Origin of the sequence: Sinorhizobium fredii USDA 257, from assembly GCF_000265205.3 — a bacterium.
In the GTDB taxonomy this organism is placed as follows: Bacteria; Pseudomonadota; Alphaproteobacteria; order Rhizobiales; family Rhizobiaceae; genus Sinorhizobium; species Sinorhizobium fredii_B.
Window position 1 is genome coordinate 2,280,167 of record NC_018000.1, and the last position, 114,040, is coordinate 2,394,206.

Sequence of the window (114,040 nt, forward strand, 5' to 3'; positions counted from 1 at the left end):
TGCTCTTGACCCTCTGGAGCGGTGCACTGGATCGGCGCTCCACCGGCGCATTGCAGGCCGCCTGATCCTTGTTCATCAGGCTTCCAGCGGCCCGATGCATGACGCGCCGGGCCGCTCTTCTATGCTTCCCCTCTCCGCGCCGCTCAGTCGTCGATCCGGAATCCGACCTTCATGACCACCTGATAGTGGGCCACCTTGCCATTGACGATCTGCCCGCGAATCTGGTCGACCTCGAACCAGTCGAGGTTACGCATCGTTTTCGAAGCCCGCGAAATCGCCGTTTCGATGGCTTCGTTAACCGAGTTCGGAGAACTTCCGATCAGTTCAACTTTCTTATAGACGTGCCCGCTCACCGTATCCTCCTCAAAGGTTTCCGATTTGGCATCCTTGGCATCTAGGTCGACAGCAGCATGCGTCGCCGCTGACTAGCCGATCATGCCTCCGTTGCGTCCCCGCCGCCAGCGAAAGCTCGAAATTGCGGTCGACCGCGCCGGCAAAACGCATCGGCAGGGCGAAAATCAATTCACCGCGGCACCGGCGCGGGCTATAGCGGGTTTCATTCGATGCCGCTCTGGAGCTCGCCATGACTGATACCGTCACCGACCGTTTCTTGCGCTACGTCGTCATCGACACCCAGTCGGACCCCACGTCACCGACGCAGCCCTCCACCGAAAAGCAGAAGACTCTCGGCCGTTTGCTGGTCGAGGAGTTGCTGGCGATCGGCCTTGCCGACGCCCATCTCGACGAGCACGGCTACGTCTATGCGACCATTCCGTCGAACGTGGACAAGCCGGTGCCGGTGATCTGCTTCTGCTCGCATATGGACACGGCGCCCGACTTCACCGGCACCAACGTCAAGCCGCAGATCGTCCGCAACTACGCGGGTGGCGACATCCGGCTCGCGGGCGATCCGGCGCAGGTGATCCGCGTCAGCGACAATCCGGCGCTCGCCGACCAGATCGGCAACGACATCATCACGACCGACGGCATGACGCTGCTCGGCGCCGACGACAAGGCCGGTCTCGCCGAGATCGTCGCGGCCGCCCAGCGCCTCGTCGACAATCCCGACATTCGACACGGAACGATCAAGATCCTCTTTACGCCCGACGAAGAGATCGGCCGCGGCGTCGACAAGGCGGACCTTGAAAAGCTCGGCGCCGCCTTCGCCTACACGGTCGACGGCGAGACGGCCGGCCATATCGAGGACGAGACATTCTCGGCCGACAGCGTCGATATCACCATCCACGGCGTCGCCATCCATCCGGGCTTCGCCAAGGGCAAGATGGAAAACGCCATCAAGATCGCCGCGGCGATCGTCGATCGGCTGCCGAAGGACATGGCGCCGGAGACGACGGCCGGCCGCGAGGGCTTCGTCCATCCGACCGGCCTGACCGGTTCGATGGAGAAGGCCACCTTGAGCTTCATCGTCCGCGATTTCGAAGAAGAGGGCCTCGCCGCCAAGGAGCAGATGCTCGATCACCTGGCGAGAAGCGTCATGAAGGACTATTCCGGCTCCAGCTACAGCTTCGAGGTCAAGGAGCAATACCGCAACATGAAGGCGATCCTCGACCGCCATCCGGAGATCGTCGAGAATGCCGTCGAGGCGATCCGCCGCGCCGGGATGACGCCGGTTCGCGGCAGCATCCGCGGCGGCACCGACGGGTCGCGGCTGTCCTTCATGGGCCTGCCCTCCGCCAACCTCTTTGCCGGCGGCCACGCCTTCCACTCGCCGCTTGAATGGATCAGCCGGCAGGACATGGAGAGAGCGGTGGAGACGATCGTCGAACTGGCGAAGGTCTGGGCGGAGCGGAGTTAGGACGCTCGCTTGTCCACAAGGGGCGCATGAGTTGCATCTCTTGCTCAGGCTTGGGTGGTGACCGGAAGTTCTCAGCCAGAGTGCCGAAGAGCTACATCGCGGACCGGCCGGACATCGCTTGCATGTTGGCCCGACGGCATGATCCGCCGCCACTATTCCAGAATGGCGACGGCTTCGACCTCGAAGAGCATGGGTTCAATTGCAAGCTTGGGGACAGGGATCAGAGTCTGCGCCGGGAGTGCCTCGCCGAACATTTCCTTGACGTTTTTGGTCAACACCTCCAGCTTGGACATATCGTGATCGACCACGAAGACCGTGAGCTTGGCGACCTGATCCGGCCTTGCACCGAGCGCATCGAGGGCGGTGCGCAGATTTGCGTAGGCCTGCTTCACCTGGACAGCGAAGTCGGGCGACAAGGCTCCAGTGCTGTCTTGGCCGCCCTGTCCGGAGATGTAGGCTAGCCGGGCTTCGCGGGGCACAATCACCGCCGTGCTGTAGCCATTCGGCGTCGGATCATAGAGGTTTCGTGGATTGACGATGATCAGCTTGAGATCATTCTCATTCGCTGTCGTCGCATTGGGAACTCCCATGGTCATGATGAGTAGCCCTCCGATAAGCAGATGCTTGATTGCGCGTGACATGATTTTCTCTTGGCGCTGAGGACAAAACGTGCCCCCGCGGTGCAGGATTGAACTTTAACCCATCGCCCATATGATTTACTCGTACAGCGTACCATTCAATCGCACCGTACGCTGTACGAGTCAAGCGTTCAGGATCGACATTCGTCGCATCGTCGGCTTAAATCGACGTTCTGATCAGCAAGGAAGACGGATGGCAGCCAAACGCAGCGGCGCTCAGAGCAAACGGTCTCAGCGGACAGGTGTGTCACTCCGGTCCGCGCAGGAGCCACGCAGTGAACCGCCTCTCTCGCTGGAACGGATCGTGGCGACCGCGGTAGAATTGCTGGACGCCCAGGGAGTCGACGGATTGAAGATGCGTCGGCTGGCAGATCGCCTCGGCTCGGGCGCAATGAGCCTTTATTGGCACGTCGACAACAAAGAGGAGGTCTTTGATCTGGCCCTCGACTCGGTCCTCGAATATCGCGGACCGCCGCAAATAGCTGAGTCTCAAGACTGGCGCCGCGAAGTCATTCATATGCTCGAAGACTGGCGCGCCAGCATGCTGCGCCATCCTTGGTCGGCATCGCTGTTGCCGCGCCGGGCGCTCGGCCCGAATATGCTTAGTCGCCTAGAGATGCTGAGCAAGACCTTGTCCAGAGCCGGTGTAGCGGACGCGGATTTGAACGTCACGATATGGTCGCTCTGGAACTATGTGATAGGCGCTACCGTCACCCGGGCGAGCTTCGACCTCTCGGACGACGACAGGGCCGCCGCGCAGCAGCGCCTCACACGCCTCAGCGAACACTACCCGACGATCGAACGCTCTCGTCTGCTGCTGGATAACGATTGGGACGGCGCTTTCAGGAAAGGCCTCGACTTCCTGCTTGATGGCCTCGCTCCGAGATAATGAACATTCGGCATTTCCTGGACGAGACGGTGCCGGATTGGTTCGGCATGCTGCCTACTGCATGTTTCCTTCAATAGGAGCCATTCCAAAACATGCAGCAATTCCAAGTGCTACAGCGACCTTTGCGCGTCTGACAAGACGCGCGGCGCTGTAGCGCCGTGAGCGATTGTGTCTACTGCGCCTCCTCTCCTCCCCTCGCCTCTCTCAATGCTCGTTCACATGCGTGCCATGCGCATGGATGATCGCCTGTGCCTCCTTGCCGTAGAGCTCTTCGAAATGATCGAAGCTCTTGGCAAAATAGCCGATGCCCTGCGTTGCCGATCTCAACGATCGGGCCAGTTCTTCGAACGCGCTGCCGGGGATGAGGGCACGGAAGATGTCCCATCCCTTCGCCGCCTCGTCGCGGTCGAAGCCGAGCACCTGCCCCTTGAGGGTCGAGACGACCGGCACGAGCGCGCCGGAATAGATCGACGGAACATGGATCTCCACCCGAAAGATCGGCTGCAGCAGCACGGCGGCGGCTTGCGACAGCGCCTGCCGCACCCCGAGCTTTCCAGCCGTCCGAAAGGCATATTCCGAACTGTCGACGGAATGGTGCTGGCCGTCGGTCAAAATCACGCCGACGTCGATCGCCTTGAAGCCGAGCGAGCCCTTGTCCATCGCCTCGCGGGCGCCGGCTTCGACTGCCGGGATGAAGTTTCGCGGCACTGCACCGCCCTTGACGGTTTCGGCGAAGGAGAACCCCTCACCGCGGCCATTCGGATGGATGCTCAGCTTGACGTCCGCGAACTGGCCGGCCCCGCCGGTCTGCTTGCGGTGCCGGTAATGAACCTCCGCCGATTTCGAGATCGTCTCCCGATAGACCGGGCTCGGCGGCCGCTCGCTGACCTGCACATGGAAGACATCGGAAAGCGTCCGGCAGATGTCGCGCAGGTGCACCGGCCCTTGGACGCTGACCAGCTGCGCGCCGGTGCCCTCCTCCTGCATGACGGTCAGGCCGCGATCGGTCTCGGCGAGCTTCGCCAGCGTTTCGGAGAGCTTGTTCTCATCGCGCTCGCTTTCCGGCACCAGGATCCGCTCGAGGATCGGCGTCGGCGGCGCCGTCCACGCTGGCGGGGCCACAGTCGCATGGGGCGTCAGCAGGGCCGGAACGGTGAGGTGATCCGATTTTACCGCCGCGAAAATCTGGCCGGCGACGGTGATGCCGCTTGCCATCGCCCGGCCGCTTGCCGGGTCGTGGAGCGCGCCGAGGCCGGCGCCGCCGAGCACCGCCCCCTGCTTGACGCCGTTCTGCAGCGCCCGGGCGACGACTGTCTTACCGACACTCTGCCGGTGGTAGGCGTGGAAGCTGACAGCCGTGAGCGTCGCCTCGCCGATGCCGGCAGCTGCGGCCAGGCGCTTGCGCAGCGCATCGGCGCGCGGCGCTTCGTGGCGCAACACCTTCATCAGCCGCATGATGCCGTTGCTGTGGCTTGCCGCGCCGAGCAGCACCGGGATGATCCTGTTCTCGTTGAGCACCCGGGTCGAGATCGCGTAGATCGTGTCGCTCGCCGGCTCGCGGTCTTCGATCAATTCCTCGAGCAGCCAGTCGTCGAACTCGGAAAGATGCTCCAATAATTCGGTGCGCGCCTCGTGTTCACGCTCGATCGTGCTTTCGGGTATCTCGAAAAGCGACGATGTCTGGCCTTCGCGATAGCGCCAGGCGCGCTCCGAAATGAGGTCGCAGCTGCCGATGATCTTGTCGCCGTCGCGGATCGGGATTTGACGCAGAACCAGCGGACGGGTGCAATAGTCCTGCAGCGCCGCGACGACGTCGCGCAACCGGCCGCGCGGCTCATCCATGCGGTTGACGAAGAGGATGCAGGGCGTACCCGAGGCCTCGATCGCCCGCAGATAGGGAGCGGCGAGCACCGCCTCGTCGACGACCGGCGAAACGCAGAGAACGCAGGCGTCGCTCGCCAGCAACGCATCCTGCGTATGGGCAAGCGCCTCGTTGTTGCCCGGCACGTCGAGAGCACACCAGGCCTCGCCGCCAAAATCGAATTCAGTGACACATAAACCGTACGGGGAAACTGACTTTTTCGGCTCGCCTTCCAGCGAGCCCAACCTTTCCACGAGCGTGGATTTTCCGATCTGCGAAGGACCGAGTACAGTAAAGCAGCGCATCCGCGTTCCTCCCTCTGCCAGGATGACACTTCTATGAAGATAGGATGCCCCTCTCGAAGGCAAAGTGCCAGAGATTGCTGTTTTTTCTTGGCGAGGCGGTTGAAAGCGGAACGACGAGCCGGATGCGCTATGAATGCTGCTTTGCAGCAAGATGGGCGCCGAGCCTCATCGCCAAGGTGACGGCCGGAAGCGTCGAGGCCGAACGGCCCAGCGCCGACGATGCACACATCGGCAGATCCGCAGCTGCGCCGCTCGCAATCATGCCTGCCCCTTCCAGAGCACATCGCCCTGCCGCAAATTAGCCGAGCATCATATAAACGCAATCGAGCCCCGGCGCCTTCATACTTTGACGGATGCGATCTGAAAATGGAGGGTTACTCGAGGCTGCGACTTATCCATTCGCGCCGGGTGCGAATTCGGCGACAAGTTCGTGCCGATCGCCGGGATAGGTGAGCCGTACGCTGGTAACGGGGGCGCCGCCGATCCAGGTCCGCCGCTCAATCACCAGACATGGGGTGCCGATCGCTATATCGAGGGTATGTGCCGCCTGGCGGCTCGCCGCAACGGCGCGGATCCGATGCTCGGCGGTGCTCCAGGGGATCTGGCCGAGCAGCCACGAGCCCGGCGCGACCGCATCGAAAGGCTCCGTTTCGGCCTCCGGCACCGCCGCAAGGTTGATAAGCCGCTCTTCGAGACAAAAGGGCCGGCCGCCGGCAAAATGCCGGCAGGTGATTTCGAGCAGGCGCGCCGAACCCGGAAGATCGATCCGCGCCGAATCGCCGGACTTGACCTTGCGCAGCACGCGTTCGTCGAGACTGTAGCCGTAATCGAGGCCGAGCGACTCGACCTCGAGCCTGACGTCATGGATCTCCATGACGGCCGACTGGACGTGCGGAAAGGTGACGTAGCTGCCGGATTTGCGCCGACGCTCGATAAGGCCTCGCTTGACGAGATCGCCGATTGCCTTGTTCACTGTCATCCGGGAACAGCCGTATTGCTCCGTCAACTCGTGCTCGAACGGAATCCGGTGGCCCGGCGGCCAGACGCCGGAGAGGATGTTCCCTTCGACGTCGTTCAGGATCCTCTGGTGCAGCGACAGCTGCTCGGGGCGGTCTCTGTCTTCTGAAGGATGATCGTTGGAAATGGCCGGGACCTCGCTGATAACCAGCCCGGCACCTTAGCGATTTCCGTCGCCGGCGACAGCCCCTGCGCCTCGGCCTCGTGTTTTTCCACCGAGGGCTTCCCCGGATCCCGCACGCAAGCCGCGCAGATGGCTATGCATGAATCGCTGCCAGGTGCCTCGAATAGCGGCGCCTCGTTGTCCGCGGACAACCTCTCGGCTGAAGTTGTCCGCGGACAACTCTGAGCGGAGATATTCATGAAATCATGAGGCGGCGGAGCAAAACGGGTCTTTTTGCCAAGCGTTTGTCAATCGGCACCGAATCGGCGCATAGTATAACTGCGCAGATTCGCTCCTATTGCAGATTTTTGCGCAGTTTTCGGAGATCATGATGTTGCAGCCGAGAGTCCATAGCGTCGACGAGCAGGAGCATTTGCCCTCCCTGCTGGCTGCCGACGCTCAGGAACTTGCGCATCAACTGCAGGAACATCAAAAGAAGATCTTCTCACCGACGGCTCAGAAAACCATGCGGCTGTTCAGCCCGGCGGAGGCTGCCGCCTTCATCGGAATCGGCGAAGGCTATCTGCGCCAGATCGCCTCAGAAGGCCACGGCCCGCAGCCGCTGTCAAACGGCCGGCGCATGTATGCTGTCGAGGACATCGAGCGGATCCGCCGCGTTCTCGACGAGGGCAGCAAGACGGGCAAATACATCCCGCACCGGCGGCCGGGCGAAAAGCTGCAGGTCGTTTCGGTGATGAACTTCAAGGGCGGCTCGGGCAAGACGACGACCGCGGCGCACCTGTCGCAATATCTTGCGCTGCGCGGCTATCGCGTGCTGGCAATCGACCTCGATCCGCAGGCATCGCTCTCGGCGCTTTTCGGCCATCAGCCGGAGCTCGACGTCGGCGAGGCCGAGACCCTTTATGGCGCCATTCGTTATGAGGACCCTCGTCCGATCGCCGACGTGGTGCGCTCGACCTATACGACCAATCTCCATTTGATCCCCGGCAATCTCGAATTGATGGAGTTCGAGCACGAGACCCCGAAAGCCATGATCGGCGGTTCGGCGGAGACGCTGTTTTTCGCGCGGATCGGCGAGGTACTGACGGAGATCGAGAGCTTCTACGACATCGTCGTCATCGATTGCCCACCGCAGCTCGGCTTCCTGACCATGTCGGCGCTCTGCGCCGCAACGTCGGCGCTCATCACCGTGCATCCGCAGATGCTCGACGTCATGTCGATGTCCCAGTTCCTGTCGATGACGAGCGAACTCATGGCCGTCGTCGAGAAGGCGGGCGGCCGCACAAGCTATGACTGGATGCGCTACCTCGTGACCCGCTTCGAACCGAATGACGGCCCACAGAGCCAGATGACCGGCTTCATGCGGGCGATCTTCGGCAACCGCATGCTGCACAATGCCATGGTGAAATCGACCGCCATCTCGGATGCCGGCGTCACGAAGCAGACGCTCTACGAGGTCGAGCGGTCGCAATTCATCCGCGGCACCTATGACCGGGCGATGGATTCCCTCTCGCTCGTCAATGCCGAGATCGAAGAGATGATCCGCAGTGTCTGGGGAAGGAAGTAATCGATGGCCCGCAAGAACCTGATCGGCATCTCCGATAGCCCCGCCGCTCCGCTCGAGGGAGAGCGGCCGGTTGTCGAGCGCCCGATCGCAGGCCTTGCGCCGGGGCACCGGACCAATGGGCTGGTCGGCGGCATCACCAGATCGCTGACCAACATCACCCAGAAGGTTGAGCGGGCCGAGGAGCTGGAGCGCCAGCTGGCACAAGGTCACGCGATCGTCGAGCTCGACCCGGCGACGATCGATGCCTCCTTCGTTATCGACCGGCTCGGCGTCACACCCGAAGCGCAGGCTGCGCTGGTCCAACAGATCCGCGACCACGGACAACAGGTGCCGATCCTGGTGCGACCGCATCCGGAGTTCGAGAACCGCTATCAGGTGGCTTACGGCCACCGTCGGCTGGCGGCGCTGCGCGAGATCGGCGGCAAGGTCAAGGCCGTCGTTCGCGAGCTGAGCGACGAGCAGCTCGTCATCTCCCAGGGGCAGGAGAACAACGCCCGCACCGACCTCTCCTACATCGAACGGTCGCTGTTCGCGGTGCGGCTCGAGGACCGCGGCTTTTCGCGTGAAACCATCATGTCGGCGCTCGGTGTCGACAAGGCGGCGCTGTCGAAAATGATCACCGTCGTGCGCCGCTTGCCGGTAGAGGTCATCGAGGCGATCGGTGCCGCGCCCGCCTTCGGTCGGCGGCGCTGGATGGAACTGGCCGACCGGCTTGAGAACGACGGACGTCGCGCCAAGGCGCTCGCTCATGTCCGACAGAACGCGTTTTCGGAGATGGACAGTGATCGACGGTTCGAAACGCTCTTCGCCATTCTGACCGAGACCAAGGCTCGGGCTAGAGCCGAGACCTGGCTTGCGCCGGACCGTACGCGGCCCGTACGCATCCGCGACTCCGATACGGAGACGACGCTTGCTTTCAGCAACAAGGCGGCACCGGGCTTCGCAGAATTCGTGAGGCAGAGGCTTGATGCTCTGTACCTCGAATACCAACAGGAAACAGGAGATTAAGCAGAGCAAAAGAAAAAGGCTTCCGAACGACTAGCGCTGCGGAAACCCTTCTCTCGTGTAGCAACTTGAGATTCCCATTTCCGCGAATCAGTGTCAAGCCCTTTTGGCGTCGTTTCGGCGAACGGTTTTCTTTTGCCTTGGAAAAGGTGAAGAGAAATGGAACGTGGAAGTGTGACGACGCCTTTCGGGCGCCGGGCGATGACGCTTGGCATGCTCGCAAGGCAGATCGCTGCCGGCGATATTCCGCCGAAGCAGTCGGTCGACAAATGGAAATTGTTTCGCACCGTCTGTGAAGCGAAGTCGGAGATCGGCGTCTCCGACCGCTCGCTTGCAGTGCTCAATGCTCTCTTGAGCTTCTATCCCGGTGCCGAACTCTCGAGCGAAAACGGCCTCGTCGTCTTTCCCTCGAATACACAGCTCTCGCTTCGCACGCATGGCATGGCCGGCACGACGCTCCGCCGGCATCTCGCCTGCCTCGTCGAGACGGGCCTGATTGTCAGGCGCGACAGCCCGAACGGCAAGCGCTACGCCCGCAAGAGCCGCAACGGCACGATTGGCGAAGCCTTCGGTTTCGACCTCGCGCCACTGCTTGCACGGGCCGAAGAGTTTAAGGTCTCAGCCGCCAAACTCGCCGCCGAGAAACAGCATCTCCGACTCGTTCGCGAACGACTGAGCCTCTGCCGGCGCGACATAACAAAGCTGCTCGAACTCAGCCGCGAGATCAGCCCGGACGTTGATTGCCAAGACTTCGATTCCAAGTTTCATCAGCTGATCGCCAGCCTACCGCGCAATGCGCCGGTCGGATGCTTCGAAGCCCTCCTCGACAAACTCGCAATGCTCCGTGACGAACTTACCAATCGATTGGAAATATTGCTGAATTCGCAAAAAACGGCCACCAATGATCACCAGACTGGATGGCACAAACAGAATTCAGACCCAGACTCTAAATTTGAATCTGAACCGGGCTTGGGAAAAGGCGAGGGGATTGGTTTGGCGGACGACCCGTGCCAAACCGAAAGAGCCACTGTCAGTTCGCACCCGCCTCACCAGAGGCGCCGCGGAGACCCTCCCCTGGCGCTGAACAGGTTCATTCCTCCGACTGAATCCGTCGAATGCCCTCGCCGCCAGATCCCCTTGCCGGCGGTGCTTCAGGCCTGCCCGCAGATTGCCGACTACGGACCGTCCGGCCGCGTCGCGAACTGGAAAGACCTGATGACCGCGGCCATTGTCGTGCGCACCATGCTGGAGGTAAGCGCCGACGCCTATGAGGATGCCTGCTCGGTCCTTGGTTACGAGAACGCCGCAGCTGTCATGGCCTGCATTCTCGAAAGAGCCGATCAGATCAACTCGCCGGGCGGATATTTGCGGGATCTCACCCGACGCGCAAGGAAGCAGGCGTTTTCGCTGGCACCTATGGTCAGCGCCCTGTCTCAAGCTAGGAGGGTGAGCGCACCGATGACAAGTTAGGGCAGGGACGATAGGGCAGGGCAGAGGGCGACGACAGCTGTTTGGAGGGCAGGGCCACTCGCGCGACTGCATATGCGGAGTGCTCTCATACCATTCGTCTGCCGCTGTAAAGCATCGACGATTTTTTATGCAAGAAGTCGGCCGGCATCGATCCGATACCTCTTCTTAACAAATTTGCCGTTATCGTAACGCATTGATGGAAAGCGGTCCGGTGGACTACACGGAAGCTAACTCGGCAGTTACTTCCGCTACATCGGGCCCGGAATTTCAGCCATTCAGCTTCCGATGATGGTGAGCGCCTCACCTACAGCGCCGAGCGACTTTTCAGACACACAAAGGTCGCTGTGCACGTTAGACTGCTGCATGTTTCCATCCTTAAATCTGCTTCGATTTGGCGAGACATGCGCATAGTCGAAGTTTTCAGTCCGCGTTCCGAAAAGCTCGGCTGTAGACCGATATGGCGTTTTGGCAGGGGTCTTTCGTATTGGCGAACTAATAGCCGTCCGCGCGTGGATTGGACCGAACTCGAGACCGTTTTCTGCAGATCGCCGGCAGAAAGCCTCGACATCCGCCACGTCGAAGACAAGCTTGATGACGGACTGACCATCCCGCTGCCCTTTCGCGGCCGGATGAAGCATGATGTTGGCACCGCCATCCGAGGCGAACAGCTCGACAATTCCGTCGCGGGCAACCTTGTCACTTTGAAGCCGAAGTGTCTCTCGTAAGAGCGAGCCCTCGTTTCGATATCCCGCGCATAGATAACCAGCCTGTTGAGCTGGCACGTCCGCTTTCCTTTCCGGGTGACCTGTGCATCCGCGCGTGAATGTGGTCTCCATGCGTGTTGACAGCTGTCAACAGTACCTGGACTGGCGATCACTCGCGCCAGTGCTCGGCGACCCAGGGGGTCGGGCGAATATAATGGCGCAGATAGCGAAACGGGTTCTTCTCCCTTCGCTCGGCAGAAAACATTCCCCATAAATGGCCGAGCGGTGTCGCGGCGCGGCCTTTGTAGCCGAACTGACCGTCGATCGCGTGCTGTGGCAGCAGGCCGCGCGGGAAGAGAACGATCCGGCAATCGGCGGGCAGGCGCGGCGCCAGATAGTAATTCAGCGGAAACGGCCAGCGGCAATCCTGGCGGAAATGCAGGACGTGCCGACGCGGGAAGAACTTTGCCCCGCCCGGCGCGTTGCGCGTCACGAAGCGCTGTTCGAAACGATATTCATCCGCCACGCCTTGGGGATCGGCGCGAAACTTCTCCTGCAAGGGCACTAGCTTGCCGACCGGGAAGCGGAACACCGACGTCTGGCCGAGCCGCTCGAACGGCGTCGTCTGGTTGACGGCCAGCACCACGTCATCCGGCCCGCCGATTTCGAAGAAGCTGTCGAGCGACCCGACGATCACCACGTCGAGGTCGAGAAACAGCACCGGTCCTTTGAGGCTGCCTAGCTTCGGTCCCCACAGGCGGGCTTTCGGCCAGATGCCCTTGGTGTTCTTCGGCATCTCGACATCGAGGGGCGGCAGGTCCTCGCAGAGAATTTCCGGGCGGAGGTTGTCACGGCTGTCGGTGAAGCAGGTGAAGGTGAAGGGCGGCGTTATGTTGCGTGCCACCATGGCATAGAGCCGATTGATGAAGGGCGCGCCATATTTGGTCCCCCAGCTGATGCAGATCACTTGCTTGATCCCGCCGCTTGCCGTCAGAACGCTTGCCATGGACTATTGCTTCTCTCGTATCTGTGCCTGCGGAAAGCGCCCAACGCCGAACGGTGCAGAACGGCGTTCCGGGAGAGCGGCGAGGATATTGCAGGCAATCGATCAAACCCCGTGGCGTCTTAAAGCAGGAATTGCCGACAGATGGCAAGGTGCGGAGTCGCGCAGCTTTCGGGGAGACGTGGCTACGCCTGGGCAACCGGGGAGGGGAGCATCGCTGGCTGTGACCTATGGTGTCTAAGTTGACAGCTGTCAACAACGATCACCTTGGCGTCGCAGGGCTGTGAAAGTGGAGCGGCTGGAATACTTCATCTCTTCCAGCATGCAAGGTGCACCGGAGATGAGAGGCCGGATCGATGCTGTTGACAGCTGTCAACTAACGCAGAAGTCGCGTTTTGCCGGCCGCGACCAGCGAAAGCTCCAGGGATTGGACATTTATGGAGACAAGCGACGCAGTGCGCGAAATTTCGGTGGGTAATATCGCGTCGCCCTGTGACGGAAGGAAATAGCGTGTTAGCTTCCGTTTCAGCGAAAGGCTTCGTCTTTTTAATGAGATACGAGACTCCCGACCCGCTTCATCCAACGCTGCTTCCGGGCATAATCGCCGCGGAGGACGGGCTCGCCCGGCTCGATGAACGCACTTCCCGCCACGCTGTTGCCGACGGGTTTCGCGAACGCGGGCAGTTCTTCGACGCAGCGGCGGCCCTCTGGGTGGCGGGCGAACTCGTCCATGTCGAGGATCTGGTTTTACACGATTCGCACATGGATACGCGAGCCCCTTCTCACGAATTGACGATCGCCCACGCGGTGTTGCGGGTCCGGCGCCGATTGGAGCTGGCCGAACCCGGCTGGGCATTGACCTCACCCGGGTTGAATGCGCTGAGGGGAGAGCAGGGCGCAGCCCTGGCGAATGAGAACTATTGCGTGGCCCCGAACGCTCACACGGGCCCCCACGAGACGCGCGAACTGGCGGACGACACCGATGGGAATCCGCTCGCCAGCGAGTTCGCCGAACTTGATGCGGCTGTCGCGCGATCGCAGCGGCTTCTGGATTTTCACGTCGGCAGCCTCCCGGAAGCCGATCCCGCCATGTCGAAGGAGAGGCCGGCAGCGGAGCCTTCGGGCCAGCTGGGCCTGCTCTTCGATGAGGAATGGGACGAGGCCGCTCGGCTCGATGCCTGGCGCGGCGTTCTCGTCGCTGCCGATCAACTGCCCGCCTGCCTTGGCGCCGCGGTCCTCTATGACGCCTGGGAGAGGGTCGAGCCGCTGCGTCGCCAGCATTGGCTAGGCTCGCTTCTCGTTGGTGCCTATCTGCGCTCTCGCGGCAAGATCGCCTCGCATGTGCTGGCCTTCAATACGGGGCTGAAGACCATCCGGCATGAGCGGCGCCGTTCGAAGGACCGGCTGACACGCCTCAGCGCCTTTCTGGAGGCGATGGCGGTGACAGCTGATCTCGGCCTGAAGGAACTCGACCGGCTGTCGCTCGCAAGGACGCAGATGGAGATGCGCATCAAGGACCGCCGCTCCAACAGCAATCTTCCGGGGCTGATCGATCTCGTCCTTTCCCGGCCGATTGTTTCGACGGCGATGATCGCCCGGCATCTGAGCGTCACCCAACGCGGCGCGCTCAATCTGGTGCGCGAACTGGGAGTGCGCGAGATAACGGGCAGGGGCCGCTATCGCGGCTGGGGCGTAATTTGACGTTCAAACTTCGGGGAGCGGCGCTGCGGGGCGCCATCGGAGATCCTCGGTCAGTTACCTCTTCTGCAGATTGATCTCGCTGGTGACGACGCGGTTACCGGTCCTCGGATCGACGTCGACGGTTACAAGCTTCATGCCGTTCTCGCCCACCCTCTGCAAAGTGAGGTTGGCGCGCCGATCGCCGTTCACTTCTCTCGCCCAATGAATGGTGAGATTGATGGCGCTGCCACGGCGCTTGCCGATCAGCGTCGACTTGCGGCCACTCGGGCCGACATAGGTGCCGCTATAGTTGACACCGGTAAACTGAAGGTCGGCGCCGATCGAGCGCGATACGACGATGAGGCCCCGACATGTGCCTTTCAGCGAAAGCGCAACGTCAGTCGCTTGCGAATCGAAATTGCAGGAGACGTTGATCGGCGTCCTGTCGACGCGAACCCTCACCATGCCTCCACCGGCCCATTGGCCCTCCAGCGATCCGAGAAAGGCCGATTCATCGGCCTGAACCGTGCCCGCAAACAGGGACAGCATGACTGCTACGAATAGATGCCTGATCATCAGTGAGTGCCTCCCCCAATCGTCCGAGGCCGGACGCGTTTCCCATCCGGTGCAACGCGCCGTCCGGCTGGAAGTTCCTCTCGCTAGGACACTAACATCGAGCGTTCGGGCAGGACACCATTGTAGGGTGATGGGAGAGGGGCATCCGCGGCCGCCCGGCCGTTAGCTTGCGAATTTCTTCGCGCCGGCAACGCAGGCGACGATGGCGAGCGTCGCGGCGAGCATCGTCCAACTCACCGTTTCATCGAGCAGGGTCGCGGCCAGAGCGAGCCCAAAGAATGGCTGCAGCAATTGCAATTGCCCGACGGCGACAATGCCGCCCTGCGCCAGGCCGCGATACCAAAAGATGAAGCCGACAAGCATGCTGAAGACGGAGACATAGCCGAGGCCGAACCAGGAGGCGGGGCGCAATTCGTCGAAACTCACCGGCATGGTCGCAAGGGCCAGTCCCAGCATGGCCGGAAGCGACAGCACCAGCGCCCAGGAGATCACCTGCCAGCCGCCGAGCTTGCGCGACAGTTTCGCACCCTCGGCATAGCCGAGACCGCAGGCGAGAATGGCGGCAAGCATCAGGAGATCGCCGACGGGCGAGGCGGAAAAGTCCTGGCGAAGCGCGAAACCGACGACGATGGCGCTGCCGAGGCCGGAAAACAGCCAGAAGGCAGGGCGCGGTCGCTCACCGCCGCGCAGCACCCCGAAGATTGCCGTTGCCAGCGGCAGCAGCCCGACAAAGACGATCGAATGGGCGGACGTCACGTGCCTCAGCGCCAGCGCCGTCAACAGCGGGAACCCGACGACCACGCCCAGCGACACGACGCCGAGCGGCAGGAGATCGCCGCGTTGCGGCCGCCTTTCGCGGAAGACGAGGAGCAGGCAGACGGCGAGTATTCCGGCAATGGTGGCGCGCGCCACCGTCAGGAAGACGGGATCGAAATCCATCACCGCGATCCGCGTCGCCGGCAGCGACCCGCTGAAAATCAGCACACCCACCATTCCGTTCATCCAGCCGCTCGTCATCCTGTGCATGCCCTGCTCCTTTGCCCTGTATCGGTTTTGTATCCGCGCAGGCGGCTGGCGCTTCCAGATACGGTGAGGTACAGTTCTGCCAAACTGTCATGGTAGTGGAGCCGGTACGGATGAGACCGCAGACCGCAGATGCAGACGGAGAGACGCTGATCGCCAAGGTGATGGCGACGGTCAGGAACCGGATCGCCGGGCGCAGCCTCACGCCCGGCGCCAGGCTGCCGTCGATCCGTGCCTTCGCGACGAGCCTGAAGGTTTCGAAGTCAACGGTGGTGGAAGCCTATGAGCGGCTCGCGGCGGAGGGGCTGATCCGCTCGCGGCCGGGATCCGGCTTCTTCGTCGCCGCGCCGCTCGCCCCCTTGTCGCTCGCCGAAATCGGCCCACGGGTCGAGCGCGAAGTCGATCCCTTGTGGATATCACGGCAGGCGCTCGAAGCCGACGGCAATGTCCTGAAGCCCGGCTGCGGCTGGCTGCCGGCCCCGTGGATGCCGGACGAGGGATTACGGCGCGCTTTGCGCGCGATCGCGCGGGCGAGTGCCTCGACGCTTGTCGAATACGGCCCGCCATTGGGACTGTTGCCGCTCCGCCAGCTTCTCACGCGTCGTCTGGCGCAACACGGCATCGAGGCATCGCCGGACCAGATCATGCTGACGGAATCCGGCACCCAGGCGATCGACCTGCTCTGCCGCTTTCTCGTGGAGCCGGGCGAGGCGGTTCTCGTCGACGATCCGTGCTACTTCAATTTCCACGCGCTGCTGCGGGCGCATCAGGCAAGGATCGTCGGCATCCCCTACACGCCGACCGGGCCCGACATCGAGCGCTTCGCCGAGGCGCTCCGGGAGCATCGGCCGCGCCTCTATATCACCAATTCCGCCCTCCACAATCCGACTGGCGCGACGCTCTCGCCGCTCGTCGCCCACCGCCTGCTGAAGCTCGCCGATCAGTCAGGATTGACGATCGTCGAGGACGACATCTTCGCCGATTTCGAAGAGGCGCCGGCGCCTCGGCTCGCCGCCTTCGACGGCCTCGAGCGGGTCGTGCATATCGGCAGCTTCTCGAAGTCGCTGTCGGCGGCGGTGCGCTGCGGCTTCATCGTGGCGCCGCGCGACTGGATCGAGCCGCTGACCGACCTCAAGATCGCCACGAGTTTCGGCGGTGCCGGATTTTCCGCCGAACTCGTGCTGACGCTCTTGAAGGACGGCAGTTATCGCAAGCACATGGAGACGGTGCGCCAACGATTGTCGCGGGCGATGGCCGAGACCATCGCCCGGCTCCGCGAGATCGGACTTGTGCCCTGGATCGAGCCGCAGGCGGGCATGTTCGTCTGGTGCCGGCTGCCGGACGGCAGCGAAGCGGCGGAACTTGCGAGACGGGCGCTCGCGAGCAACATCGTTCTTGCCCCAGGCAACGTCTTCAGCCACGCGCAAAACGCCGGCAGTTTCCTGCGCTTCAACGTGGCACAGTGCGAGGACGAGCGGCTGTTTCGCGACTTGGCGGCTCTTCTGCGCCGGTAACCTCGGCCGGTGTCCTCATTATGATTTCACGCGGGTCGGGCGTCGAAATACCGGCCGTCTCGAACGCGTCCCATAGCGCGATAAGCACCTGGCCGCGTATATTCGTCAGCCCGTTGCTCGGATCGGAAATCCAGAATCTGAGCTTGAAATCGAGCGACGATCCGCCGAAACCCGTCATCCAGCAGACCGGTTCCGCGTAGGCGCTGGCGACCCGCGGAATGGCCTTGGCGGTTTCGATCGCAAGGCGGACCACCTCGTGCGGATCGCTCCTCGGGGAGGTTCCGAAGGCGACGTCGATGCGGACATAGTCGCTGGAAAACGACCAGTTCACCACCTGCTTGGAAATGAAGTCCTCGTTCGGGATGAGGTATTCCTTGCCGTCCCTGGTGATGACCGAGACGAAGCGGGAGCGCAGGTCGCGGATCGAGCCGAAGGTTTCCCCGAGCGTGATCGTGTCGCCCGGTTTGATGGACTTGTCGAGCAGGATGATGATCCCGGAGATGAAGTTCGAGACCACCTTCTGCAGGCCGAAGCCGATGCCGACGCCGACGGCGCCCGAAAAGACGGTGAGCGCAGTCAGGTCGATGCCCGTGGCCGACAGCGCAAGCGTGCCGGCAAGGACGATGAGCCCGATCTTGATCAGCTTGCTGATCAGCACCTTGAAGGACGGCGTCAGGTCGGCGGATTTCTGGATCCAGTTCGAGGACATGTTGCCGAAGAGGACGGCCAGCCAGATCATCGCGGCGGAAAGGATGACGGCCTTCAGGACGAGCAGCATCGAGAGGCGAACGGCCCCGAGGTTGAGGGCGACGCTGTCGAGCGCCGTCAGCACCGGGCGATCCATGCCGAGCGCGTAAAGGGCGAAGTAGAGCCAGCCGACCACGGCGACGACACGCGCCAGCACCTGGTTCCGGATGATGCGGGTCAGCACCGCGATGATGAACCAGGCGGCGACGAGGGTCAGCACCGTGCCCACCAGCCAGCGATAGGACGGCCACCCATACCGCGATAGGACGACATCGGCGACCCATAACCAGACTATCAGGAACAGCCACTGGAGCCGTCGCATGAAGGCGATGATGACGCGCAGTAGATCCGGATTTCCCTTGATCGTTCGCGCGCGAGCCTCCAGGGCCGGCTCTATCCGTTTTGCAAGCAGGCCGGAAACGAAATAGCCGACGACGATCAGCGCAAACTGATAGAGCGTCCACTCGTTGAGCACGAACGTTTGGAGCCATGATGCGGCAGCGTTGAGCGCATCGACGAATTCCATCGTCTTTCTCTTCGCAATCTGTTTGCTGCCTGTTCCGGAATATGGCGGCGATCTGGACGGGGAACAAGTAGCGGACGTCACGCGCTCGAAAAGGCGCACGGCGCAATCGTATAACCAGCCGGGCAGTGTTTTGTTCAATATGGCGGCCTAAGCGGCACGGCGCTTGGGACGCGACCAGGTCGAAGGTCCGGCTGCGTGGCGACTGCCTCTCTCCGCGCCTGAATCGGACTTTGATACAAGAAGCCGGGAAAATCACGATCCGGGTCCGTTGCGGTCGTTGGAGTTACGGCTGATGAATGGCTCGATTGAGCGCGAAACGGTCCTTCCATGACGCGCCAACATCTCACCGCAGCGCGGCAGTACTCGGTGGCAAACGGCCTTGCTCTGGCGGTCGCCGGACCGGCAGCGGCACAGCATCTGGAGCGGGACACCTTCTATTTCACCGAGAAACAGCCATAGGCATTTCGGCGGACGAAATCCCCATCACCTCCGATCTTCGCTGCGCCAACCTGACGATCTTCGGCGCCATCGACGGCTTCGACGCCGATCTTTTCGCTCAGGGCAAGTACAACGTCATCGTTACGCTCGAGGGGCCGAAGGACAATGCGACAATGCGAAAGAAGCAGCGCGTCTTCGTAGCAACGGGCCTGACAAAAAACCGGCGGCGACAGGCACTGTCACCGGCGGTTCTTTGGCGCTACAGTTGGAGTCCACTTCTGCACGGTCGGTCCTGTGGCCGACCGTGCAGTCGAAAGATCTCAGATCGACACTGCGTCTGGCACAAGCCCGGCAGCCTTGACATTTTCCGTTTCCGGCGCAGCGGACGCTGTCACCGGTCGATGCTCCCTTCCTTCTTCGAGCTCATCGAGAAGGGCATGCCATAGCGAAACGCAAAGCCCGACCATCACCAGCAGGAACGGTGCAGCCGCGATGATCGACGCGGTCTGAAGGCCCTGAAGCCCGCCCATGACGAGAAGCACCGCGGCCGAAGCACCGGCAAGCACGCCCCAAAGGACGACAACGCCGGGCTTTGGATCCAGTGCCCCGCGTGATGAAAGCATTCCCATCACGACCGAGCCTGCGTCCGCGCCCGAGATGAAGAAGATCGCGACCAGAAAGATGGCGATCAACGATGTCAGCCAGGCGAAGGGATACTGCGCCAGAAGCGCAAAGAGCGAGACTGCCGCGCCCTGGTTGTTGACCGCATCGACGATGCCGCCGGCGCCGAAGAGTTCGGAATGGAGCGCAGTGCCACCCATAATCGTGAACCAGATGAAGGTGACGCCGCTCGGGATCAGCAGCACGCCGATGATAAACTCGCGGATCGTGCGACCGCGCGAGATGCGGGCGATGAACACGCCGACGAAGGGCGCCCAGGAGACCCACCAGGCCCAGTAGAAGATGGTCCAGCTGCCGAGCCACTTGCCGTCACTGAAGGCAGCCGTGCGGAACGACATGGTCACCAAATCGCTCAGATAAAAGCCCAGCGATTCCGTGAAGGTGTTGAAGATGAAGATCGTCGGTCCGATGCACACCAGGAATGCCAGCAGTACCATCGCGATGATCATGTTCATGTTGGAGAGGAACTGGATCCCCTTGCCCACGCCGGATACCGCCGAAAGAATGAACAGCACCGTCATGACGCCGATGATGGACAGCGCGATGCCGTTGGAAACGCCCGTGCCCCAGAGGAAGTTCATGCCGCTGTTGATCTGCTGCGCGCCGAGGCCGAGCGAGGTAGCGGTTCCGAACAGTGTCGCGATGAGCGCAAGCACGTCGATCGCCTTGCCGATCGGTCCGCTTGCGGCCTCGCCGAGGATCGGCGTGAAGGCAGCGGAAATCAGGTTCGACTTTCCCTTGCGGAAGGTGAAATAGGCGATGGCGAGGCCAACCACCGCGTAGATGGCCCAGGGGTGAAGCGCCCAGTGGAAGTAGGAATACTTCATCGCGACGAGGGCCGCTTCGAGGCTCCTCGGCGCGGCCTGCCCATGCGGCGGGCTGTCGAAATGGTAGATGGGTTCGGCGACGCCCCAGAACATCAGGCCGATGCCCATGCCGACGCTGAACATCATGCAGATCCACGAGGCGGTGCGGAACTCCGGCCGCTCGTCATCCTGTCCGAGCCGGATCTTGCCGAAGCGGCTCAAGGCCAGGAAGAGTGCGAAGATCAGAAAGCCGGCCGAAGAAACGACGAAGCCCCAGCCGAAGCCGTCGATGATGCTGTTGAGAACCACCTTGGAAATCGAGGACAGGCTTTCAGGAAACACCGTCCCCCAACCGACGAATCCCAGGATGATGAACATGGCCGGCCAGAATACGGCCGGATCGATCCGACTAGGTCGTGATTGCTGCATTTTTTTCCTCCTCCTAGTAAATCCCTCGGCGGCCCGGTGCTACCGCGCAGCCCATCCACTCATGAGACCCTGTCCGGCGGATCGCGGCCGTCGACAAAGGCGGTGATATTCTCGACCACCTTCATCCCCCATGGCTGTCCGCGTCTGTTTTTGTCGCGCTGCCGACGGGCTTTCCCATTCAGGCAGCCTTGCCCATGGCGGACAGCACGACCGCCACCGTGTCGCCGAAGGACGACGGAGTCGGAACGATCGCGACACCCGCACTCTTGAGGATTTCGACCTTTTCCTGCGCCGATTCGCCGAAGGCGGAGATGATCGCGCCGGCATGGCCCATGCGGCGGCCCTTCGGCGCCGAGAGGCCTGCGATATAGGCGATCAGCGGCTTCTTCATGTAGTCGCGCGCCCAGAGCGCGGCTTCCGCCTCCTGCGGGCCGCCGATCTCACCGATCATCAAAACCGCATCGGTATCCGGGTCCTTTTCGAACAGCTCCAGCATGTCCTTGAAGGACGAACCGTTGACCGGGTCGCCGCCGATGCCGACCGAGGTCGACACGCCGATGCCGAGCGCCTTCATCTGGCTCGCGGCCTCATAGCCGAGCGTGCCGGAGCGGCCGACGATGCCGATGCGGCCGGGCAGATAGATGGAGCCGGGCATGATGCCCATCATGGCTTGGCCGGGCGTGATCATGCCGGCGCAGTTCGGGCCGATGAGCGTCATGCGGTCCTCGAAGCGGTAGCGCCGCATGTATCGCTTGACCCTGATCATGTCCTGGGAGGGAATTCCGTCGGTGATGCAGACGCAGAGCCGGATGCCGGCATCCGCCGCTTCCATGATCGAGTCGGCCGCAAAGGGCGGCGGCACGAAGATGATCGAGGCCTCCGCACCGGTTTCCTGCACGGCGCCCTTCACCGTGTTGAAGACCGGCATGCCGAGGTGGGTCTGGCCGCCCTTGCCGGGGGTGACGCCGCCGACCACGTTGGTGCCGTAGCGCTTCATGTCTTCGGCGTGGAAGCTGCCGATCTTGCCGGTGAAGCCCTGGACGATGACGCTGGTGTTCTTGTCGAGCAGAATGGACATGTCTCGCCTCCTTAAGCTGCCTTGCCGGCGGTGAACGAACGCCATGCGGCGACTGCCTTCTCGGCAGCTTCGGCCAGTGTTTCCGCCACAATGACGTTCTCGCCGGATTCGGCGAGGATGCGCCGGCCCTCTTCCATGTTGGTGCCGGAGAGGCGGACGACGAGCGGAACCGGCACGCCGACCTCGCGCAATGCCTTGATCACGCCTTCCGCCACCCAATCGCAGCGGTTGATGCCGGCGAAGATGTTGACGAGGATCGTCTCCACGTTCTTGTCCGTGAGTACGGCGCGGAAGGATTTCGCCACGCGATCGGGCGAGGCGCCGCCGCCGATGTCGAGAAAGTTCGCGGGCTCGCCGCCGGCGATCTTGATCATGTCCATGGTTGCCATGGCGAGGCCCGCACCGTTGATGATGCAGCCGATATTGCCGTCGAGGCCGACATAGGAGAGGCCGCGATCGGATGCGTATGTCTCGCGCGGATCCTCCTGGCTCTTGTCGCGCATCTCGGAGATATGCGGCCGGCGGAAGAGCGCGTTCTCGTCGAAGCTCATCTTGGCGTCGAGGGCCACGAGGTCACCCCGGCGGGTCACCACCAACGGGTTGATCTCGAGCATCGAGGCGTCGTAGTCGACAAAGGCGCGGTAGCAGCCGAGCAGGGTCTGGGTGGCGCGGCCGATCAGGGCATTGTCGATGCCGAGCCCGAAGGCGATCTCGCGGGCCTGGAAGTCCTGCATGCCGACGCCCGGATCGACGGTCGCGCGGATGATCGAATCCGGCTCGGCCTCGGCGATCTCCTCGACCTCCATGCCGCCCGAGGACGAGGCGACGATCATGATGCGCTCGGATTTGCGGTCGAGCACGAAGCCGACATAGATCTCGCGCGCGATATCCATCGCCTCTTCGATATAGAGACGGCTGACCAGTTTTCCCTGCGGCCCGGTCTGGTGCGTCACGAGTGTGCGGCCGAGCATGGAGTCGGCCGCCTCGACGATCTCGTGGTCGGACGAGCAGAGCTTGATGCCGCCCGCCTTGCCGCGCGCACCAGAATGGATCTGCGCCTTGACCACCCATCGGTCGCCGCCGATCTCCCGGGCACGATAAGCTGCCTGCTCGGGACTATAGGCGAGGCCGCCGCGCGGGATATCGATCTCGTAGCGGGAGAGAAGTTCCTTGGCCTGGTATTCGTGAATGTCCATGGGATCCTCCTTCAGCGGCGGCTAGCGATGATTGCTTCATGGGTGGCGAGCACATTGCGGGCCATCCGCTCGGACGCAGCGTCGATCATCTTGCCGTCGAGCGAGGCTGCGCCCTTGCCCTGACTCTCGGCGAGCTTCAGCGCCTCGATGATACGGCGAGCGCGGTCGACCTCCTTCTCCGGCGGCGAGAAGATGTCGTTGGCGAGCGCGATCTGGCTCGGATGGATCGCCCACTTGCCCTCGATGCCGAGCGCCGCGGCACGGCGCGCAGCCGCCGTGTAGCCGTCGGGATCGGAGAAGTCGCCGAAGGGTCCGTCGATCGCGCGCAGGCCATAGGCGCGGCAGGCGACGGTCATGCGCGACAGGCCGAAATGCCACTGGTCGCCGGGATAGTCGGGGTTGAGGCCACCGATATTGACGGTGCGGGCCTTGAGGCTCGCGGCATAGTCAGCAACGCCGAAATGCAGCGCTTCGAGCCGCCCGCCGAAGGATGCGATGGCCTCGACATTTGCCATGCCGAGAGCCGTCTCGATCAGCGCCTCGAGGCCGACGCGGGTCTTGTAGCCCTTGGCGATCTCGATCTGGTTGACCATGGCCTCGACCATGTAGAGGTCGGAGGGCACGCCGACCTTCGGCACGAGCAGCGTGTCGATCCGGTCGCCGGCCTGCTCCATGAGATCGACGACGTCACGATACATGTAGTGTGTGTCGAGGCCGTTGATGCGGACCGAGATCGTCTTGCCGCGGCCGCGCCAGTCGATCTGATTGAGGGCAGCGACGATGTTGGCGCGAGCGCGCTCCTTGTCCGGCGGCGCCACGGCATCCTCGATGTCGAGGAAGACGTAGTCGGCGTCGGAGTTGGCGGCCTTCTCGATCATCTCGGGATTGGAGCCCGGGACGGCGAGTTCGCTGCGCTGCAGGCGCAGCCGGCGGAGATGGTTTATCGTGTGGCTCATGGAGTTCTCCCCTTCCGGTCTCTTCAGGCTGCCTTGGCGGTCGACGCCGTGGCGGCAGAGCGAAACTGCTTGATCGCCGCGCCCGAGCCCGAGCCCGGCTCGATCTTCACACCGCAATCGAGCAGCGTGAGTTCAGCGGCCGAAAGCGCACCCAGAACCATGACTTCGTTCAGCGAGCCGAGGTGGCCGATGCGGAAGATCTTGCCCGCCACCTTGCTGAGCCCGCTGCCGAGCGAGGTGTTGTAGGTGCGGTAGGCGTGACGGATCACTTCCACGCCATCCACGCCTTCGGGGAGCCGGATCGCGGACACAGTGTCGGAATGCCATTTCGGCTCGGTCGCGCAGAGTTGCAGGTCCCAGGCGGAGACGGCGGCGCGGACGCCGTTCGCAAGATAATGGTGGCGGGCGAAGATATTCTCGAGGCCTTCTTCGAAGATCAGGTCGAGAGAGGCGCGCAAACCCCGCAGCAGCTGCGTCGGCGGCGTATAGGGGAAATAGCCCGCGTCGTTGGTCTTGATCATGTCGTCAAACGAGAAATAGCAGCGCATATGACGCGCGGTCCTGGCGGCTTCGAGCGCCTTCGCGCTGACCGAGAGGAAGCCGAGGCCGGCGGGCAGCATGAAGCCTTTCTGCGAACCGGAAACGGCGCAATCGACGCCCCATTCGTCCTGGCGAAAGTCGATCGAGCCGATCGAGGAGACGCCATCGACGAAGAGCAGCGCCGGGTGGCCGCAGGCGTCGAGCGAAGCCCGGACGGCGGCCACGTCCGAGGTGACGCCAGTCGCGGTTTCGTTGTGCGTCACGAAGACAGCCTTGATCTTGTGTGCCTTGTCGGCGGCGAGGCGCTCGGCATAGAGCTCGACCGGCACACCCGTGCCCCATTCCCTGTCGATGCAATCGACCTCGAAGCGGAGGCGCTCAGCCATATCGACCCAGAGATGCGAGAACTGGCCGAAGCGGCTCATCAGCACGCGATCGCCGGGCGAGAGCACGTTGGTCATCGCCGCTTCCCAGGCGCCGGTGCCTGATGAAGGATAGATGAAGACGCGGCCGCTGTGGTTCTTGAAAACCTTCTTGACGTCGGCGAAGAGTGGCAATGTCAGCTCCGGATATCGAGGGGAGCGCATGTCCTCCATCGGCAGGTTCATCGCCTGGCGAACCTGTTCGGGAATGTTGGTGGGGCCGGGAATGAAGAGATGATTGTAGCCTGACATCGTTCCTCCAATGGCTGCGTCCGTGGACGGCGTTTCCTCGGCACCAATGCTGCCTTTCGGCTCATGCCCGCACAACACTCGCTCAGGCGGAAAAGAATGCCCGACGGGCAGCGCGGAGCGGCACTGACGGGTGGTCACTTGGAAGGGGTGGGTAGGGAAAAGACTACCCGCAGGTAGTCATTCCGGATTGCGCCGGCGCTCCTTGGCGTAAAGGGCGACCGCCATGGCGCGATTGCGCACTTCGAGCTTGTCGTAGAGGTTTTTGAGGTGGTATTTCACTGTATTCTCGGAAATGCCTGTCCGCGCTGCGATCTGAATGTTGGTCCAACCATTGGCCAGCATGCCGAGCAGCTCGGTTTCGCGAGAGGTGAGCTGTTGGAACGGCGTGTTCGAGATTTTTGAGAGCACCGTATAGGGGATGCAAATCCGACCCTGCATTACGGCGGTGAGCGTCGCGAACAGGATTTCAGGATCTTCGAACTGGTAGCAGAGACCGTTGACACCGAGGCGGATTGTCTCGTTGACGACTGAAGGATTGCTGGTGTCGGCAAAGAGAACGACCCGGGGGTCGAACCCGAGCCGGCCGAGATCGGCGAGCACCTCGGGCGCCTCGGCATCGTCGAGCTGCCAACTGAGCAGCACGCAGTCGATCGCGACGATGGCAAGCTTCTCGCAAAGTTCGGCCGATGTCCGCGCCGTATCGACGATGGAAAACCTGGCATTCTCGGAAAAAAGTCCACGAAGAGCGGCAATCACCAAGGGGTTGCGCTCCGCGACCAAAACTCGGCCTCCACCCTCCTGCGACATGTGCCTCCCTGCGTCTTATGCCGTGACATGCGCCCATGAGCGATGGCCTGAACACTACCATCAGACGTCGCGCACACTTCACCGTCGAGCGACGAAACGTGTCCTAAAACGTCTTCTTCCGAGGGTAATGTGCAAAGGGTTCCGCACATTTCCGCTTCTGAGTGCCAGCAGAAGCACGAGTAGACGTCGATCTACGCGAGCACGCCGCGCCCGGTCATACCAATCCGTTCCACGTCTCGCTCCCACCTCCTCAATGCCGACAAAGGTAGCCGCATCGGGGCATCCTTCCGCCTCTTCCGTTCGATGTACGGAGTCAGAACGGCCAGCAGATTGCGGCCGTTTTTCTCGGAGGACCGTTCATATAGGTCCTCCGAGTGGTTTCGACATTCGAGCTCGTCTTAGTCCCACTTCATTTCCCCGGTGGCGACCCTGGAGCCGATATCGAGAGCAGACCTCGAAAGCGACGAGATAGCTTGGGCGAACGGCGGCTTTGAAAGGAACGGGAACGACCGCTCATCGGGCAACCTGTCCGTTCCGAGGAGCGAGGCGAAGCACGGCCTTCCCCCTTAATGGAGACTTCCACGTCCCGGTCTGACACCATTGCGTAAGACGGGAGCGCCTTTTAGTTTTCGCGGGGGATTAGTCATTCACGCCAGGACATGCGAAACGGCCACCAGCGAAATACAAGCTGCAGTTCAATTGCTCGAGATCGTTGTCACGCCGGCTAACCGAACGCAACGTAAACTGGGGTATGGATTGTGAGAACACTTGTCGTTGGAGGAACTGGTTTTTTAGGCGGCGCGATTGCTGAGACAGCCGCCGGAGCAGGCCATGAGGTGACGATCTTGTCGCGTGGAGAAACGCGACTTGCCAGGAGGAACGCGTGTAATTCATGGCGATCGTTACGGTTCGCTCAAAGCTCTGCGGAATGAGCGTTTCGATTTCGTCTTCGATACCTGCGCCTTTTCGCCCGATGCCGTAGAGAATCTGCTTGGTGTCGTGGGGGCAGATCTCGGGCGGTACGTTCTGATCTCATCCATTTCCCCGTACGGGACGTTCTTGAGGCCTCGCCTGAATGAGCGCGAGTCCGTGCCGACAGCGAGCGGAGCCGACCTGGCGCTTGCCCGGAGCGTCCCGCAGGACCGGCGCGCCAGCGCGGCTGCCTATGGTGCCTCTTACGGGCCGCTCAAGCGCGCATGCGAGATTTCTGCCCAAGATTCTCTGGGTGAGCGGGCGATCGTTTTGCGGGTCGGATTACTTGTCGGAGCAGGCGACTATACCGATCGCTTGACCTGGCGGGTGCGGCGGATCGACGAAGGAGGCGTGATCGCCGCTCCGGCTCCACAGAATCGCCCCATCCAGTTGATCGACGCGCGTGATGCCGCCGAATTTGCTGTTCACGCTGCAATTTCGGGGTGTTCGGGGATCTACAATGTTACCGGGCCGGAAATGCCGCTGTCCGCGGTTCTTGATGAAGCTGTCAGGATCTCAGCTTCCGATGCCGAATTCGTTTGGGTTAGCGAGGAGAAACTCGCGAATGCGGGGATAGAGGCCTGGACGGAAATGCCTCTGATGGCACCACCCGTGCCGTCGTTCCGCCACTTCATGCAAGTCGACATCGATAAGGCCCATCGCGACGGCCCCCGCCATCGACCACTGACCGACACTCTTGACCAGATCCTGCACTGGGACCGGCAAAACCGCGATCGCCCGTTGAAATGTGGCGTGCCACCGCAAAAGCAGGCGGCTGCTTTGAGGTGATACCGCGTGCTTCGGAGCGGGGGTGGCTCATGGTGATCGCTGTCGATCCGTTCCGGTCGTTTGGCGGTGAGCGCCGGATGACTTGAGTCTGCCCCTCTCCGGGCGGTGGCCAACGCAGAGCCAGTCAACATCTTTGTCACCACCTGCCAAGCGGAGGTAGCGCGCTCTCAACCCAGCGAAGTGTCCACAGAAACAATGCAGTTTGAGGATACCCACCCGCAGGCGCTTCGGGTAGCGTGCGCATCAGCGTTAGGAGGGCACATGGGCCTGTCAGATATTTTCGGTCGACTGGTCGCACTGATCGGCGCCGTAGCCATCCTTTTGAGGCGCCAGGACGGCGATTCTCTGGAACCGGCCTATGGCAGCGCCCCGAAAATCCCGAGAGCCAAGCCGCAGGGCATTCCGACCCTGAAGATGCCGACGGCTAAGGGATGGACCGCGGGGCAAATGCCCACTGCGGCGGCCGGGCTCAAGGTGAACGCATTCGCGGCCGGGCTCAAACATCCCCGTTGGATTCACGTGTTACCGAATGGCGACGTACTGGTCGCTGAGGCACTGAGCGAGCCGGGGGGCATTAAATCTGCCTTCGACTACGCCATGTTCAGCACAATGAAGCGCGCCGCCGCAGTGGGCGCAAGTCCGAACCGCATTACGCTGTTGCGTGATGCGGATGGCGACGGCGTGGCCGAAATCCGCACCGCATTTCTCAACGGACTCAATCAGCCGTTCGGCATGGCGTTGCTGGGCGATACGTTGTATGTTGGCAACACAGACGGGGTGGTTGCGTTCCCGTATAAAACCGGCGACACGCGTATCAGCGCGACAGGGCGAAAGCTGACCGACTTCAAGGCCGGTGGGCATTGGACGCGAAGCCTGCTTGCTAGCCGCGATGGACGAAAGCTTTTCATCGGCGTCGGTTCGCTCAGCAACATAGGCGAGCGCGGCATGGCGGCAGAGGAAGGACGGGCCGCTATCCACGAGCTTGACCTGGAGAGTGGTGAGCACCGCATATTTGCCTCCGGTCTGCGCAACCCGGTGGGCGTGGCGTGGGAGCCAACGACAGGTGCACTCTGGACGGTGGTTAACGAGCGCGATGGCTTGGGCGACGAGACGCCTCCCGACTATCTGACATCGGTGCGCGACGGCGGCTTCTATGGATGGCCCTATTGTTATTGGGGGCAGATCGTGGACGACCGGGTGCCGCAGGACCCGGCGATGGTCGCAAGCGCCATAACACCGGACTATGCCTTGGGCGGGCACACTGCATCGCTCGGCCTTTGCTGGCTTCCCGCAGGCACTCTGCCGGGCTTCCCGGACGGCATGGTCATAGGGCAGCATGGTTCCTGGAACCGCAGCACGTTGCGCGGCTACAAGGTTGTCTTCGTGCCGTTCGTGAATGGACGTCCAGCCGGGCCGCCGCGCGACATTCTGACCGGTTTCCTTTCGCCTGACGAGCGGTCGTCCTATGGACGGCCAGTTGGAGTTACCATCGGCCCGGACGGCTCCCTGTTGGTGGCGGACGATGTCGGCGATGTGATCTGGCGCGTCACCGGCAAGGCAGAGCGCGGCTGAACGCTAAAGGGGGTGCCGCACCGCAGGGGGCATCGACAACGTTAGCCGACGTAGTGACCTTCGCCCTCCATATCGAGAGCCATATAAGAGCCATATAGTTGTCTTCGCCCGAAAGATTTGCTCCGCCTTTTGACCTTGCTATCGTATATCCGTGCCCCATGTTGAGAGGGTCTATTTGGCGGCCAACTGGCTGAGGAGAGCCCGCCCTCATGAAGCCAATGAACGAAGAGCACCTTGCGGTTCTGCGCAGGCACATGGTCGAGGTGATCGCAATCTATGCTGACCTTGCAAGCGAAGAACTCGGCAAGGCGGCGCTCGATGAACGGGTGATGGCAGCGATGCTGCGGGTGCCCCGACATCTCTTCGTGCCCGCTTCGGCAGCGCCCCTTGCCTATCAGGACATGCCACTGCCGATCGGCTTCGATAAAACCGTGTCGCAGCCATTCATGGTCGCCCTCATGACCGATCTCCTTGCTCCCCAACCGCATGAGGCAGTGCTCGAGATCGGCACCGGCCTGGGCTACCAAACCGCAATCCTGGCGCAACTCGCCGGGCAGATCTGGAGCGTCGAAATCATCGAGGAATTCGCAACCCACGCCGAGGCTCTCCTACAGCGCCTCGGCGTGTCAAATGTCGGCATCCGTGTCGGAGACGGGTCTCGCGGTTGGCCCGAGCGCGCCCCATTCGACAAGATCCTCGTCACGGCGGCGGCCGAGGAGGCGCCGCCGGCTTTGCTTGGGCAGCTCAAACCAATGGGCCGTCTGGTTCTTCCTTTGGGCTCTGAAGAACAGTTTCTGACTGTCATCGACAAGAATTCGGCAGGACAACTCGAGGCGCGACAACTGATCCCGGTTCGGTTCAGCCGGCTCGAGGCGGTCTAATCTAGGGAAAAACTGAGCGCAAACCACCTGTCGCGAACTTGCACTGTAGATCCGGAAAGCGAACTGTCGACGCACTTGTCGCACCGAAAGCGGCCACCGGGTGTTAACCGCCGCGAATGGACGTTCGCCAGACGAAATCGGCATGGAGGCGAACCGACTGGGTGCTCGCCGGATCGGCCGCTCTATCGCTCCCGAGCCAGGTGACCGCTTCGCGCGCGATCGCCTCGACCGGCTGCGCGAAGGTCGTTAGCTGATAAGAAGACCAGGCGGCCTGCTCGATATCGTCGAAGCCCGATATGCAGAGCTGATCCGGAATCGAGATCGAGAAATCGTGGCGCGCAGTATCCAGGAAGCCGCAGGCGACCAGGTCCGTCGCACAGAACACCGCATCCGGGCGCTCCCGGCGCGTCATGAGCCGCTGAGCCAGAACACGGCCACTGTCGTAGTTGGTTGGTCCGTACCGCTCCACCATAACCTCAAGGCCCAACGCCTTTGCGGCTGCAACGAAGCCGCGCTCACGTGCCATCAGGCTTGGTGTTCCGGCCGCCGAATTGGCAAAGGCGAGCCGGCGGCAGCCGGCACGGACGAAGGCGGTTACGATGCGGCCCGCTGCCTCCGCATCGTCCAGGTTGATCCTGAACGGCCCCGGCTGCGCGTCGTCGCGATTGATGAGCACGAGGCGCTGACCGTTCTTCAGGCAGAGCTCCGTGATCGACTTGTCCGGCATGCCCGACAGGATGATTGACGCGTCGGCCCGATAACGGATTGCCTGGCGGAGCGCCAGATCGACACTGCCGTCGGACCGGTCCGTATTGATGAGCATGGCGATCTTGCCGGCACCCTGCAGGTGCTGCGTCAAAGCGCGGATCAGGCTGGACCGATAGGGTGTTCCCATATCTGAGACGATGAGGCAGACGATGCCGCTCTCGTTGCGCATGAGGCCACGCGCCAGGTGATTGACGTGATAGCCAAGCGCCTCGGCCGCTTCTAGCACCTTGCGGCGGGTCTCAACCGAAACGCTGGCACCAGGCGTGAAGGTGCGCGAAACGGCCGAGCGGGAGACACCGGCCCGTTCGGCAACCTCCTGGGCGCTGACGAAAGGCTTCTGCAACACGTCCACCTGCTTTCAAATGTGCATGGAGCTTTGCACAGTTTTGCAACTGCGTGCAAGCGCCAGCGCCGTAGCGAGCGTTGAAATAACGCACAATTCTGTTGACACCCCTGATCATGTCATGCAGCATTTGCACGCGCTTGCAAGGCGCCCGGCTGGAGGCGCCGGCACAATCCGGGAGGAAACCATGGGTTCGGTTAGAATGACTGCGGCCGCTCTCGCCGCGGGTGCGACTTTCTTTGCCTATTCCGCACAGGCGAACGGGACGCTCAACCTGATCTGTTCGGCAGACGTCGTGATCTGCGAGCAGCTGGAAGGCGCCTTCGAAAAGGAAACGGGCATTTCGGTGAACATGGTCCGCCTCTCTTCGGGCGAGACCTATGCAAAAGTCCGCGCCGAAGCGCGAAATCCCAAGACCGACATCTGGTGGGCCGGCACAGGCGACCCGCATCTCCAGGCGGCCTCCGAGGGGCTGACGCTTGAATACAAGTCGCCGATGCTCGGTGAATTGAATGACTGGGCGGTCAAGCAGGCCGAAAGCGCCAATTACCGCACGGTCGGCGTCTATGCCGGCGCCCTCGGTTGGGGCTACAATACCGAGCTTTTCAAGCAGAAGAATCTCAAGGAGCCGAGGTGCTGGGCGGACCTCCTCGATGCCTCCTTCAAGGGAGAAATCCAAATCGCCAATCCGAACTCGTCCGGCACGGCCTATACCGCACTTGCGACACTCGTCCAGATCATGGGCGAGGACAAGGCTTTCGACTACTTGAAGAAGCTGAACGCCAACGTCTCGCAATATACGAAGTCCGGATCGGCGCCGGTGAAAGCCGCGGCGCGCGGTGAAACCGCGATCGGCATCGTGTTCATGCATGATGCCGTGGCGCAGGCGGTCGAGGGCTTCCCGGTCAAGGCGGTCGCGCCCTGTGAGGGCACCGGCTACGAGATCGGCTCCATGTCGATCATCAAGGGCGCCAAGAACCTCGACAACGCCAAGAAATGGTACGACTGGGTCCTGTCGGCCAAGGTGCAATCCAGCATGAAGGAGGCGAAATCCTTCCAGATTCCGTCGAACAAATCAGCGGAGGTGCCAAAGGAGGCGCCGAAGCTCGAGGACATCAAGCTGATCGACTACGACTTCAAGACCTATGGCGATCCGGCCAAGCGCAAGGCACTGCTCGAGCGCTGGGACCGGGAGATCGGTGCAAGCGCCAATTGACGACACGCCGCGCCGGCCTGGTGTGACGGCGATTTCGCCGGCGGCCCTCGCGATTACCTTTAGATACGGGAGGCTGGTCTCCCGTATCGGGCTTGCAACCGCCGATCGATCGCGATGCGCTGGAGCAATGCATGCATCGATCGTCAAAGTCAGCCGCACCAGGAAAGCACCATTGAGGAAACATCCCAATCGCAGACTAGATATCGCCCTGGCGTTGGGGATCGCGGCCTTTGTCGCGCTCCCCTGGTACAGGATCGACGGCGGCTTCTTCGGTCTCGGCTGGCTCGCGAGCTTTCCGGCCGATCCGGCCGCGGCACCCGGCTTCCTTCAGATCGCGACCTACGGTCGGTGGTGGCTCATCGTTCCTGTGCTGCTGATGGGCCTTGCGGCGGCTGCACGGTTCACCGAAGATCCGATGCGGCGCGGCAGCCTGCTCGCTTTTGCCGGCGCCGCCGGCATAGGTTTCCTCGCCCTGCAGGGCCTGGCAATCGGCTTTTCCGGCTGGACCTGGGCGATCAGTGAAGTGCTCTTCGGTCCTCTTGCGGACGGCCAACCCTCCATGGGTGCGGGCGCGGTGCTCGCTTCGCTGATCTTCGTCCTGATCTTCGCCTTCGGCCTTGCCGAACGCGGCGCGATGAAAGGTGACGCCTTCATCGTCGGCGCCATTTCGATCCTCGTTTTCCTTGTCGCGGTTTTCGTCTTCTATCCGATCGGCAGCATGATGGTCGGTGCCTTCCAGGACTTCGATGGGTCATTCAATCCGAATGGTTTCGGCCGCAACATCGTCGATCCGTCGATTTGGAGCCTTGATTGCGTGATCGGCGCTGGACGCTGCGGCGTCGCCTGGCGCACGTTCTGGCTTGCGCTCATGACCGCGAGCGGTTCGACCCTCCTGGGGCTTGCCTTCGCTCTGGTCGCGACCCGCACCGGCTTTCGCTTCAAGAAGAGTCTCCGGCTGCTGACCGTCCTCCCGATCATCACACCGCCCTTCGTTATAGGTCTGGCGCTGACCCTGCTCTTCGGCCGCTCCGGCGTTGTCACCGAGGCGGTCTCGGCAGTGCTCGGAATTGAGCCGGGCCGCTGGCTCTACGGTCTCACCGGCATCTGGATCGCTCAGGTTCTCTCGTTCACGCCAATCTCCTTCCTGGTGCTGATCGGGGTCGTCGAGGGCGTCAGCCCGTCGATGGAGGAGGCCTCCCAAACGCTGAAGGCCGATCGCCGGCGCACCTTCTGGCGAATTTCGCTGCCGCTGATGAAACCGGGGCTCGCCAATGCCTTCCTCATCGGCTTCATCGAGAGCATGGCCGATTTCGGCAACCCGCTCGTGCTTGGTGGCAGCCATGGCGTGCTTTCGACCGAGATCTTCTTCGCCGTGGTCGGCTCGCAGAACGATCCATCCCGTGCGGCGGTGCTTGCCATCGTGCTGTTGGGCTTCACGCTGACGGCTTTCCTTGCGCAACGTCTCTGGCTTTCAGGTAAGAACTACGCGACGGTCACCGGCAAGGCCGACAGCGGCGTCCATGCCGCTCTCCCCCGCTCGGTCTCGTTCGGCGTCCATGCCCTGGTCATCCCCTGGGCACTGTTCACGCTCGTCGTCTATGGCATGATCCTCGTCGGGGGCTTCGTGAAGACCTGGGGCCTCGACAATTCGCTGACGCTCGAGCACTACGTGCAGGCCTTCTCCGTTGAGTTCCGCGACGGCAGCCTCGCCTGGACTGGGGTGGCCTGGAACTCCTTCTGGACGACGATGGAGATCGCCCTCATCTCTGCGCCGCTCACCGCGGCGGTCGGCCTCCTCACCGCCTACCTGATCGTGCGCCAGAGATTTGCCGGCCGTGAATTCTTCGAATTCGCGCTGATGATGAGTTTTGCGATTCCCGGCACGATCATCGGCATCAGCTACATCATGGCCTTCAACCTGCCGCCGATAGAAATGACCGGCAGCGCCCTGATCCTGATCGCCTGCTTCGTCTTCCGCAACATGCCGGTCGGCGTCCGCGGCGGGGTGGCGGCGATGAGCCAACTCGACCAGAGTCTCGACGAAGCCTCGCTCACGCTCCGCGCCGACAGCTTCCGCACCATACGCAAGATCATCCTGCCGCTCTTGCGTCCGGCGATCACCGCGGCGCTCGTCTATTCCTTCGTTCGTGCCATCACGTCGATCAGCGCCGTGATCTTCCTCGTCAGCGCCGAATACAACATGGCGACCTCCTATATCGTCGGGCTTGTCGAGAATGGCGAATACGGCGTGGCGATCGCCTATTCCTCGATGCTGATCCTTGTGATGGTCACCGTCATCGGCGGCTTCCAGCTTCTCGTCGGTGAGCGGCGGCTTCGCCGCGAGAACCGCATCCAGTCCGTCGCGGCCGTACCCGCATCCATCCACCAGGAAAAGACCGCATGACCATCGAAGCTCCCGGTTCCGTCGTCTTCCGCAACGTGCGCAAAGAGTTCGGAGCCTTCGCCGCGATCCCTGATCTGTCGCTCACCATCGAACCCGGCACGCTGGTGACGCTACTCGGCCCCTCCGGCTGCGGCAAGACGACGACACTGCGCATGCTGGCCGGGCTCGAGCATCCGACCTCCGGCCGCATCCTGATCGGCGGAAAGGACGTAACGATGCTGCCGGCCAACGAACGTGACGTTTCGATGGTGTTCCAGTCCTACGCGCTGTTCCCGCACATGACGGCCCGCGACAACATTGCCTATGGGCTTGAGTCCTCCGGGATGAAGCGCAGAGAGGCGCGCGAGCGGGCGGAGGCCGGGCTGGCGCTGGTCGGCCTCGCCGGCATGGGCCAGCGGCTGCCGGCCGAGCTCTCCGGCGGTCAGCAGCAGCGCGTCGCGGTTGCCCGCGCGCTGGTCCTCGAACCACAGGTGCTGCTCCTTGATGAGCCGCTCTCGAACCTCGATGCGCGGCTAAGGCGGCGTGTCAGGACAGAGATCCGCGAGTTGCAGCAGCGGCTGGGCTTCACCGCCGTCTACGTCACCCACGATCAGGACGAGGCGCTTGCGGTTTCCGATCGCATCGTCGTCTTGAAGGATGGAGGCATCGCCCAGGAAGGCGCGCCGCGCGACCTTTACGAGGCGCCGGCCTCGGCCTTCATCGCCGACTTCATAGGCGAGGCAAATGTCGTTGCCTGCGACATCATCGCCGTCGAAGGTCACGACGCGACGATCCGAGTCGAACAGCTGACGCATAGGGTTCCCGGACGCGACATTCGACCTGGCCCGGCCAAACTCGCGGTCCGGCCGAACGCGATCACCCTGAAGCCGGCCACACACGGCGCCTTTACCGGGCGGGTGACGCATGCGGCCTATCTCGGCGATCATGTCGAATATGAGGTGAAGACCGCCGCCGGCACGCTTTTCGTCGTCGATCCGGCCGTGGAGCGCGCAATTCGTCCGGCAACGGAAGTGGCGATCGGCTTCAAGGAGCGCGGCATCGCCATCATCAGCGGTTAGCTCAGGAACCGGACGCAAGCAAACGCCCGATCTTCGGGCCTCAACCTCGAAATCAAGGACATCTTCATGACATCGCACGTCGTTCCCGGACTCGAAGCCCGGCTCGCACTGGCCGAAACGGTTGGGCGCGAGGCCGGCGCAGTGGCGCTCGACTATTTCAACCGCCGCGAGACGCTGATCGTCGAAACGAAGCGCGACCCGCAGGATGTCGTTTCCATTGCCGACCGCGAGGTGGAAAACCTGATCCGCGAGCGTATCGGCGAGATCTATCCGGACGATGGCGTGCTCGGCGAGGAATATGGTCTATTGACGGGCCGTTCCGGTTTCACCTGGGTTATCGATCCAATTGACGGCACGAGCCCGTTCGTCCACGGCATGCCCAACTGGTGCATCTCGATCGCCGTTCTCCATGACAGCGTGCCGGTGGTGGGTGTCATTGCCGCGCCCTGCCACGGCGAGCTCTACACAGCCGCGCTCGGTCTCGGCGCCCGGTTGAACGGCAAGGTGCTGTCACTCGATGCTTCCCGTACAATCCGCAACGCGGTGACCGGCCTTGGCGCCAACAACTACGTGACGCCGGCCTTCGTCGCGAAGATGGTGGAAGACCTGCTGGAGGCCGGCGGCACGTTCATTCGCAACGGCTCCGGTGCGCTGATGCTTGCCTATGTCGCGGCCGGCCGCCTCGTTGGCTATTACGAGCCATATATGCACGCCTGGGACTGCCTTGCCGGCTATTGTCTCGTCCAGGAGGCTGGCGGGTGGTACCTGCCCTTCCCAGTGGAGGGCGAGCGGCTGACGAAAGGCGCGCCCGTTCTCGCCGCCGCGCCCGGCGCGGTCGCAGACCTGCGGAAGCTTGCGGGCGTTTGAAGTAGGCTCACGCAAGGCAATGCAGGCAAAGGCCATCATCGGCACCCCGCCACGACTGCAGATGGAATGTCACTTTGGGTCTTGCACCTGAAGTCGGCCATCCAATACTGTGCCACGATCCGCTTTCGCAGCATTCCTAGCTTTTATCCGATTTGATTAATGTGAGGACGCAATAATGAAAGCCTACTTCACTGCAGCCCTGGTGGCTTGGAGCCTGACGTCCAGCGTCGCTTTCGCCGGGGACGGCGCTCTCGCCGATATCAAGCAAGCGGGCGTGATCAAGATCGGCACGACCGGCGATTACAAGCCCTTCAGCTACAAGGGCCCGGATGGCAGCCTGACGGGCGCGGACATCACCATGGCGACGGCGCTGGCGGCGGATCTCGGCGTTAAGCCGGAATTCGTGACTACCACCTGGAAAACCATGCTGGACGACTTCAAGGCAGGCAAGTTCGACATCGCCCTCGGCGGCATCACCGTGAACGCAGCGCGCGCCGAGGTTGGCAATTTCTCGGTTCCGAACGTCACCGACGGCAAACGGCCGATCGCCCGTTGCGAAGACAAGAACAAATACGCGACGCTGGAGGCGATCGACCGGCCCTCCGTGCGGGTAATCGTCAATCCAGGCGGCACCAACGACAAATTTGCCCATCAGCACTTCGATGAGGCGTCGATCGAGGTCTTCCCGGACAACAAGGTCATCTTCGACCAGATCGCATCCGGCAAGGCCGACGTGATGGTAACCGATGGCGTGGAGGTGGATCTGCAATCGAAGCTGCATGCCGGCGTGTTGTGCCCGGTTGCGGTCAAGGAGCCGTTCACACGTTTCCAGAACGCCTATCTGCTTCGCAAGGACGCGGCTTTAAAGGCGGCTGTCGATGCCTTCATGCGCAAGGAACTGGACAGCGGCGGCTGGAAGAAGAAGCTCGACGCCGCGATGCAATGAGTGACATTCCGTGACCACCTCGCATGCCGTCAATACGCCTTGAGCCATTCGCTTCTGCCGGGGCATCTTGGGCTTCTACAGACGCCGGCCGGCCGTATCGAACCCGTGCAGGCTTTCGCGACGGGCAAAGACCTCGACCTCGTCGTCGATGCCGATCCGGGAGCGGCCGGCGACCCTGAAAACAAGCGGAGCGCCGCTCGGCAAGCTGCCATGGACATAGCTTTCGGCGCCAACGAGCTCAACGGCGCCGACGCGCACGCGCGCTCTGAAGTGATTGTCGTCCGTTGCGCCGTCCGCCAGACCGATGTCCTCCGGCCGGATGCCGAGTGCCGCGATCCCCGGCTGCTCCGTGATGGCGGAGGGAGCCGACCAATCGGAGGAGCCGCCTTTGATCTCCAGAAGATTCATTGAAGGGGAGCCTATGAAGGTCGCGACGAATGACGTCGCTGGTCTTTCGTAGAGCTCGATCGGTGTGCCGACCTGTTCGATCCTGCCGCCGTTCAGAACAACGAGGCGGTCGGCGAGCGTCATGGCTTCCAGTTGATCATGGGTTACATATACGCTCGTGGTGCCAAGAGCGCGCTGCAATTGCTTGATCTCGACGCGCATCTGGACCCGCAATTTCGCGTCGAGGTTCGACAGAGGTTCGTCGAACAGGAATGCGACGGGTTCACGTACGATCGCCCGTCCCATGGCCACCCGTTGGCGCTGTCCGCCCGAGAGCTGACGCGGTTTCCGCTCTAGGAAGGCCTCTATTTCCAGCGATTTGGCCGCCTTGGCGATCCGCCGCTCGATCTCGTCCCTGGGCGTGTTGCGGTTTTTCAGTCCGTAGGCGAGGTTTTGACGGACCGTCATATGCGGATAGAGCGCATAGTTCTGGAAGACCATGGCAATGTCGCGCTCGGACGGTTCGAGCGTATTGACGACGCGATCGCCGATCGCGACGTCGCCGGATGTGATGCTTTCGAGCCCGGCGATCATCCTCAGCAAGGTCGACTTTCCGCAGCCCGACGGCCCGACCAGCACGATGAACTCGCCGTCGGCTATTGCGAGCGAGACGCCCCGGATGGCATCGACATTGCCGCCATAGGTCTTTTGCACGTTCTTGAGAGTGATCGTCGCCATTATTTCTCCGTTTCAACCAGGCCTTTGACGAACCAACGCTGCATCAGGACAACGATCACGACCGGGGGAATGATCGCCAGGATGGCCGTGACCATGACATAGTTCCAGGGTGTCGAGGCGTCGGCAAAATCGACCATTTTCCTGAGACCTATGATGATCGTGTTCATTCGGCTGTCGTTCGTTACCAGAAGCGGCCAGAGATACTGCGTCCATCCATAGATGAAGAGGATCACGAAGAGGGCTGCGATATTGGTCTTGGACAGCGGCAACAGGATGTCTCGCATGAAGCGGAGCGGACCTGCATTGTCGATGCGCGCCGCCTCCACGAGCTCGGCCGGGATCGTCAGGAAGAACTGCCGGAACAGAAAGGTCGCCGTTGCCGATGCCATCAAGGGCAGGGTCAGGCCGGCATAGGTATCGATCAGGCCGAGGTCGACGATCACCTTGTAGGTCGGCAGGATCCGGACCTCCACCGGCAGCATGAGGGTGATGAAGATCATCCAGAAAAAGGTCATGCGCAGCGGGAAGCGGAAGAACACGATCGCGAAGGCCGACAGGAAAGAGATCACGATCTTGCCGAGCGCGATGGCGATGGCCACGACGAATGTATTGAACAAGAGCCGTTCCAGGCTGACACCTACGACACGCTCGACACCGCCTGAAAGTGCCTCGCCGTAGTTTTCGGCGAGCCGTCCGCCCGGTTCCAGCGGCATTGGCGGACGGACGATCTCCGTCGATGTCAGGCTCGAGGCGACGAAGGTGTAGTAGATCGGAAAGACGACGATGATGATGCCCAGAATGAGCATCAGGTGACCGATGAGATTGGAAATCGGGCGCTTTTCAATCATCGGCGATCCTATCCATAGTGGACCCGCCTTTCGACGAAGCGGAACTGGAAGGCAGTGAGGGCGACGACGATCGCCATCAGGATGACGGATTGCGCAGCCGAAGTTCCGAGGTTCAGATTGACGAAGCCGTCGTTGTAGACCTTGTAGACCAGCGTTTCGGTGGCCTTTGCCGGCCCTCCGCCAGTGACGGAGTGAATGATGCCGAAAGTATCGAAGAAGGCGTAGACGGTGTTGACGACGAGGAGGAAGAATGTCGTCGGCGCGAGCAGCGGGAAGACGATCGTCCAGAAGCGCCGGGTGCCGCGCGCCCCGTCGATCGCGGCCGCTTCGATCAGTGATTTCGGTATGGCCTGGAGCCCGGCGACGAAGAAAAGGAAATTGTAGCTGATCTGTTTCCAGGCGGCTGCAACGACGATGAGGATCATGGCGTGATTGCCATTCAGCAAGGGATCCCAGTAGAAGCCGTTGCGGCGCAGGATATAGGCGAATGTGCCCATCGCCGGATTGAACATGAAGAGCCACAACATGCCCGCGACGGCCGGCGCGACCGCATAGGGCCAGATCAGCAAGGTTCGATAGAAGGTCTGGCCACGCACGACGCGGTCGGCAGCCGTTGCCAGAAGCAAAGCGAGGCCCATCGACAGGAGCGCGGTCAGGACGCTGAAGATCACCGTTACCTGCAGCGAGTTCAGATAGCTGTCGTCCGAGAGTACGGCACTGAAGTTAGCGAGCCCGACGAAACCGCTCTTCAATCCGAAGGGATCTTCGCGCATGACGGACTGGTAAAGCGCCTGGCTTGCCGGCCAGAAGAAGAAGACGATCGTCAGCACGATCTGTGGGGCAACCAAGATGTAAGGCAGGATCTTGTTCGGAAAAACGACGCGCTGCACAGGCAATCTCCTTTAACCAACCGGAGCCGCCCGCGGTCCTCGGACCGCAGGCAACTTCTGATCGATCAGTTGCTGATTGCTGCTGCAATTGCCGCATTGCCGCGCTCGACTGCCTTGTCGAGCGTCGTTTTTGCATCCTGTTGCCCGGCGAGCATCGCCTCGAATTCCTCATTGAGGATGTCGCGCACCTGCGGCAGGTTGACGAGCCGAACCCCCTTTGAGTTCTCGGTCGGCGCCTTGCCCGTCATCTGCAGGATCGGCGTTTCGCGGCCGGGGTTTTTCTCGTAGAAGCCGGACTTCTTCGTTTCCTCGTAGGCGGCCATCGTCACCGGCACGTAGCCGGAGACCTGATGCAGCCTGGCCTGGACTTTCGTCTGTGACAGAAAATTGAAGAACTCGGCGACCCCCTTGTATTCCTCGTCCGTTTTGCCGGCGAAGACCCAGAGGCTGGCGCCGCCCGGGATCGTATTCTGCGGCCCGTGACCTTCGTAATAGGGCAATTGGCCGATGCCGTAATTCACCCCGCTCTTGATGATGTCGCCGAGACCACCGGACGATTCCGTCATGATGGCGCATTCACCGGACGTGAAGAGTTGCTTGGCCTCGGACGTGCGCCCGCCGTAGCGGAAGACGCCATCCCTGGCGAGATCGGCGATCTGCTGGAAATGCTCGACATAGAGCGGCGCATTGATCGCAAGCTTCACGTCAGTGCCGCCGAGGCCGTTTTCATTGGTGCCATACGAGACGTTATTCCATGCGGCGAAGTTCTCCGTCTGGATCCAGGTCAGCCAGGTGGAGGTCAGGCCGCAGGCGGCGGCACCGCTCGTCTTGATCTTCTTCGCGGCCTCGAAGACCTCCGGCCAGGTCTTGGGCGGGCTGCCGGCGTCGAGCCCTGCCTTCTGGAAGGCATCCTTGTTGTAGTAGAGGATCGGCGAAGAGGAGTTGTATGGGAAGGACAGCATCGTCCCGTCCGGCTTCGAGTAATAGGAGACGATGGCAGGCATGTATTGCGATTTATCGAAGGTGAAGCCGCCTTTTTGCAGCACCTCCATCGCCGGCACGATAGCGCCCTCGGCAGCCATCATCGTGCCGCTGCCGGCGTCGAAGACCTGGATGATTGCCGGCGGCTGCTTCGATCGGAAGGCCGCGATTCCGGCGTTCAATGTTTCGGGATAGGTGCCCTTGAACACGGGCACCACCTTGTAGGTGCTTTGGCTCTCGTTGAACTCCTTGGCGATCTGCTCGATCATTTCGTTGTTGGCGCCGGTCATTGCGTGCCACCACTGCAATTCGGTGGCAGCCTGCGCCTGAAACGCGAATCCGCCAAAGACGGCCATTGTCGTGGAAATTGCATTCAATCGCATAAACTTCTCCTCCCTTGTGCTCAGCCACACCCCCACTGCTCGCCAACGCTCCCCCGCCTTCGAGCGAACAGTCCCCATTCCTCCAAAACAGTGGTCGCGATCGGACACATCCATCCACACCCACCGTGGGTGCAAATAGGGTGCGGTCGACTTATGTCGAGGGGGCGCTCCGCGACCCGATCTTACGCGCATGACGTGAGAACACAGAGTCGGGACTGGCCAAAATGCGCGTTCACCTGGGGCCATGTCAGTGCGGCCCTAGCGTCGCATCGGATGTCCGATCTTCGACCGGCGACCAAAGGAGAAATTCGGACCCAAAGCGGACGTGACGCGTCGGCGCAGTCCGTCTGGCGAGACGCGCGATTAAGCAGGAACGTACGTCAACCTAATCACGTCCTCGCCAACGTTATCGGTGGAAACAAGGCGGAGCGGTGGCCGCGGGCCGGCGAAGAATGGCTTGCCGCGACCAAGCACGACGGGGTGGAAGTACAGTCGATACTCATCAATAAGACCAAGGTCGGTTAGGCTTCGTGCTAGATCTGGTCCGGAAACTGCAATCTCCCCAACGAGCCGAGCCCTCAGGCCACGTATCAACGCCTCGATGTCATCCTCGACCAGTGTGGCGTTGGGGCCGACCGACTTCAACGAGCGCGACACGACCCACTTCGGTTGGCGCCGCCACGCCGCCGCGAACTCGCGTTGCTCCGCACTCCACTCGGCACGGTCTTCGTCCCAATAACGCATGATCTCGTACATGCGGCGACCGTACACACTGCCCGTCAGGTCGCGCACGTGCTCTATCCAGTGACGAAAGAGCGCGGGACTTGGCGCAAATTCCTGGTGGTCGACATAGCCGTCCAGCGACTGGTTCATTCCGAAGACGATCTTCGCCATGCTGCAAAATCTCCACCGCAGGGTATTCAGAGTAGCTTGAGGCGACACTACGCAAAAGTGAGATTGGGCATAAACTGCGCGCCGCTTTGTCGGAGTGACGAGCCGACAATAACGTTGACGTCCCCGGCATCGGAAATGCCGAGCATGCCGATCCCAAGCCTGCGGCAAAGATCGCGAGAGCGTTTGTCGGCCTCGCGACCTTGCCTTTGGCCGAGACTCGCGCCGCGATCCAGACCTCGTCCGCGACAGCCGCGCGATCGACAGCCTCCAGTATGAGCACCAGATCGAAGCTCAGTTTTAACTCGCAGATCACGACCGAGGCCGTTGCCGCGAAGTCCGGAGTCGGCAAGCCGACGATCTATAGGCAATGGGCGAACGCCTCCGAGCTCGCTATGGCCGCACTGATGTCCGGAGATGCGGGAGATTTCGAACAGAACGCGACAAATCTACGATCGGCGCTCACGAGGCAAATGCGATCGCTAATCCGGGCTTTTGCCACGACCCGGGGCGCCAAATCGCCATGACGCTCGCGGCCGCCCCCGACAGCGAATTTACCAAGCCCTTCCGCAATCAGGTCATTCTCTCGAGCCGCGAGGCGGGTCGCGCCTGTTGCTCGAGGCAGCCCAGCAGGGAGAGGTCATGATGGCGCAAGACCTCGATGCGCGCCGACATGATTTACGGACCCGTCTTCTACCGCCTGCTCGTCGGACATCGCCCGCTCGACGCGAGCTTTGCCGACAACATCGTGGCGATCGCGCTGGAAGTCGTATCGAGCGCCTAGCGACGGGTAAGAGCTACCCAACCGACTGCAGTTCCCGTTGATGCATGATGCGATTTTCGAGGCGCAGAACGAAAACTCCTTCGTGGCGCGCCGGGCTTCAGAGGCTCATGGAGGCACGGGGGCTCTCGACCTTCTCGGACGTCGAGGGGAGCAGGCCGAGTTCCTTCAGGGTCACGGACCAAGGCAGTCACCTCGACGAGACGCACGCAACCGGAATAGGTGGAGTTCAGGGTGAATGCCCTTCTGGGCAACTTCCCCTCCCTGAGTCTTACACGTCCGGTGTCATAGCCATGTCATGTTCCGGTGATGTTTATCAAGGTGCCTAAGTTCGTCAGAATGGCGGCTCGTCGCTGGGTAAATGATGCTGAACTTGTTCGTCGCCGCCGGTGCATTCCTGGCCATCAATGTGTTCAGCCTAATGATTGCGGGCTGGCGTATCTGGCCCTGTCTTGGCCCTCAGCCCAGGACACCGTATCGGCCACCTGTCTCTGTCGTGATCCCGCTCTGCGGCCTCGAGGAGTTTTCCCGGGAAACGCTCGAGAGCGCGTTCGGCTTGGATTGGCCGGACTACGAAGTCATCTTCTGCGTCGCTGACGCAAAGGATGCGGTCATCCCATTGATCGAGGAAGTGCGTCAGCGCCACCCAGCCATTTCCGCCACAATTCTTGTCGGGGACGACCGGATCAGCGCCAATCCCAAGCTGAACAACTGCGTGAAGGGCTGGAATGCGGCTTCGCATGAATGGTTGGTTCTCGCCGACTCGAACGTTCTCATGCCGCGCGATTATCTCATTCGTCTGATGGCGGCGTGGCAGTCGGATACGGGGCTGGTATGCTCGACCCCGCTTGGTTCACGGCCGTACGGCTTTTGGGCGGAGGTCGAATGTGCATTCCTCAACGCCCACCAGGCGCGCTGGCAATATGCCGGCGAAGCCCTTGGGTTCGGGTTTGCTCAGGGCAAAAGCATGCTCTGGCGCAAAAGCATGCTGGACGCCCATGGCGGCATTCAGGCACTGGCGTCGCAGATCGCCGAGGATGCGGCCGCGACGAAACTTGTGAGAAGCCTCGGCTTGAAAGTGCATCTGGTTTCCGCGCCGTTCGAACAGCCGCTGGGTACCAGGACATTTCGTGATGTCTGGGGTCGGCAGTGCCGTTGGGCGCGGTTGCGCCGCGTCACCTTTCCTCAGTTCTTCTCGCCAGAAATCCTGCTTGGCGTAGTGCCGCCCCTTCTGCTGTCTGTGATCGCTGCCATTGTTGCAGGTCACAGCGTGCTGGCCATAGCCGCCCTCGTCGCAATCGCCGCCTACCTGCCGGAACTCGTCCTCGTCCATCGGAAGAACTGGTATCTTTCCCGATGGTCGCTCATCGCCATGTTCACCCGCGACCTGTTGCTCCCGATCATCTGGGTCCGCAGCTGGCTTGCAGGCAGCGCCGATTGGCGCGGCAACAGAATGTCGATCGGCTCGCAGGAATCCCGGCTTGAAACAGGCGCGCTCCTGCCGCTGGCGAGCACTTCGTAGCAAACCGGCACTGGTGGATAGAAAGCCGATTGAGAACGCCCGCCCCTTATCGCTCTCAGGCTTTCGGCATGCCCTCCGGCCTTAAGTGCTTCTTCAGCGCAGCAATGCGGAAGATGGCGTTGGCGGCACCGTAGCCGCGATAGCCGCGCCGTTCGATGATTTCGAAAAAGAAGCCTTCGCCATAGGTGGGGCTGTAGAGCTGGAAATATTCGCCGCTGTCGTCGCGGTCATAGAGGATGTTTTCGGCCTTCAGCCGCTCGACCAGTTCGGTCTCGAGGCCGAAACGGGCCTCGACGTCGTCATAGTAGTTCGGCGAGATCGGCAGCACCCGAAAACTATCCGCCCGCAGCGCTTGCGCTGTCGCGAAGATGTCGTCCGTCGCAAAGGCGAGATGCTGCACGCCGGAGCCGAATGTTTCGGCGATGAAGCGGCCGGCGAGCGTGTTGCGGTTTTCCGCGCCGTTCAGGGTCAGGCGCAGCGTGCCGGCGTCGTTTTCGACGACCTGGCTGCGGACGATGCCGGCCGGATCGATGATGTCGACCATCGGCGTCTTCCGCGCGTCGAGCAACGACGTGTAGAAGAGTAGCCAAGTCAGCAACTCTTCGTATTTCACCGTCTGGGCGATGTGATCGATGCAGGTGAGGCCCGCCGCCACCGCCGAGTCGTCGTCGTTCACCGGTTCGAATTCGAGCTCCCAGATCCTGGTAAGCTCGGTTTTATCGTCGAGAAAATAGATGAGGCCGCCGCCGACGCCGCGGATCGCCGGTACCATCAGTTCCCCCGGGCCGACGGCCTGCTCGAAAGGTTCGGCGCCAAGCGCCCGCGCTCTTTCCGTAGTCGCGGCCGCATCGTCGACCAGAAGGCCAAAGGCATAGGCGGAAGCACCGTGCACCAGATAGGAAGCGTTGGCGAAACCTTCGCGCTCGGTGTTGATCACCAGGTTGATCGAGCCCTGGCGGTAGACCAGCACCTGTTTCGTCCGGTGCCGCGCCGCCTTGCGGAAGCCAATCGTTCGGATCAGCGCTTCGAGCTCGCTCGCTTCCTCTTCCGAGGCGGTGAACTCCACGAAAGCCACGCCCTTCACATCGACGCGCGGGGGCATCGCCGGGACCGGCAGAGGGATATCCGGTTCGGCGCGCTTGACCTGGTCGCCGAGATAGATCAGCGAGCGATAGCCGTCGACGGCGATCGCATTGGCGTTGCCGCCGCGAAACTGGTCGTTGAAGATTTCGAGCGACAGATAGCCATCATAGCCAGTGGCCGCCACCGCGCTGGTGAACTCGGTCACCGGGAGGTCGCCTTCGCCCGGCATGTTGCGGAAGTGCCGGCTCCAATAGAGCAGGTCCATGTCGATCAGCGGCGCATCGGCGAGCTGGACGATGAAGATCTTCTCCTTGGGGATCGAGCGGATCGAATTCACTTCGATCTTGCGTGACAGCGTGTGGAAGCTGTCGAGGATCAGGCCGATATTCGGATGATCGGCGCGCCGGACGATCTCCCAGGCGTCGCGGTGATCCGAGATGTGGCGGCCCCAGGCGAGCGCCTCGTAGCCGACGCGCAGGCCCCTTTTTGCGGCGCGTTCGCCGAGCTCGCGAAAATCCGCGGCGGCCCGGTCGATGCCGCCGAGTGCTGCCGGCGAGACATTCGAGCAGACGAGAACGAGGTCGGTGCCGAGCTCTTGCATCAGGTCGAACTTGCGCTCGGCCCGGTCGAAGGTGCGCGTCCTCAACGGTTCCGGCATGCCTTCGAAGTCGCGGAACGGCTGGAAGAGAGTGATTTCCAGGCCGAAGTCACGCACCATCCGGCCGACCTCGCGCGGGCTCTCGTCGAAAGCGAGGAAGTCGTTCTCGAAAATCTCGACGCCGTCGAAACCGGCCTTGGCGATGGCGCGGAGCTTGTCGCTGAGATCGCCGCTCAAGGAAACTGTCGCTATCGAGGTCTTCATCTTCCTATCCTCGCTGGTGAGCCTGAGCAGATCCGGCATGAGATTCGTCAGCCGGTCATCGCCTTGAAATGGTCGAGCATGCGAGCCGCATCGGGTTCGAGCCCGGAAAACAGGCGAAAGGCGCCGACCGCCTGGAACACCGCCATGCCACCGCCGTCGAGCGTGCGGCAGCCGAGTCGTCTCGCTTCCTTGAGCAGCGCCGTTTCCAGCGGGAAATAGACGATCTCGGCGATCCAGTGGCGCGAGGAAAGCAGCTCGGCGTCGAGCGGCAGCCCCGGATATTTCGCCATGCCGGTCGGCGTGGCATGGATGAGCCCTGTCGCCTCTCGCATCGCCGCAGCCAGATCTCTGCCCGACGCGATTTCGGCTTCGGGGAAGAGCGGCGACAGCATTTCGGCGAGTGCTTCGGCCCGTTCCGGCTCGCGGTCGAACACGACAAGCTGGCGCAGGCCGAGCGAAAGTGCGGCATAGGCGGTCGCCACGCCGGCGCCGCCGGCGCCGAGTTGCACGGCAGAAGAGAGGTCGGCGTCCGGCAAGCCCCGCCGGAATCCTTCGGCGAAGCCCCACCAATCGGTATTGTGGCCATAGCGCCGCCCGCCCTTCAGCACCACGGTGTTGACGGCGCCGAGCCGGCGTGCGTCGGGGGCAAGCTCGTCCAGATGGGCGATGACCGCCTGCTTGCAGGGATGGGTGATGTTTAGGCCGGCAAGCCCGCGGCCCTGCGCATCGGCGATGAGACGCGGCAGGTCGTCTTCGGTTGCGCTCAGCGCCTGCAGGTCGATCAGCTCGTAGTCGTAGCTAAGCCCCTGGGCCGCGCCCTCGGCCATGTGCATCGCCGGGGTCAGCGAGGCCTGGATGCCGGCGCCGATCAGACCGGCCTTCAAGGGTCTTGCAAGCGTTTCGGTCATGTTTTCCGGTTCCACTTTATCCATCCCGTCGCTGGTCCAGTCCGCCCCGTGAAGAGGCGGACCGGAAGCTTGGCTGGCCGTTACTGGCCGCGTGCCGCACCGATCTCCTTGAAGAGCGCCTGCACCGTTTCGGTGCCGATTTCGGCGCTGAACTTCTCGATCACCGGCTTGACGGCATCGCGCAGCTTCTGCATTTCTTCCGGGCTCAGCTCGCTGATTTCCATGCCGGTTTTCTTGATTTCCTCGATGGCCTTCGCATCCTGCTCGCGCGAAACCTTGCGTTGGAAGTCGCGCGCCTCGGTGGCGGCCGACTGCAGGACCGCCTTTTCCTCGTCGTTCAGCCCATCCCAGAACTTCTTGCTGACCAGCACGATCTGCGGATTGTACTGGTGGCGGGTCAGCGTCATGTATTTCTGCACTTCGTAGAACTTCGCGTTGAGGATGTTCGCGGCCGGGTTCTCCTGCCCATCGACCGTTCCCGTCTCGAGCGCGGTGTAGAGTTCGGTGTAGGGCAGCGGCACGGCATTGGCGCCGAGCGTGTTGAAGAGCTCGAGCGGGATCGGCGACTGGATCGTGCGGATCTTCAGGCCCTTGATGTCATCGAGCTTGGTGACCGGATGGCGATTGTTGGTGAGGTTGCGGAAGCCGAGCTCCCAATAGCCGAGCCCGACAAGGCCGGTATCGGGCAGAAGCTTGAGGAGGCTCTCGCCGAAGGGGCCGTCCATCACCTTGTCGGCTTCCTCGCCGCTGTTGAAGAGGAAGGGAAGGTCGACCACGCCGAACTGCTTGACGTTGTTGGCGAGGATGCCGGCGTTCAGCACGGTCATCTCGACGACGCCGCCCTGCAGCGCCGAAACGGTCTGGACGTCGCCGCCGAGCGTGCCGCCCGGGAAGAGCTTGACTTCGATCTTGCCGCCGCTCTTTTCATTGACCAGCTCGGCGAATTTTTCCATGCCGGTCACCTGCGGGTGACCCTTGTTGTTGGCCGAAGCGAATTTCAGCTGGTGCTCGCGGATCTCCGCAGCCGCTGGCCCTGCCGTCAGCAGAGCGAGGGGCAGGGCAATGCCCAGTGCCAGTTTGGTGAATCTATTCAACATGTTTTCCTCCCGGGTTGGGCCGGTACTCCCACCGGCCGTGTTGAAAGCGTGAAAGTCAGCGCGTCAGTGCCCGAACCAGGAGACCGGAACGGTCACCAGCTCAGGGAACAGGACGAGCAACAAAAGAACGATCAGTTCGGCGATCAGGAAGGGCATCACGCCCTTCATCAGTTCTTCCATCGATAGTTTCGAAACGCCGCAGATAACGTTCAGGACCGTGCCGACCGGCGGCGTGATGAGACCGATCGAATTGTTGATGATGAACAGCACGCCGAAATAGACCGGGTCGATGCCAGCCTGCTTGATGATCGGCATCAATACCGGCGTCATCACCAGGATGGTCGGCGTCATGTCCATGGCGGTGCCGACGACGACGATCAGCGCCATGATGGCGATGAGCAGAGCCGTCTGGTTGTCCATCAGCGGCTCGACGAGGGCGGCGAGCGCCCCCGGCACGTCGGCGACGGTGATCAGCCAGGCCGAGACCGCGGCGCAGGCGACCAGGAACATGACGACGGCGGTGATCTTGGCGGCGGCGACAAAGACGTGGAAGAGCTTTGCCGGCGGCAACTCGCGATAGACCACCATCGCGACGAATAGCGAATAGACCGCCGCCACGACGCCCGCTTCGGTCGGCGTGAAGACGCCGAACTTCAGGCCGACGATGATGATCACCGGTAGGAGAAGCGCCCAGATGCTGTCGGTGAAGGTCTTAAGGCGCACCGCGCCGCTCTCTCTCGGCGGCAGTTCGAACTGCTCCTTGCGGGCGACGATGAACCAGGTGATGCACAGCGCTGCGGCGATCATCAGCCCGGGAAAGATGCCGGCGAGGAACAGCTTGGTGATCGAGACGCCGCCGACGACGCCGTAGAGAATGAAGCCGATCGACGGCGGAATGATCGGGCCGATGATCGAGGCAGACGCCAGCAGGCCGCCGGCGCGGGCCGCGTCGTGGCCGCTCTTCAGCATCATCGGCAGAAGCAGCGCGCCGAGTGCCGCCGCATCGGCGACGGCCGAGCCGGAGAGGCTGGAGAGAATGCAGGCGGCGAAGATCGCCACGAAGCCGAGGCCGCCGCGGATGTGGCCGACCATCGCCATCGCCAGCGCGACGATGCGGCGGGAAAGACCACCGGTGTTCATCACTTCGCCGGCGAGCAGGAAGAAGGGCACGGCCATCAGCGGAAAGCTGTCGGCGCCGTTCAAGACATTCTGCGCCACGATCTGCGCGTCGAAGAGATCAAGATAGAACATCAGCGCGACGCCGCTGAGGACCAGGGCGAAAGCGATCGGCACGCCGAGCGCCATGGGACCGAGAAGCGCGCCAAGAAAGATCGAAACTGTCATCGTCGCCTCCTCAGTGCTTCGCAGACAGCGGGCCGAGCGCGGGCTCGGGAAGATCGTCGAGGGCGACCTCGTCCTCGCTGTCGCGCACCAGTTCGGCGGTCGCCACATCGATGCGGCCGGTGGCGATGGCGAAGGCATCGGAAAGCAGTATCAGGAAGGCCGGAATGCCGAAGGCGAGGCCGGCGCCATAGAAGAAGCCCATGGAAAGGCCGGTCGCCGGCGCGCCGACATGAAGGTTGATCAGCGTCTGCGCCCAACTGCCGCTGATCATCAGCCAGGTGGCATAGAGCATCAGCGCATGGCCTAGGAGCACGGCGACCTTTGCGCCGAGCGGCGGCAGCCGCTTGATCAGCGTATCAACACCGAGATGGCCGTGTTCGCGCATGGCGACGACGGCGCCGAGAAAGGTCAGCCAGACGAAGAAGATGCGCGACAGCTCCTCGGAAACCGTGATTCCCTGGTTGAAGGCGTAGCGCAGGACGACATTGCCGAAGACGAGCACGACCATGCCGGCCAGCAGCAGGGCGATCGTCACCTTCAGCGCGAAGAAATAGAAATCGATGATGCGGGTCATGCGCTCCTCCCACGCGACAAGCAGGCCCGGGCGGACGCACTTGCGCGAGCTTGTCTCCCCATGCCGGCCTATCCGGCGGCCGGGACAGAGCGCTCCTCCGCGTGCCCGGCAATATTCCTCTAAAATGTACTAACTAGTTCGGATGTCAAGCTGCCTTCTATTGAAAGCAAAAGGGAAGGTGAATATGTCTTGATGCATCGCCCGGGAGAGAGGCCTCCGGATCGACCCGCAAAAGCGGGCATTTGGGTCGAGGAAACAAGGGCTTGTGAAAGAGCGGGGCAGCGCGCGCAGATGGCCGAACGGCAGATGAACGGCAGGAAGAACGATCCGCAGAGAACCCAGGAAGACATTCTCGATGTGGCGACGGAGGAGTTCTCCACCCATGGCCTGGCGGGCGCCCGGGTGGACGCGATCGCCGAAAAGACGCGCACGTCGAAGCGGATGATCTACTATTACTTCGGCAGCAAGGAGGCCCTCTATCTCGCCGTGCTGGAGCGCTCCTACCGCAAGATCCGGACCCTCGAGGCCGATCTTGCCCTTGCCAATCTCCCGCCCGAACACGCGCTCCGGACGCTGATCGCCACGACCTTCGACCATGACGAGGCCAATCCCGACTTCGTCCGCCTGGTCAGCATCGAGAACATCCACCACGCCGCCCACATGCTGCGCTCGGAGGCGATCCGCGAATTGAACGTTTCGGTGATCCAGACGATCGACGCGATCGTCCAGCGCGGCCTTGCCGACGGCACCTTCTGCCGCAAGGCCGATCCGATCGACATTCACATGATGATCAGTGCCTTCTGCTTCTTCCGCGTCTCGAACCGCTACACCTTCGGCACCATCTTCCGCCGCGACCTTTCGGAGCCGGCGACGTTGGAGCGCCATCGGACGATGATTGCCGATGCGGTGGTGAGCTATTTGAAGGGCGGGGAGACGGTAGGCGAGGCGGGGCGTCCATAGGACAGGTACGGTTGCTCGACAGGTTGGCGTCGATGCGCGGAGCAGGACTGACAAAACACAAGGTGTTCTAAGCCGTCGCGGGCAACCGCTGCAGCGTTCGCCCGCGACGGGACGTGGGTTAGGCTGCTGCCTCGAATCGCAGTTCGCCTTTGTTCAGGAAGCAGGTCTTGTTAAACACCTGCAGATCCAAGGGGTTCGGTAGCCGGACATCGCGAACATCCGGGCACGGCTTCGTCAAAGGGTCGTATGATCGATCGATCTGCGAAATAAAGACAAAGATCAGCCCGCGATCCGACGCAAACGCTTTCAGCGCTCGAACCTGCTGCGCCAATTCGGGGTTTTCACGTCTCTGATCAAGCAGCTGCAGATAGTCTACGACGACCAAAGTGCCGCGGGGCGCTGACGCCAGTTTCTCCATGATGTAATCGGCCCCTATGGCGTCCGAGCAGTCGAATTCAAACAGCCCTTCGCATTGGGCGTACTCCACCCCAATGGCGCGGAAACGCTCGAGAACGTCCTCTCTTGTGTACTCGAGCGTGAAGAATGCGGCCCGATTGCCGGCTTTCATTGCTTCCACGGCAAGTTCAAGGCTCATCAGGGTCTTGCCTTGACCGGGGCGCGCGGCCAAGAGCATCAGATCACCCGGCTTCAATCGAGCAAGCAGCTTGCCGGCCGGACTGGACGCTGACAGTTTGGACGCAAGAAGGCTCCAATCGTTGTAGCCCTCCTGGAGAGCTACGCGGTCAAGCGCTGCATGGAGCGGGATGTTCTCATCGCGCGACAGGCGTTTGGCTTTGCGCTTCAAATGGTAAATCGGCGCAGACAGCTTCATCTGTAACCTCCTGGTGCGAGCTATTTTCGCAATCCCTCCTTATGTCTGATGCTCGACAGTCGGCTCGATGGCTTCGTTTGCCCTGTATGAGGTCTACTTTCCCGAGCGGAGGGGGGAGGCGTGGGCCGCGCGCGAATCGAATAATAGCGCAGCCCATAGCAGACGGGAATCGCTCCTGCGCGATACAAGCGCAAAGTTTGCGGCAGATGCCAAGCGGACGGCAAGGTTACATTGCTACCGGGGCGGCTTCTTCCTTATAGTGCAGGTACTATGTACAAGACGTTCGTCGCGGCGTGGGAGGACCGGCCTGGGGAAGCTTGGCTATCGCGTTTTGTCGCTGGCCGGGCCGAGGCCGAGAGCTGGTATTTTGGCCAAGCTGTGGCATCGACCCCAAGTGCAAAGGAGTGTCGTGCCGCTCTCCAGCAGCACATGCCGGAACTGCTTCCTCATTATGAGCACGCTTGTGCCCTCGTCGGAGCGGATGAGGTCGCTCATCGGGTGCTGAGCCATTATCGCCCTGCGCCGGAACGCTTTGGCTGTAGTCAGGCAGTCTGGCTCGGAGAGGAAGGCCCCGCACTGGTCCGCAATTTCGACTATCCGCCTAATGTCGTCTCTGATCGCTTCGAGATGACTGAATGGTCAGGCTTGAAGGTGATTTCGAAGGCGCAGCGACCTTGGGGCGGTTGCCTCGACGGGATGAACGAGGAAGGTCTGGTCGCCAGTGTGACCTTAGGAGGAAGCCGTGCTCAGGGCGTCGGTTTCTCCATCATTCTCATGCTCCGTTACGTGCTCGAGACTTGTCATCAAGTGAAGCAGGCGGTGGAAGCCTTGTGCCGTATACCCGTGGCGCTTCCGCAGAACGTGACCGTGCTTGATCGCTCCGGCCGCTACGCTACCTTGTTCCTCGGCCCCCGGCAGCAACCGATCGTTTCGCGCCTGAAGGCATGTACGAACCATCAGCCGGCCGTAAGACCGTCATCGTCCTCGATGACGCGGCAGCTCGCGGTTCTCGAAGCGATCGAGGATCCTTCAACGTCCCTTTCCAGTCTGACTGACCGATTTCTTCTGGCGCCGCTTTATTCCGGGTGTGGCTCTTACCGAACGCTCTACACGGCCGTCTACCGGCCTGCTGAAGGCCGAGTGGACTATATCTGGCCGGGGAAAAGCTGGTGTCAATCCTTCGAGGACTTCCGAGTAGGCGAGTACACACACTGCTATGGCTGATGTGCCGGGGACATGTAGTCGCGCGCGAGGGCCGCGGCGAGGGCGGCTGCCAGCATCAACCCTGCCGCCGCCAAGGGCAGGATGGAAAAAACAGTCTCGGCATAAGCCGCGCCGAAGCCGAGCGTGCCGGCGAAGAGGGCGAGATAGGTGACGCCGCTGTTGAGCCCCATGATCGCGCCGCGTCTGGCGGGATCGAGCGCGGTCAGCCGCATGATGAGCACGTTCAGCCCAAAATGGTTGGCAAGCCCCCAGAGAAAGACGACTGCCAGCATGGCAGGATAGGAGCCGCTCGCCGCCGCCATCGAAACATAGACGGCCGCGACGGCCAGGAAGATGAGCGGCAGCAGCCTGCCGGCGTCGAACCGGTCGATCAGGCGGTCGAGGAAGGCCGCACCGCCGAAGCCCAATCCGTAGGAGACCGCAACGAGGCCGTTGGCGCTGACGGGCAGGCCGAGTGCGGCATGGAGATGGTCGCCGATATAGGCGTAGACGCCGTAGAAGGCCGCCATGAAGGCCGCGCAGGCAGCCAGGAGCGGCACGACGCCGCGGACGCCGAGCGCCGCAAGCGGCGAGGTCGCCTTGCCGCTTGAGTGCTCCCGCACCGCGGCGAGCCGGACGGCGGCGCAGGCGATCAGGGTCGCGGCGGCGACTACGACATAGACTGTCCGCCAGCCGGCGAAATCGGCGATCGCCGCCGACAGTGGGACACCGGCGACCATGCTCAGCGTCCAGCCGGTCAGCACCAGGCCGATCGTCTCGCTCTCGCGCCCCGCCGGCGCGATGACCGACGCCAGCGTATAGATGGCGGGAAGCGCGATGCCTGCGGCGATGCCGACGAAGAGCTGGGCGGCGACCAGCAGCCACAGCGCCGGTGCGGCCGCGCTGATGCCGAGCCCGGCGGCAAGCAGCAGCAGCGCCGCCGTGAGCATGCGACGCGGACCGTGGCGGTCGATGAGGCGTCCAAGGAAGACGGCACTCGCTGCGGTGCCGAGACCGAAGGCGGCGGAAGCCGTCATCACCGCAGGAACGTCCGTGCTAAGACTCCGAGCCACTTCCGGCGCGATCGGCCCGAGCGCCAGCGAATTGGAGCCGATCACGCCGATCGAGGCGGTCAGCACGAAGGCGAAGGGCGGGATGCGCGCCCTGTCGGCGGATAAGGTTGAAATCGATTGATTGATGTTCGTCATTACCGCATGTTTGCAGAACTGAATTCGGCAGCAATGGGAAATTTCGGAATGGATCAAAATACAGATGACGTTCGGCGGAAACGCCCGTCCGAGCGTGACCTCGACCCGATGGACCGAAAACTATTAGGCGTCCTGGTCGAGGACGCGACCACGAGCTACGCCGAACTCGGCGAACGCGTCGGCCTTTCGCCGCCGGCCGCGCACGAGCGCGTGAAGCGCCTCAGGCGCTCGGGGGCGATCCGTCGGGTGGCGGCGCTGATCGATCCCGAGGCGATCGGGAAAACGCTGCTTGCCTTTGTTCATGTCGATACGACTGGCTGGGGCAAGACGCAGGCGCTGCTTGCGATCGAGGAGTATCCTGAAGTGGAGGAGATTCACTCGGTCGCAGGCGACACCTGCATGCTGCTCAAGGTCCGCACCGAGAGCACCCATGCGCTCGAAGGCTTGTTGGCGCGCCTCTATGACACGCCTGGGGTCAAGGCGACGCGGAGCTATGTCGTGCTTTCAACCTATTTGGAACGGCCGGTGCAGCCAGGGACGACGAGCGAATGGCCGGCGGTGGTGAAGGGCTAAGGGTCCACGCGGCGAAGTGGGGTATTCCCATCGAGCGCCAGACCTTCGCTCACTAAGTCCTAGAATGCCCACGGCGAAATGAGATCGAGCCCGGTCGCTTGGAAGTCCGCAATGTTGCGCGTCGCCAGGCGCCCGCCGTTCACCCGTGCGATCGCGGCGATCATGCCATCTGGAGCGGACATGCTGCGGCCCTGGCGCGACGCTGCCTCCATGATTTCGCCGTATGCCATGGCTGCCTCCTCCGTCAGGCCGAAAATTCGATCGGCAAAACGTCTCCGCCAGGCGGCGAGTGCTTGTTCCAGTCGGAGCGCCCGCTGGTCGGGCATGATCTTTTGGATGCCGTAAGCGATCTCGGCGATCGTAACAGTAGGGAGGGCGAGTTCGGCATCGTGGCGCACCAGCCACGAGATCACGGCCTCGGACGGCGACTTGCGCAGCGTCTCAGAGATCACATTGGTATCCAGAAAGATCAAAGCTCGGGACCCTTGTGGATTTGCTGCCCTTCTTTGATGACGGCGTCAAGGTCAATGTCGGTGCCATAGCTTTCCGACAGGCGCGTGTAAAATGTTGAAGCCGGCTCTCGACCCGCCTCGCGCACCTCATAGGCTTCAAGCGCGCGTTCGACGATATCGGCGATTGAGCGGTTCTCACGACGAGCCAGCCGGTGCGCAAGATCACGCGCCCTGGCACTGCGGACTGAAAGCTGAGGTTCGGCCATTTTGAATCCCTTGTCTGACAAATATAGGTAAGAGAAGGGCTGCCATCAAGATGGCAGGCGCCATCATGATGGCCAAAATAAGATTCAGCCCCGCGTCTGTCGGCACGGGGCTGCACGGCTTTCAAGGAGCTCCGACTCAATCCTCTTCGACGAAAACCTCCTCGCGCTTGGCCTTGACGCTCGGCAGGAAGACGACGACGAGCACGATGGCCGCGATCAGCAAGAGGACGGCACTGATCGGTCGGGTGACGAAGGTGGTCGGGTCGCCGCGCGATAGGATCATGGCGCGGCGAAGGTTTTCCTCGATCAACGGGCCGAGGACGAATCCGAGCAGCAGCGGCGCCGGCTCGCAACGCAATTTCAGCAACAGATACCCGACGAGACCGAAGAAGGCGACTGCATAGAGGTCGTAGACGTTGGAATTGACGCTGTAGACCCCGATCGAACAGAAGGCCATGATGATCGGAAACAAGATGAAATAGGGGATCTTCAGCAGCTTCACCCAGAGCCCGATCAGCGGCAGGTTCAGGACGACGAGCATCAGGTTGCCGATCCACATCGAGGCGATGATGCCCCAGAAGAGGGCGGGCTGTTCCACCGCCACATTCGGACCGGGCACGATGCCCTGGATGATCATTGCGCCGATCATCAGCGCCATCACCGGATTCGCCGGGATGCCGAGGGTGAGCAGCGGAATGAACGAGGTCTGGGCGCCGGCGTTGTTGGCGCTTTCCGGTCCTGCGACGCCGGCGATGGCGCCTTTTCCGAATTCCTCCGGCCGGTCGGATATACGCTTTTCGACTGTATAGGAGGCGAAGGCGGCGAGGATCGCCCCACCTCCGGGCAGGATGCCAAGCGCCGAGCCGATCGCCGTGCCGCGCACCACTGGCCCAAACATTCTTTTGAAGTCCTCACGGGTCGGCATCAGCTCGCTGACCTTTGCCATCAACACTTCACGGGTCTTTTCGCTTTCGAGATTGCGCAGGATCTCGGCAATGCCGAAAACGCCGACGGCGAGTGCGACGAAATTGAGACCGTCGGCATATTCGCGAATGCCGAGGGTGAAGCGCGGCGTGCCGGAATAGATGTCGGTACCGACCAGCCCGAGCAAAAGGCCGAGCGCGACCATGGCGAGCGCCTTGACGATCGAGCCATGCGCCAACGCGACGGCGGAGATCAGACCGACGATCATCAGCGAGAAATATTCCGCCGCGCCGAATTCCAGCGCCATCGCGGTGAGCGGCGGCGCGAAGATTGCGACGAGAAAGGTCGAGACGGTTCCGGCGAAGAATGAGCCGAGCGCCGCGATCGCGAGCGCGGCGCCGGCGCGGCCGTTGCGGGCCATTTGATAGCCATCGATGGCGGTGACGGCGGAGGAGGATTCGCCCGGCATGTTGATCAGGATCGCTGTGGTCGAGCCGCCATATTGGGCGCCGTAATAGATGCCGGCGAGCATGATCAGCGAGGAAACCGGCTCGAGCTGGAAGGTGATCGGCAACAGCATGGCGATGGTCGCCGTGGCGCCGATGCCGGGCAGCACGCCGATGAGTGTGCCAAGGAGCACGCCGATCAGGCAGAAGAGCAGGTTAGCCGGCGAAGCGGCAGTGGCGAAGCCAAGGGCGAGATTGCTGAAAAGATCCATCGCGGCCTCCTAGAACCGGACCCAGGGGCCGAAACGCTCAAAGGGCAGATTGAGCCCGTAACTGAAGACGGCGACGGAGAAGACCGTCAGCACCAGCGAAATGGCGAGCGCCCAGTGCGGCTTCATCCGATGAGACGCGAAACAGGCGATGAGCGCCGTGAAGAACAGTGACGGAACGAAGCCCAGTCCACGAACGGTCAGGCCGAAAAAGATCGGCGCCGGTAGGATGAAGAACATGCCGCGCAGCGCGATCGGCCCCATTGGCTCGTGCTGAACCCTCATGGATTGAACCAGGATGACTGCGCCGAGTAACGTCAAAATCACCGCGAGAAGGAGCGGGAAATAGCCGGGGCCCATGCGGAAGGCGGTGCCGAGCTCAAGATTGAACGACTGCCACGCGAAGAACAACCCGACAGCCGTCAGGATGCCGCCGCACAGCGCGTTGGTGGTATCGAAGGAGATGGATTTCATCGGTTCCCCATTTCTTGTTGTTTCGGACGTTGCCGCTGCGCCCTGCTTCTTGGCGGTGTCCTCGCTTTTTTCCGGCTACGCCCAGCGTCCTGCGCAAGTTGACGGCTGTCAACTCCCGTCGGGGCTGCCGATCGATTTCTCCGACCGGTCGCTGCCCCACAGCGCGACCGGTCGGAGGCGATGCCGCTGCCGCCCCGCTCCCTGTACGAGAACAGATTGGCTGCTGCTCGCGGGAGCCAATTAGTCGGCGTACTGGCCGGCCGCCTCGATTACCGGCTTCCAGCGAGCGATCTCGCTTTCGAGCTTGGCCTTCAGGGCCGCCGGCGTCGCGTCAGCCTCGCTGGACGGCTCGGTGCCGAGTTCGCCGAAGCGGGCGGCGACGTTCTCGTCCTTGAGGGCCTTTTGCAGTGACTTGGAGAGGCGCTCGGTAACCTCAGCGGGCGTGCCCTTCGGAGCATAGACGCCGTGCCAGATGCCGACTTGGAAACCCTGAAGACCGGCTTCTTCAGCCGTCGGAAGGTCGGGGAAGATCTTCAGTCGCTTCGGCGAGGTGACGGCATAGGCCTTGATCGTGCCGCCTTGGATCTGCTTCGTCGTGTTGGTCGTCTGATCGCACATGATGTCGACCTGGCCGCCGAGCAGATCTGTCATGGCCGGGCCGGTGCCCTTGTAAGGCACGGTCGTCAGCGGCGTGTCGATGGCGTCCATGAACATCATGCCGCAGAGGTGAGATGCGGCGCCGATGCCGGCATTGGCGACCGTCACCGTATCCTTGTTGGCCTTGGCGTATTCGATCACCCCCTTGAGATCGGTCGGCTCGAAATCCTTGCGGGCGACGATCGTCATCGGCACCTCGGTGACGAGGCCGACATATTCGAAGGCGTTCAGCGTGTCGTAGGCGAGCTTGCGATAGAGTGTGGCGCTGGTCGCCATGCCGATGTGGTGGAGCAGGATCGTGTAGCCGTCGGGATCGGCCTGGGCGACGCGGCCGGCACCGAGCGTGCCGCCGGCGCCGCCGACGTTCTCGACGATGATCTGTTGGCCGAGGTCCTTCGACATCGACTCGGCGACGAGACGGGCGACCGTGTCGGTCGGCCCGCCGGCCGAGAAGGGCACCACCATGGTGATCGTGCGCTCCGGATAGGTTTGGGCGCTGGCCGAAGCGGCAAACAGGGAAACGGCGGCGACGGCGCCCAGAAGCGCGTTCAAAATTTTCATCTTTTCCTCCCGGATGACATTGTCCACCAGCCGGCACGGTTCCTCCCGCCGGTTCTGGTTGCACCCATTAGCAAACGGGATTTTACCACAGACAACCGGTGCCCGCGGGCATTTTGCGCATTTCCCGCGCGAGCGGCGGGGCGATGGGTGGATTCGGAAACAAAAGCGTCTGGCAATGGGTGGATTTCTACCCATTGCGCGGTCAGGAACCGGTGCGCCGCCGAAGATTTTGAATCTCCGCCTCGGTGAGCGGCCGGATCGCTCCCTTCGGCAGGTCGCCGAGACTGATCTCGCCGATCGAGACGCGGATGAGCCGCAGGCATTCGAAACCGAGCGCCTCCAGCATGCGGCGGATTTGGCGGTTGCGTCCTTCCTGGAGCTCGACCTCGATCCAGGAGTTCCTGCCGCCGCTTCTCAGGCCGCGAACATGCGTCGCCTTCAGCACCTCGCCGCCCTCGGTCACTCCATCCATCATCGCCCGAGCCGAGGCCTCATCGAAGAAGCCGCGCACCTGGACGTGATAGATCTTGCCGAGATGGGTCGCCGGATCGAGCAGGCGCTGCGCCAGAACGGTGTCGTTGGTGAAGAGCAGCAGCCCTTCGCTCGCCTTGTCGAGCCGCCCGACCGGCGAGAGGAAGCGGGCATCGACGTCTGCGAGGCAATCGAACACCGTCGGTCGCCCTTCCGGGTCGTCGCGCGTCGTCACGAGTCCGCGCGGCTTGTTCAGCATCAGATAGGTCTTCGCCTCGGCGGCGATCGCGGTTCCATCGACGGCGATCCTGTCCCTGTCGATATCAACCCAATGCGAAAGATCGGTCGTCCTGCGGCCGCCGACACTGACGCGGCCCTCGGCGATCAGTTTCTCCGCCTGGGTGCGCGAGCAGTAGCCGAGCTTGGAGAGCGCCCGGGCAAGCGTGACGCGCCGGCCGGCGGCGCTGTCGCCGGCTTTCGCCCCGGCGGATTTCCTGCCTGGCAAGGGGCGGCGCTGCTTCACCCGTCAATTCTCCGCGACTGCTGCTTTCAAATACTACAGAGTCCTGTGTGCGCCTAAACGCACGGCGATGTTGTGGTTTCTCTCGCACAGTCGGCGTCAACGGGCCAGAGCGAAATTCTTTCGATTGCCGCCGCTTTGAGACGAAACCACAAGTGATAATGTTGCTCCAGACTTGTTGTAGGGCCGTCTCGGAAGGCGCTTTGTCCGATGCCGAGGGGGAGACGCGGATCATGCGCAAGTCAATTCTCACAGGCCTGATCGCTCTGGCAGCGTCGTCGCTGCTGCAGGTCGCGGACACTTCGCTCTTGTCGGACGCCTTTGCGCAACAGACGCCTGCCCCGCCAGCTCCGGCCGAGGCTGCGCCGGAACCGCTCAGTGACGATGAACTCGAGGTCCTCGTCGCCCGCATAGCGCTCTATCCGGACGAGTTGGTGGCACTCGTCTCGGCCGCCCCTGAAGGTAGTCGAGGAGGGTGACAACATCATCATCCAGCCGGCGAACCCCGAAACAATCTATGTGCCGCAATATCCGCCGGAGATGCTCTACGAGCCTGACTACACGCCGGTGCCGATCGACTATTACGATGATCCCTATCCCGCCTATTGGTATCCGGGCGCGGCCTTCTTCGCCGGCGCTGTCACCACCGGCGCGGTGTTCGGCGCCATTGTCGACTGGGGGGTCTGGGGCGGCGGCTGGGGTGGCGACATCGACGTCGACTGCAACCAGTGCTTCAACAACGTCGACTTCGATGGCAAGGTCAACTGGAACGACGTCGACTGGAAGAATGTCGTCCGCAGCAAGATCAGCCTTGACCGTGACCAGCTCAACAAGCTCGACCGAACGAATCTCAAGAACAACATCAAGGCTGATGGCAACAACAACCTGCGCAACCGCGCCGCCGAGGTCAAACGCGATCGGCCGCAGGCGCGCCCGGGCGGCGGTGGCGCTGGCCAGGTCAGGGATGTTCGCAAGAGCACGCTCGAAGGACTGAAGGCCCAACCGAGACGGGAAGCCGCGGCGCGGCCGGCCGCGCGGCCTAGTGGTGGACAGGCGGTGGCGAAAGCAAGAGCCGACGGCGGCACGCCGAGCGTCAACCGGGCGAAGTGCAAGAAAGCCGTCGCAGGTCAACCGGCCGTCCGGCTAGGCCGGATGAGGGGCCGAGCGCAACGCGAGGACAGGCTCACAGCGTGGTGGCGGCGCGTGCCGATTGTTCGTAGGCGCCGGATAGGAAGCGCAGCACGGCGGCGATTTCCGAGAGGGTTTCTTCCGAGGGGCGGGCCTTGGCGGTCGAGGCGACGAGTAGGCGCTCGCGAATCTGGGCGTAGCGTGCGCACGCCTCGGCGCCTCTTGCGGTGATGCGGATCGTCTTCTCCTTGCCCTGTTTGCCGGTCGTCACCAGGCCCGCCGCTTCGAGCTTGCGGATCGCATAGGTCGCGACGTGGGTGTCTTCGATGTCGAGGACGAGGCAGATCTCGGAGAGCTTCTTTCCCCGGTCGCGGTGGCGGATCGTGTGAAGCACCATGATCTCCATCGGCGAAAGGCCGGGAACGCCGGCGGCGGCCATGCAGCGCACCATCCAGCGGTGGAAGGCGTGCGAGGCGAGGATCAGGCCGTACTCCACTTCGGAAAGCCCCGGCGAACCGCCTTCGGCAAGGTGAGCCGACGAAACGATCGGGCCGATGGGGGAGACGGGTTTCAGATGATCGGGGAGGGCGGTTTCGATCCACTCCCTCGTTTCACGGCCTTGCTGCCGCCTCTTTGTCATCACAGCGCCTCCGAACCTGGTGGACTGACGTCATCATTTTATCGACAAATTGTCAACGAAATGCTCTTAATAGTGAGGCTTGCCAGAGATCGGCAACGAAGATCACGACGTGAGGGAATAGATCATGAGCGCTAGCGGGACTTGGGTCTTCTGGGTGGATCGCGGCGGCACCTTCACCGACGTGATCGGCCGCGACCCGCAAGGCCGGTTGCACGCCCTCAAAGTCCTCTCCGAGAATCCCGCCGCCTATCGAGACGCCGCCGTCCACGGCATCCGGCTGCATCTCGGCCTTGCCACCGGCGAGCCGGTGCCGGCCGGCATGATCGGCGAGGTCAGGATGGGCACGACGGTTGCCACCAATGCGCTGCTGGAGCGCAAGGGGGAGCGGTTGGCGCTGATCACGACGCGCGGTTTTCGCGATGCACTCAAGATCGGCTACCAGGAGCGCAAGAAGATCTTCGCCACCGAAATCCTCAAGCCGGAGGCACTCTATTCGGACACCGTCGAGCTGGACGAACGCGTGCTCGCCGACGGCACGGTCGAGCGTCCCATGGATGAGGATGCGGCGCGGCGTGCGTTGGAGGGGCTGAAGGCTGGGGGCTACCGGGCGGTCGCCATCGTCTTCATGCACGCCTACCGCTATCCCGAGCATGAAGCGGCCGTCGCCCGCATCGCCCGCGCCATCGGCTTCGATCAAGTCTCGGTCAGCCACGAGGTCTCGCCACTCGTCAAATATGTCGGCCGTGGCGACACGACCGTCATCGATGCCTATCTCTCGCCGGTGCTCGGCCGTTATGTGGCGCGCGTATCGGAGGAATTGGACGTCGCGCGCTCCGGCGCCCGGCTGATGTTCATGATGTCGTCCGGCGGGCTGACGGCTGCCGACCTGTTCCAGGGCAAGGACGCGATTCTTTCCGGCCCGGCCGGCGGCGTCGTCGGCCTTGCCAGGACGGGCGGGGCCGCAGGTTTCGACCGGGTCATCGGCTTCGACATGGGCGGTACCTCGACCGACGTCGCCCATTTCGACGGCGAATATGAACGCGCCTTCGAAACGGAAGTCGCCGGCGTGCGGGTGCGGGCGCCGATGATGCTGATCCATACGGTTGCCGCCGGCGGCGGTTCGATCCTCGATTTCGACGGCGAGCGCTTCCGCGTCGGGCCGGACTCGGCCGGCGCCAATCCGGGGCCTGCCTGCTACCGCAATGGCGGGCCGCTCGCCGTCACCGATGCCAATGTGATGGTCGGCAAGTTGATGCCGGAATTCTTCCCCGCGCTGTTCGGACCGGAGCAGGACCTGCCGCTCGATGTCGAGACGGTGCAGGCCCGTTTTGCTGCACTCGCCGCCGAGATCGGCGATGGCCGCAGCCCGGAGGATGTCGCCGACGGCTTCATCCGGATTGCCGTCGCCAACATGGTCGAGGCGATCAAGAAGATTTCCGTGCAGCGCGGCTATGACGTGACGCGCTATGCGCTGAACTGCTTCGGCGGCGCCGGCGGCCAGCACGCCTGCCTCGTTGCCGACGCGCTCGGCATCACGAGCATATTGCTGCATCCGATGTCGGGGCTTCTGTCCGCTTACGGCATGGGTCTTGCCGATATCCGCGCGACGCGGCAGAAGGCGCTCGGTGTGGCGCTCGACGATGCCGCACCGCTGGCACTTGCCAAGCTCGGCGCGGAACTGCAGTCCGAATGCCTTGCGGAACTCGACGCCCAGGAGATTGGCCGCGACCGTATCCGCACGCATCTGCGCGCCCATGTCCGCTATGCCGGTACGGATACGGTGCTGGCCGTCGAAGCCACCTTCCCCGATCATGACGATCAACTGCGCCTCCGCCGCGAGTTCGAGACCCTGCACAAGCGCCGCTTCGGCTTCATCGCCGAGAGCAAGCCGCTGGTGATCGATGCCGTCGAGGTCGAGGCGGTCGGCGGCGGGGCTGCCGAGATGGAGACGGACGGGCTCGCGGCCACCTCTGGCGAGGCGGTCGTTAGCCGGCAAACCCGCTTCTATTCGCAAGGCGAGTTCCATGACGCGCCGGTGGCGCTGCGGGCAGAAATCAAGCCGGGCCAGAGGCTGACCGGTCCGGCGATCATCATCGAAGCGAACCAGACGATCGTCGTCGAGGAGGGCTGGCAGGCGGAACTGACGGCCAGGGACCATATCGTGCTGACGCGCATCAAACCGCTGCCGGCGCGCACGGCGATCGGCACCAGGGCCGATCCGGTGATGCTGGAGATCTTCAACAATCTGTTCATGTCGATCGCCGAACAGATGGGCGTCACCCTGCAGAACACCGCCTATTCGGTGAACATCAAGGAGCGTCTCGATTTCTCCTGCGCGGTCTTCGACAACAAAGGCAATCTCGTCGCCAATGCGCCGCATATGCCGGTGCATCTCGGCTCGATGGATGCTTCGGTCGCAACCGCGATCCGTGAAAACCCGGTCATCCATCCGGGCGATGTGTTCCTGATCAACGCGCCCTATAACGGCGGCACGCACCTGCCGGACCTGACGGTCTGCACGCCGGTCTTCGATGACGAGGGTCGCGAGATCCGCTTCTGGGTGGCCAGCCGCGGCCACCACGCGGATATCGGCGGTATTTCGCCGGGCTCGATGTCGCCGCTCGCCACCAACATTGAGGAGGAGGGGGTCTATATCGACAATTTCAAGCTGATCGACCGCGGCCGCTTCTGCGAAGAGGAACTGGAAAGGCTTTTGAACGGAGCGCGCTATCCGGTGCGCAACATCCTCCAGAACGTCAACGACCTGAAGGCGCAGGTCGCCGCCAACGAGAAGGGGGTGGCGGAACTGAAGAAGATGATCGCCCAATTCGGCGAAGACGTCGTCGAAGCCTATATGGGCCACGTTCAGGACAATGCCGCCGAGAGCGTGCGCCGCGTCCTCGACCAGCTCGGCGACGGCGAATTCTCCTACGAGATGGACCAGGGCTGCCGGATCGTCGCAAAGATCTCCATCGATGGCGCGAAACGCGAGGCGACGGTCGACTTCACCGGTACGTCGGCGCAGCGAGCGGACAATTTCAACGCACCGGAGCCGGTGACACGCGCCGCGGTCCTCTATGTCTTCCGGGTGCTGGTCGAGGCCCATATCCCAATGAATGCCGGCTGCCTGAGACCGATCCGAATCGTCATTCCCGAAGGCACGATGCTGTCGCCGCGCTATCCGGCCGCCGTCGTCGCCGGCAATGTCGAAGTCAGCCAGGCGGTGACCAATTGCCTGTTTGGCGCTGTCGAGGCGCAGTCCGCGGCACAGGGGACAATGAACAATCTCACCTTCGGCAACGATCACTATCAGTATTACGAGACGATCTGCTCCGGCGCGCCGGCCGGGCCGGGTTACAACGGTGCCGACGCGGTCCACACCCACATGACCAATTCGCGGCTGACCGATCCGGAAATCCTCGAGACGCGGTTTCCGGTGGTGCTCGAGGACTTCCACATCCGCAAGGGCTCCGGCGGTCGCGGCAAGTGGTCGGCGGGCGACGGCACGGAGCGCACGATCCGGGCTCGCGAGCGGCTGGACTTCGCCATCCTTTCCGGCCACCGCCGCATCCGGCCGTTCGGGCTGAACGGTGGCGAGCCTGGCGAACTCGGCCGCAATCACGTTCGGCGCAATGACGGCCGCATCGAGGAACTGCCCGGATCAGCCCACACTGTTCTTGAGGCCGGCGAGGCCTTCACGGTGGTGACGCCGACCGGCGGCGGGTACGGGGAGGCCTAGACCACGAGATCACTTCCCGAACGCTCCATGTGGTGACGACAGGCACTCACCACTGCATGATCGTGCGAGCCCTAGTGCCGAAATTGGCGACCGGGAAGTCATACGAAACTTCGGCGTTTCAACGATCTCGATCGGTCAGCTTGCAAACTGACTGCACAATTCTATAATGCAGTCAGTGAATGCAAGTAGGAGGTTTTGACTATGGCAATTCTGACCGTGCGGAATGTGCCTGATGAGGTGCACCGCGCACTGCGCGTGCGGGCCGCTATGCACGGCCGCAGCACGGAGGCGGAAGTCCGTGACATTCTGGAAAGTGCGGTGAAGTCCGGGCAGCGCATCCACATGGGTGATGCCCTTGCGGAGCTGGGTCGGCGGGTGGGGCTGACGAACGACGACTTTGCAGTGTTTGACCAGCGACGCGACACGGCGCCGGCTGAGCCGATGAGGTTTGAATGATCGTTCTGGATACGAATGTCGTCTCCGAGGCGATGAAACCGGAACCCAATCCGGCCGTGCGATCCTGGTTGAATGAGCAAGTCGCCGAAACGCTGTACCTGTCCAGCGTCACGATGGCCGAGCTGCTGTTTGGCGTCGCAGCATTGGCGGACGGCCGACGCAAGAAGGCGTTGGCCGAGATGCTGGATGGCGTGCTCGAACTGTTCGGTGAGCGGGTGTTGACGTTCGACATCGAGGCTGCCCGGCACTACGCCGACTTGGCCGTCAAGGCCAGAGCGGCCGGCAAGGGGTTCCCGACCCGCGACGGATATATTGCTGCTATTGCAGCCTCAAAGGGATTTATCATCGCAACGCGCGACACCAGTCCCTTTGAAGCGGCAGCGCTCACTGTCATCAATCCCTGGAAGCAGGAAGCTTAAGAACGGCTGGCTAACCGCAACGAGCGGAAGCGGCGAGCGAAACGGCGAGAACGCCCCACATATGACCTCCTGAGATCGTCGAGGGCGCTGAGAGGCGGCTATTCGGATGGAACGGACGCGCGTCTGAAGCCGGAAAAAAACCCTATGGCTCATAGGGTTTCGACACAGAGGTTGTCACTTGCGGTTCCCCGATTTCGACGATGTGCCCGTCCGGATCGAAGAATCTGAATACGCGTTGACCCCAAGACTGTTGCCTGACTTCATGGATAAGATCGACCCGGTCAGCGATACGCTTGAACGCCGTGTCGATATCTTCGTCCTCAAAATAGAGGACGAGATTCCGCCGCCCATACGGGCCGCTTTCGTCCCGGGACTCTCCAAACACCGTTTGGTAGAGCGAGGCGCCATCGTGAAGGGCAAACCCATTGTCGAACTGAACGAAGTTGCCGTGATCCTCCAAGATCTGAAGCTGCAGCACTTCGGAGTAGAAGCTTTTCGAGCGGCTGATATCAGCCACAAAAGGCAGAGGGTTCACGAACTTCATACAAATTATCCCCGCGATTCCTTTTGAGACCAAAGATCACGCAATGACCGCCCGGCGTAAAGCGCCGGATTACATGCTCGTGTCAGGTGGCAGGAATCATGGCTGCGCCCGCAGAGCAGTTCGACCACACACAGAGTTTTGAGTGGACGGGCGAGGACGGTACCATATAGATGCGTCTGAAGACTGCCGAGGGTGGTGATGGAACGCAAACTCGCAGCAATTGTAGCAGGCGACATCGTCGGCTACACGCGCCTGATGTCCGAGGACGAATCCTCGACCTATGCGGCCCTGCGCGCGACCTTCGGCGAACTGATCATCCCGGCCGTCGAGAAGCATGGCGGTCGAACGTTCAAGACCACCGGCGACGGCTTTCTCGCGACATTTCCGAGCGTCAACGAGGCGCTGGATGCGGCGATCGAAATCCAGAACGGATTTGTCGAGCGACCGTTCAAGATGCGGCTCGGCATCAACCTCGGCGACGTCATAGAAGACAATGGCGACATGTTCGGAGATGGTGTGAACGTCGCCTCCCGGCTGGAGGCCATGGCGGAGCCCGCCAGCATTTTCGTCAGCGAGGCAGTGGTCCGCAGTGCTGACCGGAGCCGCAGCGAGCTTTTCTACAGCATCGGACGAAGGCAGGCGAAGAACATAAGCGAGCCGCTTGCCGTCTACGCCGTGCGACTCGTGCCCGGTCAGGCGGGCGCCCGGGACTGGATCCGGCGGCTGGCCCTCCGCCGGCGTGCCGTTTTGCCTTACGCCGCAGGGGCTGCAGCGCTTGTCCTTGTCGCCGCCTTCACACAGATGCCCGCACTGCGAGCGATCGGCGCGGATCTGACCGATAGCCTCCTGCGTCTGGCGGACGTTGAACCTGCCGATGCCCGGCCGACTGTCGCAGTGCTGCCCTTCGACAATATGAGTGGGGAAGCGGACCAGGGCTATTTCGCCGACGGGCTGACCGAGGACATCATCGCCAACCTTGCGCGAAATCCCGAACTTCAGGTGATCGCACGCAACTCGACGTTCGCACTCCGCGGTCAGGCGGAGGACATCCGCAGGATCGGAACAAGATTAGGGGCCGGCTATGTGGTGGAAGGCAGTGCCCGACGCGCCGGCGATCAGCTTCGCGTGGTGGCGCAGTTGATCGATGCGCGCAGCGGCGCCCATCTCTGGTCGCGCAGCTACGACCGGCGTGTCGAGGACGTCTTTGCGCTCCAGACCGAGCTGACGGCCGAGATCGTTTCGCATCTGGTATCCTATGTGCGCGAGTCGGAAGTATCGAACGCGGCCAAACGCCCGACCGAAAATCTTCAGGCCTACGATCTCGTCCTGCAGGCGCGTGATCGCTACAAGCATGGGTCGAGGGATGCGGAGGCGCTGCTTGCCGCACGCGCACTGCTTCATCGGGCGCTGGAACTCGATCCTGGCTATGCCGCCGCGCGCGCCAATCTCGGAATGACCTATATCGTCGACTTCGCCCAGAGCCTCAGCGGCAGGGCGACCGGAACCGATGTGGAAACGGGCCTCAGCGAGGCGCGTCAGGCCGTTCGCCTCGACCCCAATCTCGCTGTCGGCTTTCAGGTCCTGAGCTTCGGCCTTTCGGTCGCCGGCGACTACGCCAGCGCCATGCAGGCCGCGCAGCGGGCGGTCGAGCTCAACCCGAACGATCCGGACAGCCTGATGGCGCTGGCAAAGGCGCAGGTCCGATTCGGGAGCTATGATGAGGCGGTGCGCAATGCCGAGCGGGCGCGTCGGCTGCATCCGATGGCTCCGGAGTACTACACCTATGTCTATGGCCAGGCACTCTATGCCGCCGGCCGTCTCGATGAAGCCGATCGGGTCTTGCGGGAATGTCTGCTGCGCGCGCCGCGCGAGGCGGATTGCCTGCTGATACACACGGCCGTCCTGACCCAGCGCGGAGACGTGCAAGGAGCGCAGCGCACAATGACACTCCTGACCGAGGTGGATTCTAAGTTTTCACTTGCCGATGAGCGCGCCAACCGCCGTTTCGGCAATTCTCCACTAATGGACCGGTTCCTCTCGCAGCTTGCCGAGGCCAGAGCTCCGGACGTGACAAGTGGATTCCTTTCGGCGACCCCACGGCCATTTCTGTAGGCCTTCCGGGAAGCGCCGTGTAACGGCTTTCCGCGAGAAGGGTGTATTGTATAAGGACATAGAGCGGTTCACTGCTTCCGTGGAAACAGTGAGCCGCTCTATCGCATTGACAGACTCAAATGGCCGTCACCGGTAGGCCGGGGAGCAGCTTGTCCAGGGTGATCGGAAACTCGCGAACGCGGATACCGGTGGCGTTGTAGATCGCGTTGGCGATCGCCGCGCCCGTGCCGCAGACGCCGAGCTCGCCGAGTCCCTTGACGCCGAGCGGATTGGCCTTGTCGTCGTATTCCTCGAGAAAGACCACCTCCATCTCCGGGACATCGCCATTGACGGGGACATGATATTCCGCGAGATCGCCGTTGACGAAATGGCCGTAGCGTGGATCGAGCACGGTTTCCTCCATCAGAGCAGCACCGATGCCCCAGATCATGCCGCCGAGAATCTGCGAACGTGCGGTCTTGGGGTTGAGGATGCGGCCTGCACCGATCACTGACAGCATGCGGCGCATGCGCACCTCGCCCGTGTCGCTGTCGACTGCGACTTCCGCGAAGTGCGCTCCATAGGAGTGCTGGGAATAGCTGCTATAGCTTTCCGTGGCGCGGGCGGCGGCGACCGAACCGGTTGCCTCGATGCCGTCCGGGGCAATGCTGCCGATGAGATCAGCCAAGCTTACCGAGCTGTCGCCGGCTCTCACCTCTCCGCCGACGAAGCTCGGCGCGGCGGCGTCCGCACCGCGGAGCGGTGAGCGGTCGTCGGACCGTGCCGCCTCGATAATCTTCTCCTTGAGGGCGTTGCACGCATGATGGAGCGCCGAGCCCGCACTCGCCGCTCCCCAGGAACCGCCGGAGCCGGCGGTGCGCGGAAACCGGCTGTCGCCAAGCCCGACCTTGACTGCCGCGATGGGCACGCCCAGGCTTTCCGCCGCGATTTGGGTCAGGATGGTGTAGGTGCCCGTTCCAATATCGGTCATATCGAGCTCGGCCGTTACCCGGCCGTTTGCATCGATCGCCACCCGGGCCGTCGTCGCGCCGATGTAGTTCGGCCGAATGGCCGCCGCCATACCGTAGCCCATTAGCTTGCGGCCTTCGCGGATGCGGCCCGGGGTGGGTTTCCGGCGTTTCCAGCCGAACCGGCGCGCGCCTTCCTGCATGCAGGCGACGAGATTGCGGGTCGAGAACGGCACGCCGCGCTCCGGGTCCTCTGTCGGCTCGTTACGAACCCTGAGCTCGATCGGATCGAGACCGAGCCGCTCGGCGAGCTCATCCACGGCACTTTCAAAGGCGAGCATGCCCGGCGCCTCGCCGGGCGAGCGCATCCATTCGCCGCGATTGAGATCGACCGGAACGAGCCGGTGGCGGGTCAACCGGTTCGGCGCGGCATATAGCGAGCGGGTGAAGACCGCGGTCTGCTCGCAGAATTCCTCGAAGCTGGATGTCGCGGACGAAACATCATGACCGATCGAAGTCAATTGCCCGTCGTGATCCGCGCCGAGGCGCACCTGGTGAACCATCTCCGCCCGATGACCGGCATTGGCAAACATCTGCTGCCGTGTCAGCGCGACCTTGACCGGGCGACGCAGCACCCTTGCAGCGAGCGCCGCAAGAACGGTGTCGGCGTGCACGATCAGCTTGGAGCCGAAACCGCCGCCGATGAAGGGGCTGACGATTCGGACACGCTCCGGCGGAATGGCGAGCGTGCTGGCGAGGCTGGCCCGGAAGTTCGCGAGCGTTTGCGCACCGGTGTAGATCGTCACCTCGTCGCCCGACCAGATGGCGAGCGTCGCATGGGGCTCCATGGGGTTGTGGTGCTCGTAGGGCGTCCGGTAGGTCGCATCGATTTTGACCGGAGCAGCGGCGAAGGCGCCATCGAAATCCCCGATCGCGCTGTCCGTCTCGAAACCAGCATTGGTGCGCCGGGGCGCGTAGGCCTTGGCGAGATGTGCCTGCAAATCGAAGGCGCCGCGCTCCTCTTCATAGCGCACCCGGATGAGACGTGCGGCAGCCCGCGCGGCCTCGAACGTCTCCGCGACGACCAGCGTAACCGGCTCGTCGTAGAAGCGAACGCGGTCGCTATTGAGCATGGGTCTGGCGCGGGTGAAGACCTCCGGCACCGTGGGCGTGACCGCCGGGCCGAATTCGGGCTGGGCCGGTGCGTTCCGGTAGGTCATGACGTGAAGCACGCCCGGGGCCTGTTCGGCGTCCGCAGTGTCGATCTCGATTATACGACCCTTGGCGATGGCAGCGCCAAGGATGTAGCCATAGGCTGCCTCGTTCGCGGCATGCTCATAGGCGTAGGTCGCACGACCGGTCACTTTGAGCGGCCCATCGACGCGTGCGATCGGCTGGCCGACAAGGCCATTGCCGGTCTCGGACGAACGGTTTTCCGGGGTCATGGTCTCTGTCATCATCGCACCTCATGCACCTTCGACAGCCGCGGCGAGCGTCCGCCATATCGTGCGTTTTGCCAGCGGGATCTTGAAATCATTGCCGCCATGGCCCACCGCTCCGGCGAGTGCGCTTTCGGCGGCCTCGGAAAAAGCGGGGTCGGAAGTTGCCGCACCGGTGAGCACGTACTCCGCTTCCGTCGCTCGCCATGGCTTGGGTGTAACGCCACCCATCGCGATGCGCGCGCTCCGTACGCGATCGCCGCTCCTTTCGACAACGGCTGCGACCGAGACAAGCGCAAAGGCGTAGGAAGCGCGGTCGCGCACCTTGCGATAGACTTGCCGGCCTGGCGGCGGGGGCGGCAAGGTGACGGCCGTGATCATCTCGCCGTGGCCGAGCGCTGTCTCGACATGTGGCGTCGAGCCGGGCAGCCGGTGGAGGTCGCCAATGGCGATCGTGCGTGTCTTGCCGTCGGGCATGGCGGTTTCGACCTCAGCGTCGAGTGCGGCCATGGCCACCGCCATGTCCGACGGATGGACGGCGATGCAGGCCTCGCTGGCGCCGAGCACGGCATGCATTCGGTTGAAGCCCTCGAGGGCCGCGCAGCCCGATCCCGGCTCGCGCTTGTTGCAGGGCATGTCGCGGTTGTAGAAGTAGAAGCAGCGTGTGCGCTGCAGGAGATTGCCTGCGGTCGAGGCCTTGTTGCGGATTTGCCCGGACGCTCCCGCGAGAAGCGCTTGCGAGAGCACAGGATAGCGTGATCGCACCCGCGGGTCGGCGGCGAGATCGCTGTTGCGGACCTCTGCCCCGACCCGAAGGCCGCCCTCCGGCGTCTCCTCGATGCTGTCGAGCGCCAGCCGGCTGACATCGACGAGGTGTGTCGGCCGCTCGATCTCCAGCTTCATCAAGTCGAGAAGATTGGTGCCGCCGCTGATGAACTTCGCTTCCGGCTCGGCCGCAACGGTGGCGGCCGCCTCCTTGACGGTGCTGGCGCGCACGTAGGTAAAGGGCTGCATGGGCTCACACCTCTTCGGATGCGTCGCGGATCGCGGCGACGATGTTGGGATAGGCAGCACAACGGCAGATATTGCCGCTCATGCGCTCGCGGATCTCTTCGTCGCGAAGTGCCGCGGCTCCTGCCGCCACGTCGGCACTTGCATGGCTCGGCCAGCCGGCCCTCACCTCCTCGAGCATTCCCACTGCCGAACAGATCTGCCCCGGTGTGCAATAGCCGCACTGGAAGCCGTCCCGGGCGACGAAGGCCGCCTGAACCGGGTGCAGCTGGTCGCCGTCGGCGAGCCCTTCGATTGTCGTGATTTCGTCGCCTTCATGCTGGACTGCGAGCGAGAGGCAGGAATTGATCCGCCGGCCGTTCACGAGAACCGTGCAGGCCCCACACTGGCCGTGGTCACAGCCTTTCTTCGAGCCGGTGAGGCCGAGATGGTTTCGCAAGGCATCAAGCAGCGTCGTGCGCGGGTCGAGCTTAACGGCATGCTCCGTCGCGTTGATCCTGAAGGTCATCGGTATTCTCGCTATCGGGGTCGTGACGGGCCCGGCCGCCATGGTGGCGCCGGCGTCCTGAGCACCGACGGGCAAGCCGGACGCCAGAAACAGGCAGGTCGCTGCTCCGCCTTCCAAAACCGCCCGGCGCGTAATCCTGTAGTCCGTTTCGGCCATGAATGATCTCCCAGTCGCAACGGCACGAGCCCGGAAGGCTACCCTCCGGCGAGCCTGCGACTTGCTTTCTTCGACAAGTGGGACTTGGGAATGCGCGGGATGTTTTTCTTTCAGGATACCGGAGGCGCTATCAGGATTCCGGAGAAATGTGCAGCCGGTAGGCTCGCGGGGTGATGCCCTTGAGGCGACGGAATGTAGTTGTGAAGTGGCTCTGGCTGGAGAAGCCGAGGCGGAATGCAATGGCGCCTATTGCCATCTCGGTATCGCGCAGGAGCAGTTCCGCTCGTCTTACGCGCTCCTCGAGGATATAGGCATAGGGCGGACGGCCGGTCGTCTCCTTGAAGCGACGTGCGAAGGTATCGACCGGCATGCCGGCAACCGCTGCCACCGCGCTCAGCGAGATATCGGAGGCCACGTGGGCATCGATGTAATCGCGGACGCGCTCGAACGTCCGGCGGCCGAGGCGGCCGCGGCTCGCAGGCGGCAACTGGTTTCCGCTCAGGTCAGCCATGCGCAGACCGACGAGCGCAACCAGATGCTCGACGTAGACAGTGTCTGGCAAGTGGCCGAGTGACATCTCGGTGCAAAGCGATCGCAAAAGCGTGCCGATGACCGTATCGCTTCTGTTCACCAGAATCGGTATATCGCGCAGGCGTTGCAAACCCGGCAGCGCCAGTTCGGGATCAATCCACAAGGCGGAATAAGATAGGTCGACGTCGCGGTAAAATCCGACACGCTCTGCGCCCGCGGGAACGAAAGTGAGTACGCCTGGCCGGTCCTGTCCGTCATAAAGTGCCTTGCCCTCGGCCCGGATCGATGTCCGGGACGTGCCTCCTCCATCCGTCAGCACGATCAAGTGGTGCGGTGCCGTCCAGCGGAGTTCTGCTTCCTGACAAGCCCAGCGCCGGCTGTCGAATACGAGCGAAGTGCCGATCCAGGACGCACTCTGTAGCGGTGCTGTTTCTTCTTCCCGGGTCCTGATACGTCCGTCGCCAAGCAATGGTCTGAATGACATCGCGGGATCCCGTTGATTCGCTTCTGAAGCCGAGGCGGGCAGGGCCACAGCGGCGTGGTGCGCCGGCGCGGTCCGTCACCGATACAGGCGACAGTCATAGGAACAACGGTTCGTCCACAACAGCCACGAAGTGCTCAAGAATGTTCAAGGATCGGTGACCGCCTGTGAGTTGCAGCCTGGTATAATGTGTAAACGGGAAGGGCGCCGGTCGTTCGTGCAGGGGCTAAATGGGGTCGCGTCCTAAAAGGGGCGTATCAGACGGCATTTCACAGGACGCGATTCAGGGAGGACGCATGACGAAGCATCGCATCTATTCAGTCAGTATCGCGAGCGTCTATCCTCACTATGTCGCCAAAGCGGAGAAGAAGGGGCGCACGAAAGCTGAGGTCGATGAGATCATCCGTTGGTTGACGGGGTACAGCCAAGAAACGCTAGATAATCAGTTGGCGAACAACACAAAATTTGAGGACTTCTTTGCCCAAGCGCCTCAAATGAATCCCTCGCGGGCGCTAATTACCGGTGTGATCTGCGGCGTTCGCGTGGAAGACATCCAAGAACCAACGATGCAGGAAATCCGCTACTTGGACAAGTTGATCGACGAACTCGCCAAGGGGAAAGCAATGGCGAAGATCCTGCGAAAATAGCCAGGCGGGCTCGCCGGCTCGAATCCCTTAATGGCGGTAACAACCCTTACTTGCCCACTCGCGAGCTCCTGGGGAACAGCGCTGATCGCTTCGTGTAGGCGCTAAATTGACGACAACCATTCTTCGGTGTTCCAGATCGTTATTTGAACTGAGAAGCGATTGCCCAGAAGTTCCAACGACGCATCGTGTGTTTGATCGGTCGTACTACACACCGCGTCCTTCAGCAGGATTACCTTGTAACCGAGATCGATAGCTCCAAGAGTCGCGGCCAGCACGCAGATGTCCGTCTCGCCTCCCGTTACGACGAGCGTCCCGATATCCTCAGCAGTCAAGGCGCTGTGCAGCCGCCCGTTCGTCCATGGCGAATAGGTGGTTTTGTCAAAGATGCGCGCGGGCGGGGCCAACCTCTTCAGGTCAGCAACCAGATCCACCAGAACGGGGTCGAGCTGGGTGGTCGTCATCATCGGCCATTTTTCGTAGTATGCCCGCCACATGCCCGGCAGTTCCTCTGGAGAGGACGGCGGCACGAAGCGCGTGAATATGGTGCGATCCGGAAAGCGCGAAGCAATCTCAACAACCTGGTCGAACACCTTGGGCATCCAGGCGACTTGCCACGGGGTACTCTCGGCGAACATGCGCTGCATATCGATGCACAGGTGAAGCCATTTTTCCGGGTTCATTTGTACTCCGCGCCTCCGTGCGAAGGTGGGTCTCATGTGAGCATGATTATTAGAACTCGAAGTGAGGTAGGGAGTTCCAGGCTTCGCAGATCAAGATCGCCAGCACCCGTTTCCTAGCGGCCGCGGTCGCGCGCAGCGGGGTAAGGGCAGGCTCCAGGCGATAACCGTGCCGCTCCTCCTGAATCTTGGCGAGAAAGCGCTCGAGCGGCTCCGTCGTTGTCAGTCTTTCGCCGTACCGGCGAGACACTCCTCCGGCTATCGAGTGAGCCGTGCCTCGCTCCACTCCAGCGCCTGCAGGTCCTCCACCCGCGCCTCGCTATTGTCCGTCAGGATGAATTCGTCGATCTGCGGCGGCGCAACGCTGGTGCCGGAGAGCATCGAATGGATCTGGCCGCGATGGTGCTGGCCATGCAGAAAGACGTGCAGAAGCGTATCGGCGACGGTCTCCGTCAGTGTCCGGTCCGGCCAGGGGATGCTTATCTTTCGCGGTAGCGCCTCTGCCGTCAGAGCTTCGCAGAAATCGATCAGCCAGTCGTCGACTTCGGCCCGTTCGGCCGCGAATTCGGCGGCCGTCGCGCGGCTGCCCGGCGGTTTCGCCAGGCCGGCCAGGTCGCCCCGCAGCGTGTCGATATAGTATCGATCGGCATCGAGAAGGTGGACCATCGTTCCCTTGAGCGAGGGGAAGAAGGACGTCCGGGTCGCCTCCCATTCGCCGGGCTTCAGCGCCGTGCAGGCGCGATCGAGCCGTGCGTTGGCAAGGCGCGCATTGCGCGCCAGCTGGCGATAGGGCCGGCAGATGGGATCCTGCGGGAATGTCACGCTGTCCATAGCTTGCCTCGCATCCTTGTGTTGACACTTTTGTGGCGGGTCCGGGAGGCGTCGTCAACGAGAAGATGCGCGTCGTTGCGGTATCGACCGCCTGGAGCACGGCGGATTCAAACACATTCATGCAGCGCGCTTTAGGACCTTGTTTTCATGCATGTCGTCATCCCAAGACCGCTGCCACTTTTGGGCGACATGCATTAGCTCTCGCGCCGCGGCTGGGCGAATTCCGGTATCTTGAAGCGCCGGCGGTAGCCTCCTGGTGTCACGCCCGTAAGGCGTTTGAAAAGACGGCGAAAGAATGCCGGTTCCTCGTAGCCAACCTGCCAGCTGATCTCATCGACCGAGGCCTCGGTCCGCTCGAGCCGCCGCTTGGCTTCCTCGATCCTCAGTCGCTGCACATAGGCGATCGGGCTCAGGCTCGTCGCACCGGTGAACCTGCGCTTGAAGGTGCGCTCGGTCAGTCCGGTGCGGCGGATCATCTCTTCGAGCGGATTGGCGACCGAGAAATGTGTGGCGAGCCAATCCTGGGCGGCGCGGATGGCGAGATCGTCATGGTCCCTGCGCCCCTCGAAGGTTATGTAGGGCGCCAGCCCGTCCTGGTGCCATTGCAGTGCGAAGAGGCGCGCGACAGCCTGGGCGGCGGTAGCGCCCGCATGGCGGGCGATCAGGTAAAGGACCAGATCGTGCCAGGTCATCGAGGCGCCGGAACTGATCAGTTCCTCGCGCTTGCCGGACACGACGAGCACGTGTTCGGGCCGGATCGGCACCTTTGGAAAGGCCGCATTGAAGGCGCGGGCATAGCCGAAGTGCACCGTCGCGTCGACGCCGTCGAAGAGCCCGGTTTCGGCGAGCAGGAAGAGACCCGAGCAGGCCGAACATAAGAGCGCGCCGCGCCGATGCATGGCGTGGAGCCAGTCGATCAGTTCCGGGTGTCGGCCCGTCCGCCAGCCTTCCGCTTCGAGCAGGATCGAGGGAACGATGACGATGTCGGTTGCTTCGATCGATACGATGCTGCGCTGGACAGAGATCGGCACATGGCTGGCGAGTTGCAGCGGACCCTGCTCGACTCCGACGATCTCGACCCGGAAGGGCGGCGACTCGAGCGGGCTATGGCCGAGCGGAGCCATCACGGCAAACGCGTTCATTACGTCGAAAATGCCGGTCAGCGTGGAAACCACCGCCTCGGGGATGGCGACGAGGCTGACATGGATCGGCTCCGGGCCGGTCTCGGCTCTTTGATGTGGCATTTCGAATTCCCCGGCGGGCGACATCGGCATGTAAACGGGGCTCGTCGCATGGCGCAAACGGCCCGATTGTGGACCGTTCGGCTCTGCCGCTCAACCGCGATCGCTGCGATCCTGCGCGCATGGCCGAATTCCTCGGCGTACGTGAAGGAGAAATCAAGATGCAACAGACTCAAAGCAGGAGCGTCGACGCCGCGAAACTCGACGCGTTCGTGGCGCGCGCGATCGGCGACCTGTCGGCCGGATATGGCGGCGTGATGGTGAGCCTCGGCCACCGGCTCGGCCTCTACAAGGCCTTGGCGGAAGCGGGCCCGCTGACATCGCGGGAGCTGGCGAGCCGCGCGGGCTGCGCCGAACGCTATGTGCGCGAGTGGCTGGGCTCGCAGCTTGCCGGCGGCTATGTCGGCTATCATGCGATCAGCGACACCTATGAGCTCGCGCCGGAACAGGCCCTCGTCCTGGCCGAGGAGGACAGTCCTTTCTTCATCCCCAACGCCTGGGCCGTTCCGGCGTCGATGTGGTTGGACGAGGAGAAGGCGGTGGAGGCGTTCCGCAGCGGCAAAGGCATTGCCTGGGGCGACCACGACGGAAAGCTCTTCTGTGGCGTCGCGGCCTTCTACCGGAATGCCTATAAGGCAAGCCTGGTTTCCGAATGGCTGCCGGCCCTCGACGGCGTCGTCGAGAAGCTTCGCTCCGGCGCGCGTGTAGCGGATGTTGGCTGCGGTCACGGCCACTCGACCGTGCTCATGGCCGAGGCCTTCCCGGCCTCCGAGTTCCGCGGCTTCGACAATCACCTGGAATCCGTGGCGGAGGCATGGAAGATCGCCGCACTGGCGGGCGTTGCCGACAGGGCAAGCTTTGCGACCGCCCGGGCCGACGGTTATTCGGCTACGGGCTACGACCTCATCTGTTTCTTCGACTGCCTGCACGACATGGGCGATCCGGTCGCCGCGGCCGCACATGCTGCAAGAGCCATCGCACCGGGCGGCACGGTGATGCTGGTCGAGCCCTTCGCCAATGACCGGGTCGAGGACAATGTCTCGCCGGTGGCGCGGATCTATTATGCGGCCTCGACGACGATCTGCTGCGCCCATGCGATCTCCGACGGCGGCCGTCTGGTGCTCGGCGCCCAAGCCGGCGAAGCTCGCCTTGAGGACGTCTTCCGCAAGGCCGGCTTCAGCCGTTTCCGCCGCGCGCTGCAAACGCCGTTCAACCTGATCCTGGAGGCGCGGCTCTAGAGTACCGCGGCCCCTTTTGGTCCGCACGACCTGAAGCGAATGGCTAGGCGCGCTTTGCGTCTAGCCTCGTCAATGCCTCGTCAATTCCACCAAGCGGCCTTGGCTGCCCGGAACAATCGCCGCCGTGCTCGATTACAGGGGAACGGAACCGCCGGTGGATTTAGATGTCGAAAAGCGCCGAGGCGAAATATTCGCCGACAATGCTCGAGCCGCGAAAGGGAACGCCGAATCCCAGGCTGACGGAGACCGAGTTTCGCCGCCGCTTCCTCAGTCGGTTCCAGGATCGAGCCTTCGACGGCCTTCGCCCGGAATTGGACAAGGTCGCTTCGGCGGCGTGGGACGCTTACAAGCATCAGCGGAAGGCACCGCACACGCGCAAGGCCGGCACCGCATTCAAGGATACCGACTATGAACTGTCAGTCGATTGGCTTGCGGCGCGCGATGCAATTCATGCTGCGCAAGAGCCTCACCGTGACCCGGACGGGCCGGCACGTATCCTTCTGATCAGCGGGTCGTCGCGGAGCGAACACACCTGTCCCGGCGAAATCTCGAAGTCCTACCGACTGGTGCGGATCGCGCAGGAAACGATGGACCAAACGGCCGGGGTGAAGACGACCGTTCTCGAGTTGCATCGTCTTGCTTCCGAATATGGACGCATGATTCATCCTTGCAAGGCCTGCTTTTCCACCTCGCCGGCGCTCTGTCATTGGCCGTGCTCCTGCTATCCCAACTATTCGCTTGGGCAGGTCGACGACTGGATGAACGAGATCTATCCGATGTGGGTCGAGGCGACCGGCATCATGATCGTCACGCCGGTCAACTGGTATCAGGTGTCTTCGCCGATCAAGCTGATGATGGACCGGCTGGTTTGCGCCGATGGCGGCAATCCTGACCCGACCTCGACCGAGGGCAAGGACGCGAAGCTCGCCAAGGCGCTTGAACTCGAGGGCTGGAGGTACCCTCGACATCTCGCCGGGCGGATCTTTTTCGTCGTCGTGCATGGTGATGTGGCGGGCGTGGAGAACGTTCGGCGTAGCCTGTCGGACTGGCTTTGCTACATGCATCTCGAACCCGCGGACCCTTGGCGGAAGTGGATCGCTATATCGGCTACTGGAAACCCTATGCGCTCAGTCACGCCGAGCTGGATGCCGACGAGGCGGTGCAGGAAGAGGTCCGCAATGCGGCACGAACATTGGTGGAGGCGGTGACCGTCAAGCGCGCCGGAAAGCTGGTTTCAGCAGGAGCCGAGCTCTCGGAACCACGGCAGAAGTAACCGGGGCCACTGGTTTCGTGTTCCTGCCGACTGAGAAGGACCGATGGTCGCGATGTCATTCGATAACGCAACCTCGAATGCTCCGCACCCACTATCGGCGCCGTGGACAGGCTCATATCGCCGCCAGGGCCGCGATATTCTTCCGATGCACCGCTTCATAGGGCTCGAAATAGGAGACTGCCTCCGCTGCCAGATCCTGCGCGATGAAATCCTTGAGGGGTGCGATAGCGGCTCGGTCTTGTTTGACCGCATCGATCAACTGCTCGAGGTAACGCCGGTTGGCGTCGATGAGGCTCGCTTCATATCCGCCGGTCGCAATCCGATCCGGATCGCCGTGGTTCGGCAGAATGCGACCGATCGGCCAGGTCGCCAGGCGCCCCAATTCGCGAATGTGCTTCGCCGTGTTTTCCGCTTCCGAAACATAGGTGACCGTGTCTTCGAGCGTATCGCCCGCCAACAGGATTCTCTCGTCCGGCAACCAGAGGACATTGCCGTCGGCGCTGTGGATGTCGAAATGGTGAAGTTCGACACGGCGGTTTCCGATTTTTAGGTCCAGCCTCGTCTCGAAGAGCCGGCTGGGCATGACGAGCGGGATGATGGGCGGGACGCGCGTGGCGAGCTCCTCGCGATTGGCATGAAGCAGATCGGCTGTCAGCTTGAGCGCGATGATTTCGCAATCGGCAAAAACCGCATTGCCTGCGACATGATCGTTGTGCCAATGGCTGAGGACGGCCCGGATGGAGGTTGCGCCAAGCCCCTCGAGATGTCGCCTGACGGCCTGTGCATGGGCAAGCGAGATATGCGTATCGTAAACGAGCGCCTCGCCCGCGTCGAAGATGGCATAGGAGGCGACGCCCAATCCATAGGCACCGTCATCGAGCCAATTCGGCGAGGCGCCATGAAGCCTCCGTCCCTCGACGCGGCCATCGTAATAGGCAAACACGCCGGGACGGGGTTCAAAGATCCTGAGCGTCGAGGTCATGTCTGTCATATGGTCTCTCAAGAAAATCGCCGGCATTGCAGCAGGCATTATCACACCCGGACCGCCGCTCACATGCATTCCTGGGCGTGGTCGTAGGGATTTTCAACTGATCGGCGATGGCCGTTTCGCTCGGCTTGCCTGCGTTCGGTGTGAGCTCGCCCGGAGACGGGAATTAGGAAACCGGTTACACTTGCATGTGCCGATGGCTCGAGGAGGGCGGGGCGAAGGGACTGTTCGACATCGGCGACGCGCTGGCGACCGCCCGCATCATGGACCTGATCCGCGGCGCCGCGGCACTCAAGACCGGCCACGGTACCGAATGGCCGGGCGGCGCGGATAGGCCGGGCTTCATGCGCAGCTGCATCCGCCTGATCGTCAAGGCATCCGTGCGCGTGGCTCAGCGCAACGCGATTAGTTCGCTTGTGTCCAGGTCGTTATGTCATTCTTCGAACGACCCAGAGCGACCGGCCCGCATGGGCGATTCCGGACACGAGTCGGAGGCGAGGATCGTCCTTGAGCCGCTCGGCCTCGATCGCCTCGAGAAGCAGGGCCTGCCGGTCGGTCTCGTTTGCATTCGGCGTGATCCAGCAGCGCCGATCCTCGCAGCAGAGGCCGGCTTCCGGATGCTCCTGCAGATACTCGATCGCATATTCGGCGCCCACTGTTCGCGGTCCTGCGTCGACGGACATCTGTCCCTCCTCCTGCCTCCGTGATTGCTCAAGGATTATACTTGATTGTGGCGTCTGTTGCAGGAAGACGTTTTTGCTTGCTGCCGTCGGGAGCAATCGCGGCGTCTCGCTTCACCGGCCTGACGCTGCTCGGCACGATCCAGAACGGTGTCGGCGCGTGAAGCTGATGGCCTATCCGGTGACGCCGCACGAGGAGGCGGTGCTTACCAACATCAAGTACTTCGCTTTCGACCTGTTGCTCGGGCTCTACGACAACGAGGTGAAATATACCGAAGCGGTCTACGACGGCGCCGGCCTCACCGAGACGTCAATAAATTCCTGCACTACAACGCCATCAAGGCGCTGATGAAGCTTGGCTACGAGGCGCTGTTCCCGCCGGAAGCCTGCAAACCCCGCGATCCTGTCGGCGCTCTCGCCGGCCGCCGACGAAAACCATGACTTCTTCGCGGGTGGTCGTCCTATGTCATAGGCAAGGCGGTCGCGACGGAGGACGAGGACTGGGATTTTTGACGCTCCGGCATGGCGATAGAACCGGCCTTGACCAGCTGAGATCAACTATTTAATGAAGCCAGTGACGGTTCCCCTACGATGAAGCGAAGGGGATTAATAGGGAACACGGTGCGGACGACCCAAGAGGGACCAAGACCGTGGCTGCCCCCGCAACTGTAAGCGGATTGCCGCCCATCCTAGTGACGCGAAAGCGTTATGCCACTGCGAGCTCGATCGTGGGAAGGCAGGTGGACGGCAGATATCCGCGAGCCAGGAGACCTGCCGTCATGCGTTCACTCCAATGCGGGCGGGGATGCCCGGAACAGGATATACGATGACCTCTCCTTGTGCCGATCTGCGCCTTGTAGCCTGCGGTCTTCCCCGTTCCTCGACGCCGTCTCGCTGTCGGCAGGCGGTCTGACTCCGTCCGTCCGCGCCACGAACGGCCGCATTCCGTGCGGCCGCTTCATCGAATCCGGGGAATAGACTTATGAAAAGCATCTTTGCGAAATCTAATCGCGGCGTCCTGTGGGCTGCTGCCGTTCTTCTGGCCATCGGCATGGAGGCCCAGGCCGCCGAAACCAGCTATCCGCTGACGCTCACCAATTGCGGCCGTCCGGTCATCTTCCAGAAGGCGCCCGAACGCGCCGTCTCGATCGGCCAAAGCAGCACGGAGATCCTGTACCTGCTCGGCCTTCAGGATCGGATGGTGGGTACCGCCGTCTGGATCGGTCCGGTCATCAAGGGTTATGAGGACGCGAATGCAAACGTCGAGCGGCTGGCCGACAACGACCCGAGTTTCGAAGGCGTCGTCGCCAAGAAGCCGGATGTCGTGACGGCGCAGTTCCAGTGGCATGTCGGGCCCGAAGGCATCGTCGCCAAGCCCGAGCAGTTCGAGGAACTCGGCATTTCGGTCTACACGTCGCCAGCCGATTGCGTCGGCAAGGACAATAGCGGCGGCGGCGATGGCGTTCGCCACACGGTCTTCACGATGGACCTCATCTATCAGGAAATCACCGAACTCGCCCAGATCTTCAACGTCCAGGAGCGCGGCGAGAAGCTGGTCGCCGAGTTGAGGGCGCGTGAGGATGCGGCGAAGAAGAAGATCGCGTCGGCGAACGGCAAGCTCTCCGCGGTGTTCTGGTTCTCGAGCGCCGAGCTCGACATCGATCCCTACGTCGCCGGCAAGAACGGCGCGCCGGGCTATATCATGCAGGCGCTCGGCATCGACAACGTCATTGACAGCGAAGAGGAATGGCCGACCGTCGGCTGGGAAACCATCGCCAAGTCCGGCCCGACGCTCGTCGTCGCGGGAAAGATGGAGCGCCGTCGCTTCCCCGCCGACGACGTCGTCGTCAAGCACAAGTTCCTGGAGTCGGACCCGGTAACCAGCCTGATGCCTGCGGTGAAAGAGGGCCACGTCGTCGAGATGGACGCCCAGGCGATGAACCCGACGATCCGGACCATCGAAGGCATCGAGGTGCTGGCCGATGCCGTCGAGAAATCCGGCCTGAACAAGTGATCGGCATCGCCCCATCCTTGTCGCGGACGAGCGCCAGCCTGCTGGCGCTCATCGTGCTGCTGGTCGCGCTCTGGCTGGGCGCGGCGATCGGCGAGACGGCCATTCCCATGGGCGTCGTCGCCAAGACTGTCGCCAACCGATTGTGGGATGCCGGATACGGCCTCGATGCGCTCGACGAGGGGATCATCTGGAACTACCGGGTGAGCCGCGCCATCGTGGCCGCCTGCTGCGGTTCGGCGCTGGCGGTCTCCGGCGTCGTGCTGCAGTCGCTGCTGCGCAATCCGCTGGCCGACCCCTACATTCTCGGTATCTCGGCGGGTGCATCGACCGGTGCGGTCGGCGTCGCCGTTCTCGGCATCGGCGCCGGCCTGCTGACGCTGCCGGTCGGAGCGTTCGCAGGAGCCATTCTCGCCTTCGGGCTCGTCAGCCTTCTGGCGATGCGTGCCGGCAGGGGCCATGGCGCGATCATTCTGGCGGGCGTCGCCGGCTCGCAGCTCTTCAACGCGCTCACGTCGCTCATCGTTACCAAGGCCGCCAATGCGGAACAGGCGCGCGCAATCATGTTCTGGCTGCTCGGCAATCTTTCCGGCGTGCGCTGGCCGGATGTCTGGCTCGCCGTTCCTGTCGCGCTGGTCGGCCTCATTGTCTGCCTGTGGCACGCGCGGGCGCTCGACGCCTTCACCTTCGGATCCGAGTCCGCCGCCTCGCTCGGCATCCCGGTGCGCCGGGTCTATGTCGTCCTGATTGGCGCATCGGCGATGATGACGGCGGCCATGGTCAGCATCGTCGGGTCGATCGGTTTCGTCGGCCTCGTCATCCCGCACGTGTCCCGGATGATCGTCGGCGTCCGGCACGGATTGCTGCTTCCCGCCGCCGCCTTGATCGGGGCGTTGTTCATGATCGCCGCCGACATCGTGTCGCGCGTCATCATTCCGGGGCAGGTGCTGCCGATCGGCGTCGTCACGGCGCTCGTCGGCGCACCGGCCTTTGCCGTCATCCTCAGCCAGCGCAGGACAGTTCGATGAACCTCTCCGCTTGCAATGTCTCGTGGTCGATGGGTGGAGTTTCCATCCTCCGGGATGTCTCGCTCGACGTCGTCGCGGGCGAGTTTCTCGGCATCGTCGGGCCGAACGGCTCCGGCAAGACCAGCCTGATGTCGCTGCTTGCCGGCCTCCGGCGGCCGCGGTCCGGCCGGGTGCTGCTGGACGGACAGGGCGTCGACACGCTGGGACGGAAGGAAATTGCCAAGCGCATTGCGCTGGTCGAGCAGCAGGCCGAAACGGGCGAGCGCATTTCTGCGCGCCAGGCGGTGGAACTCGGCCGCACGCCGCATCTCGGCCCTCTCACACCGTGGTCGACGAGGGATGACGAGATCGTCGACGAGGCGATCCGCAATGTCGGCATGGCGCAGCTTGCGGCGCGGACGTGGCACACGCTGTCGGGCGGGGAGCGGCAGCGCCTGCACATCGCCCGCGCCCTGGCACAACAGCCGCAGATGCTCCTTCTCGACGAGCCGACGAACCACCTCGATGTCGGCCATCAGATCGGTCTCCTGCATCTCGTGCGCCAGCAGAAGCTGACGGCGGTTGCCGCACTTCACGATCTCAACCATGCCGCCATGTTCTGCGACCGCATCGCGTTGATGAGCGGCGGTCGCGTCACTGCATTGGGACGGCCGCACGAAGTTCTCACCCAAGAGCGAATCCGCACCGTCTTCGGCGTCGACGTTGATGTCGAGTACCAGGGCGACGGCCGCTATCATATCCGTTACCGCGCCCCCGGTTCCCCGCCTGCCGAAAAGCCGATGCTGAAGAGGATTTCATGATCAGTCTTGTCAGGCTGCTGTTGACCGTCCTGATTGCCATTTCGATGCCGGCCTTGGTGAGCGCCGAGACGGTCGAGGTCAAGATGCTGAACCGGGGCGAGAAGGGTTCGATGGTTTTCGAACCGGATTTCCTTGCGCTCCGGCCGGGCGACAGCGACAAGTTCATCGCCACCAACAAGAGCCACAACGCCGCGACGATCGACGGAATGGTTCCGGACGGGCATCCGGGATTTAAGTGCAAGATCAACGAGGAGATCGTCGTCACCTTCGATAAGCCCGGCTTCTACGGCATCAAATGCTCGCCGCATTACGCCATGGGTATGGTCATGCTGATCAAGGTCGGGCATGTCGAGCTGCCGCAGAGCTATCGCGCGATCGAGGTTCCCGCCCGAGCCAAACCGCGCTTCGAGCGCTCTTTGCTGGAGCCGAAGCGGAGTAGCTGGGAAATAGCGGTCGCGGCCCATACCGAACTTCCAAGAAAGTCTCCAGGGTAAATGGCACCTCTCCTCCGTATCTGCCGGATAGCTCCGATCATCGGAAGCCCGGCGGACCGTTGCCCCCCGCCCGCAGAGCACAATCGGCGGAAAATCTAGGCTCTCGATTTAGCGGGCAAGTTCGCCAGCGTTGGAGGTTGCCGGTACAACCCTGAACTCCCATTGAAATCGATTACATTTTCTGGCTTCATAGCGCTCGCAAGATTTGGGAGGAATCTAATGACGAAATTCATTGCTCTTGCGCTTGGCACGGTCGCGTCCATCGTTATCTCGGCCTCGGCGGTCAACGCGGAAACATTCAAGATAGGCCTTTCGAACGGCTGGGTCGGCAGCGAGTGGCGCACCCAGATGATCGACGAGGCGAAGGCCGCCGCGGCGAAATGGAAGGACAAGGGCGTCGACGTCGAGGTTTCCGTCCAGAGCGCCAATGTCGACGTGCCCGGGCAGATCGCCCATATCCGCAACTTCATCGCGGAAGGCGTCAACGCCATCATCGTCAATCCGAACAGCCCGACGGCCTTCGACCCGATCTTCGCGCAGGCGAAGGAGGCGGGCATCCTGGTGATCGCGACGGACGCGGAAGTCTCCTCGCCCGATGCGGTCTATGTCGGGATCGACCAGACCGCTTGGGGTGCTGCGGGCGCCAGGTGGCTCGCCGAGACGCTCGACGGCAAGGGCAAGGTGGTGGCGATCAACGGCGTTGCCGGGCATCCGGCAAACGAGATGCGGGTCGCCGGCTACAAGCAGGTCCTCAAGGATTTCCCGGATATCCAGATCGTCAATGAAGTGAACGCCAATTGGGATCAGGCCCAGGGACAGCAGGCGATGCAGAACATTCTCGCCACCTATCCCGACATCAACGGCGTGGTCGTGCAGGACGGCATGGCGGCCGGCGCCTGGAAGTCGATCACGGATGCCGGCAAGAAGGACCAGATCGCCGCGACCGGCGAGATCCGAAAGGACTTCATCGACCTCTGGATCAAGGAGAAGCTGAATTCCGGTGCGACCGTGAACCCGCCCGGCGTGATGGCGAGCGCGCTCAACGTCGCCGTGCTGATGCTGCAGGGCAAGGAGCTGAAGGAGCCGGCCAAGGCGGGCCAATACGGCAACGCGCTCTATCTGCCGATCCCGTTCATCGACTCGAAGAACGTCGAAGAGGCGGCAAAGCAGCTCGATGGGAAGCCCGGCTACTATTCCTATACGAGCTCGCTGTCGATCGAAGAGGCGGAAGCGCTCTTCAAGTAAGCCTTTCGAAGTCAGGCGCGGGCCCTCTCGGCCCGCGCTCGGCCACCGGATCGTAACGGACACGGTTCCATGTCGAAATTGAAACTGAACGGGGTGAGCAAGGCTTACGGCGCGACCTTGGCGCTCCGCCGCGGTGACCTCGAAGTCCTGGCGGGCGAGGTCCACGTGCTGATGGGCTCCAACGGCTCCGGCAAGAGCACGCTCTGCAAGATCATCGCCGGCAGCGTGCGGCCGGACGACGGCAGGATCCTGATCGACGACACGCCGGTGACGATTACCGGGCCGCGTTCGGCCCGCGCCCAGGGCATCGGCATCTTTTATCAGGAGCTCAGCCTCGCCGCCCACCGGACAGTCGAGGAAAACATCTGCCTTGCCGCCCTGCCGGTCAAAGCCGCTCTCTTCGTCGACCGGACGGCACTGGAAGAGCGCGCGGCGCGCTATATCGCGCTGTTCGAGGGCGTATCCGGTGAAGGGTTTTCCGCCGACGCGCTGGTCGGTAATCTCAGGCCCGACCAGCGCCAGCTCGTCGAGATCATGAAGGCGTTGGCCAGCGAGGCGCCGCTTCTCATCTTCGACGAGCCGACTTCGGCGCTCGACCGCGCCCAGGTCGAGCGCTTCTTCGAGATTCTGCGCGATCTGAAGCGGCGCGGCCGCGGCATCATCTTCATTTCGCACCGGATGGACGAGATCAAGGCGATCGGCGACCGCGTTACGATCATCCGCGACGGCGAGACAATCACGACGCTCAATCTCGGCGAGACCGATGCCGGCACGGTTATCCGGCTCATGGTCGGGGGAGCCGGCGACATGCCAGCTTCGCAGTCTTCGGCGCCGGCCGCCGTCGACGCCAAGGACGGGGCGGCGCTGACGGTCCGCGACCTTTCCGGCGTCGGCTTCCGCAATGTCAGCTTCGAGGTTGCGCGCGGCGAAATCCTCGGATTCGGCGGGCTGCACGGCCAAGGACAGTCGGCGCTGCTTAGGGCGATCTTCGGCGCCGGTTCGATCGCGTCGGGCGAAATCCTGATCGGCAGCGATCGGTTCGATGCGGCAAGTCCGCGCGATTCCATTCGGCGCGGCTGCGCCTATGTCTCCGGCGACCGCGGCCGCGACGGCGTCATCAGCGGCCGGCCGATCATCGAGAACGTCACGCCGATCCACTACCTGCGCGACCGGCTGATAATCGCCAGGCCCTCGAAGCTCAGCGACCGGGTCCAGCCGGCGCTCGAAAGCATGCATACGAAATTCGCGAGCCTCTTCCATCCGATCAATTCGCTCTCCGGCGGCAACCAGCAGAAGGTGATCATCGCCCGCTGGCTGATCGACCGCCCGGACGTGCTGCTGCTTGACGACCCGACCAAGGGGATCGACCTCTCGGCGAAGGCCGACCTCTTCGCGCTGATCCGGCAATTGGCGGCGGAGGGTCTCGGCATCATTCTCTATTCTTCGGAAGACGCCGAGCTGCTCGGCAATGCCAACCGCATCCTGGTCTTCAACGGCGGCTCCGTCAGCCGGGAACTCACCGGGGCGGATCGCACCCGCTACAATCTCTATCAAGCCGCGTACGAGGCCGCCTGATGGCAGAGATTGCAACAGGCCCGACCTACCGGCGCGCCGGCGGCATCCGCAGACTGCTCGAGCGCTACCCCTTCCTGCCGGCGCTCGCCATCGTCCTCGTGCTGCTTGCCTTGAACGGCGTCTTCTCGCCGAACAGCCTCAGCTACCGCTCGTTGACCGGGCTTCTGAGCACCTATATGGCGCTGATCCTGCTTGCTATCGCCCAGACCTATGTCGTCTATGCCGGGGACATCGACCTGTCGGCGGGCTCGATCCTCTCGCTCGTCAATGTCGCGATCGTCGTTCTGATGGAGCGCTGGGGCGGCGGCGCCGGCGCGGTGGTGCTGGCGCTTGCCATCGGCCTGCTGCTGGGGCTTGCCTGCGGCCTCGTCAACGGGCTTGTCGTTGCGGCGTTGCGCCTGCAGGCGATCGTCGCCACCTTCGCGACCAGCATCTTCTTTACCGGCCTGGCGCTCTACATCCTGCCGGTTGCCGGCACCCCGGCGCCGACCATCTTCTGGCGCACCTATGGCGGCCGGCTCTTCGGGCTGCCCTTGGTCTTCTATATCCTGGCCGGACTGCTCGTTCTCCTCGCGGTACTTGGCCGCACGCGCCTCACCACGCAATTGCTCGCCGTCGGCGACGACCAGCAGGCGGCCTATCAAACCGGGCTGCCGGTGGTGGCGATCAGGATTCGCGGCTACCTGCTCTGCGGCCTGTTCTCGGCGCTTGCCGCCTTCTGCATCACCGGAGACACGGCGAGCGGCGATCCGCTGGTCGGCGGCAAGATGACGCTCTTCAGCGTCGCCGCGGTGGTACTCGGCGGCAGCGCGCTCTCGGGCGGCTGGGGAACAGTGGTCGGCTCGCTTCTCGGCGCGCTGACGATCGGGCTGATCAGTTCGGTGGTCTTCTTCATGGGCACGCCTTCGGAGTGGCAGAATTTCGTCCAGGGCCTCGCAATTCTTATCGTGCTGATGGCCGGCGTACTTGCCGGCCGGAGGGCGCGTCCATGACCAGCGTAATCTCTTTCCTTCGCCAGCCGATCGTCGTCGCGCTCGTCCTGATCGTTCTCCTCCTCTATCTCGGCGAACTGCTCTCTCCCGGCTTTGCCAGTGGTGCGCAAATCCTCAGGCTCCTGATCGTCGCCTCGCTGCTGGGCATCGTCGCGGCCGGGCAGAACGTCGTGATCCTCGGCGGGCGAGAGGGCATCGATCTCTCAGTCGGCGGTGTCGTCTCGCTGTCGGCGATCATTGCCGGCAATGTCATGAATGGTGCCGATGGCGGTATTGTGCCGGCTATCGTCGCCTGCCTCGCGGCCGGTGCCTTCTTCGGCCTCCTGAACGGCCTCGGCATCACGCTGCTGCGTATCCCGCCGCTGGTGATGACGCTCGGCATGCTCGGCGTGCTGCAGGGCCTTCTCGTCGTCATCCGCATGGGCATTCCCTCCGGCCAGGCTGCGCCGGCCCTGTCGCGTTTCGTCACCCAGCCGCTTTTCTTCGGCGTGCCCGGAATCATCTGGCTGTGGGTCGCGTTCGGCATCCTCATGGCCTTCATGCTCAACCGCACCGTTTTCGGCCACCGCATCTATGCGGTCGGCTCGAACGAGCACGCCGCCTATATGGCGGGCGTTCCGGTCAAGCTTATGCGCATCGCGCTCTTCATGATCTCCGGCATGTTCGCGGCCATCGCTGGCCTCTGCTTGCTCGGCTATTCAGGCTCGTCCTTCGCCAATGTCGGCGAGCAATACACGCTGACTTCGATCATCGCGGTCGTCTTCGGCGGCACGTCGCTCGCCGGCGGCAAGGGCGGCTACACCGGCACCATGGCCGGCGCCTTCCTGCTCGTCATCCTGCAGGGGATCCTCACCACCGTAAACATCGACGAATCCGGCCGGCAGATGGTGTTCGGGGCGACCTTGCTGCTCCTTATGATGTTCTATGGGCGGGGTCGGGCGATGCGCGCATGAGGGAGCGGCCGAAGATCAAGGATATTGCTCAGAAGGCCGGCGTGTCGGTCGCCACCGTCTCGCGTGCGCTTTCGGATTCGGCGCTGGTGACGGCGGAGACGCGCCAGCGCATCCATGATCTCGCCCGTGAGCTCAACTATCGCCCCAACGTCAGCGCCCGAAACTTGAGGACCCGCAAGTCGATGGCGGTGCTCCTCGTCGTGCGCGATGTCGGCAATCCCTTCTATCTCGACATCCTGAAAGGCGTCGAAGCGACGGCGCGGGAAGCCGGCTATGCGGTGCTGATGGGCAATACCGAGAACGATCCGGTCCGCGAGATCGAGTATTTTAACATGCTGCGCGACGGCCATGCCGACGGCATGATCCTGATGACCGGCAAACTGCCGCCGGCGAGTGGCGATCGTGCCGGCGCCTCGAACCATCTGCCGGTGGTGGTCGCGCTCGAAATGATCGAGGGCTCGGGACTGCCGCATGTGCAGGTCGACAATGTCGGGGCCGCGCGTGGAGCGGTCGCGCATCTGATAGGGCTCGGGCACCGGCGGATCGCCCATATCAGCGGTCCCGTCCCCGAGCCGATGAGCGTCTATCGCCGGGAGGGCTACCGGCTCGCCATGCGCGAAGCCGGACTGGAGATCCCCGCAGGCTACGAGGTGCGCGGCAACTTTCTTCTGGAAAGCGGACAGGAATGCTGCCGGGCGCTCTTCGCCCTGCCGGAACCGCCGTCTGCGCTGTTCGTCGCCAATGACGAGATGGCCTATGGCGCCGCCCATGAGCTGAGGCGCATGGGGCGCGACGTCCCGGGTGAGGTCTCGGTCGTGGGTTTCGACGATCTCTATTTGAGCAAGGCCTTCTACCCGCCGCTGACGACCGTCAGCCAGCCGCGCGCCGAGATCGGCCGCACCGCGATGGGCCTCCTGCTCAGCATCCTGTCGGGCGGAAGCGTCGAGGGCGGCGAACCGATCGTGCTGCCGACGGCGCTCAACATTCGGGGCAGTACGGCGCCGCCTTGCACGTGAGCCATCCTGGGGAGGAAGGAAATGACCACATTGCCGAAAGGGACACTGCGCGTCGGATTTGTCGGAACCGGCTTCATCGCCCGCTTCCATCTGCAATCGCTCACCGGCGTGCGCAATGTGGAGGTCACCGGCGTCTACAGCCGCAATGCGGAAAATCGCGACCGCTTCGTGGAAGCGGTGAAGGGGCTTGAGCTCGGGACCTGTCGCGCCCATGACAGCCTCGCGTCGCTTCTCTCAGCCAGCGATGTCGATGCGATCTGGATCCTTTCGCCCAACTATACGCGGCTCGAGGTGATGCGAACGCTCCATGCGGAAATCAAGGCGGGTCGCAGCAGGGTCTTTGCGGTCGCCTGCGAAAAGCCGCTGGCGCGCACCGTCGCCGAAGCCCGCGAGATGCTGCGTCTCGCCGAGGACGCCGGCCTCAATCACGGCTATCTGGAAAACCAAGTGTTCTGCACCCCGGTTCTACGCGGCAAGGAGATCATCTGGCGCCGCGCCGCCTCGACGACGGGCCGGCCCTATTTGGCACGCGCCGCGGAAGAGCATTCCGGCCCGCACGAGCCTTGGTTCTGGCAGGGCGACAAGCAGGGCGGCGGGGTGCTGTCGGACATGATGTGCCATAGCGTCGAGGTGGCGCGCCATCTCTTGACGGCGCCCGGCGCGCCGCGCAGTTCCTTGAAGGTCAAGGCGGTGAACGGCACGGTGGCGAACCTTAAATGGACCCGCCCGGCCTATGCCGATCAACTGCGCCAGCGATATGGAAGCGATGTCGACTATTTGAAGCGCCCCTCGGAGGATTTCGCCCGCGCCACCGTCAGGCTCGAGGACGAGGAGGGCCGCGAACTGATGATCGAGGCGACGACCTCCTGGGCCTATGTCGGCGCCGGCTTACGCATCCAGCTGGAGCTTCTCGGCCCCGAATATGCACTCGAATACAATTCGCTCGGCACGGGGCTGAAGATCTTTTTGTCGCGGGCGGTGCAGGGGTCCGAGGGCGAGGACCTGGTCGAAAAGCAGAACGCCGAACAGGGGCTGATGCCTGTGCTGGAGGACGAGGCCGGCGTCTATGGCTACACGGACGAAAACCGGCATATGGTCGAGTGCTTCCGCAAGGGCGTCAAACCGATCGAGACCTTCGAGGACGGGCTCGCCGTGGTCGAGATCCTGATGGGACTCTACCGCTCGGCCGAAATCGGCGCGACGCTCAATTTTCCGGCGCCGGAGCTCGAGAATTACGTGCCGTTGGTGGCACGCACGGGCGCGTGAGGCATCCGCTTCCGTTCGGTATCGCCTGCGATGGCGCGTCCGACTATAGTCGCCACGGAGGATTCGGCGGCTAGCCGATGCGATGCGACACGGGAGGATAGGATGATACGGAAGAATTCGGCCGCACGGCCCGCTGGAGCGCGGCCATGCTGATCCTCGACAAGGTGTTTCTGGTCACCGGCGGTGGATCCGGGCTCGGCGCCGCCGTGGCGCGGATGTTCGTCGCCGAAGGCGCCCATGTGGTCATCGCCGACGTCAATGTCGAGGCTGGGGCGGCGATCGCCGCGGAACTCGGCGCCCGCGCCCGCTTCGTGCGCACTGATGTGACGAGCGAGATTGAAGGTGCGGCCGCGGTGGAGGTGGCGATCGAAAGCTTCGGGCATCTCCACGGGCTGGTGAACTGCGCCGGGATAGCGCCCGGCGAAAAAGTGCTCGGCCGTGACGGGCCGCACCGGCTCGACAGTTTTGCGCGCGCGATCGGCATCAACCTTGTCGGCACGTTCAATATGATCCGGCTGGCCGCCGCAGCGATTGCCCGGGAGGAGCCGGATCTCGAAGGCGGCCGCGGCGTCATCGTCAATACCGCTTCGGTCGCCGCCTTCGACGGTCAGATCGGCCAGGCGGCTTACGCGGCCTCGAAGGGCGGCGTCGTGGCAATGACCCTGCCGATCGCACGCGAACTCGCCCGCTCCGGCATCCGCGTCGTCTCGATCGCACCAGGCATCTTCGAAACGCCGATGATGGCCGGCATGCCGCAGGAGGTGCAGGATTCGCTCGGCAAGAGCGTACCCTTCCCGGCGCGCCTCGGCCGGCCGGGCGAATATGCCGCGCTGGTTCGGCATATCTGCGAGAACGACATGCTGAACGGCGAGGTCATCCGCCTCGACGGGGCATTGCGGATGGGGGCGAGGTAGCGGACCTCTCAGCCGGGGCGGATAAGGGGGGCCGGATCGGACGCTATCCCGACTGTCGCCGCCAGTTGAAGCCGCACTACCGCAGCCGCTTCCCATCCCCGTCGAACACCAGCGCGCAGCCCGGATCGAAGCGAGCAGAAATGCGGTCGCCGGATTTGAGGCCGCGGCCGTTCTTCGTTTCGATAATAACAAGTTCGCCATTGCCGTGACGAGCATAGGCGAAAGTCTCGCCGCCGAGATGCTCCAGCATATCGATCGTCAGCTCCAGGCTCGCCGAGCCATGCTCCTTGAAGTGTTCGGGACGGATGCCGACCGTCACCGGCGTGCCCGTTGCCATCCCTTTCAAGCCGACGGGGATTTTTGCGTCGGCATAGTCCGGCAGGCGTGCATGGGTCTCTCCGCCCTCGCTGTCGATCACGCCCTTCAAGAAATTCATCTTCGGCGAGCCGATGAAGCCGGCGACGAAGAGATTGGCGGGATCGTCGTAGAGATCGAGCGGCGAGCCGACCTGTTCGACCACCCCGCCGCGCATGACGACGATCTTGTCGGCAAGCGTCATCGCCTCGACCTGGTCGTGCGTCACATAGATGATCGTGGCGGCGAGCTGTTTGTGGAGCCTCGCGATCTCGATGCGCATGTGGACGCGCAGTTCCGCGTCGAGGTTGGAGAGCGGCTCGTCGAAGAGGAATATCTTCGGGTGGCGGACGATCGCCCGCCCGATTGCCACGCGCTGGCGTTGCCCGCCGGAAAGCTGCTTCGGCTTGCGGTCGAGCAAGGGCCCGAGTTCCAGGATGTTGGCGGCTTCGCTGACCCGTTTTTCGATCTCGGCCTTGCGCACGCCGGCAAAGCGCAGCGCAAAGCCCATGTTCTCCCGCACCGTCATATGCGGATAGAGCGCATAGGACTGGAAGACCATGGCGATGCCGCGTTTCGATGGGTCGATATCGTTCATCAGCACGTCGTCGATCGTCAGATCGCCGGAGGTGATCTCCTCGAGACCGGCGATCATCCGGAGCAGGGTCGACTTGCCGCAGCCGGACGGTCCGACGAAGACGACGAACTCACCCGACTTGATCTCGAGGTCGACGCCCTTGATGACCTCGAAACCACCATAGGACTTGCGGACATCGCTGAGTTGGAGCTCGCTCATGCGCGCGCCGCTCCTTCGGTAGTGGCGGACAGCGCAAGCCTGGTCGTGGCGAGACGCGACGACGTTACGGTGACGAGAATGTCGCCGACACTGCCGGTTGATTCCAGCCAGAAGCCCGTCGAACCGCCCTGGAAGACGACGCGCTCCGGTCCGAGAAGCCGTGCCGGGCCATCAACCGCGATATCGATGGCGTCGTTCAGGAACGGCAGAATATTGCCGGCCTGATCGAGGGCGCGGACGATGACGCGCACACTGTCGCGCCCCTCGGCCTGCAACGTCCTGCTGTCGGCTTCAACGGCAAGCGTCGTCGGCAGCGGATCGGCAGCCATCCGGAGATGGGCGACCGCCTTGTCGTCGATGAAGCCGGTGAATTCGGCGCTTTCCCATTTCATGCCCCAGACACCGAGCTCGTCCTTGGTGAAGTGGCGGTGGTCGATGACGACCGGCGGATGCGGCAGATGTGGGAAGGTCTCGCGGTCCGGGCCGACCCGCTTCGTAAGCGAGCCGTATTTCAGTTCAATCTCGTCGCAGTTGGTGAGCACGATCAACGGCAGCACGCCGCCGATATTGCGCTCGCCGCGCGCCCAGAAGGTGACGGGCTTCATCACCACTTCTTCCGACGGCTCGCACTGGCTGGCATAGACGTAAGCGGCGAATTTCGGCTCGCGGAACATGTCCATGACGCCGTGATAGCAGATCCGGTCGCCGGAGCCGAAGTCCTTGTGGGTGTTGTAATCGAACATGCACCATCCGATGGCGCCGGAAATGCTGTCGTCACCGTAGGCGGCGTTCAGCACCTCGAGATGCCGGCGGACATGTTCGGCCTGGCGCTGTTCCTGGTCGTAGATCTTCGTCGGATACATGTGGCCGCCGAATTCGGTGATGAGGTAGGGCACCTTGCCGGAAAGCCCGGTGCATTCCTGCTGCGGGCGCAGCGCCGTGCGGGGCCGGTTCGAGCCGGGCAGTTCCTCGTTGCCGAGAATGAAGTCGTTCATCGTGTAGACGTCTTCGAGAAACTCGCTGTCGGTGATGTAGCGCACACCGCCGGTCTGCCGGGTGGGGTCGAGGTCGCGGGCGAGGCGGTTCGTTTCGACGTAGAAATCGTGCGAATCCTGCGACTCGTTGATCCTGACGCCCCAGATGACGATCGACGGGTGATTCCAGTCGCGCTCGATCATGCGCCGGACGTTCTGGATAGCCTCCTCTTTCCATGCCTCGCCGCCGATGTGCTGCCAGCCGGGGATTTCTTCGAAGACCAAGAGGCCGATGCGGTCGCAATGGTCGAGGAACCATTTCGACTGCGGATAGTGCGAGGTGCGCACGAGATTGCAGTGGAGCTTGTGCTTCATGATCTCCGCATCGCGCTCCTGCGCGCTGCGCCCCATGGCGTAGCCGACATAGGGGAAGGCCTGGTGCCGGTTGAGGCCGCGGATCTTGAGCGGCCGGCCGTTCAGCCGGAAACCGTCGACGGTGAACTCCGCCGTGCGGAAGCCGAAATGCGAGGCGAGCCGGTCGCGGCCGTGATCGGTCCGGAGCTGGACTTCGACCTGGTAGAGCACCGGATGGTCGATGTCCCAGAGCGACAGGCCCTTGAGGCCGGTCAATTCGAGCGTGACGTCCTCGCCGCTGGTCTCGGCGACCGCCTCGGCGAGGACCTCGCCCTTCGCATCCTTGAGGAGTGCGGTCACGGTGCCGGCGAAGGCGAGGCCCTGCGGGTTGGCGAGGTCGCAGCGGACGGCGACCGACTTCGTGTCGGATAGCACGTCGCCGGGCTCGATCTTGATGCTGGCGATCGACACCGCGTCGGTGACCTTGAGCCAGACGTCGCGATAGATGCCGGCATAGGTGAGATAGTCGATCCGGCCGCCGAACGGCGGGATCTCCGGGTTCTCGCTGCCGTCGATCTTGACCGTGATCAGGTTGTCGCCGTCGCAAAGCCTGCCGGTCAGGCGCGCCTCGAAGGGCGTATAGCCGTCCTTGTGGGCGATGATCTCCTCGCCATTCAGATAGACGACGGCATCGGCCATCGCGGCGTCGAAGACGAGCGAGACCTCGCGACCGTCGAAGTCCGGTCTTGAGACAATGACCTTCTGATAGGTGAAGGCTCGCTGGTAGGAGGTCTCGTCGAAATAGTTGAAGGGCAGCTCGACGGCATTATGCGGCAGGCTGACGGCCTGGCCAGGCTGAAGCGCGCCAGCGTCGGCGACAGAGAAGCCTTCGGAAAAGACCCATGAATCGTTGAATGAGGTAACAGAGCGCATCATCGTTCCTATTTGACCGAGCCCAGCATGCCCTGGACGAATTGGCGTTGCATGAAGAAGAAGACGGTGAGGGTGGGAAGCGTCGCCAGGAACGTACCGACCATCACCACCCCGTAGTCGGGGTAATAGGCCGAGGCGAGCGAGGAGATGACCAGCGTAATCGTCTTCGTCTCGTTCGACTGCAGCACGATCAGCGGCCAGAGATAATTGTTCCAGGCGGTCATGAAGACGATGATGAAGGCGGCCGCGTAGGTCGAGCGCATCACCGGCACATAGATGTAGAGGAAGATCTGCCACTCCTTGAGGCCGTCGACCTTCGCGGCGTCGCGCAGTTCCGAGGGAAACGCCTTGGTGCTCTGCCGGAAGTAGAAGACGATGAAGGCCGAGCCGATCGTCGGCAGCACGACGGCGATATGCGTGTTGATGAGGCCCATCTTGCCCATCATGATGAACAGCGGGATCATCAGCGCCGCAAAGGGGATCATCAGCGTCAACAGCATGGCGCGGTAAAGCCCCTCGCGCCGTCGCGAGCGGAAGATCTCGAAGCCGTAGCCGGCGAGCGACGAGACCGCCAGGGTAAGCACCGTCGCGAAAATGGTGACCTTCGCCGAATTCCAGAAGACCAGCGGCACATTCACCAGGGTGAAGAAGTTGGCGATGTTCGTTGCCAGCACTTCACCGGGCACGAGCCGGCCCTTGATGATGTCGATCGAGGAATTGGTCGCGCCGAGCGCCATCCAGATGAAGGGGAAGACGGAGAGAAAGGCCATCAGCCCGACGAAGCCGTAGGTGAAGACAGCCGATGCGATGCGTGCGGGGTTGGCGCTCATTTCTCGCGCTCCCTGGCCAGGAAGAACTGCAGGAAGGCGAGAAGGGCGACGAGGATGACGATGACGTAGGAGACCGTCGCCGCATAGCCGAAGTTCGGCATGAAGCGGAAGGTGAGATTGTAGATGTAGAGCGACAGGGTCAGCGTTGCATTGGACGGTCCGCCCTTGCCCTCGGTCAGGTTATAGACCTCGTCGAAGAGCTGCAGCGTGCCGATCGTCGAAATCACCGTGGTGAAGAGGATGACGGGCTTCAGGAGCGGGATAGTGATGTGGGTGAAGCGGGCCCAGGCCGGGACGCCGTCGATGCGCGCGACCTCGTAGATCGACTTGTCGATGTTCTGCAGGGCCGCCAGATAAAAGATCATGTTGTAGCCGGTCCACCGCCAGGTGATGGCGATGATGACGAGCGTCTTCGCCCAGAAGGGATTTGTCAGCCAGGGAATGGGCGAGGCGATGATGCCGATCGCCTGGAGCGTCGAATTGACGATGCCGTCGGGCGCAAACATGCCCTTGAAGAGCACGGAGTAAGCGACAAGCGAGGTGACGCAGGGCAGGAAGATCGCGGTGCGGAAGAACCCCCTGCCGACGAGCCGCGGATTGTTGAGGAGCGACGCCAGGATCAGGGCGAGCAGGATCATGATCGGCACCTGCACGACGAAATAGGTCATCGTGTTGGTCAGCGCCTTGAGGAAGACCGGATCGTTCCAGAGGCGGACGAGGTTTCCGAATCCGGCGAACTTCATCATCATGCCGCGGCCGGACTGGAACGACATCCAGAGCGACCAGAGGATCGGATAGACCATGAACAGGGCGATCAGCCCGAGCGCCGGTGCGACGAACAGCCAGCCATTGACGTCATAATATCGGCCGATGCCGCCGCGGCGGGCGAGAGCCATCGTCAACCTCATGAGTAACTGATATCGTTGGCCGCGGCTCAAGCCGCCACGGCCGTGGGTCAGTAAATGGGCAACCTGCTGAGTCGAGGCGCGGACGGATCCGCTGCCTGATCCCGCTCTCGGTTTACTGGATATGCCCGCTGATCTCGGAGTCAATCGCCTTCAGCACCTCGTCGACCGGCGTGCCCTGTGTCAGCGCCGGCAACTGCGCGGTGACCGCGAGATCCGCCTCGTTGGTGAAGACGCCGTACTTGACCGATGGCACTTTCACGAGCCAGTCGGAGAAGTTCTGCCAGACCTTCTCGCCGCCGAAGAACGGATCGGCGGCCTCGTAGGCTGCGCCGCCGCGGGCGGCGAGCAGCGAGCCGACGGCGCCGCGGTCCTGCAGGATCTTCTGGTAGAAGTCGATGTCTTTGCCGTAAATCTCATTGAGGAAGTCGATCGCCTCGGCCTTCTCCGCCGAGCTTTCGAGCACATACCAGCTCGATCCGCCGAGATTCGAGGCATGCGTCGCCCCCTCGATCGAGAGCGCCGGGATCGGCGCGACGCCCCATTTGCCGGCCTGATCCGGCTGCGCCTTGACGGTGCCGGTGATCCACACACCGGTAACGACCGTGGCGACGTCGCCCGAAGTGAAGGTGCCGACCCAGTCGGACCACCCATTGGCCGGCTTGTAGATGTTGGCGGACATGATCTTGCCGACGGTCTCGAGCGCCGCCTTCAGCGCCGCATTGCCGGTGATGTTCGGCTTGCCTTCCTTGTCGAAATACCATTGCCCGGCCGACTGCATGATGATGCGGACAAGGCCGCCATCGTTCGGGTCGAGGCCCATCATCTTCTTGCCGGTCTTCGCCTCGACTTGGCTGCCGATCTCAATGAAGCGATCCCAGGTGAGGTTCTGCATGTCCTCTGGCTTGAAGCCGGCCTGCTCGAGGTAGTCCTTGCGGTAATAGAGACCGGTGACGCCGGAATCGAAGGGCATGCCGTAGACCTGGTCGTCGACGGTCATCACCTCGACCTTGTAGGGAGCGAAGCCGGAATAATCGACGGTGCCGGAAAGCGGCGCAAAGGCGCCGGGGAAGGACTGCAGATATTTTTGCGCGCCGTAGTCCTCGATGAGCACGATGTCAGGCAGCGCATCGGCGGTGCCGGAGGCGAGACCCGTCTGGAGCTTCTGCTCGACGTCGGTCTTGGCGAAATCGACGACGTTGAAGGTGACGTCCGGATGCGTCTTGGTGTAGCGGGCGCCCGCTTCCTTCATGATCGCGACGTTGAAGTTCGGATCCCAGCACCAGATGGTGATTTCCTTCGCCTCAGCGGCGGTCACCGCCAGAAAGCTAGCACTCGCCAAAGCGAGAGCGGTGATCCGCGGCAGACGGGTACGCGCGAAAATATCCATTCATTCCTCCCTCAAGGTTCGTTCCCCGAGACAGTCCTCCCTGTCTCTGGCCGGGAGTATTTCTTAAAATTGGGAGCAGCGCAATATTTTCAGTAAATTTTTACCCCGGGTTTTTCACAGACCAGCTTAGGCGCGCTCTATGTCCGTCAGGGAAAAATCCTCGCCCTTGAAGAGCAACGGTAGGCGATGAGCTTTGGCGCACGCATAGGAAAAGCAATCTCCGAAATTGAGCCTTGCGGGGTGGGCGACTACGCCGCCGTAGGTCCGGCAGGCGTTGATCGCGGTGCGATGCATTGCGCTATCGATCGTCAACTCTTTCGCCCCAATCGCTTCGATGAAAACCTCAACGTGCTGTTGCGCCAAATCAATTAGGTACGGCGGGATCGGCACTTGGTGTCCGAGCGCACCGACCCGCTTTTTTCGGGCGAGGCTGATGACCGCCTCGAATATGGAAAGCGATGAATAGTAGATCGGCTTCGCCGCTTCTTCGATCTTGGCAATCAGAAGATCGGCGTCTTCCTCGTTGCTAAGGATTGCAACTATGGCAGAGGCATCGAGGAACATCAGATGCCGCCCCACTGTTCATCGGTAAATTTCTTCATATCGAAGTCCGGATCGTCCGGACCCATGGCGCGAACATCCTCCTGCAGCCGCTTGATCCGGTCTTTCAACGGGATAGCGTGTTTGGCCCGCTCCAACTCATTGAGCAGCGCCCTGCGCACCGCCTCCGTCTTGTTAGGAGCATTGATCGCCTGCTGGACCTGCTTCGCAAGCGCGTCGACGGCACCGTCGCGAATATAGAGGGACATCGGGGACTCCTCATCTGTCATATTCCAAATACGAATATACGTATATTCTATTTGGGATATACGCCGCCTGCAAGCCGGGCATGCCGCCACGCGGTCGCGCCTGCCTCCAAATGGGCAAAGCAGCGCGACGAACATAGAGCCGACGTCTAGACGGGGCCTAATTCTTTGCGTGCGGCCGTGGTTCGGCCAACTCCAGGATCATCCCGCGCCGGGGTGCTCCCCCGCCAGACGATCTCGGTACCGAGGACGACCTTCTTGGCAACCTCGCGCCCGGAAAGGCGCTCGAGCAGCAGGTCGACGGCGGTTTCGCCGATCAGTTCGGCCGGAATCTTCACCGTGGAAAGCGGCGGCCCCAGAAACTGGGCAACGGGAATGTCGTTGAAACTCGCCACGGCAATGTCCTCTGGGATGCTGAGGCCCATCTCGCGAATGGCCCGATAGGCGCCGAGCGCCATGTTGTCGTTGCAAGTAATCAGGACCTTCGGCGGATTGGGCTTCGACAACATCGCCTTGGTGAGCGCGTAGCCGCTGTCGGGTGTCATCCGCTCGACCATGCACAGAGCCGGATCGTAGAGCCCGGCCTTTACCATCCACTCGATATAGGTACGGCAACGGCGCTCCGAATGGATGTTTTCGGGTTCGTGGAAAGCATCGATCCAGCCGATGAAGCCGATCCGGCGATAGCCCATGCCGTGAACCGCTTCCAGGAGCCGGATCATTGCCATCGCGACGTCGCTCAACACGCTGTCGTCCGCATCTCCGGCCGGCGCGTAGTCGGCAAAGACGAGGTGGCGGCTGTGGCGGCGCAGCCATTCGAGCTGCTCGCCATAGTAGTGGCCGACGGCGACGACGCCCGAGGCGCCCTCGAGGATCGCCGCCTCCGGGGGGCTGCCTGTGTGGAAGACCTTGACGATTTCGCTCTTCAGTGCCTGGCACCGGCTTTCGATGCCGAGCCGCACGCCGACGTAATAGGGGTCGGCCAGTTCCTGGGCCGGCTCGAGGAAATGCACGAGGGCGAGCTTGACCCCGACGCCGACACCTTGAGCCGCCCGGCTGCGGTTGCGCGGCGTCGCGTAATTGAGCGCTTCTGCCGTCTCGATGATCGCCTGGCGCTTCTTCGTGGAGATCGACAGTGTCGGATCGTAGTTGAGAACCCGCGACACGGTCGCCGAAGAGACGCCGACGGCCGCTGCGATTTCCTTGATTGTCACCATTCCCTTAGGTCCCGCCAGTCAGCCACGTACTTCGTGCGCTGTGTTTAGTAAAATTTTATCGCGAAGATTTCAATCGCAAGCCGCAGCCAGCGTTGTAACCGATTCGCTTATCTTGGTGGTTTTCGCCGGCACGCTCGCATACATGCCGGTGGTGCGGAACTCCGTCGGGCTCGCGCCGAATACCCGGCGGAAGACCTTGGCGAAGTAGTTGGGGTCCTCGAAGCCGGACAGGATGGCCACTTCCTTGACCGGCAGGTCCGCGGTCTTGGTCAAGAGCTTCACCGCCCGCTGCAGCCGCTTCTGCAGCACGAACTCGGCGGGCGGCATGCCCTCGCTTGCCGCGAAGACGCGCGAGAAGTGGGCGCGGCTCAAGCCGGAGACGTGGGCAAGTTCTTCGACCGGCAGCGGCTTTTCGAGATTCGCCAGGATGTGGTCGATGACGTGCTGCATCTTCCGGTACTCTTCGCTGATGACCGGATGCGATCCGAAGACGTCGTCATAGAGCGTCATCGCCGCCTCATAGGCGATCGCCGAGGCGCGTCCGGGCGTTTCGCCGCCGTCAATGAGGCGGAGGCTGCAGTCGGCCAAGTGCTCGACCGTCTCCGGCTGCAGCTTCAGGACAGGGCCGGTGACGGCGAGAATGGAGCGGTGGATGCGCAGCGCCTCCTCGCCGTTCATCGAGATCCAGAAGAACTCCCAGCGCCCGCCGTCCTCCAGCCAATAGCGGTGATTGTGCGGCACGAGCAGGAGCAGCGTGTCGCCCTCACGCACGCGAAAGCTGCGCTGTTCGTAGCGCAGGTTTCCGGCGCCGCCGATCGTGTGCTGCAGCACCGTGAACGGCGTCTGGCCGCGCTTGCGCCCGTCCCAGTCGTAGCTGCCGTCGGTTCTGATTTCGTAGCCGGTGCTGGTCGGCATCGTATGCAGGCTCTGTCTTCCCCGCGGCAGCGAAACTGTCCGCATCACCGGCCCGCGGTCGATCAAATGCTGCAGCACAGAATTACCCATGAAAGCACAATCCCTCTCTAGTCGCGCTCCGGATTATACACATAATGACCACAGATCGCGCAAGACGCACGGCTAACCGGCGTTTGAAGCAAGGGTTTTCGGTGAGGACGGCCCGCCGAATGCGGCCGGATCAATTCGATGAATTGATTTTACCCTTACAGCGCGAAGATCGCCATTGCGAGGAGGCATAAACGAAAATGGGCAGCTTCAAAATCGCCATTATCGGCGCCGGCAGCGTCGGTTTCACCAAGAAGCTTTTCACCGACATCCTGTCCGTGCCGGAGCTCCGCGACGTCGAGTTCGCCTTGACGGATCTGAGCGAGCACAATCTCGGCATGATCAAGACGATCCTCGACCGGATTGTCGAGGCGAATAATCTTCCGACACGCGTCACGGCAACCACAGATCGACGCAAAGCGCTCGAAGGCGCTCGCTATATCATCAGCTGCGTCCGGGTGGGCGGCCTCGAGGCCTATGCGGACGATATCCGCATTCCGCTGAAATACGGGGTCGACCAATGCGTCGGCGACACGATCTGCGCCGGCGGCATTCTCTACGGCCAGCGCAACATTCCGGTCATCCTCGATTTCTGCAAGGACATCCGCGAGGTCGCCGAGCCCGGGGCCAAGTTCCTGAACTATGCCAACCCGATGGCGATGAACACCTGGGCGGCGATTGAATATGGAAAGGTCGACACTGTCGGTCTCTGCCACGGCGTCCAGCACGGCGCCGAGCAGATCGCCGAGATCCTCGGCGCCAAGGACGGCGAGTTCGACTATGTCTGCTCCGGCATCAACCACCAGACCTGGTTCATCGACGTCCGCCTCAACGGCCGCAAGATCGGCAAGGACGAGCTCATTGCCGCCTTCGAGGCCCATCCGGTCTTCTCCAAGCAGGAGAAGCTCAGAATCGACGTCCTGAAGCGCTTCGGCGTCTATTCGACCGAAAGCAACGGCCATCTCTCTGAATACCTGCCCTGGTACCGCAAGCGCCCTGACGAGATCACCAAATGGATCGACATGTCGGACTGGATCCATGGCGAGACCGGCGGCTACTTGCGCTATTCGACCGAGACCCGCAACTGGTTCGAGACCGAGTATCCGCGCTTCCTCGAAGAGGCCGGCAGGCCGCTCGATACGATCAAGCGCTCGAACGAGCATGCGAGCCATATCCTCGAAGCGCTCGAGACCGGGCGCGTCTATCGCGGTCATTTCAACGTCAAGAACAATGGCGTGATCAGCAACCTGCCGGCGGATGCGATCATCGAATCTCCTGGCTTCGTGGATCGCTTCGGCATTAACATGGTGTCCGGCATTACGCTTCCCGAGGCCTGTGCCGCCACCTGCATCTCGTCGATCAATGTCCAGCGCATGTCCGTTCATGCGGCGATCACCGGGGACATCGACCTTCTGAAGCTCGCGGTGCTGCACGACCCGCTGGTCGGCGCGATCTGCACGCCGGAGGAGGTCTGGCAGATGGTCGACGAAATGGTCGTCGCTCAAGCACAATGGCTGCCGCAATATGCCCATGCCGTCGAGGCGGCCAAGGATCGGCTCGCCCGATCGACGGTGAAGACCCGCGAATGGACGGGCGCGGCCCGGCGCGAGGTGCGCTCTATCGAGGAAATCCGCGCCGAGAAGGAAGCCGCAAAGCTGCGCGCTGCCGGCTAGGCCCGGCTGAGGAAAATGTGAGCGGTCTTCCGCTCGTATCTGCGCCAAGCCTTTGAAAGGACAGCGCGAAACGGCATCCGCGTGAGGAAGCGAATGTCGTCCGGCGGGGGCGCATGACGCCACGTCGGAGACCGTTAGGAGGAGCGCCACCCGTCCCGGCGTGGCGAACACAGGAGGGAGAACCTGAGACAATGAGAACGCATCGACTGAAAACAACGGCCAGCCTGCTGATCGGCATATCCGCCTTTGCCGTGCAGGCCTTCGCGTCCGAACCGACCGTGGTGCCCGAGCAGCCGCCCGTGCCGGCGCAGGGCAAGATCACCTTTGTGCCGCGCGAGTCCATTCTCGAGTTCAAGGCTTTGCCCGAATACAAAGAGCCGGAATGGGTCACGGAGAAATTCGTCAAGACCGGCAAGCTGCCGCCTGTTGCCGAGCGCCTGCCGAGGGAGCCGATGGTCTTCAAGACCGGCAACATGCCGGACGGTGTCGGCGTCTATGGCGACGTCATGCGCCATGTCATCGGCGGCCGGCCGGAGGGCTGGAACTACAGCGCCGGCCAGACTCAAGGGTGGGGCGGCATCGACATCGGCATGTCCGAATGCCTGACGCGCACCGCGCCGCTCTACCAGGTGGAGGCGAGCGACGTCGAGCCGCTGCCGAACCTCGCCCGGAGCTGGGAATGGTCCGAGGATGGCCACAAGCTGACGATGCATCTGATCGAGGGCGCGAAATGGTCCGACGGCGACCCCTTCGACGCCGACGATGTGATGTTCTACTGGGACGACAATGTCGTCGATCCGAACGTCTCGCCGCTGAACGGCGCGACACCGGAGACCTTCGGTGAAGGAACGACACTGAAGAAGATCGACCAGAATACCGTCGAATGGACCTTCAAGGAGGCCTTCCCGCGCCAGCATCTCTATTCCATGGCCTATGGCACTTTCTGCCCCGGCCCATCGCATATCCTCAAGACCAAGCATCCGAAATATGCCGGCACGACCTACGACCAGTACAAGAACGGCTTCCCGCCGGAATACATGAACATTCCGGTGATGGGCGCCTGGGTGCCGGTCGCCTACCGGCCGGACGACATCATCGTGTTGCGCCGCAATCCCTATTACTGGAAGGTCGACGAGTCCGGCAAGCAGCTGCCCTATCTGAACGAAGTGCATTACAAGCTGTCGACCTGGGCCGACCGCGACGTTCAGGCGATCGCCGGATCGGGCGATTTCTCCAACCTCGAGCAGCCGGAGAACTTCGTCGAGTCGCTGAAGCGCGCAGCCAATGAATCCGCCCCGGCGCGGCTCGCCTTCGGTCCGCGCGTCATCGGCTACAATCTGCGCATGAACTACTCGGCCAATGGTTGGGGAGAGCCGGACGAACGCGCCCAGGCGGTCCGGGAACTCAACCGCAACCTGGATTTCCGCCAGGCCGTCACCATGGCGGTCGATCGCAAGAAGCTCGGCGAAGCGCTGGTGAAGGGCCCCTTCACGGCGATCTACCCGGGCGGGCTTTCCTCCGGCACGAGCTTTTACGACCGGAACTCGACCATCTACTACCCCTTTGACCTCGAAGGCGCCAAGGCGCTCCTCGAAAAGGCCGGGCTCAAGGACACGGACGGCAACGGCATCGTCAACTTTCCGCAAGGAACCGCCGGCGGAGCCGACGTGCAGATCGTGATGCTCGTCAATTCCGATTACGGCACCGACCGCAACCTCGCGGAAGGCTTGATCGGCCAGATGGAGCAGCTCGGTCTCAAGGTCGTCCTCAATGCGGTCGACGGTACCAAGCGCGATGCGACGCAATATGCCGGCAAGTTCGACTGGCTGATCCGCCGCAACGACCAGGAGCTGACCTCTGTCGTGCAGAACACGACGCAGCTGGCCCCCACCGGCCCGCGCACGAGCTGGCACCACCGGGCGCCGGAAAGCGGCAAGGTCGATCTCATGCCTTACGAGCAGGAACTCGTCGACATCGTCAACAAGTTCATCGCGAGCAACGACAACGAGGCGCGCGCCGATCTGATGAAGCAGTTCCAGAAGGTCTCGACGACCAATGTCGATACCGTCGGCCTGACCGAATATCCGGGGGCGCTGATCATCAACAAGCGCTTCTCGAACATTCCTCCGGGCGCGCCGATCTTCATGTTCAACTGGGCTGAAGACACGATCATCCGCGAGCGGGTCTACGTTGCGGCCGACAAGCAGGGCGACTACGAGCTCTATGCAGAGCAGCTTCCGGGCAAGCCCGGCGAAAGCGGCCCGAGCAACTGAACGTGATCGTCTCTCCCGGCTCCTGACCTTCGGAGCCGGGAGGATCGCCCTTCACTCCGGGCGGTGCCGGTCTGGCCGGCACCGCCAACGGAAAACCGACAGAAGGAAACGGCCATGTTCAGATTTCTGCTGGTCCGCATCGCCTCTGCCATTCCGGTGCTGTTCGTCCTGAGCGTGGTGACCTTTGCCATCATCCAGGCGCCGCCCGGCGACTATAGCGACTACATCCGCTCGCAACTCATCAACCAGGGCGGCGCCTCCTTCGAGGAAGCCGACGCCCAGGCGCAGGCCTATCGCAAGGAGCATGGCCTCGATAAGCCGCTGCCGCTGCAATACGTCAACTGGGTGACCGGTATCGTGACGCGCGGCGATTTCGGCCATAGCCTCTACTACAACAAGCCGGTTGCCGACGTCGTCGGCGAACGCCTGCCGCGCACGCTGGCGCTGGCGCTCGTCTGCCACATCCTCGCTTCGGTGATCGGCATCGGCTTCGGCATCCTCGCCGCGACCCGGCAATATTCCTGGGTGGACAGCCTGCTTTCGACCGTCTCCTTCCTCGGCATGACGGTGCCGCGCTTCCTGATGGCGCTGATCATCGTCTATGTCCTCGTCTTCCATTTCAATGTCAGCGAGATCAACAGCTTTCATTCCGCCCGCTATGGCGGCGCGCCCTGGTCCTGGGACAAGTTCGTCGATCTTGTGAAGCACGTCTGGCCGGTCGTGGCGATCGCTACGTTCGGCGGGCTCGCCTACAACATGCGCGTCATGCGCGGCAACCTGCTCGACACGCTGAATGCCCAATATGTCGAGACGGCCCGCGCCAAGGGCCTGAGCGAGAGCGCCGTCGTGATGCGGCATGCCGTTCCGAACGCGCTGCACCCGCTCATCATGTATCAGGGTGTCGTGCTTCCCTACATGCTGACCGGCGAGATCGAGACGGCGATCATCTTCGCGCTGCCGACCGTTGGGCCGGCGATCGTCGGCTCCATGTGGGTGGGCGACGTCTATGTCACCGCGACCTTCATGCTGGTTCTTTCGGCAACGCTGATCGTCGGCAACATCATCGCCGACATGCTGCTCGCCGCGCTCGATCCGCGCGTGCGCATGGGAGGAGGGGCCTACGCATGACCATCGAAGCCCATAGCACCGTACCGGTCGCAATGCAGCCGGAAGAAAAGCACCACCACGAGAGCTATACCGCCCTTGTCTGGCGGCGGCTGAAACGCTCCTGGACGGGCCTGCTCGGCCTGATCCTCGTCAGCCTGCTGGTTGTCATGGCGATCTTCGCCGATTTCCTGTCGCCGGTCGATCCGAAGGCGACCGGCGTCGCCTTCGCACCGCCGCAGGCGATCAGCTTCCGCGACAAGGACGGCAACTTCGTCTTCTCGCCGCGCAGCTACCCGGTGCGCGAGACGGAAGAGCTCGACCCGATCACCTTCCAGCCGATCATCGGCCCCGACTACGAAAATCCGCAGGTCCTCGGCTTCTTCGTCAAGGGCGCGCCCTACAGGCTCTTCGGGCTCATTCCCGCCCAGCGCCATCTCTTTGGCGCCGTCGACGGCACGCCGGTGCATTTGCTCGGCACCGACAAGTTCGGCCGCGACGTGCTGTCGCGCATCCTCTACGGCTCACGCATATCGCTGATCATCGCGCTGACGGTCGTCTCCATCGTGACCGTCGTCGGCACGACGGTCGGCATGGTGTCGGGCTATTTCGGCGGACGCTTCGACGCCTGGGTGCAGCGTTTCGTGGAGCTTGTGCTGGCCTTCCCGCAGTTGCCGCTCTACCTGGCGCTCGCCTCGCTGATTCCGGTGACGGCGCCGACCAATGTCTTCCTGGCCTTTGTCGTCATCGTGATGTCGGCGCTCGGCTGGGCGCAGATGTCGCGCGAAGTCCGCGGCAAGACGCTGGCGCTGGCGCGGATCGACTATGTGCGGGCGGCGATCGCCATCGGCGCGACTGACCGGCGCATCATCTTCCAGCACATTTTCCCGAATGTGATGAGCCACGTGATCGTCGCCGTCACGCTGTCGATCCCGCAGGTGGTGCTGCTCGAATCCTTCCTCGGGTTCCTCGGCTTTGCGGTGAAGCCACCGCTGATCTCCTGGGGGCTGATGCTGCAGGACACGGCGAACTATTCGGCGATCGGCTCCTATCCCTGGATCCTCTCGCCCGTCGCCTTCGTGCTCGTCACCGTCTTCGCCTTCAATGCGCTGGGTGACGGCCTGCGCGACGCAATCGACCCCTATTGAGGAGAACGCCGATGGCAGCGATCGAAAGCATTGTCCCGGCACCCGACGAACGGATTGACCGCCACACCAAGGATACGCGGCCGGTCATCGACGCCCGCAAGGTGGCCGTCACCTTCAAGGTGGAGCACGGCACCGTCGAGGCAGTGAAGGACGTCTCCTTCCAGCTCTATCGCGGTGAGACCGTGGCGATCGTCGGCGAGTCCGGATCGGGCAAGTCGGTGACGGCGCGCAGCATCATGGGGCTGCTCTCGAAGCGTGCCACGGTCGCCTCGCATTCGCGCATCGAATATGACGGCCGCGACGTCCTGAAATTCTCGGCGCGGCAGCGCCGGGCGCTGCGCGGCGACCGCATCTCGATGATCTTCCAGGAGCCGATGAGCTCGCTGAACCCGGTCTATACGATCGGCAGCCAGATCATCGAGGCGATCCGGGCGCATCGCCGGATGAGCCGCCGCGCGGCTGCGGCCCGCGCGCTGGAATTGCTGCGCCACGTGCAGATCCCGGATCCCGAGGCACGGCTCAACCAGTATCCGCATCAGCTTTCCGGCGGCCAGCGCCAGCGCGTGATGATCGCCATGGCGCTTGCCAACGATCCGGACGTGCTGATCGCCGACGAGCCGACGACGGCCCTCGACGTCACCGTGCAGGCGCAGATCCTCAACCTGATTCGCAAGCTGCAGCAGGATCTCGGCATGGCGGTGATCCTGATCACCCACGACCTGACGGTGGTGCGGCAGTTCTCCGACTATGTCTATGTGATGCAGCTCGGCGAGGTGAAGGAGCACAATACGACGGCGGCGCTGTTTGCCAACCCGCAGCATGCCTATACGCGACGGCTGCTCGCCTCAGAACCGTCGGGCTCGGCGAAACCGTTGTCCGACAATACACCGATCGTGCTTGACGGCCGCAACGTCCGGGTCTCGTTCATGCTGAAGAAGGGCGGCTTCTTCAAGCCGGAGCTGAAGGAGCTCATCGCCGTCGACAGCCTCAGCCTCAATCTTCGCCGGCATGAGACGCTCGGCCTCGTCGGCGAGTCCGGTTCCGGCAAGACCACCTTCGGCCAGGCGCTGATCCGGCTGATCAACACCGAGGGCGGCGAGATCTATTTCGATGGCGAGCCGATCCATAACAAGGACCGCTGGGGCATGCGCCCGTTGCGGTCGCGGATCCAGATCGTCTTCCAGGATCCGTTCTCCTCGCTCAATCCCCGCATGTCGATCGGCCAGATCATCGAGGAGGGGCTGATCGTCAACGGCATCGGCGAGAACCGCAAGGACAGGCTCGCCCGTGTCCAGGATGCGCTGGTCAGCGCCGGCATGCCGGGCAATATCCTGTCGCGCTTTCCGCATGAATTTTCCGGGGGCCAGCGCCAGCGCATCGCCATTGCCCGTGCCATCGCGCTCGAGCCGGAATTCATCCTGCTCGACGAGCCGACCTCAGCGCTCGATCTCTCGGTGCAGGCCCAGATCATCGACCTGTTGCGCAAGCTGCAGGACGAGCGGGGGCTCAGCTACCTTTTCATCTCCCACGACCTGAAGGTTGTGCGCGCGCTCTGCCACCGCGTCGTGGTGATGCAGCACGGCAAGATCGTCGAAGAGGGCCCCGTGAACGAAATTCTTTCCAATCCCAAGACTGCCTATACGGAGCGGCTCGTCAGAGCCGCCTTCGAAGTGGCCGCGTGACCTTAGAGAACAGAGGCTATTCCATGACGAGACAACCCAAGATCACCTTCATCGGCGCCGGCTCGACCGTCTTCATGAAGAACATCATCGGCGACGTTCTGCAGCGGCCGGCGCTTTCGGCCGCGACGATCGCCTTGATGGACCTGAACCCGGAGCGCCTCGCCGAAAGCGAGATCGTCGCCGGCAAGCTGGTGCGCACCCTTGGCGTCCAAGCAAAGGTCGAAACCCATTCGAACCAGCTGACGGCCCTCGAAGGCGCCGATTTCGTCGTCGTCGCCTTCCAGATCGGCGGCTATGAGCCCTGCACCGTCACCGATTTCGAGGTGCCGAAGAAATACGGCCTGCGCCAGACGATCGCCGACACACTCGGCGTCGGCGGCATCATGCGCGGCCTTCGCACTGTGCCGCATCTCTGGAAGATATGCGAGGACATGCTTCAGGTCTGCCCGGAGGCGATCCTGCTGCAGTACGTCAACCCGATGGCGATCAACACCTGGGCGATCGCCGAAAAATTCCCGACGATCAAGCAGGTCGGCCTCTGCCACTCGGTGCAGGGGACGGCCTTCGAGCTTGCCCGCGACCTTGAAATTCCGCTCGAGGAAATTCGCTACCGGGCCGCGGGCATCAACCACATGGCCTTCTATCTGAAGTTCGAGCATCGCCAGAACGACGGCAGCTACCGCGACCTCTATCCGGATCTGATCCGCGGCTATCGCGAAGGGCGGTTCCCGAAGCCCAGCCACTGGAACCCGCGCTGCCCGAACAAGGTGCGCTACGAGATGCTGACGCGGCTCGGCTATTTCGTCACCGAGAGCTCGGAGCACTTCGCCGAATACACGCCCTATTTCATCAAGGACGGCCGTCCGGACCTGATCGAGAAATTCGGCATTCCGCTCGACGAATATCCGAAGCGCTGCATCGAGCAGATCGAGCGCTGGAAGGGGCAGGCGGCCGCCTACAAGGAGGCCGAGACGATCGAGGTGGCGGAGAGCCACGAATACGCCTCGTCGATCATGAACTCGGTCTGGACCGGCGAGCCATCGGTGATCTACGGCAACCTCAGGAACAACGGCTGCATCACCTCGCTGCCGGAAAACTGCGCCGCCGAAGTCCCCTGCCTCGTCGATGCCTCCGGCATCCAGCCGACCTATGTCGGCGCGCTGCCGCCGCAGCTGACCGCGCTCATCCGCACCAATATCAACGTGCAAGAGCTGACGGTGCAGGCGCTCGTTACCGAAAACCGCGAGCACCTCTATCACGCGGCGATGATGGATCCGCACACGGCCGCCGAGCTCGACCTCGACCAGATCTGGTCGCTCGTCGACGACCTGCTCGTCGCCCATCGAGACTGGATTCCCGAATGGGCCCGTATTTCGAAAAAGGTACAGGCCGCCTGATTTATTTCTCCCGGTCAGGCGACCGATGGCCCCGGAACGTCAGTTCCGGGGCTTTTCTTCGAGTGCCGCCAGCGGCGAGGGCGGAGGAGAGAGCTGCGCCCCTTGCCGGGTCGATCAGGGCAGCAACGCACTGTCCTCACGAGCGCGATCGAGCACGTAGCCGAGATCGTCGGGAAGCATGAAGCCATCGGCGACCAGTCCTTCCGAGGCACGTTTGACCGCCGCGACATA

At 62.7% G+C, this 114,040-nt stretch carries 100 protein-coding genes, 7 pseudogenes and 1 riboswitch (2 of these 108 cut by a window edge); of the genes and pseudogenes, 51 read left to right on the forward strand and 56 right to left on the reverse strand.

The window, feature by feature from the left end:
* A protein-coding gene (locus USDA257_RS10535; RefSeq protein ID WP_014762933.1) for an MFS transporter crosses the window boundary here: on the forward strand, window positions 1–65 show its 3' end. Its footprint begins 1,117 nt before the window's first position; 65 of the gene's 1,182 nt are visible here — the last part of the coding sequence; its start codon lies off the left edge, out of view; its stop codon occupies window positions 63–65.
* A 78-nt stretch (window positions 66–143) separates the two neighbouring features.
* On the opposite strand, the gene USDA257_RS10540 is transcribed toward USDA257_RS10535, so the two are convergent.
* Entirely contained in the window at window positions 144–353 is a 210-nt protein-coding gene (locus USDA257_RS10540) for a dodecin (protein WP_014762934.1), read from the reverse strand.
* Between the two features lie 230 nt (window positions 354–583).
* Between USDA257_RS10540 and pepT the strand changes: the two genes are divergently transcribed.
* Window positions 584–1,816 carry a peptidase T gene (pepT, locus tag USDA257_RS10545; RefSeq protein WP_014762935.1) on the forward strand — a complete coding sequence of 411 codons (1,233 nt, stop codon included), beginning with the start codon at window positions 584–586 and terminating at the stop codon, window positions 1,814–1,816.
* A 152-nt stretch (window positions 1,817–1,968) separates the two neighbouring features.
* Here the strand turns inward: pepT and USDA257_RS10550 are convergent, their stop codons facing one another.
* Window positions 1,969–2,457 carry a RidA family protein gene (locus USDA257_RS10550; protein ID WP_014762936.1) on the reverse strand — a complete coding sequence of 163 codons (489 nt, stop codon included), beginning with the start codon at window positions 2,455–2,457 and terminating at the stop codon, window positions 1,969–1,971.
* Between the two features lie 190 nt (window positions 2,458–2,647).
* Between USDA257_RS10550 and USDA257_RS10555 the strand changes: the two genes are divergently transcribed.
* The gene (locus tag USDA257_RS10555; RefSeq protein WP_014762937.1) at window positions 2,648–3,343 is read left to right on the forward strand and encodes a TetR/AcrR family transcriptional regulator; all 696 of its coding nucleotides are present in this window, start codon (window positions 2,648–2,650) and stop codon (window positions 3,341–3,343) included.
* Between the two features lie 204 nt (window positions 3,344–3,547).
* On the opposite strand, the gene USDA257_RS10560 is transcribed toward USDA257_RS10555, so the two are convergent.
* Window positions 3,548–5,509, reverse strand: coding sequence for an elongation factor G (locus tag USDA257_RS10560; RefSeq protein ID WP_014762938.1), 1,962 nt, complete (start codon window positions 5,507–5,509; stop codon window positions 3,548–3,550).
* Between the two features lie 391 nt (window positions 5,510–5,900).
* Window positions 5,901–6,608 (reverse strand): histidine utilization repressor, encoded by a 708-nt coding sequence (gene hutC / locus USDA257_RS10570; protein WP_041414072.1) that lies wholly within the window; start codon window positions 6,606–6,608, stop codon window positions 5,901–5,903.
* A gap of 415 nt (window positions 6,609–7,023) precedes the next feature.
* Between hutC and repA the strand changes: the two genes are divergently transcribed.
* The 3 genes from repA to repC all read left to right on the forward strand — a co-directional run bounded on the left by repA (window position 7,024) and on the right by repC (window position 10,692).
* Window positions 7,024–8,217 (forward strand): plasmid partitioning protein RepA, encoded by a 1,194-nt coding sequence (gene repA, locus USDA257_RS10575; protein WP_041415117.1) that lies wholly within the window; start codon window positions 7,024–7,026, stop codon window positions 8,215–8,217.
* Window positions 8,218–8,220: 3 nt separating this feature from the next.
* A complete protein-coding gene (gene repB / locus USDA257_RS10580; protein WP_014762942.1) occupies window positions 8,221–9,225 on the forward strand; it encodes a plasmid partitioning protein RepB in 1,005 nt (334 codons plus the stop codon).
* Window positions 9,226–9,381: 156 nt separating this feature from the next.
* Window positions 9,382–10,692 (forward strand): plasmid replication protein RepC, encoded by a 1,311-nt coding sequence (gene repC, locus USDA257_RS10585; protein ID WP_014762943.1) that lies wholly within the window; start codon window positions 9,382–9,384, stop codon window positions 10,690–10,692.
* 420 nt (window positions 10,693–11,112) lie between these two features.
* On the opposite strand, the pseudogene USDA257_RS33810 reads toward repC, so the two are convergent.
* Together USDA257_RS33810 and USDA257_RS10595 are read right to left on the reverse strand one after the other, a co-directional pair.
* Window positions 11,113–11,458 (reverse strand): annotated as a pseudogene (locus USDA257_RS33810) (VOC family protein).
* 107 nt (window positions 11,459–11,565) lie between these two features.
* Complete coding sequence (locus USDA257_RS10595; RefSeq protein WP_014762945.1) at window positions 11,566–12,402, reverse strand: hypothetical protein; 837 nt, start codon at window positions 12,400–12,402, stop codon at window positions 11,566–11,568.
* Between the two features lie 546 nt (window positions 12,403–12,948).
* Here USDA257_RS10595 and USDA257_RS10600 point away from each other — a divergent pair.
* Entirely contained in the window at window positions 12,949–14,100 is a 1,152-nt protein-coding gene (locus USDA257_RS10600) for an RHE_PE00001 family protein (protein WP_041414076.1), read from the forward strand.
* Window positions 14,101–14,154: 54 nt separating this feature from the next.
* Here USDA257_RS10600 and USDA257_RS10605 read toward each other — a convergent pair whose 3' ends face one another.
* On the reverse strand, window positions 14,155–14,655 hold the full coding sequence (locus USDA257_RS10605; RefSeq protein WP_014762947.1) for a hypothetical protein: 501 nt from the start codon (window positions 14,653–14,655) through the stop codon (window positions 14,155–14,157).
* Window positions 14,656–14,817: 162 nt separating this feature from the next.
* Window positions 14,818–15,681, reverse strand: a complete 864-nt coding sequence (locus USDA257_RS10610; RefSeq protein ID WP_014762948.1) for a DMT family transporter — start codon at window positions 15,679–15,681, stop codon at window positions 14,818–14,820.
* Between the two features lie 89 nt (window positions 15,682–15,770).
* Between USDA257_RS10610 and USDA257_RS10615 the strand changes: the two genes are divergently transcribed.
* Window positions 15,771–17,192: an aminotransferase-like domain-containing protein gene (locus USDA257_RS10615; protein ID WP_041414077.1), complete on the forward strand. Its 1,422-nt coding sequence runs from the start codon at window positions 15,771–15,773 to the stop codon at window positions 17,190–17,192.
* Here USDA257_RS10615 and USDA257_RS10620 read toward each other — a convergent pair.
* Window positions 17,128–18,465 (reverse strand): mechanosensitive ion channel family protein, encoded by a 1,338-nt coding sequence (locus USDA257_RS10620; RefSeq protein ID WP_014762950.1) that lies wholly within the window; start codon window positions 18,463–18,465, stop codon window positions 17,128–17,130. The genes USDA257_RS10615 and USDA257_RS10620 overlap by 65 nt on opposite strands.
* Before the next feature lie 327 nt (window positions 18,466–18,792).
* On the opposite strand from USDA257_RS10620, the pseudogene USDA257_RS37695 reads away from it, so the two are divergent.
* Window positions 18,793–19,100: pseudogene (locus USDA257_RS37695) on the forward strand (TIGR02186 family protein); the annotation flags it as partial.
* Between the two features lie 123 nt (window positions 19,101–19,223).
* Here the strand turns inward: USDA257_RS37695 and USDA257_RS10625 are convergent.
* From USDA257_RS10625 to USDA257_RS10650, 6 genes are all read right to left on the reverse strand, one after another.
* A complete protein-coding gene (locus tag USDA257_RS10625; protein WP_014762952.1) occupies window positions 19,224–20,819 on the reverse strand; it encodes a BCCT family transporter in 1,596 nt (531 codons plus the stop codon).
* 178 nt (window positions 20,820–20,997) lie between these two features.
* Window positions 20,998–21,897 (reverse strand): succinate--CoA ligase subunit alpha, encoded by a 900-nt coding sequence (gene sucD, locus USDA257_RS10630; RefSeq protein ID WP_014762953.1) that lies wholly within the window; start codon window positions 21,895–21,897, stop codon window positions 20,998–21,000.
* A gap of 11 nt (window positions 21,898–21,908) precedes the next feature.
* On the reverse strand, window positions 21,909–23,093 hold the full coding sequence (locus USDA257_RS10635) for a malate--CoA ligase subunit beta (RefSeq protein ID WP_014762954.1): 1,185 nt from the start codon (window positions 23,091–23,093) through the stop codon (window positions 21,909–21,911).
* A gap of 11 nt (window positions 23,094–23,104) precedes the next feature.
* Window positions 23,105–24,049, reverse strand: a complete 945-nt coding sequence (locus tag USDA257_RS10640; protein ID WP_014762955.1) for an HpcH/HpaI aldolase/citrate lyase family protein — start codon at window positions 24,047–24,049, stop codon at window positions 23,105–23,107.
* A 23-nt stretch (window positions 24,050–24,072) separates the two neighbouring features.
* Window positions 24,073–25,263 carry an aminotransferase class V-fold PLP-dependent enzyme gene (locus tag USDA257_RS10645; protein WP_014762956.1) on the reverse strand — a complete coding sequence of 397 codons (1,191 nt, stop codon included), beginning with the start codon at window positions 25,261–25,263 and terminating at the stop codon, window positions 24,073–24,075.
* A 177-nt stretch (window positions 25,264–25,440) separates the two neighbouring features.
* Window positions 25,441–26,070 carry a response regulator transcription factor gene (locus USDA257_RS10650; RefSeq protein WP_014762957.1) on the reverse strand — a complete coding sequence of 210 codons (630 nt, stop codon included), beginning with the start codon at window positions 26,068–26,070 and terminating at the stop codon, window positions 25,441–25,443.
* Window positions 26,071–26,828: 758 nt separating this feature from the next.
* Here USDA257_RS10650 and USDA257_RS37700 point away from each other — a divergent pair.
* The 4 genes from USDA257_RS37700 (at window position 26,829) to USDA257_RS10665 (ending at window position 30,284) form a co-directional block, all read left to right on the forward strand.
* Window positions 26,829–27,002, forward strand: coding sequence for an NAD-dependent epimerase/dehydratase family protein (locus USDA257_RS37700; RefSeq protein WP_144051920.1), 174 nt, complete (start codon window positions 26,829–26,831; stop codon window positions 27,000–27,002).
* Complete coding sequence (locus tag USDA257_RS10655) at window positions 26,923–27,831, forward strand: epimerase (protein WP_162531110.1); 909 nt, start codon at window positions 26,923–26,925, stop codon at window positions 27,829–27,831. The genes USDA257_RS37700 and USDA257_RS10655 overlap by 80 nt, the downstream gene beginning before the upstream one ends.
* A 261-nt stretch (window positions 27,832–28,092) precedes the next feature.
* A complete protein-coding gene (locus USDA257_RS10660; RefSeq protein ID WP_014762960.1) occupies window positions 28,093–29,403 on the forward strand; it encodes a PQQ-dependent sugar dehydrogenase in 1,311 nt (436 codons plus the stop codon).
* Window positions 29,404–29,612: 209 nt separating this feature from the next.
* Window positions 29,613–30,284, forward strand: a complete 672-nt coding sequence (locus USDA257_RS10665) for a protein-L-isoaspartate(D-aspartate) O-methyltransferase (protein WP_014762961.1) — start codon at window positions 29,613–29,615, stop codon at window positions 30,282–30,284.
* A 103-nt stretch (window positions 30,285–30,387) separates the two neighbouring features.
* On the opposite strand, the gene USDA257_RS10670 is transcribed toward USDA257_RS10665, so the two are convergent.
* On the reverse strand, window positions 30,388–31,398 hold the full coding sequence (locus USDA257_RS10670) for a LacI family DNA-binding transcriptional regulator (RefSeq protein ID WP_041415119.1): 1,011 nt from the start codon (window positions 31,396–31,398) through the stop codon (window positions 30,388–30,390).
* Window positions 31,399–31,582: 184 nt separating this feature from the next.
* On the opposite strand from USDA257_RS10670, the gene USDA257_RS10675 reads away from it, so the two are divergent.
* The 5 genes from USDA257_RS10675 (at window position 31,583) to USDA257_RS10695 (ending at window position 37,886) form a co-directional block, all read left to right on the forward strand.
* Window positions 31,583–32,611 carry an ABC transporter substrate-binding protein gene (locus USDA257_RS10675; RefSeq protein ID WP_041414079.1) on the forward strand — a complete coding sequence of 343 codons (1,029 nt, stop codon included), beginning with the start codon at window positions 31,583–31,585 and terminating at the stop codon, window positions 32,609–32,611.
* A gap of 127 nt (window positions 32,612–32,738) precedes the next feature.
* Window positions 32,739–35,015, forward strand: coding sequence for an ABC transporter permease (locus USDA257_RS10680; RefSeq protein WP_048657373.1), 2,277 nt, complete (start codon window positions 32,739–32,741; stop codon window positions 35,013–35,015).
* Window positions 35,012–36,073, forward strand: a complete 1,062-nt coding sequence (locus USDA257_RS10685) for an ABC transporter ATP-binding protein (protein WP_014762965.1) — start codon at window positions 35,012–35,014, stop codon at window positions 36,071–36,073. The genes USDA257_RS10680 and USDA257_RS10685 overlap by 4 nt, the downstream gene beginning before the upstream one ends.
* Before the next feature lie 66 nt (window positions 36,074–36,139).
* Window positions 36,140–36,940, forward strand: a complete 801-nt coding sequence (locus USDA257_RS10690) for an inositol monophosphatase family protein (protein WP_014762966.1) — start codon at window positions 36,140–36,142, stop codon at window positions 36,938–36,940.
* Window positions 36,941–37,115: 175 nt separating this feature from the next.
* Window positions 37,116–37,886 carry a transporter substrate-binding domain-containing protein gene (locus USDA257_RS10695; RefSeq protein ID WP_014762967.1) on the forward strand — a complete coding sequence of 257 codons (771 nt, stop codon included), beginning with the start codon at window positions 37,116–37,118 and terminating at the stop codon, window positions 37,884–37,886.
* 75 nt (window positions 37,887–37,961) lie between these two features.
* Here USDA257_RS10695 and USDA257_RS10700 read toward each other — a convergent pair whose 3' ends face one another.
* From USDA257_RS10700 to USDA257_RS37705, 6 genes and pseudogenes are all read right to left on the reverse strand, one after another.
* A complete protein-coding gene (locus tag USDA257_RS10700; RefSeq protein ID WP_014762968.1) occupies window positions 37,962–39,011 on the reverse strand; it encodes a sn-glycerol-3-phosphate import ATP-binding protein UgpC in 1,050 nt (349 codons plus the stop codon).
* Window positions 39,011–39,859, reverse strand: a complete 849-nt coding sequence (gene ugpE, locus USDA257_RS10705; protein WP_014762969.1) for a sn-glycerol-3-phosphate ABC transporter permease UgpE — start codon at window positions 39,857–39,859, stop codon at window positions 39,011–39,013. Before ugpE ends, USDA257_RS10700 begins: the two co-directional genes overlap by 1 nt.
* A gap of 8 nt (window positions 39,860–39,867) precedes the next feature.
* The gene (gene ugpA / locus USDA257_RS10710) at window positions 39,868–40,749 is read right to left on the reverse strand and encodes a sn-glycerol-3-phosphate ABC transporter permease UgpA (RefSeq protein WP_014762970.1); all 882 of its coding nucleotides are present in this window, start codon (window positions 40,747–40,749) and stop codon (window positions 39,868–39,870) included.
* 65 nt (window positions 40,750–40,814) lie between these two features.
* On the reverse strand, window positions 40,815–42,113 hold the full coding sequence (gene ugpB / locus USDA257_RS10715) for a sn-glycerol-3-phosphate ABC transporter substrate-binding protein UgpB (protein WP_014762971.1): 1,299 nt from the start codon (window positions 42,111–42,113) through the stop codon (window positions 40,815–40,817).
* Between the two features lie 363 nt (window positions 42,114–42,476).
* Entirely contained in the window at window positions 42,477–43,007 is a 531-nt protein-coding gene (locus USDA257_RS10720) for a dihydrofolate reductase family protein (protein ID WP_014762972.1), read from the reverse strand.
* 98 nt (window positions 43,008–43,105) lie between these two features.
* Window positions 43,106–43,326, reverse strand: a pseudogene (locus USDA257_RS37705) (hypothetical protein); the annotation flags it as partial.
* Between USDA257_RS37705 and USDA257_RS38745 the strand changes: the two are divergent.
* Window positions 43,280–43,788: pseudogene (locus tag USDA257_RS38745) on the forward strand (TetR-like C-terminal domain-containing protein). The pseudogenes USDA257_RS37705 and USDA257_RS38745 sit on opposite strands and share 47 nt — an antisense overlap.
* 361 nt (window positions 43,789–44,149) lie before the next feature.
* The gene (locus USDA257_RS10730) at window positions 44,150–45,307 is read left to right on the forward strand and encodes a ceramide glucosyltransferase (protein WP_014762973.1); all 1,158 of its coding nucleotides are present in this window, start codon (window positions 44,150–44,152) and stop codon (window positions 45,305–45,307) included.
* Window positions 45,308–45,362: 55 nt separating this feature from the next.
* On the opposite strand, the gene USDA257_RS10735 is transcribed toward USDA257_RS10730, so the two are convergent.
* The 5 genes from USDA257_RS10735 to USDA257_RS10755 all read right to left on the reverse strand — a co-directional run bounded on the left by USDA257_RS10735 (window position 45,363) and on the right by USDA257_RS10755 (window position 51,175).
* A complete protein-coding gene (locus USDA257_RS10735; RefSeq protein ID WP_014762974.1) occupies window positions 45,363–47,252 on the reverse strand; it encodes a bifunctional sugar phosphate isomerase/epimerase/4-hydroxyphenylpyruvate dioxygenase family protein in 1,890 nt (629 codons plus the stop codon).
* A gap of 47 nt (window positions 47,253–47,299) precedes the next feature.
* A complete protein-coding gene (locus USDA257_RS10740; RefSeq protein WP_041414083.1) occupies window positions 47,300–48,160 on the reverse strand; it encodes a shikimate dehydrogenase in 861 nt (286 codons plus the stop codon).
* Between the two features lie 80 nt (window positions 48,161–48,240).
* Window positions 48,241–49,257 carry a TRAP transporter substrate-binding protein gene (locus USDA257_RS10745; RefSeq protein ID WP_014762976.1) on the reverse strand — a complete coding sequence of 339 codons (1,017 nt, stop codon included), beginning with the start codon at window positions 49,255–49,257 and terminating at the stop codon, window positions 48,241–48,243.
* A gap of 63 nt (window positions 49,258–49,320) precedes the next feature.
* The gene (locus tag USDA257_RS10750) at window positions 49,321–50,601 is read right to left on the reverse strand and encodes a TRAP transporter large permease subunit (protein WP_014762977.1); all 1,281 of its coding nucleotides are present in this window, start codon (window positions 50,599–50,601) and stop codon (window positions 49,321–49,323) included.
* Window positions 50,602–50,611: 10 nt separating this feature from the next.
* A complete protein-coding gene (locus tag USDA257_RS10755) occupies window positions 50,612–51,175 on the reverse strand; it encodes a TRAP transporter small permease (protein ID WP_014762978.1) in 564 nt (187 codons plus the stop codon).
* 291 nt (window positions 51,176–51,466) lie between these two features.
* Between USDA257_RS10755 and USDA257_RS10760 the strand changes: the two genes are divergently transcribed.
* Window positions 51,467–52,135, forward strand: coding sequence for a TetR family transcriptional regulator (locus USDA257_RS10760; protein WP_041414084.1), 669 nt, complete (start codon window positions 51,467–51,469; stop codon window positions 52,133–52,135).
* Between the two features lie 118 nt (window positions 52,136–52,253).
* Here the strand turns inward: USDA257_RS10760 and USDA257_RS10765 are convergent, their stop codons facing one another.
* Entirely contained in the window at window positions 52,254–52,967 is a 714-nt protein-coding gene (locus USDA257_RS10765; protein ID WP_014762980.1) for a DNA helicase, read from the reverse strand.
* A 270-nt stretch (window positions 52,968–53,237) separates the two neighbouring features.
* Between USDA257_RS10765 and USDA257_RS10770 the strand changes: the two genes are divergently transcribed.
* The gene (locus USDA257_RS10770) at window positions 53,238–54,191 is read left to right on the forward strand and encodes a C45 family autoproteolytic acyltransferase/hydolase (RefSeq protein WP_014762981.1); all 954 of its coding nucleotides are present in this window, start codon (window positions 53,238–53,240) and stop codon (window positions 54,189–54,191) included.
* Here the strand turns inward: USDA257_RS10770 and USDA257_RS10775 are convergent.
* Entirely contained in the window at window positions 54,182–55,378 is a 1,197-nt protein-coding gene (locus USDA257_RS10775) for an MFS transporter (protein WP_014762982.1), read from the reverse strand. The two genes, USDA257_RS10770 and USDA257_RS10775, sit on opposite strands and share 10 nt — an antisense overlap.
* A gap of 48 nt (window positions 55,379–55,426) precedes the next feature.
* On the opposite strand from USDA257_RS10775, the gene USDA257_RS10780 reads away from it, so the two are divergent.
* Complete coding sequence (locus USDA257_RS10780) at window positions 55,427–55,951, forward strand: Lrp/AsnC family transcriptional regulator (protein WP_014762983.1); 525 nt, start codon at window positions 55,427–55,429, stop codon at window positions 55,949–55,951.
* A 59-nt stretch (window positions 55,952–56,010) separates the two neighbouring features.
* Here USDA257_RS10780 and USDA257_RS10785 read toward each other — a convergent pair whose 3' ends face one another.
* The 6 genes from USDA257_RS10785 to USDA257_RS10810 form a co-directional block, all read right to left on the reverse strand.
* A complete protein-coding gene (locus USDA257_RS10785; protein WP_014762984.1) occupies window positions 56,011–56,424 on the reverse strand; it encodes a type II toxin-antitoxin system VapC family toxin in 414 nt (137 codons plus the stop codon).
* A complete protein-coding gene (locus tag USDA257_RS10790; RefSeq protein WP_014762985.1) occupies window positions 56,421–56,669 on the reverse strand; it encodes a type II toxin-antitoxin system VapB family antitoxin in 249 nt (82 codons plus the stop codon). Before USDA257_RS10790 ends, USDA257_RS10785 begins: the two co-directional genes overlap by 4 nt.
* A gap of 136 nt (window positions 56,670–56,805) precedes the next feature.
* Entirely contained in the window at window positions 56,806–58,311 is a 1,506-nt protein-coding gene (locus USDA257_RS10795) for a tripartite tricarboxylate transporter permease (protein WP_014762986.1), read from the reverse strand.
* 9 nt (window positions 58,312–58,320) lie between these two features.
* Window positions 58,321–58,782 carry a tripartite tricarboxylate transporter TctB family protein gene (locus USDA257_RS10800; protein ID WP_014762987.1) on the reverse strand — a complete coding sequence of 154 codons (462 nt, stop codon included), beginning with the start codon at window positions 58,780–58,782 and terminating at the stop codon, window positions 58,321–58,323.
* A 240-nt stretch (window positions 58,783–59,022) separates the two neighbouring features.
* Window positions 59,023–60,000 (reverse strand): tripartite tricarboxylate transporter substrate-binding protein, encoded by a 978-nt coding sequence (locus tag USDA257_RS10805; protein ID WP_041415123.1) that lies wholly within the window; start codon window positions 59,998–60,000, stop codon window positions 59,023–59,025.
* 202 nt (window positions 60,001–60,202) lie between these two features.
* Window positions 60,203–60,994 carry a pseudouridine synthase gene (locus tag USDA257_RS10810; protein ID WP_014762989.1) on the reverse strand — a complete coding sequence of 264 codons (792 nt, stop codon included), beginning with the start codon at window positions 60,992–60,994 and terminating at the stop codon, window positions 60,203–60,205.
* A gap of 230 nt (window positions 60,995–61,224) precedes the next feature.
* Between USDA257_RS10810 and USDA257_RS38750 the strand changes: the two genes are divergently transcribed.
* Together USDA257_RS38750 and USDA257_RS38755 are read left to right on the forward strand one after the other, a co-directional pair.
* A complete protein-coding gene (locus tag USDA257_RS38750; RefSeq protein WP_370055883.1) occupies window positions 61,225–61,470 on the forward strand; it encodes a hypothetical protein in 246 nt (81 codons plus the stop codon).
* Window positions 61,471–61,504: 34 nt separating this feature from the next.
* Window positions 61,505–61,675 (forward strand): annotated as a pseudogene (locus USDA257_RS38755) (DUF3300 domain-containing protein); the annotation flags it as partial.
* 499 nt (window positions 61,676–62,174) lie between these two features.
* On the opposite strand, the gene USDA257_RS10820 reads toward USDA257_RS38755, so the two are convergent.
* Window positions 62,175–62,759, reverse strand: coding sequence for a winged helix DNA-binding protein (locus USDA257_RS10820; protein ID WP_014762991.1), 585 nt, complete (start codon window positions 62,757–62,759; stop codon window positions 62,175–62,177).
* Between the two features lie 124 nt (window positions 62,760–62,883).
* On the opposite strand from USDA257_RS10820, the gene USDA257_RS10825 reads away from it, so the two are divergent.
* From USDA257_RS10825 to USDA257_RS10835, 3 genes are all read left to right on the forward strand, one after another.
* Window positions 62,884–66,498 (forward strand): hydantoinase B/oxoprolinase family protein, encoded by a 3,615-nt coding sequence (locus USDA257_RS10825; protein WP_014762992.1) that lies wholly within the window; start codon window positions 62,884–62,886, stop codon window positions 66,496–66,498.
* Between the two features lie 201 nt (window positions 66,499–66,699).
* A complete protein-coding gene (locus USDA257_RS10830; protein WP_014762993.1) occupies window positions 66,700–66,954 on the forward strand; it encodes a FitA-like ribbon-helix-helix domain-containing protein in 255 nt (84 codons plus the stop codon).
* Window positions 66,951–67,373, forward strand: coding sequence for a type II toxin-antitoxin system VapC family toxin (locus tag USDA257_RS10835; protein ID WP_014762994.1), 423 nt, complete (start codon window positions 66,951–66,953; stop codon window positions 67,371–67,373). The genes USDA257_RS10830 and USDA257_RS10835 overlap by 4 nt, the downstream gene beginning before the upstream one ends.
* A gap of 142 nt (window positions 67,374–67,515) precedes the next feature.
* Here the strand turns inward: USDA257_RS10835 and USDA257_RS10840 are convergent, their stop codons facing one another.
* A complete protein-coding gene (locus USDA257_RS10840) occupies window positions 67,516–67,917 on the reverse strand; it encodes a VOC family protein (RefSeq protein ID WP_014762995.1) in 402 nt (133 codons plus the stop codon).
* A gap of 198 nt (window positions 67,918–68,115) precedes the next feature.
* Here USDA257_RS10840 and USDA257_RS10845 point away from each other — a divergent pair, with 198 nt between their 5' ends.
* Complete coding sequence (locus USDA257_RS10845) at window positions 68,116–70,029, forward strand: adenylate/guanylate cyclase domain-containing protein (RefSeq protein WP_014762996.1); 1,914 nt, start codon at window positions 68,116–68,118, stop codon at window positions 70,027–70,029.
* 115 nt (window positions 70,030–70,144) lie between these two features.
* Here the strand turns inward: USDA257_RS10845 and USDA257_RS10850 are convergent, their stop codons facing one another.
* From USDA257_RS10850 to USDA257_RS10865, 4 genes are all read right to left on the reverse strand, one after another.
* Complete coding sequence (locus tag USDA257_RS10850; RefSeq protein WP_014762997.1) at window positions 70,145–72,433, reverse strand: xanthine dehydrogenase family protein molybdopterin-binding subunit; 2,289 nt, start codon at window positions 72,431–72,433, stop codon at window positions 70,145–70,147.
* Window positions 72,434–72,442: 9 nt separating this feature from the next.
* Window positions 72,443–73,429, reverse strand: coding sequence for an FAD binding domain-containing protein (locus USDA257_RS10855; protein ID WP_014762998.1), 987 nt, complete (start codon window positions 73,427–73,429; stop codon window positions 72,443–72,445).
* A gap of 4 nt (window positions 73,430–73,433) precedes the next feature.
* Window positions 73,434–74,090: a 2Fe-2S iron-sulfur cluster-binding protein gene (locus USDA257_RS10860; protein ID WP_014762999.1), complete on the reverse strand. Its 657-nt coding sequence runs from the start codon at window positions 74,088–74,090 to the stop codon at window positions 73,434–73,436.
* A 130-nt stretch (window positions 74,091–74,220) separates the two neighbouring features.
* A complete protein-coding gene (locus USDA257_RS10865; RefSeq protein WP_014763000.1) occupies window positions 74,221–75,105 on the reverse strand; it encodes a helix-turn-helix transcriptional regulator in 885 nt (294 codons plus the stop codon).
* A 293-nt stretch (window positions 75,106–75,398) separates the two neighbouring features.
* Here USDA257_RS10865 and USDA257_RS10870 point away from each other — a divergent pair, with 293 nt between their 5' ends.
* Window positions 75,399–75,749 (forward strand): DUF2200 domain-containing protein, encoded by a 351-nt coding sequence (locus USDA257_RS10870; RefSeq protein WP_014763001.1) that lies wholly within the window; start codon window positions 75,399–75,401, stop codon window positions 75,747–75,749.
* A gap of 101 nt (window positions 75,750–75,850) precedes the next feature.
* Here the strand turns inward: USDA257_RS10870 and USDA257_RS10875 are convergent, their stop codons facing one another.
* From USDA257_RS10875 to USDA257_RS10890, 4 genes are all read right to left on the reverse strand, one after another.
* Window positions 75,851–76,429 (reverse strand): cysteine hydrolase family protein, encoded by a 579-nt coding sequence (locus tag USDA257_RS10875; RefSeq protein WP_014763002.1) that lies wholly within the window; start codon window positions 76,427–76,429, stop codon window positions 75,851–75,853.
* 49 nt (window positions 76,430–76,478) lie between these two features.
* On the reverse strand, window positions 76,479–76,676 hold the full coding sequence (locus USDA257_RS37475; protein WP_014763003.1) for a hypothetical protein: 198 nt from the start codon (window positions 76,674–76,676) through the stop codon (window positions 76,479–76,481).
* An 8-nt stretch (window positions 76,677–76,684) separates the two neighbouring features.
* Window positions 76,685–77,257, reverse strand: a complete 573-nt coding sequence (locus USDA257_RS10885; protein ID WP_014763004.1) for a DinB family protein — start codon at window positions 77,255–77,257, stop codon at window positions 76,685–76,687.
* A 194-nt stretch (window positions 77,258–77,451) separates the two neighbouring features.
* Window positions 77,452–78,501, reverse strand: coding sequence for a GlxA family transcriptional regulator (locus USDA257_RS10890; RefSeq protein ID WP_014763005.1), 1,050 nt, complete (start codon window positions 78,499–78,501; stop codon window positions 77,452–77,454).
* Between the two features lie 158 nt (window positions 78,502–78,659).
* Between USDA257_RS10890 and USDA257_RS10895 the strand changes: the two genes are divergently transcribed.
* Both USDA257_RS10895 and USDA257_RS10900 read left to right on the forward strand, forming a co-directional pair.
* A complete protein-coding gene (locus USDA257_RS10895) occupies window positions 78,660–79,736 on the forward strand; it encodes a class I SAM-dependent methyltransferase (RefSeq protein ID WP_014763006.1) in 1,077 nt (358 codons plus the stop codon).
* Window positions 79,737–79,936: 200 nt separating this feature from the next.
* Window positions 79,937–81,009, forward strand: a pseudogene (locus tag USDA257_RS10900) (flavodoxin family protein).
* 112 nt (window positions 81,010–81,121) lie between these two features.
* On the opposite strand, the gene USDA257_RS10905 reads toward USDA257_RS10900, so the two are convergent.
* Window positions 81,122–82,000, reverse strand: a complete 879-nt coding sequence (locus tag USDA257_RS10905) for an MBL fold metallo-hydrolase (RefSeq protein WP_041415124.1) — start codon at window positions 81,998–82,000, stop codon at window positions 81,122–81,124.
* A 185-nt stretch (window positions 82,001–82,185) separates the two neighbouring features.
* On the opposite strand from USDA257_RS10905, the gene USDA257_RS36750 reads away from it, so the two are divergent.
* From USDA257_RS36750 to USDA257_RS10970, 13 genes and pseudogenes are all read left to right on the forward strand, one after another.
* Complete coding sequence (locus tag USDA257_RS36750; RefSeq protein ID WP_041414087.1) at window positions 82,186–82,704, forward strand: hypothetical protein; 519 nt, start codon at window positions 82,186–82,188, stop codon at window positions 82,702–82,704.
* Window positions 82,705–82,891: 187 nt separating this feature from the next.
* Window positions 82,892–83,190: pseudogene (locus tag USDA257_RS33830) on the forward strand (class 1b ribonucleoside-diphosphate reductase subunit beta); the annotation flags it as partial.
* A gap of 48 nt (window positions 83,191–83,238) precedes the next feature.
* Window positions 83,239–83,470, forward strand: a riboswitch (cobalamin riboswitch).
* Window positions 83,471–83,728: 258 nt separating this feature from the next.
* The gene (locus tag USDA257_RS36755) at window positions 83,729–84,691 is read left to right on the forward strand and encodes an ABC transporter substrate-binding protein (RefSeq protein WP_223843451.1); all 963 of its coding nucleotides are present in this window, start codon (window positions 83,729–83,731) and stop codon (window positions 84,689–84,691) included.
* Entirely contained in the window at window positions 84,688–85,716 is a 1,029-nt protein-coding gene (locus USDA257_RS10925) for a FecCD family ABC transporter permease (protein WP_041414091.1), read from the forward strand. Before USDA257_RS36755 ends, USDA257_RS10925 begins: the two co-directional genes overlap by 4 nt.
* Complete coding sequence (locus USDA257_RS10930; RefSeq protein WP_014763012.1) at window positions 85,713–86,516, forward strand: ABC transporter ATP-binding protein; 804 nt, start codon at window positions 85,713–85,715, stop codon at window positions 86,514–86,516. Before USDA257_RS10925 ends, USDA257_RS10930 begins: the two co-directional genes overlap by 4 nt.
* Window positions 86,513–87,010 (forward strand): pseudoazurin, encoded by a 498-nt coding sequence (locus USDA257_RS10935; RefSeq protein WP_014763013.1) that lies wholly within the window; start codon window positions 86,513–86,515, stop codon window positions 87,008–87,010. Before USDA257_RS10930 ends, USDA257_RS10935 begins: the two co-directional genes overlap by 4 nt.
* A 219-nt stretch (window positions 87,011–87,229) precedes the next feature.
* Entirely contained in the window at window positions 87,230–88,255 is a 1,026-nt protein-coding gene (locus USDA257_RS10940) for an ABC transporter substrate-binding protein (RefSeq protein ID WP_014763014.1), read from the forward strand.
* A 69-nt stretch (window positions 88,256–88,324) separates the two neighbouring features.
* On the forward strand, window positions 88,325–89,830 hold the full coding sequence (locus tag USDA257_RS10945) for a sugar ABC transporter ATP-binding protein (RefSeq protein WP_014763015.1): 1,506 nt from the start codon (window positions 88,325–88,327) through the stop codon (window positions 89,828–89,830).
* Window positions 89,830–90,822, forward strand: a complete 993-nt coding sequence (locus USDA257_RS10950) for an ABC transporter permease (RefSeq protein ID WP_014763016.1) — start codon at window positions 89,830–89,832, stop codon at window positions 90,820–90,822. The genes USDA257_RS10945 and USDA257_RS10950 overlap by 1 nt, the downstream gene beginning before the upstream one ends.
* Entirely contained in the window at window positions 90,819–91,775 is a 957-nt protein-coding gene (locus USDA257_RS36760; RefSeq protein WP_014763017.1) for an ABC transporter permease, read from the forward strand. Before USDA257_RS10950 ends, USDA257_RS36760 begins: the two co-directional genes overlap by 4 nt.
* Window positions 91,772–92,791, forward strand: a complete 1,020-nt coding sequence (locus USDA257_RS10960) for a LacI family DNA-binding transcriptional regulator (protein WP_014763018.1) — start codon at window positions 91,772–91,774, stop codon at window positions 92,789–92,791. The genes USDA257_RS36760 and USDA257_RS10960 overlap by 4 nt, the downstream gene beginning before the upstream one ends.
* Window positions 92,792–92,812: 21 nt before the next feature.
* Complete coding sequence (locus USDA257_RS10965; protein ID WP_014763019.1) at window positions 92,813–94,057, forward strand: Gfo/Idh/MocA family protein; 1,245 nt, start codon at window positions 92,813–92,815, stop codon at window positions 94,055–94,057.
* A 146-nt stretch (window positions 94,058–94,203) separates the two neighbouring features.
* Window positions 94,204–94,971 carry a 3-hydroxyacyl-CoA dehydrogenase gene (locus USDA257_RS10970; protein WP_014763020.1) on the forward strand — a complete coding sequence of 256 codons (768 nt, stop codon included), beginning with the start codon at window positions 94,204–94,206 and terminating at the stop codon, window positions 94,969–94,971.
* Window positions 94,972–95,047: 76 nt separating this feature from the next.
* On the opposite strand, the gene USDA257_RS10975 is transcribed toward USDA257_RS10970, so the two are convergent.
* The 9 genes from USDA257_RS10975 to USDA257_RS11015 form a co-directional block, all read right to left on the reverse strand.
* Window positions 95,048–96,121 carry an ABC transporter ATP-binding protein gene (locus tag USDA257_RS10975; RefSeq protein ID WP_014763021.1) on the reverse strand — a complete coding sequence of 358 codons (1,074 nt, stop codon included), beginning with the start codon at window positions 96,119–96,121 and terminating at the stop codon, window positions 95,048–95,050.
* Complete coding sequence (locus USDA257_RS10980) at window positions 96,118–98,382, reverse strand: glycoside hydrolase family 2 protein (protein WP_014763022.1); 2,265 nt, start codon at window positions 98,380–98,382, stop codon at window positions 96,118–96,120. The genes USDA257_RS10975 and USDA257_RS10980 overlap by 4 nt, the downstream gene beginning before the upstream one ends.
* Before the next feature lie 8 nt (window positions 98,383–98,390).
* Window positions 98,391–99,212, reverse strand: coding sequence for a carbohydrate ABC transporter permease (locus tag USDA257_RS10985; RefSeq protein WP_014763023.1), 822 nt, complete (start codon window positions 99,210–99,212; stop codon window positions 98,391–98,393).
* A complete protein-coding gene (locus tag USDA257_RS10990) occupies window positions 99,209–100,108 on the reverse strand; it encodes a carbohydrate ABC transporter permease (RefSeq protein WP_014763024.1) in 900 nt (299 codons plus the stop codon). The genes USDA257_RS10985 and USDA257_RS10990 overlap by 4 nt, the downstream gene beginning before the upstream one ends.
* Before the next feature lie 124 nt (window positions 100,109–100,232).
* Window positions 100,233–101,507, reverse strand: coding sequence for an ABC transporter substrate-binding protein (locus USDA257_RS10995; RefSeq protein ID WP_014763025.1), 1,275 nt, complete (start codon window positions 101,505–101,507; stop codon window positions 100,233–100,235).
* Window positions 101,508–101,633: 126 nt separating this feature from the next.
* The gene (locus USDA257_RS11000; RefSeq protein ID WP_014763026.1) at window positions 101,634–102,071 is read right to left on the reverse strand and encodes a type II toxin-antitoxin system VapC family toxin; all 438 of its coding nucleotides are present in this window, start codon (window positions 102,069–102,071) and stop codon (window positions 101,634–101,636) included.
* Complete coding sequence (locus USDA257_RS11005) at window positions 102,071–102,316, reverse strand: type II toxin-antitoxin system VapB family antitoxin (protein WP_014763027.1); 246 nt, start codon at window positions 102,314–102,316, stop codon at window positions 102,071–102,073. The genes USDA257_RS11000 and USDA257_RS11005 overlap by 1 nt, the downstream gene beginning before the upstream one ends.
* A gap of 146 nt (window positions 102,317–102,462) precedes the next feature.
* Entirely contained in the window at window positions 102,463–103,530 is a 1,068-nt protein-coding gene (locus tag USDA257_RS11010) for a LacI family DNA-binding transcriptional regulator (RefSeq protein ID WP_014763028.1), read from the reverse strand.
* 69 nt (window positions 103,531–103,599) lie between these two features.
* A complete protein-coding gene (locus USDA257_RS11015; RefSeq protein ID WP_014763029.1) occupies window positions 103,600–104,535 on the reverse strand; it encodes an AraC family transcriptional regulator in 936 nt (311 codons plus the stop codon).
* Between the two features lie 197 nt (window positions 104,536–104,732).
* Here USDA257_RS11015 and USDA257_RS11020 point away from each other — a divergent pair, with 197 nt between their 5' ends.
* The 6 genes from USDA257_RS11020 to USDA257_RS11045 all read left to right on the forward strand — a co-directional run bounded on the left by USDA257_RS11020 (window position 104,733) and on the right by USDA257_RS11045 (window position 113,809).
* Window positions 104,733–106,205, forward strand: a complete 1,473-nt coding sequence (locus USDA257_RS11020; RefSeq protein WP_014763030.1) for an alpha-glucosidase/alpha-galactosidase — start codon at window positions 104,733–104,735, stop codon at window positions 106,203–106,205.
* A 191-nt stretch (window positions 106,206–106,396) separates the two neighbouring features.
* Complete coding sequence (locus USDA257_RS11025) at window positions 106,397–108,478, forward strand: ABC transporter substrate-binding protein (protein ID WP_014763031.1); 2,082 nt, start codon at window positions 106,397–106,399, stop codon at window positions 108,476–108,478.
* A 114-nt stretch (window positions 108,479–108,592) separates the two neighbouring features.
* Complete coding sequence (locus USDA257_RS11030; RefSeq protein WP_014763032.1) at window positions 108,593–109,606, forward strand: ABC transporter permease; 1,014 nt, start codon at window positions 108,593–108,595, stop codon at window positions 109,604–109,606.
* Complete coding sequence (locus tag USDA257_RS11035) at window positions 109,603–110,730, forward strand: ABC transporter permease (protein WP_014763033.1); 1,128 nt, start codon at window positions 109,603–109,605, stop codon at window positions 110,728–110,730. Before USDA257_RS11030 ends, USDA257_RS11035 begins: the two co-directional genes overlap by 4 nt.
* Window positions 110,731–110,741: 11 nt before the next feature.
* On the forward strand, window positions 110,742–112,412 hold the full coding sequence (locus USDA257_RS11040; protein ID WP_014763034.1) for an ABC transporter ATP-binding protein: 1,671 nt from the start codon (window positions 110,742–110,744) through the stop codon (window positions 112,410–112,412).
* A gap of 23 nt (window positions 112,413–112,435) precedes the next feature.
* Window positions 112,436–113,809, forward strand: a complete 1,374-nt coding sequence (locus tag USDA257_RS11045) for an alpha-glucosidase/alpha-galactosidase (RefSeq protein ID WP_014763035.1) — start codon at window positions 112,436–112,438, stop codon at window positions 113,807–113,809.
* Between the two features lie 114 nt (window positions 113,810–113,923).
* Here USDA257_RS11045 and USDA257_RS11050 read toward each other — a convergent pair whose 3' ends face one another.
* A protein-coding gene (locus USDA257_RS11050) for an alpha/beta hydrolase domain-containing protein (protein WP_014763036.1) crosses the window boundary here: on the reverse strand, window positions 113,924–114,040 show its 3' portion. It continues 1,812 nt past the right edge of the window; the window shows 117 of its 1,929 coding nt (coding positions 1,813–1,929); the start codon falls outside the window, past its right edge; it ends in the stop codon at window positions 113,924–113,926.

Excerpts from the sequence above, each read along its gene's own strand:
- USDA257_RS10625 (WP_014762952.1), bottom strand. The coding sequence starts at position 20,819 with ATGCAGCAATCACGACCTAGTCGGATCGATCCGGCCGTATTCTGGCCG.
- USDA257_RS11035 (WP_014763033.1), top strand. The coding sequence starts at position 109,603 with ATGACCATCGAAGCCCATAGCACCGTACCGGTCGCAATGCAGCCGGAA.
- USDA257_RS10610 (WP_014762948.1), bottom strand. The coding sequence starts at position 15,681 with ATGCACAGGATGACGAGCGGCTGGATGAACGGAATGGTGGGTGTGCTG.
- USDA257_RS10635 (WP_014762954.1), bottom strand. The coding sequence starts at position 23,093 with ATGGACATTCACGAATACCAGGCCAAGGAACTTCTCTCCCGCTACGAG.
- USDA257_RS10690 (WP_014762966.1), top strand. The coding sequence starts at position 36,140 with ATGACATCGCACGTCGTTCCCGGACTCGAAGCCCGGCTCGCACTGGCC.
- USDA257_RS10740 (WP_041414083.1), bottom strand. The coding sequence starts at position 48,160 with ATGACCGAAACGCTTGCAAGACCCTTGAAGGCCGGTCTGATCGGCGCC.
- sucD (WP_014762953.1), bottom strand. The coding sequence starts at position 21,897 with ATGTCCATTCTGCTCGACAAGAACACCAGCGTCATCGTCCAGGGCTTC.
- USDA257_RS11000 (WP_014763026.1), bottom strand. The coding sequence starts at position 102,071 with ATGTTCCTCGATGCCTCTGCCATAGTTGCAATCCTTAGCAACGAGGAA.
- USDA257_RS10775 (WP_014762982.1), bottom strand. The coding sequence starts at position 55,378 with ATGACGAACATCAATCAATCGATTTCAACCTTATCCGCCGACAGGGCG.
- USDA257_RS10865 (WP_014763000.1), bottom strand. The coding sequence starts at position 75,105 with ATGTCATTCAGACCATTGCTTGGCGACGGACGTATCAGGACCCGGGAA.
- USDA257_RS10980 (WP_014763022.1), bottom strand. The coding sequence starts at position 98,382 with ATGCGCTCTGTTACCTCATTCAACGATTCATGGGTCTTTTCCGAAGGC.
- USDA257_RS10595 (WP_014762945.1), bottom strand. The coding sequence starts at position 12,402 with ATGGCAAGCGTTCTGACGGCAAGCGGCGGGATCAAGCAAGTGATCTGC.
- USDA257_RS10770 (WP_014762981.1), top strand. The coding sequence starts at position 53,238 with ATGTACAAGACGTTCGTCGCGGCGTGGGAGGACCGGCCTGGGGAAGCT.
- USDA257_RS10975 (WP_014763021.1), bottom strand. The coding sequence starts at position 96,121 with ATGAGCGAGCTCCAACTCAGCGATGTCCGCAAGTCCTATGGTGGTTTC.
- USDA257_RS10840 (WP_014762995.1), bottom strand. The coding sequence starts at position 67,917 with ATGAAGTTCGTGAACCCTCTGCCTTTTGTGGCTGATATCAGCCGCTCG.
- USDA257_RS10825 (WP_014762992.1), top strand. The coding sequence starts at position 62,884 with ATGAGCGCTAGCGGGACTTGGGTCTTCTGGGTGGATCGCGGCGGCACC.
- USDA257_RS10800 (WP_014762987.1), bottom strand. The coding sequence starts at position 58,782 with ATGAAATCCATCTCCTTCGATACCACCAACGCGCTGTGCGGCGGCATC.
- USDA257_RS10750 (WP_014762977.1), bottom strand. The coding sequence starts at position 50,601 with ATGACAGTTTCGATCTTTCTTGGCGCGCTTCTCGGTCCCATGGCGCTC.
- USDA257_RS10790 (WP_014762985.1), bottom strand. The coding sequence starts at position 56,669 with ATGGCCGAACCTCAGCTTTCAGTCCGCAGTGCCAGGGCGCGTGATCTT.
- USDA257_RS10820 (WP_014762991.1), bottom strand. The coding sequence starts at position 62,759 with ATGACAAAGAGGCGGCAGCAAGGCCGTGAAACGAGGGAGTGGATCGAA.
- USDA257_RS10620 (WP_014762950.1), bottom strand. The coding sequence starts at position 18,465 with ATGGAATTCGTCGATGCGCTCAACGCTGCCGCATCATGGCTCCAAACG.
- USDA257_RS38750 (WP_370055883.1), top strand. The coding sequence starts at position 61,225 with ATGCGCAAGTCAATTCTCACAGGCCTGATCGCTCTGGCAGCGTCGTCG.
- USDA257_RS10870 (WP_014763001.1), top strand. The coding sequence starts at position 75,399 with ATGACGAAGCATCGCATCTATTCAGTCAGTATCGCGAGCGTCTATCCT.
- USDA257_RS10555 (WP_014762937.1), top strand. The coding sequence starts at position 2,648 with ATGGCAGCCAAACGCAGCGGCGCTCAGAGCAAACGGTCTCAGCGGACA.
- USDA257_RS10560 (WP_014762938.1), bottom strand. The coding sequence starts at position 5,509 with ATGCGCTGCTTTACTGTACTCGGTCCTTCGCAGATCGGAAAATCCACG.
- USDA257_RS10700 (WP_014762968.1), bottom strand. The coding sequence starts at position 39,011 with ATGGCGACGATCACTCTCAAGAACGTGCAAAAGACCTATGGCGGCAAT.
- USDA257_RS10935 (WP_014763013.1), top strand. The coding sequence starts at position 86,513 with ATGATCAGTCTTGTCAGGCTGCTGTTGACCGTCCTGATTGCCATTTCG.
- USDA257_RS10600 (WP_041414076.1), top strand. The coding sequence starts at position 12,949 with ATGAGATACGAGACTCCCGACCCGCTTCATCCAACGCTGCTTCCGGGC.
- repB (WP_014762942.1), top strand. The coding sequence starts at position 8,221 with ATGGCCCGCAAGAACCTGATCGGCATCTCCGATAGCCCCGCCGCTCCG.
- USDA257_RS10940 (WP_014763014.1), top strand. The coding sequence starts at position 87,230 with ATGACGAAATTCATTGCTCTTGCGCTTGGCACGGTCGCGTCCATCGTT.
- pepT (WP_014762935.1), top strand. The coding sequence starts at position 584 with ATGACTGATACCGTCACCGACCGTTTCTTGCGCTACGTCGTCATCGAC.
- USDA257_RS10795 (WP_014762986.1), bottom strand. The coding sequence starts at position 58,311 with ATGGATCTTTTCAGCAATCTCGCCCTTGGCTTCGCCACTGCCGCTTCG.
- repC (WP_014762943.1), top strand. The coding sequence starts at position 9,382 with ATGGAACGTGGAAGTGTGACGACGCCTTTCGGGCGCCGGGCGATGACG.
- USDA257_RS10960 (WP_014763018.1), top strand. The coding sequence starts at position 91,772 with ATGAGGGAGCGGCCGAAGATCAAGGATATTGCTCAGAAGGCCGGCGTG.
- USDA257_RS10850 (WP_014762997.1), bottom strand. The coding sequence starts at position 72,433 with ATGACAGAGACCATGACCCCGGAAAACCGTTCGTCCGAGACCGGCAAT.
- USDA257_RS10680 (WP_048657373.1), top strand. The coding sequence starts at position 32,739 with ATGCATGCATCGATCGTCAAAGTCAGCCGCACCAGGAAAGCACCATTG.
- USDA257_RS36760 (WP_014763017.1), top strand. The coding sequence starts at position 90,819 with ATGACCAGCGTAATCTCTTTCCTTCGCCAGCCGATCGTCGTCGCGCTC.
- USDA257_RS10845 (WP_014762996.1), top strand. The coding sequence starts at position 68,116 with ATGGAACGCAAACTCGCAGCAATTGTAGCAGGCGACATCGTCGGCTAC.
- USDA257_RS10855 (WP_014762998.1), bottom strand. The coding sequence starts at position 73,429 with ATGCAGCCCTTTACCTACGTGCGCGCCAGCACCGTCAAGGAGGCGGCC.
- USDA257_RS11025 (WP_014763031.1), top strand. The coding sequence starts at position 106,397 with ATGAGAACGCATCGACTGAAAACAACGGCCAGCCTGCTGATCGGCATA.
- USDA257_RS10985 (WP_014763023.1), bottom strand. The coding sequence starts at position 99,212 with ATGAGCGCCAACCCCGCACGCATCGCATCGGCTGTCTTCACCTACGGC.
- USDA257_RS10970 (WP_014763020.1), top strand. The coding sequence starts at position 94,204 with ATGCTGATCCTCGACAAGGTGTTTCTGGTCACCGGCGGTGGATCCGGG.
- USDA257_RS11030 (WP_014763032.1), top strand. The coding sequence starts at position 108,593 with ATGTTCAGATTTCTGCTGGTCCGCATCGCCTCTGCCATTCCGGTGCTG.
- USDA257_RS10755 (WP_014762978.1), bottom strand. The coding sequence starts at position 51,175 with ATGACCCGCATCATCGATTTCTATTTCTTCGCGCTGAAGGTGACGATC.
- USDA257_RS10665 (WP_014762961.1), top strand. The coding sequence starts at position 29,613 with ATGAAGCCAATGAACGAAGAGCACCTTGCGGTTCTGCGCAGGCACATG.
- USDA257_RS11040 (WP_014763034.1), top strand. The coding sequence starts at position 110,742 with ATGGCAGCGATCGAAAGCATTGTCCCGGCACCCGACGAACGGATTGAC.
- USDA257_RS11010 (WP_014763028.1), bottom strand. The coding sequence starts at position 103,530 with ATGGTGACAATCAAGGAAATCGCAGCGGCCGTCGGCGTCTCTTCGGCG.
- USDA257_RS10605 (WP_014762947.1), bottom strand. The coding sequence starts at position 14,655 with ATGATCAGGCATCTATTCGTAGCAGTCATGCTGTCCCTGTTTGCGGGC.
- USDA257_RS10730 (WP_014762973.1), top strand. The coding sequence starts at position 44,150 with ATGCTGAACTTGTTCGTCGCCGCCGGTGCATTCCTGGCCATCAATGTG.
- USDA257_RS10760 (WP_041414084.1), top strand. The coding sequence starts at position 51,467 with ATGGCCGAACGGCAGATGAACGGCAGGAAGAACGATCCGCAGAGAACC.
- USDA257_RS10550 (WP_014762936.1), bottom strand. The coding sequence starts at position 2,457 with ATGTCACGCGCAATCAAGCATCTGCTTATCGGAGGGCTACTCATCATG.
- USDA257_RS10890 (WP_014763005.1), bottom strand. The coding sequence starts at position 78,501 with ATGCCACATCAAAGAGCCGAGACCGGCCCGGAGCCGATCCATGTCAGC.
- USDA257_RS10640 (WP_014762955.1), bottom strand. The coding sequence starts at position 24,049 with ATGAGCCACACGATAAACCATCTCCGCCGGCTGCGCCTGCAGCGCAGC.
- USDA257_RS10695 (WP_014762967.1), top strand. The coding sequence starts at position 37,116 with ATGAAAGCCTACTTCACTGCAGCCCTGGTGGCTTGGAGCCTGACGTCC.
- USDA257_RS11005 (WP_014763027.1), bottom strand. The coding sequence starts at position 102,316 with ATGTCCCTCTATATTCGCGACGGTGCCGTCGACGCGCTTGCGAAGCAG.
- USDA257_RS36750 (WP_041414087.1), top strand. The coding sequence starts at position 82,186 with ATGTGCCGATGGCTCGAGGAGGGCGGGGCGAAGGGACTGTTCGACATC.
- USDA257_RS10830 (WP_014762993.1), top strand. The coding sequence starts at position 66,700 with ATGGCAATTCTGACCGTGCGGAATGTGCCTGATGAGGTGCACCGCGCA.
- USDA257_RS10765 (WP_014762980.1), bottom strand. The coding sequence starts at position 52,967 with ATGAAGCTGTCTGCGCCGATTTACCATTTGAAGCGCAAAGCCAAACGC.
- USDA257_RS10895 (WP_014763006.1), top strand. The coding sequence starts at position 78,660 with ATGCAACAGACTCAAAGCAGGAGCGTCGACGCCGCGAAACTCGACGCG.
- USDA257_RS11045 (WP_014763035.1), top strand. The coding sequence starts at position 112,436 with ATGACGAGACAACCCAAGATCACCTTCATCGGCGCCGGCTCGACCGTC.
- USDA257_RS11015 (WP_014763029.1), bottom strand. The coding sequence starts at position 104,535 with ATGGGTAATTCTGTGCTGCAGCATTTGATCGACCGCGGGCCGGTGATG.
- USDA257_RS10875 (WP_014763002.1), bottom strand. The coding sequence starts at position 76,429 with ATGAACCCGGAAAAATGGCTTCACCTGTGCATCGATATGCAGCGCATG.
- USDA257_RS10720 (WP_014762972.1), bottom strand. The coding sequence starts at position 43,007 with ATGGCGAAGATCGTCTTCGGAATGAACCAGTCGCTGGACGGCTATGTC.
- USDA257_RS36755 (WP_223843451.1), top strand. The coding sequence starts at position 83,729 with ATGGAGGCCCAGGCCGCCGAAACCAGCTATCCGCTGACGCTCACCAAT.
- USDA257_RS10615 (WP_041414077.1), top strand. The coding sequence starts at position 15,771 with ATGGTAGTGGAGCCGGTACGGATGAGACCGCAGACCGCAGATGCAGAC.
- USDA257_RS10735 (WP_014762974.1), bottom strand. The coding sequence starts at position 47,252 with ATGAAGACCTCGATAGCGACAGTTTCCTTGAGCGGCGATCTCAGCGAC.
- USDA257_RS10930 (WP_014763012.1), top strand. The coding sequence starts at position 85,713 with ATGAACCTCTCCGCTTGCAATGTCTCGTGGTCGATGGGTGGAGTTTCC.
- USDA257_RS10780 (WP_014762983.1), top strand. The coding sequence starts at position 55,427 with ATGGATCAAAATACAGATGACGTTCGGCGGAAACGCCCGTCCGAGCGT.
- USDA257_RS10905 (WP_041415124.1), bottom strand. The coding sequence starts at position 82,000 with ATGACAGACATGACCTCGACGCTCAGGATCTTTGAACCCCGTCCCGGC.
- ugpB (WP_014762971.1), bottom strand. The coding sequence starts at position 42,113 with ATGCGATTGAATGCAATTTCCACGACAATGGCCGTCTTTGGCGGATTC.
- USDA257_RS10990 (WP_014763024.1), bottom strand. The coding sequence starts at position 100,108 with ATGGCTCTCGCCCGCCGCGGCGGCATCGGCCGATATTATGACGTCAAT.
- USDA257_RS11020 (WP_014763030.1), top strand. The coding sequence starts at position 104,733 with ATGGGCAGCTTCAAAATCGCCATTATCGGCGCCGGCAGCGTCGGTTTC.
- USDA257_RS10885 (WP_014763004.1), bottom strand. The coding sequence starts at position 77,257 with ATGGACAGCGTGACATTCCCGCAGGATCCCATCTGCCGGCCCTATCGC.
- USDA257_RS10835 (WP_014762994.1), top strand. The coding sequence starts at position 66,951 with ATGATCGTTCTGGATACGAATGTCGTCTCCGAGGCGATGAAACCGGAA.
- USDA257_RS10645 (WP_014762956.1), bottom strand. The coding sequence starts at position 25,263 with ATGTCAGGCTACAATCATCTCTTCATTCCCGGCCCCACCAACATTCCC.
- USDA257_RS10945 (WP_014763015.1), top strand. The coding sequence starts at position 88,325 with ATGTCGAAATTGAAACTGAACGGGGTGAGCAAGGCTTACGGCGCGACC.
- USDA257_RS10860 (WP_014762999.1), bottom strand. The coding sequence starts at position 74,090 with ATGGCCGAAACGGACTACAGGATTACGCGCCGGGCGGTTTTGGAAGGC.
- USDA257_RS10745 (WP_014762976.1), bottom strand. The coding sequence starts at position 49,257 with ATGTTGAATAGATTCACCAAACTGGCACTGGGCATTGCCCTGCCCCTC.
- USDA257_RS10650 (WP_014762957.1), bottom strand. The coding sequence starts at position 26,070 with ATGTCGCAGGAGGGTGGAGGCCGAGTTTTGGTCGCGGAGCGCAACCCC.
- USDA257_RS10675 (WP_041414079.1), top strand. The coding sequence starts at position 31,583 with ATGGGTTCGGTTAGAATGACTGCGGCCGCTCTCGCCGCGGGTGCGACT.
- USDA257_RS10965 (WP_014763019.1), top strand. The coding sequence starts at position 92,813 with ATGACCACATTGCCGAAAGGGACACTGCGCGTCGGATTTGTCGGAACC.
- USDA257_RS10685 (WP_014762965.1), top strand. The coding sequence starts at position 35,012 with ATGACCATCGAAGCTCCCGGTTCCGTCGTCTTCCGCAACGTGCGCAAA.
- USDA257_RS10660 (WP_014762960.1), top strand. The coding sequence starts at position 28,093 with ATGGGCCTGTCAGATATTTTCGGTCGACTGGTCGCACTGATCGGCGCC.
- USDA257_RS10950 (WP_014763016.1), top strand. The coding sequence starts at position 89,830 with ATGGCAGAGATTGCAACAGGCCCGACCTACCGGCGCGCCGGCGGCATC.
- USDA257_RS10995 (WP_014763025.1), bottom strand. The coding sequence starts at position 101,507 with ATGGATATTTTCGCGCGTACCCGTCTGCCGCGGATCACCGCTCTCGCT.
- USDA257_RS10805 (WP_041415123.1), bottom strand. The coding sequence starts at position 60,000 with ATGAAAATTTTGAACGCGCTTCTGGGCGCCGTCGCCGCCGTTTCCCTG.
- ugpE (WP_014762969.1), bottom strand. The coding sequence starts at position 39,859 with ATGATTGAAAAGCGCCCGATTTCCAATCTCATCGGTCACCTGATGCTC.